The sequence below is a fragment of the Nocardioides pinisoli genome (genome assembly GCF_024199985.1).
GTDB lineage: Bacteria > Actinomycetota > Actinomycetes > Propionibacteriales > Nocardioidaceae > Nocardioides > Nocardioides pinisoli.
On the sequence record NZ_JANARS010000004.1, the window covers coordinates 338,501 to 451,565 of the forward strand.

The window sequence follows — 113,065 nt, forward strand, 5'->3', positions numbered from 1 at the left end:
GCGCGCGTGGGTGACGGCAGGGCCTCCTGGAGCGCGTCGCGCACGAGCGCGTGCGTGAAGCGGTAGCGCCCCGGTCCCTCCTCGTCGACGAGACCGAGGACCTGCGCGCCCTCGACCGCGTCGGCGACGGCGGCCGGGTCGCCGGTCAGCACGTCGAGCACCGCGACGTCGAACACCCTGCCCGCCACCGCGGCAGCCCTCAGCACCTCGACCGCCGCGTCGGGCAGCTGGCGTGACCGCTGGCGTACGACGTCGCGCACCCCGCCCGGCACGCGGCTCCAGGCGGGCGCGGCGGGGTCGCCGAGCGCGCCCTCGCCGACCAGGAAGCGGACCAGCTCGGTGAGGTAGAAGGGGTTGCCGTCGGTGCGCCCGACCAGCGCGGTCGCCACGTCGAGCGCGACGTGACGCCCCGAGCGGCGGCTCGCCCAGTCGGCGACGGCCGCGGCGTCGAGGCCGCCCAGGTCGATCCGCACCGGGTCGAGGCGCGCGATCACGCCCATCGCGTCGGCGAGGGCGTCACCGATCTCGGCCGGGGCGACCCGGGAGGTGACCAGCAGGACCGCAGGCGTCCCGGCGAGCCCGCCCGCCATCCGGCGCAGCAGGCGCAGGCTCTCCGCGTCGGCCCAGTGCAGGTCGTCGAGCACCAGCAGTGTCGGCAGGTCGCCCGCGACGGCCGCCAGGACCGCGTCGGCCTGGCGGAAGCTCACCGACGCCGCGTCGCCGACGTCGTCGGCGTCGGTGCCGAGCACGTCGCGCCCCACAGCCTGCTCGAGGGCTCGCGACCACGCGTGGAGCGGCGGTGACCCCTCGGCGTCCCAGCCGCCGCGCCCCACGCGGAACCCGCGGGCGGCGGCGAGCCGGGCGACCGTGTCGGCGAGCCGGGTCTTGCCGATCCCGGGCTCGCCGCTGACGACGACCACGCGTCCACGCCCCTCGGTCGCGCCGTCGAGGGCGCGGGTGGCCGCGTCCACGGCCTCCGTGCGCCCGACGAGCGGGTCCGGGTCGGCGGCCGGAGCGGGCGCGACGGGCTCCGGCACACGGCTCGTGACCGGCGCCCGCGCGGGAGCAGCCGTGCCGCCCGGCGCGTCGAGCGCCTCGTCCTGGCGCAGCACCTGCTCCTCGAGCCGTCTCAGCTCCGGCCCCGGGTCGACGCCGAGCTCGTCGGCGAGGTGCTCGCGCGCCCGGCGGAGGGCAGCGAGGGCGTCTCCCTGGCGGTGCGAGCGGTAGAGCGCCAGCGTCAGCAGCCACCACAGGCGCTCCTGCAGAGGGTGGAGGCCTACCAGGTGCTCGAGGTGGGCCACGGCCTCGGCGTGCTCCCCGCGGGCGAGCCGAAGCTCCCACAGCCGGGCGACGGAGGCGAGCCGCAGCTCATCCAGCCGGGTGGCCTCGGCGCGGAGGCTGGGACTGTCCGCACCGGCGTAGGGGTCCCCCCGCCACAGCTCGAGCGCGTCGGTGAGCAGCTGCTCCTCGTGCGCCTCGTCCCCTGCGCGGGCCTCGCGCAGCAGGCGCGCGAAGCGCCGGGCGTCGACGGCGTCGGCGGGGACGTCCAGGGAGTAGCCGGCCGGGTGCGTGCGCAGGCGGCCGGCCGGAGCCCCGGGCCGGCGGCCGGGCTCCAGGGCACGTCGCAGGCGGGCGACGTAGGACTGCAGGGACGCCTCGACGCGCGCCGGTGGGGACTCGCCCCACATCTGGTCGATGAGCTGCTCGACGGGGACCGGACGTCCGGCCGCCGCGACCAGCAGGGCGAGGAGGGCGCGCGGCTTCGGCCCACCGAGGTCGGCGACCTCCCCTCCGACCTCGACCTCGAGGTCGCCCAGCACCCGGACCAGCACGCGCCCAATCTAGGCGGCGCGGCTGGTCCGGGTCCCCCGAAAATCGGGGTAGTTCTAGCCCACCAGCGCGGGCTGCGGGGTCGCCGCCGTCCGTCGCTGCGGCGCGCCGCCCAACCCGGTGGCCAGAGAGAACAGCGCCAGCGCGATCCCCGCGAGGGCGAAGACCGGGCTGAGCTCCGCCCGCGGGAACAGCAGCGTGAGCGGCACGGAGAACGCGTGGGCGAGACCGGCCACGACGCCGACGAGGGCGATGCCCCGGCGCCAGCCGGTCCACACGCGCCCGAAGGACCAGGCGAGGAACACAATGGCCCAGCCGGTGATCGGGTAGAGCACGGTCGCCAGGCCGATGTGGGTCATCGCGACGGGTGCGGCGTGGCCGTGCGCGAGCTCCTCGGAGTCGACGACGGCAGCGAGGTGGAAGACGGTCTCGACGACGTAGACCGACACGATCGCTGCGACGATCGTCAGGGTGCGCTGGACGCTGGCGGGCCAGGCGCGCGAGCGGACCGCCGCCCACAGGCCGAGCGCGAGCAGCACGGTGCTGGCCGCGACGAGCGAGTGCCCGGGGACCCAGCTCTCGTCGGCGGTCATGGTGGCCAGCTCCTGGCGCAGCGTGTCGGAGCCGTCGGCGGCGGGGTGCATGGGGCCGCCGGCGGCCAGGAGGACGCCGGAGGCCACGAGTAGGAAGCGCCAGCCGTGGGTGCGGAGCAGTGACATGTGATGGACCTTTCGAGTCGGTGGTCGCACCACCGTCGCGGCCGGGGCTTGCAGGACGCTTGACGCCTGCTGGACGCCCGAGCCACCCCGAGCCAACCCGGGTCAGCCGACCGCGGCCGCCAGCGCTCCCGCGAGGTCGCCCCGCCCGCCCACCACCACGTCGTCGAGCCCGAGCCAGCCCGCCAGCCGTCGCAGCTCCGCGGCCAGCTCGTCGGCGGTCTCCGCCGGGGCGCCGGGCTCGGCGAAGGCACCGGGCACGAGCAGGCGCCCGGTCGCCCGGTCGGCCTTGAGGTCGACCCGGGCGACGAGCCGGTCACCGAGGAGGAAGGGCAGGACGTAGTAGCCGTGCACCCGCTTCTCGGCGGGGACGTAGATCTCGATGCGGTAGAAGAACCCGAAGAGCGCCTCGGCCCGGGACCGCTCCCACACCACCGGGTCGAAGGGGCTGAGCAGGGTGCGGGCGCCCACCCGCCGCGGCACACGAGCCTCGCGGTGCAGGTAGGCCGGGCGCTTCCAGCCCTGCACGGCCACCGGCACCAGCTCCCCTGACTCGACGAGCTCGTCGATGGCCACCTTCACGCTCGCCTTCCCCGGGGCGGGCTGGAGGCGCAGGCGGTAGTAGTCGGCGAGGCACAGGCTGCTCGCGACGCCGTGCGAGCGGGCCGCGCGGCTCACGAGCGCGGTCACCGCCTCCTGCGGCGTCGGCGTCGGCGCCGCGAGGACCGCGGCGGGCAGCACCCGCTCCGGCACGTCGTAGAGCACCTCGAACTGGCTGTTGCGCCCGGCGATCGCGACGTCTCCGACGAGGTAGAGGTAGTCGAGGACCTTGCGGGCCTCCGACCAGTTCCAGCCCCAGTGCTCCTTGGTGCGCGGACCGGTGCTGAAGTCGTCCTCGAGGTCACGCGCCGTGACCGGGCCGCGGTCGCGCACCGCGGCGAGCACCTGCGGCTCGAGCGCGGCGTCGGCGGTGAAGCCCCACTTGCCGCGCTCGGCGCGGTAGCTCTCCATGCGGTGCCGCATCAGCGGCCACAGCTCGACCGGCATCAGCGCCTGGACGTGCGCCCAGTACTCCACCAGGCGGCGGGGCCGGCGCGCGGTGCCGTGCTGGGCGCGCCGCAGCAGGTCGACGTCGTAGGGGCCCATCCGCGAGTAGAGCGGCATGAAGTGCGCCCGCTGCAGCACGTTGACCGAGTCGACCTGGAGCACGCCGGTGCGCGCGAGCGTGCGGTCGAGAGTCGCCATCGTGGGCGTGGCGTGCGGGCGGGCGGTGAAGCCCTGCGCGGCCAGCGCGATGCGGCGCGCCTGGAGGGTGGTGAGCGACTCGGTCACGAGGGAACCCAACCACGCGCGTACGACACCCCGGCGCGGACGGCGGGGCACCGGCGGGGTGGTGGTCCTACGGGAGGTCCAACAACTTCTCGCGCATGGCGTACATGACGGCCTCCATGCGGGAGTGCAGCTGCAGCTTCTCCAGGATGTTGCGGACGTGGTTCTTGACGGTGTTCTCGGAGATGAAGAGCTCCTTGGCGACCTCGCGGTTGTTGAGGCCCTTGGCCACCAGGCGCAGGACCTCCAGCTCGCGCTCGGTGAGGCGCAGGGCGGGGCCCTGCTCGCGCTCGGGCTTGGACATCTGCTTGAACTCGTCGATGAGCTTGACGGCCATCGACGGGCTGATCAGCGACTGTCCCTCGTTGACCACGCGGACCGCCTGGGCGACCTCCTCGATCGAGGAGTCCTTGAGCAGGTAGCCGGCGGCACCGTTCTTGACCGACTCGTAGAGGTCGGCCTCCTCGTCGGAGACGGTGAGCATGATGATCTTGGTGGCCGGCACGGCCTCCTTGATCGCGCGGCACGCCTCGACGCCGGTGCGTCGCGGCATCCGGACGTCGAGCAGGATCACGTCGGGCGCGGTGGTGATCGCCAGCTCGGTCGCGGTGATGCCGTCGGCGGCCTCGCCGACGACCTCGATGTCGGTGTCACCGCCCAGCAGCATGATGAGGCCACGGCGGAAGAGCTCTTGGTCGTCGACGACCAGGACACGAACGGGTTCGTTCCCAGCGGATGTTGCCTCGGTCACGCGCGCATCATGTCATGCGCGCGCGACCGGGGGGCAGGGGTCGTCCCGGACGGGATTCAGTCGACCTCGAGGGAGATGACTCCGTAGTCGTAGCCGCGACGGCGGTAGACCACGGCCGGACGCTCGCTCTCCTTGTCGACGTAGAGGTAGAAGTCGTGCCCGACCAGCTCCATCTCGTAGAGGGCCTGGTCGAGGGTCATCGGGACCGCGCTGTGGGACTTCTCGCGCACCACGAGCGGGCCGTCACCGGTCACGGTGATCGGTCCCACCTTGCGCTCCACGACGACGTCGTCGTCGGCGGTCGTGTCCTCGACCTCGGGCATCGAGGCCAGCGCCTCGCCGACCGAGACGTGGGCGTTGCGGCCCTTGTGCACGCGCCTCCGGTCGGCGGCGCGACGCATCTGCGCCTGCATCTTGTCGAGGGCCAGGTCGAGGGCGCCCATCTTGTCCTCGGCCGCCGCCTCGGCCCGGATCACCGGGCCCTTGGAGAACGCGGTGAGCTCGACCTTGGTCGACCGGTCGTGCTGTCGGGGGTTCTTCTCGAGCTCCACCTCCACCTGGACGCGCATGATGCGGTGGTCGTGCTTCTCCAGACGGGAGAGCTTCTCGGACACGTGCTCGCGGAACCGGTCGGACACCTCGCAGTGCCGTCCCGTGACCACAACCTCCATGTGAACCTCCTCAACTAGCGAACGGTCCGCACCCCTCCATTTCGCCGCGGCGGCACACCCGCCGGGGCAGGGTGGGATGGAGCCCGCCCGGCCGACCTGGTCTTCGACCCCACAACCGCCTGCTGAAGCGTTCGCAACTTCTCCGTCACTACTGGCCTTCTCCCGGCATCCGGCACATCTGGTGCCGGAGACGGGGCAGGACTTACTTCTAAGCCGCACCGTGATCGTCCGACGGACGGCGCGCTGCAGGACAGCGCAGTGCCCGGGGACTTACGTGGACCGTTTCGCCTGCGACTGGCATCGGCTTGCCTCGGGTCGGGCCCCACGCCGCACCTGACGGTGACGCGCGCAGCCCTCTCCGTGACGCAACCACGGACCCGGGCGGACTCCATGACAAGACGCTAGCCCCTCCACTGTCCCGGGCCAACCGCGGGGTCACCTGTCGGTCCGGCCGGGCCCGCGGCGGCGCGTGGCGGCCACGGCGGCGACCGCGACGGGCGGCAGGCCGACCGCCTCGAGCGCCCGCTGCGCCTCCCGCGCGGTCGACCCGGTGGTGAGCACGTCGTCGCAGACCACGACGTGCGCCCGGCCCCACCGACGCCCCACGCGGGCGAGGGCCGCGGACGGACAGTGCATCGAGCCGGCCATGTTGGCGGCCCGGCCACCGGCGTCGAGCCCGGCCTGGTCGGCGGCGCCGCGCGAGACGAGCAGCGGCGCGACCACCGCGGGACGCTCCCGGCGTACGCGCGCGGCGGCCCGGCGGACCAGCGCGGCGGTGGCCTCGTAGCCCCGGCGCCGACCCGCACCCGGCCGCGACGGCACCGGGACCAGCAGGAGCGGTACGTCCGGGTCGAGGTCGGCGGCGGCGCCGTGGACGGCCCGGGCGAGCAGGTCGCCGAGCACGCGTCGGTGACCCCACTGGCCGCGGTCCTTGTGACCGACCACCAGGGACCGCACGGCGCCGTCGTAGGCCTCGACGACCCACGGCGCCACGAGTCCGTCGGGCACGGGGGTCGGCCACGCCATCCGCGGGGTGTCGGCCAGGCCGCAGCGGCACGCCGGGCACAGCATCCGCCCCGGCCGGTCGCAGCCCACGCACCGGCTGCCGAGGAACAGGTCGAGGGCCTCGTCGAGCACCCGCCCATGCCAGCAGGAGGCGTCGTACGACGGCAACCGGGCGCGGCCCGGCCTGTGGATCAGCCGACGTAGGTGAGCGAGGTCAGGCCCGGGGCCAGGTCGGGCACCGTGCGCTCGGGCGTGGTCAGGCTGACGACCTTGCGTCCGGCCACGGCGTAGACCTCACCGAGCTCGACCGGGGTGGAGACGAGCGTGCGGATCCGTCCGCGCAGGCTCGTCGCGCCACCGGTGGAGATCTCCCCCGGCGCCCCGTCGACCGACACCGTGCGCACCTGGGCGAGGTCGTCGGTGATGATGTCGCGCAGCACCGACACGGTCGTGGGCGAGCGCCAGGCGACGTCGCGGATGCGGGCGGTGTCCTCCGCGGGCAACGAGAGCTGCTGGGGATCGGTGAAGCCGATGACGGCCCCGGCGGCGTCGTGCCGGACCCGGACGGCGACGACCCGGTCGGTCGAGCCACGGCGCGCGACGGCCACCAGCCGGCTGCCGTCGCGCGAGACGATCAGCTCGCTCAGGCGTCGACCGGTGAGGCCCGGCACCTCCACCTCGCCGGCCACCCCGTCGACGACCTGGATCACCCGGGCGCGCCCGCCGTTGCGGTCGAGCACCCAGATCCGGTCGCGGTAGTCCCAGTGCGGCGCGGCGAGGTCGACGGCGCCCGCGACGACGGTCGTGACCTCGCCGGTCGGCGCGTCGGTGGGGGCGACCACCAGGTCGGCGCCCGTGGAGGTCACGCCCGCGACCCGGGCGCCCGCGAGGTTGACGCCGATGGAGCGGAGGTCGACGGCGGGCTCCTCCTGCCCGAGCGGGCCGAGGGTGGGGCTGAGCTCACCCATCCGACCGGCGACGACGCGGCCCCGGTCGAGGGCGTAGAGGTCGGTGCTGGCCGGGACGCCGTTGGGGTCGTAGGCGCTGCCGAACTGGAGGCTGACCTGGGGGGACCCGCTGGGGCCGACGATGGTCCGGCCGCCGATGCTGAGCTGCACCGCACCGATGCGCGGCTCCTGCCGCAGGGTCCACACCAGCTGCGCCAGCATGCGCTGCGTGGTCAGCTCGTCCACGGCGTCGGGGTCGCCGGACAGGGAGACCTCGGCGACGCCGGACACGATCGGCACCGACAGGCCGTGGGTGGTGCCCGGCGGGAAGTAGCTGCGCGCGACGTCCTCGAGGTCCGCCGACGACGTCGTGAGCAGGCCCCGCACCAGCGAGGACGCGAGCTGCTCGCCGCGCGGCACGAACACCGGCTCGGGGACGAGCACCTCGGACGTCGGGTCGAAGTAGTAGAGCGAGGCCCGCTCGTACCAGTCGTCGAACCACGACTCCGGGACGATGAGGGCGTCGGGCACCTGGTCGATGCGCCACTCGCCGTCCTCCTTGACGAGGCCGATCGACAGCGTGGCGCCGTCCTCGGTGCGTTCCCAGGCTCCGCGCGCGTCGTAGGTGTTGACGTCGGTCAGCGGGAGCCGGACGGACGTGCCGGCCGTGGCGTCGCCGAGCTCGCCGTAGGTGATGATCTGCTTCTCGGGCACCCACGCCTCGGCCGCCTCGCGGGAGAGGAACTGTCGGGCGACGCGGGCGCTCACCGGGGTGGCCGTCATGGCCTCGAAGAAGCCGTCGACGATCTCGGACGTGGCCTGGCCGGCCTGCGGGGGCCGCGGGTCGAACGAGATGCCGGGCACGTCCTCGGTGGTGCCGGTGCCCTCCGACTCCTGCACCGGGCCCGACGTCGGCATCCGCACGCAGCCGGCGAGCAGGGCCGTCACCAGGACCGTCACCAGGACCGTGCCCGCCGCCCTCAGGGACGCCCTCCGGTCGCTCATGCCGTCTCCCGGGCGTCGACCGGCACCAGCGGCAACGGCGAGTGGCGCAGCTGCGTGCCGAGCTGGCGGGGCAGGGTCAGCCGGAACTGGGCGCCCTCGCCCGGGCGGCCCCAGGCCTGCAGCCACCCTCCGTGCAGGTGGGTGTCCTCCAGGGAGATGGAGAGACCGAGGCCGGTGCCGCCGCTGGTGCGGGCCCGCGCCGGGTCGGCGCGCCAGAACCGGTTGAACACCATCGCCGACTCCCCCGGGCCGAGGCCGACGCCGTGGTCCCGCACCGCGATGGCCGCCGACTGGAGGTCGGCACCGACGAAGATCTCGACGTCACGGCTCTCGGCGTGGTCGATGGCGTTGGTGACGAGGTTGCGCACGATCCGCTCCACGCGGCGTACGTCGGCCTCCGCGACGCACGGCACACCGGGGTCGTGCAGCACCACGCGGGTGTCGCGCTGGGCGGCCAGCGCCGACGTCATGTCGACCACGCGACGGGCCACGTCGACGAGGTTCACGTCCTCGGTCTCGAGCACCGCGGCCCCCGCGTCGAAGCGGCTGATCTCGAGCAGGTCGGCCAGCAGCGTCTCGAAGCGGTCGAGCTCCTTCTGGAGCAGCTCGGCGGCGCGACCCGTGACGGGGTCGAGGAACGGCTTGGCGTCGTGGATGACGTCGCTGGCCATCCGCACGGTGGTGATCGGGGTGCGGAGCTCGTGGGACACGTCGGAGACGAAGCGGCGCTGGAGCCGGCTGAGCTCCTCGAGCTGGCGGATCTGCTTCTGGAGGTTGGAGGCCATCTGGTTGAACGACGTCGCCAGGCGCGCCAGGTCGTCCTCGCCGGTGACGCGCAGCCGCTCCTGCAGCTGCCCGGCCGCGAGGCGCTCGGCCACCCGGCGGGCCATCCGGATCGGGGTCACCACCTGCCGGGTGACCAGCCAGGTGAGGCCGGCCACGAGCAGGAGGAGCGGCACGCCCGCGATGAGCATCGCCCGAGAGACCAGGGCGAGCGTCTCCTGCTGCTCGGCCAGCGGGTAGAGGAAGTAGAGGGTGTAGGTGTTGTCGTCGGCCGGGAGCCGGACCTGGCTGCCGACCACGATGCCGGGGCCCTCGGGCAGGCCCTGGATCGGCCGCGTGGTCTGGATGTCGGTGTAGGTCCATGCCGTCGGGGCGAGGGAGTCGAAGCGCGCCTGCATGGACTCCGGCACGCTGGAGAGCTCGAGGCCCTCGGTGAACTTCGCACCACCATCGGCCAGCCGCAGCCCCTCGTTGACCGGCGGTGACAGCACGACGGCGAAGCCGGCCGTGGCCCCGCGCGCCTGCAGCGGCTCGACGAGCGCCTGCTGCTGCGCCGACTCGTCGACGTCCACGCCGAACGCCGCGGCCAGCGCCTCGCGGGCCGCCTCCGTCTCGCCCTCGGCCTCCTGCACGACCGCCTCGACCCGGTGGTCGAGCAGCCCCTCGCGGGTCTGCTGGATGAGGAACCACCCGACGATGCCGACGACCGCCGCGGACAGCAGCACGGTGCTGACCACGACGCGTGCCTGCACCGAGCGCCGCCAGAAGGCGGGCCCGTGCCGCATCACCGGTGGCAGCCGGTCGCGCATGCTCACCCGCGGATCCCTATGACTTGCCGGCCTTGTAGCCCACGCCGCGCACCGTCACGACGACCTCGGGGTTCTCCGGGTCGTGCTCCACCTTCGAGCGCAGCCGCTGCACGTGGACGTTGACCAGGCGGGTGTCGGCGCTGTGCCGGTAGCCCCAGACCTGCTCGAGCAGCACCTCGCGGGTGAAGACCTGCCACGGCTTGCGGGCCAGGCAGACGAGGAGGTCGAACTCGAGCGGGGTCAGGTTGATCGCTTCGTCGCCGCGCGTGACCGAGTGGCCGGCGACGTCGATCGACACGTCGCCGATGGTCAGCCCCTCGTCGGGAGTGACGTCGTTGCGACGCACCCGCGCCCGCACGCGGGCGATGAGCTCCTTGGGCTTGAACGGCTTGACGATGTAGTCGTCGGCGCCGGACTCGAGGCCGACCACCACGTCGATGGTGTCGCCCTTGGCCGTGAGCATCACGATCGGCACGCCGGACTCGGCGCGGATCTCCTTGCAGACGTCGATGCCGTCCTTGCCGGGGAGCATCAGGTCGAGCAGCACCAGGTCGGGCCGGTAGTCGCGGAACGCGTCGAGGGCCACGTCGCCGCGGCCCACGATGCGGCTGTCGAACCCCTCCTGGCGGAGCACGATGGAGAGCATCTCCGCCAGGGAGGCGTCGTCGTCGACGACGAGCACGCTGCCGCGTGCGGGTTCGGCGAGGTCGGTCATGGCGCCAGTCTATTGGGGCGCCATGACCGGCCTCAGCCGAACGCCGGTGCTGCTCAGTAGCGGTAGTGGTCGGACTTGAAGGGGCCCTCCACCGGGACGCCGAGGTAGGCGGCCTGCTCCTTGGTGAGCTCGGTCAGCTCGACGCCGAGGGCGTCGAGGTGCAGCCGGGCGACCTCCTCGTCGAGGTGCTTGGGCAGCACGTGCACGCCGAGCTCGTAGTCGTCGGCCTTGGAGAACAGCTCGATCTGCGCCAGCACCTGGTTGGTGAAGGAGTTCGACATGACGAACGACGGGTGGCCGGTCGCGTTGCCCAGGTTGAGCAGGCGGCCCTCCGACAGCACGATGATCTTCTTGCCGGGCTTGCCGTCCTCGTCGGGGAAGATCCACTGGTGGACCTGCGGCTTGATCTCGTCCTTGACGATGCCGGGGATCTTGGCCAGGCCGGCCATGTTGATCTCGTTGTCGAAGTGGCCGATGTTGCCGACGATCGCCTGGTGCTTCATCTTGTGGAAGTGCTCGACGGTGATGATGTCGAAGTTTCCGGTCGTGGTGATGAAGATGTCGGCGGTCTCGACGACCGACTCGAGGCGCTTGACCTCGTAGCCGTCCATCGCGGCCTGCAGCGCGCAGATCGGGTCGATCTCGGTGACGATGACGCGGGCACCCTGGCCGCGCAGCGACTCCGCGGAGCCCTTGCCGACGTCGCCGTAGCCGCAGACGACCGCGACCTTGCCGCCGATCATCACGTCGGTGGCGCGGTTGATGCCGTCGATGAGCGAGTGGCGGCAGCCGTACTTGTTGTCGAACTTGGACTTGGTGACCGAGTCGTTGACGTTGATCGCCGGGAAGAGGAGCGTGCCCTCCTTGAAGCGCTCGTAGAGCCGCAGCACACCGGTGGTGGTCTCCTCGGAGACGCCCTTGACCATGGGGGCGCGCTTGGTCCAGCGCTGCGGGTCGGACTCGAGCGAGCGGGCCAGGACGCGCAGCACCTCCTTGAACTCCTCGTTGTCGGTGGAGTCCTGCGACGGCACGGCGCCGGCCTTCTCGTACTCGACACCGAGGTGCAGCAGCATGGTGATGTCGCCACCGTCGTCGAGCAGCATGTTGGGGCCGCCCTCGGCGAAGTCGAAGACCTTCTCGGCCTCGTCCCAGTACTCGGCGAGGGTCTCGCCCTTCCAGGCGAAGACCGGGACGCCCTGCGGGTCCTCGGGGGTGCCGCCCTTCGAGGGCGGGCCGACGACGACCGCGGCGGCGGCGTGGTCCTGGGTGGAGAAGATGTTGCAGGTGGCCCAGCGGATGTCAGCGCCGAGGGCTGCGAGGGTCTCGATCAGCACGGCGGTCTGGATCGTCATGTGCAGCGAGCCGGCGATGCGGGCGCCCTTGAGGGGCTGCTCCTTGCCGTAGCGCTCGCGCATGGCCATCAGGCCCGGCATCTCGTGCTCGGCGAGCTCGATCTCCTTGCGGCCGTAGGCCGCGAGGTTGAGGTCGGCGACGTTGAAGTCCATCGGTTGTCTCCTGGTGTGGTGGAGCAGTCTGCGCCGCACATCTGTGCGTCGTCGGGATCTCCCGCGCGGACCAGAAGAGGGTAGGACGGCTCTCAGCGATTCTGGGAATCCTCGGCGGGCGGGTCGGCGTGCTCCGTGCCGCGTCCCTCGGCGCGCTGGTCGGAGCGCTGCGTGCCGTGCTCGTCGGCCTGGTCCGCAGCGTGCTCGTCGCCGTGGTCTGCGCCGTGCCCGCCGCCGATGCCGAAGGCGTGCAGCACGGCCAGGATGATCCCGCCGACCACCAGTCCGACGATGCCGGACAGGAGGGTGTTGAGCAGCCAGCCGAGGAGCGAGCCGAGTGCCCCGCCGACGGCGTCGTGGACCGCCACCTCCCAGTGGTGGATCAGGTCGTAGGGCGCGTGCAGGACGTCGCCGACGGCGGTGCCCTCCAGGAGACCGTCGTGGCCGCCGATCTCGTAGAGGCTGACCAGGAAGATGTGGCCACCGACCCAGAGCATCGCCAGCGTGCCGATCAGCGAGATCGCGGTGAGCAGCCGCGGCATCGCCGAGACCAGCGCGAGGCCGACGCGCTGCGCCCGCTTGGACGGCTTCTCGGCGAGGTGGAGGCCGACGTCGTCCATCTTCACGATCAGCGCGACGACGCCGTAGACGAGGACGGTGATGAGCACCGCGACGGCGGCCAGGACGATCGCGCGCATCCAGATGCTGGCGTCCGGGTCCGACCCGACGACCTCCTTCAGCGCGATGACCATGATCTCCGCGCTCAGGATGAAGTCGGTGCGGATGGCACCGGCGACCGTCTTCGCCTCGTGCTCGGGGCTCAGCTCGCCCGTGCTGGTGAGCTCCGCCTCCGCCTCCTCGGCCACCGGCTCGTGGCCGGCCACCTTCTCCCAGACCTTGTGCGCGCCCTCGTAGGCCAGGAAGCCACCGCCGAAGATCAGGATGGCCGGCAGCAGCTGGGGCAGGAACTGTCCCAGCAGCACCGCGGCCGGCAGGATGAACAGCAGCTTGTTGCGCAGCGAGCCGATCGCGATCTTCTTGATGATGGGCAGCTCGCGGGCGGCCGGGGACCCGTGGAGGTACTGCGGGGTGACGGCCGTGTCGTCCACGACCACGCCCGCGGCCTTCATGCTGGCGCGCCCGGCAGCGGCACCGACGTCGTCGACGCTGGCTGCTGCGATGCGCGCGAGCGCGGCGACGTCGTCGAGAAGGGCGAACAGTCCGCCGGCCATGGGCGATCCTTCGGGTCAGAGGTGTCGTGCTCGGTGGTGGGTCGTGCCGTCGAGCAAGCCTATCGGCGGTCCGCGTGCAGCTCGTAGGCGAGCAGCTCGGCGTAGGGCGGGAAGGAGCCGCTGGTCACCTCGCCCGTCGGGCGCCAGCCGTGCTTGTGCCAGAAGCGTCGCCCGCGCGCGTTGCCCGCGTAGACGAAGAGCCTCGGCCGTACGACGCCCTCGGCGCGCAGTCGCTCGACCAGCTCGTCGTGGGCGGCCGTGGCCAGCCCGCTCCCCCAGGTGTCCAGGGCGGTGCCGAAGTGGAGGACCTCGTCGCCCGCGATCGCCGCGAACCCGGCGACCCGGCCCTCCTGCTCGACGACGAAGCACGCGACCAGCGGGTCGGCGACCTCCTCGCGCCACCGCGTCGCGATGGCCTCGCGCGGGAACGGGTAGCGGTCCTGCGGGAACACCTCCGACAGCCCGGCGACCGCAGCAGGTTCCTGCACCGCCAGGACCGCCGGCACGTCGGACTCGCGCATCTCGCGGAGGACGGGGCGACTCGGCATGGCGGGACAGTAGCCTCGCCCGATGCCGACACCGTCACCCCTCGCCCCGTCCGACACGGCCGACCACGTGTGGTTCGTGGAGGAGCGGGAGTACGCCCGCCACGAGGCCCGGCGCGATCGTCGCCACGCCTTCGAGCACCTCGACCCGCGACGCACGGCGCTCGTGGTCGTCGACGTCGTGCCGTTCTTCGTGCGCGAGTCGGCGTACGTCCGCGGGATCGTGCCGCGGGTCAACCTCCTCGCCGCTGGGCTCCGGGCCGCGGGCGGCGTGGTGGCGTGGGTGGTGCCGGGCTACACCCCGCCCAGCGCCAAGGACCGGGAGCTCTTCGGTGACGAGGTCGCCGAGCTCTACGCCCGGTCCGGGGGCGACGGCCCTCCGCAGTCGCGGCTTGACCCATCCCTCGCGGTTGCTCCTCACGACCTCGTGGTCGAGAAGACCGCGCGCAGCGCCTGGTCCCCCGGCTCGTCGGACCTCCCCGACCTCCTCGCGGCCCGCGAGGTGGACACGCTCCTGGTGACGGGCACCGTCACCAACGTCTGCGTCGAGCACACCGTGCGTGACGCGAGCGCCGCTGGGCTGCGCGTCATCCTGGTCGCCGACGCGTGCGCAGCGATGCGCGACCAGGACCACAACGCCACCCTCCACGTCGTCCACCGCTCCTACGGCGACGTTCGCCCCACCCACGAGGTGCTCGACCTGGTGGCCTCCGGGCCCCGTGGCTGACGGCCTGGTCGTAGCCGCTCTCGCTGGTCGAGGAGGGACGAAGTCCCGTCACCCCTCGTCGGTCGAATAGCCCGCGAGGAACGAGCGGGCGTATCGAGACCCCGGGACCCGCTGGTCGAGTAGCCCGCGAGGAACGAGCGGGCGTATCGAGACCTCGCACCCCCGCTGGTCGAGTTGCCCGCGAGGCACGAGCGGGCGTATCGAGACCCGCACACCCCCTGGTTCCTCGTTGGTCGAGTAGCCCGCGAGGAACGAGCGGGCGTATCGAGACCCCTCGCCCGCCGCCCTCGTTGGTCGAGCAGCCCGTGAGGAACGAGCGGGCGTATCGAAACCCCGCACCCGTTGCCTCCTCGCTGGTCGAGTAGCCCGAGAGGAACGAACGAGCGGGCGTATCGAGACCCCGCACCCGTTGCCTCCTCGCTGGTCGAGTAGCCCGAGAGGAACGAACGAGCGGGCGTATCGAGACCCCGCACCCCCGCTGGTCGAGCAGCCACGCGTCCGAAAGTCGCCCAGCGACCGTCCACACCCGGGCCGTTTCGACAGCGGCCGCTGTCGGTGGTCCACCGTATAATCGAACACATGATCGAAACGCTGGCAGGGTCCGGAGCAGGTGAGGTGCAGGACCTCACCGCCTCCGACCTGCTCACTGCGATCCGCGACCGGCGCCGTGACGAGGAGCGGGCAGCAGCCGACCAGCTCGTCCTGGCCGCGCAGTGGGCGGACCTGCACCCGCCGGAGTCGATCCACGACGCGGCCGTGTTCTCGATCCCCGCCGGCGGCCGGGAGCACGAGGAACCCATCGCGGGTGAGGGATGCCCGCTGGTGGCCGAGTTCTGCGTCGCCGAGCTCGGCAGCGTCCTCGGGGTGTCCACGACGGCGGCGAAGAAGCTCATCGGCCACGCCCTCGAGCTGCGCCACCGCCTCCCCCGCCTGTGGGCCCAGGTCTACGCCGGCCGGGTCCCAGCCTGGCGGGCCCGCGCGGTGGCCGAGACCACCATCCACTCGTGCCCGTCGCTGACCCGTGAGGCGGCGGCGTTCGTCGACGCCCAGGTCGCCGCCGTGGCCGGGAAGGTCGGCCCCGCCCAGCTCGACCGGCTCGTCGCGGAGGCGATCAAGCGCTACGACCTCGCCGAGCCTGACCCGACAGCGGATCCGGAGGACGGTTGGCTCCACGTCGACCCCCGCCACGCCAGCATCGACACCCAGGACGTCCACTACGCCGGGACGATGCGGATGGAGGCCGAGCTCGGCATCGCCGACGCTCTCGACGTCGACCGCGCCCTGGCCCACGGTGCGGCCACGTTGAAGGCACTCGGGTCCACCGAGTCGCTGAACGTCCGCCGGGCCAAGGCCCTCGGCGACCTGGCCCGCACCCAGACCGCCCTCGACCTCCACACCCAAGGCGTCACCGCGGCCGAGTCCACCGACACCAGCACCGACAGCGACACGGGCGCCGACCCGCAGCGCCTGCCAGCCGCGCGGGAGGTCGTGCTGCACGTCCACTTCGCCGCCAACCTCGACGGCTTGTCGACGGTGTTCGGTCCCACCGGACGGCTCGAGGAAGGCCAGCGGCTGGTGCTGCTGGACCAGATCAAGTCGTGGTGCGCCGACACCCGCACCAGGGTCACCATCAAGCCCGTCATCGACCTCGACGCCGACCTGGCGACCGAGGCCTACAAGGTGCCCGACAGGCTGCGCGAGCAGGTGATTCTCCGAGACCGCACCTGCGTCTTCCCCTGGTGCACCAGACCGGCCCGGCGAGCCGACATCGACCACATCATCCCCCACGACCCCGACGCCGCCGCAGAAGGACGCGAGCAGCCCGGACCCACCGCCACCTGGAACCTGGCCTGCCTGTGCCGGTTCCACCACCGGTTGAAGACGCACTCGGCCTGGCGCTACGCGATGGTCTCAGCCGGGGTCTTCGAGTGGACCAGCCCCCACGGCCACCGCTACCGCCGCGACCACACCGGCACGAGCTCGATCGACCCAGCTGATCCTCCCGGCATCCCGCGACCCCGCCGACGATGACCCCGCCCCGCACCCCGCCACCACCCAGATGGCGGGGCCACAGGCACGTTCCGGACCAGGGTGCGGCGTCCGGCTGCGAGGATGCCGGCGTGGCTGACTACACCGGCGACGACTTCTACTGCGACGTGGCGATCCCCCGGGCCGTCCCGCTGGACGTCGTGCACGAGGACGACCTGGTGCTCGCCTACCACCACACCCGCCCCTTCTGGCGGGTCCACCTCGTGGCGGTGCCCAAGCGGCACATCGCCTCGTTCACGACGGTCGGCCCAGACGACGAGGCCGACATCCGGGCGCTCCTCGCGGTCGCGCAGCGGCTCGCCCGCCAGGTCGAGGTGGAGCACGGCGCGGCCGCCGTGCTGACTAACCTCGGCACCTACCAGGACTCCAAGCACCTCCACGTCCACGTGCACTCGGGACCGCAGGTCCGCGCCTGAGTGTCGGTCCCCCTCGCCACACTGACGGCGTGGACACCCGCGCACTGCTGACCGGCCTGGCCGCGACCATCGACGCCCACGACTGGGAGGGGCTGCCCGCCCTCCTGCACCCCGACTTCACCTGTCGGCTGGTGCACACGGGCGAGGTCTTCGACCGGGACGGCTGGGTGCGGCTCAACGCCGACTACCCGGGGTTCGACCGCATGCACGTCGACGACCTGGTCGTCGAGGGCGACCGCGGGGTGCTGCGGGCGCGAGTGACGGGGACGGACGGCGCGGGCGAGCGGCTCGAGTTCGTCGTCGCGAGCTTCGCCACGGAGCGCGACGGACTCCTGGTCGAGCTGGTCGAGGTATGGGCCGACGTCGACCAGGTGCCGCCCGAGGGCACGCGGCCCGTAGCCTGAGCCGGTGCTGCCCGAGCCCACTGCACGCCTGCGGTTCCGCCCCATGCGCAGGAGCGACCTCGACGACATGACGGCGGTCCTGTCCGCCTTCGACCCGGTCCGCCCCGGCGAAGGCCGCCGTACCCGCGACGACGCGGTGCGGTGGATCGAGTGGCAGGAGCGCAACTACGCCGAGCACGACTTCGGGCTGTGGGTCGTCGAGAAGCACGACGGCACCTTCGTCGGCGACTGCGGCCTGACCGTGCAGGACGTCGAGGGCGTCCCGCACGTCGAGGTCGGCTACCACGTCCTGCCCGAGCTGCGCCGCCAGGGCCACGCCACCGAGGCCGCCCGGTCCGTGCGGGACTGCGCCGCCGCGAACGGCGTCGAGCACCTGGTCGCGCTGATCCGGCCCGAGAACACGCCGTCGCAGGGTGTCGCCCGCAACCTCGGCATGGTCCTCGAGCGCACGGCCCACGTCCACGGCGCAGAGGCGTTCGTGTTCGGCATGCGGCTCGGGCAGTCCTGACGAACAACGGAGCCCCGGTCCAACCGCGCACGGCAGTCGGACCGGGGCCCCGTGGAGTCACCTCAGGGGTGGGGTCACCTCATCTTCTTGGCGGTGAGCTTGGCGAGCGGCTTGACGCTGGCCACCGGCACCGCAGCGTCGTCGACGGCGATGACGTTGCCGATCCTCTTGCCGTCGCGGACCACGACGGTGCTGGCGTAGTTGGTGGTCGTGGAGAACGTCGACTGCAGCTCGAAGGTCAGGGACTCGTCGCCGAGACGCAGGTTCTTGCCCTTCGTCAGTGCGAGCGTGGCCCCCGTCTCGGGCTGGGTGTAGGTCGCGCACTTCTTGACGTACTTCTTGTACGAAGCCATGACGGCCTTGGCCTTGGCGACGGACTTGAGCTCGACGACACCGGTCTGCACGATGGGGTACACGGTGGCGGACGATCCGGCCGTGCTCGTCCCGGACTTCACCGACTGCGTCGTGGTCTCCTCGCAGGTCTTGCCCGGCACGCCGATCCGCTTGGTCTTCTCGGTCGTGAACTGGGCGTCGGCGAGCTCGGGGAACGCCTTGACGATGTCCTTCTGGCTGGGCGCGTCCTTCGCGGTCACCGCCGCCTGGGCCGGGGTGGCCGAGACGAGCAGGACCGCGGCGAGGCCGGCGGCGATGGACAGGGAGGTGCGACGCATGGGTGCTCCTGAGAAAGGTGGGAATGACGCTGTGCCCAGCCGTCCTACCCGTTCACACGCGGATCAATCCCCTGCCGGCCGATCCGTTGCGCGATCCGGGTGCACCTAGTCCTCGACGAGCCCGACCCGGAGGTACTCAGCGGCGTAGGTGCCGCTCAGCAGCAAGGACGCGTAGCGCGCGACCTCGGCGTCGGCGTCGGTCTCGAGCACCTCGACCCGTACGCCGTGGCGCGCCGCGGCCGCCTTCAGGTGGCCCGTCTGCTCGCGCACGACCGGGTCGTCGGACCGGTCGTCGAGGATGAGCAGCAGCGGACGCAGGTCACCGGGCTCGTCGGCGAACGGGTCGGCGAAGACGTCGTGGGGCCGGGTCGCCTCGATGACCGGCAGCAGGTGCTCGGCGTCGCCGGCGATCGCGGAGCGCCCGCTCGTACGACGCAGCAGCTCGGCGAGCCGGCGGGCCGCCCGGGCGGCGAGCACGGAGCCGCCCCACACGAGCGGGTTGGTGTCGGCCATCGCGATCGCCAGCATCTTGGCGGGGTTGACGGCCAGGTCGCGGTGCGGCGAGCAGGCCTCGGCGACGCGGTCGAGGGAGGTGGCCACCGACTCGGCGTCGGCGCGCGGCCCGAGGTGGACGTGGGCGAGATAGTCGAGCATCACGACGGCGGTTGCGAGCTGGTCGCCCGTCACCGTCGGCAGCACCGTGACGTGCCGACCGGCGGCGTGCTCGCCCACGAGCGAGCGCTCGGGGCACGCGACCACCACCTGCGACCCGCGGCGCACGGCCTCGGCGACGGCCGACGCCGACCCGTGGTCGTTGCCCTCGGGCGCGAGCATCACGACGAGGTCGAGCGAACCCGCCCACCCCGGGAGGCCGGGGTTGGGCCATGCCACGAACGGGACCGGGCACCACGGCTCGAGCACCGCGCGGAGCAGGCGGGAGTCGGGTCCGGCCGCGATCACCGCGCGCGGCCGGGCCTCGTCGCGACCGCGGGCGATGGCCTCCGCGGTCGCGGCGGCGGCCTCGTGGGCCTCACGGCGCACGCGCGAACCGCTCTCGGCGAGCGTGCGCAGCCGGAGGTCGACCGTCTCCAGCACCCCGGCGTCGTCCAGCCGGGCCTCGTCGAACCAGGTCGCCACGGGAGGCTCCTCAGGTCTCAGGCGGGCTTGCGGGCCTCGTCGACCAGCAGGACCGGGATGTCGTCGCGGACCGGGTAGGCGTTGCCGCAGCCCTGGCACACGAGCTCGTCGACGCCGTCGGAGGAGGCGGGAGACAGCTCGCCGTGGCAGGCCGGGCAGACGATGATGCTCAGCAGCTGCTGGTCGATGTTCACGCCGATGATCCTAGGGGGTGCCCGGGCCCGTCAGTCAGTGGGCGTGAGGACGCGCAGGTGCCCGCGCTTGGCGCCGCGGGTCGGGTCGTCGGTGGAGTGCAGCGGCACCGGCGCGGGGGCGGGTCGACCCGCCTCGCGCACCGCGTCGGCCAGGGCCAGCAGGTCGTCGCTGCTCGGACCCTGGGCCGTCGGGTCGGGGGCGAGCCGGAGCACCTCCCAGCCGCGCGGGGCCGACAGCCGCTCGCTGTGCAGCTCGCAGAGGTCGTAGGCGTGCGGCTCGGCGTACGTCGCCAACGGACCCAGGACGGCGGTCTGGTCGGCGTAGACGTAGGTCAGCGTGTTGACCGCGGGACGGCCACACGCCGTCCGCGAACAACGACGGGCAAGGCTCACGGCGCCGACGCTACCCGGCGTGCACACGCCGGGCGCTTAGGCTCGCGGCGTGGACATCGGCAGGGGCGACGAGGCGGGCACGCAGGCGGCCGGCGGGACCGGCGGGCGCCGGCACCGCACCCGGGACCGCCGGGGACGCGGCATGCGCGGCCCGGGGGTGCTGCCCGAGCGACCCGGCACCCCGGTGCTGCGGACCGCGAGGCAGCGCTTCGACCAGCTCGTGCTCGACGTGGTCACCCCGCTGGACGAGCGGTGGCAGCGCCACCTCGGCCTGGTGGAGTACGCCGTCGAGGACGCGCCGATGCTCCCGGACGACTGGCCCGACGAGACGGTGCCGCTGTCGTCGCTCGTGCGCGGCAAGGGGCAGGAGCCCACCCGGCTGGTGATCTTCCGGCGCCCGATCGAGCACCGCTCGACCTCGCACGACGAGCTCGAGGCGATGGTGCACACCGTCGTCGTGGAGCAGCTGGCCGAGCTGCTCAACCTCACCCCGGGCCAGGTCGACGAGCGCTACGCCGACTGACGACCGCCTACCGCTGGGCGGGGCGCACGTCCGCGACCTCGCTGGTCGTCCCCAGCTGCGCGAGCGGCAGGACCGAGAGTCCCCGGTCGCTGACCTCGACGGAGACGACCGCGCCCGTGCGCTGCACGCGCACCTGCGCGAGCACCGCCTCGTCGGGCACCCGGATGCGCGCCGCCGTGGCCGGGTCCACCTCGACGCGGCGCTCGCGGACCACCGCGTCGCCGTCGGAGTCCCAGGCCCGGAGCGTCACCACGCCCGGGGCGCTCGCCCCGGTGACGACGACGCGCTTGGACCCGGCGGGCAGGGCGACGGCGGCGTCGCCCTCGATCGTGGACCCGGCCGACGTCAGCGCGAGGTCGGAGGCGGTCCGGGTGCGGAGCGTGGCGGTGACCGGCCCGGTCGCCTCGAGCCGGAGCGCCTGCACGTCCTGGAGGTTGCGCCCGCGCAGCACGCCGCTGAGGTCGACCTCGGTGACCGACGCCGGGTCGAGGCTCACCTCCTCGACGCCCGCCGGGGCGAACTCGCTCTCCTCGCTGACCAGCTCGAGCGCGACCCGCACCTCGCTGTCACCGGGGTTGGCCAGGGTGAGGACCCGGTCGGCGGCGGTCGTCCCGACCCCGGCGACGTACGACGTCGGGGCGGGCGCGGCCTGCGCGGGGAGCCACTCGCGGACCGGACGGTCGCGACCGACCGGGTCGACCACGTCGACCACGCTGGAGGCGAGCCGGCCGCGGGAGACGCTGACCCGCAGGGCCAGGGCGTCGCGGTTGGGCGCGACGACCGCGAGGTCGAAGGAGGTCGAGCGGCCGCCGGGCACGCGCACGCCGCGGAGCGCGGGCACGTCCACGACCCCGCTGCCGTCCCAGACGGTGACGTCGGCGACGGCCGGGCCGCGGTCGGGGTTGATCAGGGTGAGGGTCGAGGTGTGCTCGGCGGACGCGCCGACGCCGGTGAACCACCGCTCGGGGGCCGGCTGGTCGCACCCGGTCGCCGAGCCGCCGCCGGAGCGGGAGGCGACGAGACCGGGCGCCAGCTCACCGCTGCCGTTGACGACGACGTACTGCCGCTCGGTGCGGGCCGCCACGCCACCGGAGAGTGCCTGGGTGTCGTCCTGGCGGCCGACGCGCAGCGCCAGGTCGCCCGAGGCCAGCGCGGTGGTGCCCATCCTGACCTCGTCGGCGCCGGGCAGCCGGGCCGGGCACACCACGGTGACCCGGTCGAGGGCGGCCTCGGACGGGGCGAAGGACGTCGGCGCCTGCTCGGCCGGTCGCACCAGGGCGAGGGCCGCGACGGTGAGCAGCGGGATGAGCACGGCGAGGACCGTCACCGGTGACGGGCGGGTGCGGGTGGACTCGGCCGCGCGGCGGCGACCGCCACCGGGCTGCGTGGGCTGCATGGACTCCGTGGGCTCCGTGGACTCTGTGGACTCGGTGGGCTCAGGCATCGCGGCCCCCTCCCCGGCGCTGTCGGACGGTCGGGGCCGCGAGCACGAGGGCGAGCACGATCGCCAGCCCCTGCACGACGAGCAGCACGGTGCGCCACCACGGGCTGGGGCCGTCGAGGGACGCCGGGTCGAGCGGGCGGTCGACGCGCCAGGCGCGCGTGGTGCGGTCCTCCGCGCTGGCCTGCTCGAGCCCCGCGGTGGCGTCGAGCAGCGAGGAGATCCGGCCGTCGGCGGGCGAGGCGAGGACGACGTACTCCACGCCCCGGGCGCCGAGGTCGGCCACCACGGTGGGTGTCGGCGCCGACACCAGGTCACGCACGTCTTGGGTGAGGCCGGCGTCCTCGTCGGCCAGGGTGAGGATCTCGTCCTCCCCCACCGTCGTGCCGTCGTCGCGCCGGATGCGGTAGGTGACGCCGTCGTCCACGGAGCCGGTGAGCACCAGCACGCCGTGCTCCTGGCCGAGCAGCGAGCTCTGCTGCATGTAGACCGGGACGGACTGCTCGGCGTCGCGGGCGAGGACGTCGCCCTCCTCGGAGGTCAGCCACCAGCCGAGGCCGCCGAGGGGCACGGCCGCGGCCACCACGGCGAGGGCGGTGGCGAGGCCGCGCTGCCACCACGGGTGGTGGTCGGCGAGCCGGCGCAGGTAGGCGTCGGCGCCGAGCACGACGGCCACGACGGACGTGCCCTGGAGGATCACCACGAAGAGCCCCAGGCTCGGACGGGTGGTGACCGACGGCAGGTCGAGGGTCACGTGCGACAGCACGCCCGAGACGACAGCCGCCGCCAGCGCCACCAGCCAGCAGATCAGCACCGACACGCGCGTACGCCGCGGGACCAGGGCCGCGACGGCCAGCAGGCCGAGCACGACGCCGAGCCACCAGGGGGCGCCGAGGTCGTTGAGGCGGCCGGTCACCAGGCCGCCGAAGGTCACTTGGTCGACCGTGAGGCGCCCGGCCTCCAGCAGGAACCCGGCCGTCGAGCCGGTGGTGACGAGCGGGACCAGCCAGGGCGCGAGGAGCACCGGCGTGGCGGCGACGGCGACCACGGGCGGGCCCCAGCTGTCGCGCTCGCGCAGCAGCCGCGGCGCGATGACGGCCGCCGACCCCAGCACCACCGCGGTCGCGAGCAGGGCGAAGAGCCAGAGCCCGGGCACGAACGCGGCACCGAGGGCCAGCAGCAGCGCCGTGCGCCAGGCCGCGCGCCAGCGGCGGTCGCGGTCCGGGTCGACGAAGCCGAGCGCGGCGTGCGCGGTCCACGGCAGCAGGGCCGCGACCGCGACGGTCCCGAACCGGCCCTCGCTCCACGCCCCGGAGGTCACCGGGACGAGGGCGTAGGTCAGCGCGCCCCACACCACGAGCCAGCGCGGCAGGCCCAGCGGGTCGACGAGCCGGCCGACCACCTTGAGCAGGCGCCACGCCCCCCACGCCGCCACGGGGACGGCGAGCAGCATGAGGCCGGAGACGACGGCCCCGGTCTGGCCGAGCAGGAGGGAGGCGGCCAGCGCGAACGGCAGCACGTAGGCCGGTGCGGGCACATCGGTGCCGGTGCCGAGCGGGTGCCAGCTCGACACGTGCAGCCGCCACCAGTCCGCGGCCGCGTCGGGCACCGGCGACAGCGCGCCGCCGGTGATCGTCCCGAACGCCTCGCGGGCGGCGAGCAGCGACAGCACGCCGAAGAGCGCCAGGACCACCGCGACCGGGCTGGTGAAGAAGCGGGCGACGAAGCCGGTGTCGGTGAGGTAGGCGTCCTCGTCGTCGTCCTCGGAGGTCCCGCGACGTGCCTCGCGCACTCCGGGCCCGGCGCCGGGCGCGTCCGCCGCCCTGGCCAGGCGGCGACGCTCCGCGACGTCGGCGGCCTGGTTGGTGGCGGCCGAGGCGAGGTCGGTGACGAAGTCGAGTCCGTGGCGGTAGGGCAGCCACCCCGGCGCCAGCAGGCGGCGTACGTCGGCGGGGTCGCCCTGCCGCAGCCTGGCCCGCTCGCGGCGCGCGGCCAGGAGCTGGCGGGGGCGTCCGTGCACGGACAGCGCGGCCGCGAGCTCGTCGAGCGCCTCCCCCACCGAGCGCACCGCGAGGAAGCCGACGACCCGCAGCAGGGACCCGAGGAAGAGCCGGACGTACTGCCAGGCGAACCCGCGCGAGGAGACGTTGGCGAGCGAGGTGAGGAGCGCGGCGCGGCGCTCCTGGTAGTGGGTGTGACGCCCGGTCAGCGGCGTGCGTCGGATGCCGCGGTGCGCGGCCTCGGCGTGGAACACCACGGCCTGCGGCACCACGAGGGTGCGGTGACCGGCCAGCGCGGCGCGCCACCCGAAGTCGATGTCGTTGCCGAAGATCGGCAGGTCCTCGTCGAGCCCGCCGAGCGACTCCAGCACCGAGCGGCGCACGAGCATGCCGGCGGTGTTGACCGCGAGCACCTCCCGCACCGCGTCGTGCTGGCCCTGGTCGTACTCCCCGCGCTCCAGGCCGGTCTCGCGGTGGCCCGTGCCGGTGATGGTCAGGCCGACCTCGAGGAGGCGTCGCAGCGAGGGCCACTCGCGCAGCTTGGGGCCGAGGATCGCGACCGAGGGGTGCTCCCGGGCCGCGGCGAGGAGCTCGGCCAGCGCCGTCGGGGCCGGGTTGCTGTCGTCGTGGAGCAGCCAGATCCACTCGTCGTCGCCGGCCTGCGGCGCCAGGTCCAGGCCGTGGCGCACCGCGGCGGGATAGCTGGTCGAGCCGGGCACGACGTCGACGACGGCCTGCTCACCGAGGGCGCCGCGGACGAGCGAGACGCTGTCGTCGCGGCTCGTCGTGTCGACGGCCACGACCCGGTCCACCGGGTGGGTCTGCCCGGTCAGACCGGTCAGGACTGCTGGGAGCCATCGCGCCCCGTCGTGACTGACGAGAAGCGCTGTGACGGTCACCGGAGAACCCTAGCGAGGTGCTCCGCGCTCCATGAAACCGCCGGAGTGCTGCGGGGGACGGGCCGGACGGACCGGCCCGACCTCAGACTGCGCGCTTCTTCAGCTTGCGGCGCTCGCGCTCGGAGAGACCGCCCCAGATGCCGAAGCGCTCGTCGTTCATCAACGCGTACTCGAGGCAGTCGTCGCGGACCTCGCACGTCAGGCAGACCTTCTTGGCCTCCCTGGTGGAGCCGCCCTTCTCGGGGAAGAACGCCTCAGGATCCGTCTGCGCGCACAAGGCGCGGTCCTGCCAACCGAACTCCTCGCCCTCAGGCTCGAGAAGAAACAGTTCTGCTCTCATGGCTGACGCCCTTTCGACCCTGTTTTCAGAACTGGACGAGACACTGGAACCAACGTAACGACACTGTGGGAATTACATGCCTGTCGTACCCCCCAAGTCAAGCCCGGATCTGATATGGCCATTCTGCTTCCGGCAGGCTGTCGCTATGTCATCATCCGCGTCCACGCTCCGTCGTATCACCGTCCTGTCCGGCGGCGTCGGCGGGGCCCGCTTCCTCCAGGGACTCTTCCACGGCCTGCGCTCCGGCGTCGTCCCGGGCGGGTCCGCCGACACCGAGGTCACCGTCGTGGCCAACACCGCCGACGACTGGTGGATCCACGGGCTCAAGGTCTGCCCCGACCTCGACACCGTGATGTACACCCTCGGCGACGGCATCGACGTCGAGCGCGGGTGGGGTCGCCGCGACGAGACCTGGAGCACCCGCACCGAGCTCGAGGCGTACGGCGTCGAGCCGACGTGGTTCGGCCTCGGCGACCGTGACATCGCGACGCACCTCGTCCGCACCCAGATGCTCGAGGCCGGCTACACGCTGTCGCAGGTCACCGAGGCACTGTGCCGCCGCTGGCTCGCACCGGCGTACGGCGCGAGCGTGCGGCTGCTGCCGATGTCCGACGACCGGGTCGAGACCCACGTCGCCGTCGCCGATCCCGACAGTCCGAGCGGGCGGCGGGTCGTCCACTTCCAGGAGTACTGGGTGCGGCTGCGCGCCGCGGTGGCGGCCGAGGCGGTCCTGGTCGTCGGCCAGGACGCCGCCACCCCCGCGCCCGGGGTGCTCGAGGCCGTCGCGGAGGCCGACCTGGTGGTCCTGCCGCCGTCCAACCCCGTCGTCTCGGTCGGCACGATCCTCGGCGTGCCCGGCGTCCGCGACGCGGTCCGCGCGACCTCGGCACCCGTCGTGGGCCTCTCCCCCATCGTCGGTCCCTCCCACGTGCACGGCATGGCGGCGCAGATGCTCGCGAGCATCGGGGTCGAGGTCAGCGCCGGCGCGGTCGGGGAGCACTACGGCGCACGCGCCGCGGGCGGGGTGCTGAACGGCTGGCTCGTCGACGAGCGCGACGCCGCCCAGCTGTCCCGCCTGGAGCAGGCGGGGATCCGGGCTGCGGCGGTCCCGCTCATGATGTCGGACCACGACGCGACCGCGGCGATGGCGGCCGCCGCCGTCTCGCTCGTCACTGCCCCCGCATGACCCCCCGGCTCGAGGTGTGGGCGCCGGACGGGATCCCCGAGGTCTCCGCCGGCGACGACCTGGCCGGGCTGGTGCTCGACGCGCTGGGCGGAGGCGCCGGGCTCGCCGACGGTGACGTCCTGTGCGTGACCAGCAAGGTCGTCAGCAAGGCGGAGGGGCGGGTGCGGGTGGGCGACCGTGACGCGGCCGTCGAGGAGGAGACCGTCCGCGTCGTGGCGCGCCGGGGCCCGATCCGCATCGTGCGCAACCGCCTCGGCCTCACCATGGCCGCCGCCGGCGTCGACGCGTCCAACGTGGCCGTCGGGTCGGTCGTGCTGCTTCCCCTGGACCCCGACCGCTCCGCGCGCACGCTGCGGCGCGAGGTGCGCCTGCGCACCGGCCGCAACGTGGCGGTCGTCGTCACCGACACGTCGGGCCGCGCCTGGCGCGAGGGCCAGACCGACATCGCCATCGGCGCAGCCGGACTGGTCGTCGCCGAGGACTTCGGCGGTCGCACCGACCCCCACGGCAACCCGCTCGCCGTCACCCTCCCGGCCGTGGCCGACGAGATCGCCGGAGCCGCCGAGCTGGCGCAGGGCAAGCTCGCCGGGCGACCGGTCGCCGTCGTGCGCGGACGCGCGGACCTCGTGTTGCCGCCCGGGGAGGACGGCGCCGGTGCCACGTCGCTCGTGCGCCCCGACGGTGGCGACTTCTTCGGCTGGGGCGCCCGCGAGGCCGTCGTACGCGCCCTGGCCGGGGACGACGCGGACCGGGCCCCGTTCGGGGCGCCCGCCGCGCCCGAGGAGCTGCGCGCGGCGCTCGGCCGCGTGGTCGGCGCCGACCGGCCGCCGTCGTCCGGGCTCGCGCCGACCCACGACGACGACCCCGGACGCGCCGTCGTACGCCTGCCGGGCGGCGCGGACCGGTCCGCGGTCGCCGCTGTGTGCTTCGCCCACGGCTGGCGGATCACGGGGTGGGAGCAGGCCGGAACCGACGTCGTGTGCGACGTGTCACCTGTGACTACGTAGACTCTGCCAGCGCGGACGCATGCGTCGCGCCCAGCAGGACCCCCCAGCAGTCGACCGAGAGACACCGAGCACCGTGGCCAAGCAGGCAAAGACCGACCGTCAGGCGGTCATCGACTCCATCCGCTCCCAGCAGTCCAAGCGCGAGAACCGGCGCGGACTGGCGATCGTGGGCGTGTGCGTCCTCGTCGCCGTGCTGATCGTGGGCGCCGCCGCGTTCAAGCCCATCAAGGACTGGTGGGACCTGCGGGCCTACGCCTCCGACTCGCTCGGCGAGATCGGCGCCAAGGCCTCCGTGTGCCAGGACGTCACCACCAAGACGGCCGAGGGCAGCCAGGACCACGTCGAGGTCGGCACGCCGATGACCTACCCCGACGCCCCGCCGGCCTTCGGCCAGCACTGGAACCTGTGGGACAGCATGGAGCGCAAGCTCTACACCACGTCGGACCGGCCCGAGCTCGGTGAGCTCGTGCACAACCTCGAGCACGGCTACACGATCCTCTGGTACGACGAGACCATCGCCGACGACGAGGGCCAGATGGACGTCCTGCGCGGCATCGCCTCCAAGCTCCAGGGCACCGACAACCTGCGTGACAAGTTCAAGGCCGTGCCGTGGACGTCCGAGGACGGCAAGGACTTCCCCAAGGGCCAGCACGTCGCCCTCACCCACTGGTCGCTCGGCGGCGTCGGCGAGACCGACCCGTCCAAGCAGGTCGGCGTCTGGCAGTACTGCTCCGAGGTGAGCGGTGACGCGCTGGAGACCTTCATGGAGGACTACCCCTACATGGACTCCCCGGAGCCCAACGCCGTCTGACGGCCCGACCCGATGGCCACGACCTTCACCGAGGTCCTCGCCGCCCAGCTGCGGCGCGACCCCGGACGCCCGCTGCTGACGTTCTACGACCACGCGAGCGGCGAGCGGGTCGAGCTGTCGGTCACGACCTACGCCAACTGGGTGGCGAAGGCGTCCGGCCTGCTGACCGACGTCGCCGACCTCGAGCGCGGCATGTCGCTGCGCGTCGACCTCCCGCCCCACTGGCTCTCGCCCGTCTTCCTCGGTGCGGCCTGGACGGTCGGCCTGCGGGTCACCACCTCCGACGAGCCCGACGCCGTGGTGTGCGGCCCCGAGGGCCTCGACGCGTGGGCGCAGCGGGCCGGCACCGTCCCGGTGCTGGCGTGCAGCCTGCGCCCGCTGGGCGTACGGTTCGCCGAGCCGCTCCCGGCCGGCGTGCTCGACGTGGGTGTCGAGATCTGGTCGCAGCCCGACGGCTTCACCGCCTGGGACCCGCCCACCGGCGACGACCTCGCGACGGACACCCTGACCCAGCGCCAGCTCTTCGGGCCGCCGTCCGAGCGTCCGCACGACCTGACGGCCGCCGTCGGGAGTGATCTCACCGACGGCGGCCGTCTTCTCTCGGTGGCCGACCCGGCTTCCCCACCAGGAATGGCCACCTTCACCGAGCCCCTCGGACGAGGAGGCTCGCTGGTCCTTGTCCGCAACCCCGACCCGGCTCGCCTCGACGACGTCCACGACGCCGAGAGGGCGACCGCGCGGGCCTGATCGCGCTGCTCTCCTGACCGCCTCACCCGGCCAGGTCGAAGGCCCCCAGTCCCTCGCCCAGCACCCGCGGGTCGGACACGCCGGACTTGCGGCCGGAGTAGACGTACGCCACCCCGCTCGCACGGTCGCGCACGACGTAGTCGGGAGAGCCCTTCAGGGTCATCGCCTGGACGCCGAGCACCCAGTCGAAGCCCGAGAGGTCTGCCGGCAGCCCGGCCGGCGCGGGGACCGCACCGCCCGTGACGAGGACGCCCGCGCCGAGACCGGTGCCGTTGCCCGGCCAGACCGTCAACCGACCACCGGCGGGGGTGCCGACGACGTCGGGCAGCCCGTCCCCGGTCACGTCGCCGACGGCCCTCAGGCCCTGCACCGGGCCCCAGCCCTGGCCGAGGACGGTGCCCGCGGCGAGGGCGCCGGTTCCGGTGCCGGCGAAGAACCACAGCTGGCCGGAGCCGTCGCGGGTGAGCACGTCGCCGAACCCGTCACGGTTGATGTCGCCGGCGTTGAGGATGGTGTCCATGCCGGCGAAGGAGACGCCGGTGTCGATGGGCGCCCCGAGCTCGAAGGTGTCGCGGTTGGCGACGACGACCAGCGTCTTGCCGACCACGCCGATCAGGTCCGCCCCGGCACCGCCGACCATGTTGGCGCCGGTGATCCAGCGCATCGCCTTCAGGTTGGTGGCCGGCCCCAGCGCGGCGCCGTAGGTGCCGTCGCCGCGACCGGGCATCAGCATCATCTTGCCCTTGGACGACCGCGCCACGAGGTCCGAGCGCCCGTCGCCGTTGAAGTCACCCGCGACGACGCGGTTGTAGCCGCTCCACCGCCCGGCGACGCGCTTGGGTGCGGCGAACCGACCGGTGCCGTAGCCGGTCTGCAGGAAGAGACGGTTCTTGGTGCGCAGCAGGAGGTCGGCGCGGCCGTCGCCGTTGACGTCACCGGCGCCGACGAGCTGCCGGTAGTTGCCGTAGCCCTTGCGGGTGACCTTCCGGGAGAAGCCGCCCTTCTCGGTCCCGAGGAGCGTGGCGAGGCGTCCCTTGAAGCGGGCGACGAGGTCGTTGCGACCGTCGTTGTTGATGTCGCCGGCCGCGGTGATCAGCGAGTAGCCACGCAACCGCATCTTGCGGGTGGTCGAGCCGAACTTGCCGTTGCCCTTGCCGGCGCGCACCCGGACCGCGCCGGACTTGTCGGCCGTCACCAGGTCGGGCAGGCCGTCACCGGTCAGGTCGGGCGAGACGAGGACGTCGGCGCGCTTGTCCCAGCCGCGCTTGCCCACCACGGTGCGGGTCTGGAAGGAGGTGAGGCCACCGGTGGGGAGCACCAGGCCACGGCCGTCCGAGGCGCGCCGCACGACGAGGTCCGGGTAGGGCGAGGCGTCGAGGTTGTTCTGCGGAGCGGGCTCGGAGATCGGGACCTCCTGCGGCGCCGTGACGACAGGAGCCGTCTGTGCGGCGTAGGTCCTGATCAGCGGCAGCTGGGCGTACAGGTACTTGCCGGGGCAGGCCGTCGAGCCGGCGTCGCGGTGGCCGTTGATCGCCTGGAACGTGCCACGGCCGATCTTCTGCGACGTCGACGCCGGGTTGACACCGTGCAGCGAGAGCTTCCACGCGAACAGCTGGCCGTAGGCCCGCAGCATAACGTCGGGCGGCTGGACGGTGTCGAAGTTGCCGATGGCCGACATCGCGAACGAGTAGTCGTTGTAGTTGAGCGTGTGCGCGCCCACGACCGGGCGGTCGATGCCGCCGTAGCGGCCCTCCCAGATCCGGCCGAACCGGTCGACGAGGAAGTTGTAGCCGATGTCGCTCCAGCCCCGTGACTTCACGTGGTAGGCGTAGATGCTGCGCAGGAGCGCCGGCACCTGGGCCTCGCTGTAGTCGTTGGCGTTCACGGTGTGGTGGACGAAGCCGCCGCTGATCGACCCGTAGCGCAGCGCGCTCTTGTCGCGGATGCTCTCGTCGGCGCCCCACTGGGCCCGCGAGAAGATGGTGGGCTGCGCGACGGTCTGCTGGCGCGCCGCCTGCAGCGTGATGCCCTCGGTGGCGGCGTCCGTGCCGTCCTGCTGCGCGAACTCCTCGTCGTACGACGCGCTCGGGTCGCTGCTCGCGGGGTCGGCCGGCGCCTCGGTCTCGGTCCTCGTCGCCGACCCGGGGTCGACCACGGCGAGGGAGAGGTCGTCGGGCAGGGCGACGCCGTCGGTGCGGGCCTCGACCTGGACGTCGTCGACGTCGCCCACGAAGGTGGGCTCGGTGCCGGGCCGCGCGGTCGCCGCCTCGGCGCTGCCGGGGTCGGGGGCGTGCTCGTCGTGGTACTCCAGGTCCTCCCAGGCGCTCCACCCGTCGCCGTCGCGGGTGCGGACCCGGAGGGTGATCTGGTCCTCCTCGAGGTCCTCGCCGCCGGCCCAGGTGACACCGACGGCGCCGAAGGCGTCCACCGGCTGCGGGGTGCTGACCACGCGCGCCCGGGTGGCACCGCCGGCGACGGTGCGCCCGCGCAGGCCGCTGAAGCCGCCGGACTCCCCGGTGAGCGGCACCTCGGTGACGGTGGGCGTCACCGCCTTGGTGGGGACGGTGGCCGACATGAGCGCCGCCGGGGCGGTCGCCGGGGCGGCGGGGGCGCCGGGCGTCTCCCCGACGATGTCGAGGGACACGACACCGGAGGCGGGGGTGAGCACGACGAGCACGACACCGAGCACCAGCACCTGCTGGCAGAAGGTGACGAGACGGGCCTGAAGAGGACGCATGACAAGAACTCCTGCTGTGTGGGGGAAGGTCACACAAGGCAGGAGTTTCACACCAGTCACATCAGTCACGGAAGGGTTTCTGAGTAACTACACGGCTGTAATTTCCACTCGACACGCCGTTACATGGGTGTAATTCTCGGCGATCCTGTCATGAAAGCGCGTGGAGCGGGCGCGAGGGGTCTAGATGTCGGCGCCGAGGCCGTCGTCCTCGCCGGAGTCGTCGTCGCCCTCGTCGTAGTGGAGGTAGCGGATGCCCTCCTCGACGTCGCCGTCGAAGCCGAGTCGTCCGTTCTCCATGACGAGGACGCGGTTGCACAGGTTGCGGACGGACCCGGGGGCGTGCGAGACGTAGAACATCGTCACGCCCGACTTCACGATCTCGTCCATGCGCCGCTTGCACTTGCGCTTGAACGGCCGGTCCCCCACCGCCAGGGCCTCGTCGGCGATGAAGATGTCGGCGTCGACGTTGACCGCGACCGAGAAGCCGAGGCGCGCCCTCATGCCGGAGCTGTAGTAGGCCACGTCGGTGTCGAGGAACTTGCCGAGGTCGGCGAAGTCGACGATCTCGTCGAACTTGCGGTCGGTCTCGGCCCGCGACATCCCGAGGATGGCCGCGTTGAGGTAGAGGTTCTCCCGACCGCTCAGGTTGTTGTCGAAGCCCGTGCCGGTCGCGATCAGCCCCGCGATGCGGCCTCGGGTGAGCACCGAGCCGGAGTCGGGGCGCATGACGCCGCTGATGAGCTTGAGCAGCGTCGACTTGCCGGAGCCGTTGAGGCCCATCAGGCCGACCGACTCCCCCTCGCGCACCGTGAAGCTGACGTCGTCGACGGCGTTGAAGGTGTCGTGGGTCTTGCGGCCCCGGGCCTTGGCCAGCACCGTCTGCTTGAGCGAGCGCTGGTAGGACAGCGTGAAGGCCTTGGTGGCGTTGTCCACCTTGATCATGGTCGTCATCAGAGGCGCTCCGGGACGCGCGCCTCGAGGCGGGCGAAGATCCTCTGCGACACCACGAGCAGCACGAACGCGATGGCCGTCATCACCAGGCCCCGCGTGAACAGGTGGTCGGGCAGGTGCACCGCCGCCGTCGCGTCAGGGTCGCTGGTCGTGCCCGTCCAGAAGCCGCGCTGGATCAGGAGCACGGCCTCGGCCATCGGGTTGAGCAGGTACCAGCTCGCGATCGGCTCGCCGAAGCGCTCGTAGACGAGGGTGTAGGGATACATCATCGGCACGCTGAAGGTGACGAACTGGGTGAGGGTCTGGGCCACCTTGCCGATGTCGCGCATGAAGACGTTGCCGACGCTGAACAGGAGCCCCAGGGCCAGGCCGAGCGCGGCCGTGAGAGTGAACCCGAGCAGCGCGGCCGCCATCCCGACCGGGTCGGGGCGCCACCCGAGCCACACGCACGGCACCACGAGGATCACCAGCATCGGCACGGTGTGCCAGGCCGCGACGAGCATGCGCGCCACCGGGAACATCTCCCGCGGCACGGGCAGCTTGGTGATCAGCGACCTGTTCTGCACCAGCGACTGGGTGCCGCCGTTGAAGGTCTCGGTGAAGAAGTGCACGATCACCATGCCGGAGAACAAGTGGATGGCGAAGTTCTCCATGCCGGCGCCGCGGCCGATCATCACCTGGAACAGGAAGTAGAACATGCAGAACCGGATCGCCGGCTGCAGGTAGCTCCACACCCAGCCCAGCACCGTGCCCTGGTAGCGCGACTTGATGGTGTTGCGCACCAGCATGCTGAGCAGGTAGCGACGACGTACGACCTCGCTCAGGCCCGTGGCCGCGGGCGGGGCCAGCGGCAGGGCCTCCAGCTCGGCCGTCGTGCGCCGGGCCGGGCCGGAGGCTGTGGTGCTCACGGGCGGCTCACTCGGTCGCGCTCGCCGGACCGTCCGCGGCGGGCTCCACGGGACGGTCCGCCGAGTCGGTCCAGGGGGCGAAGGTCTTCTCCCACGCCTCGGGCGAGGTGATGTCGCCGAGCGCGGCCCGGTACTCCGCGGCGAGCCGGGGCCACTCGCGCTGGAACCGCGCGTGGATCTCGACGGTGCGCTTCATCAGGTCGCGGAACCTCTCCGGGTCGCGTTCGTAGAGCGCGGCGGAGCTGCCGTCGGGCATGGAGACCACGGCCGAGTCGTAGCGGGCGATCCGGTACCACTTCGCGTCCATGGCCGGGATCTCCGCCTCCGGGTGGCTCCGGGAGGTGGGACGTACGGGCCGGAGCTGGCGCAGCGGCATCGTCGCGGCCCGCACCAGCAGCGAGACCCGTCCCGGGACCCCGGAGTCGTCCTTGCCCTTGCGGGGCGGCTTGTGCCGCCGCACCGCGGGGAAGGTGTCGGGGTCGACCTGGAGCTGCGCGTCGGTGAACTGCTTGCGGAACGCGTTGACCTCGGCGAGCTTGCCCGGCAGCATCCCGTGCAGCCCGTGGGGTCCGGCGAGCACGTCCTCCAGCGCCATCAGCCGCAGCTCGACGGTGGAGTACTGCATCGAGACCAGGTGGGCGATCTGGTGGTTGAGGCTCTCGCGCACCATGCGGCCCCCGCGCTCGTAGGCCGAGTGCAGCAGCGCGGCCACGAAGCGGTTGCGCTGGTGGAAGTAGGCCTGCCAGTCGAGCGCGTCGTTCTTGTCGGTCCACGGGATGTGCCAGACCGCGGCGCCGGGCAGCGAGACGGTCGGGTAGCCGGCCTCCTTGGCCCGCAGCCCGAACTCGGAGTCGTCCCACTTGAGGAAGAGCGGCAGGCTGAGCCCGATCTCCTCGAGCACCTGGCGCGGGATCAGGCACATGAACCAGCCGTTGAAGTCCACGTCGACGCGCTTGTGCAGCCACCGCGTCGAGCGCAGGTTGCGCGCGCCGAAGTCCCAGTCCTGGAACACGCCCGGCGCGGACAGCCACCAGAAGCGCCACGGCGTGATGATCTCGCCGAAGCTGTGCAGGCGCGTGCGCGCGTAGATGGAGAACATGTGACCGCCGACGATCGTCGGGCGGCGGGCGAGGTCGCCGAACGTCACGGAGCGGATGATGCCCTCGGGCTCGCAGATGACGTCGTCGTCCATCATCATCGCGTAGGTGGCGGTGCCCTTGCGGACGCTCTCGAGCTGGCCGCGGGCATAGCCGCCGGACCCGCCGAGGTTGCCCTGCTCGATGATGCGGAGGGTGTCGCCGAGCGCCTCGGCGGCCGCCGGGAAGAACTCGGAGTCCCGCATCTTCTGCGTGCCCTGCTCCATCACCAGGACCTCGTCGAGGTAGGGGCGGAGCTCGGGAGCGTCGGCGAGCTGGCCGATCAGCTTGGCCACGAAGTCGGGGCGGTTCATGGTGGTGATGCACACGTCGACCGTGCCGTGCTGCGAGCGGTCCTCGGGCACCTGGGCCGTCCACTGCGCCGAGCGGACCACGACGTCGTTGTCGCCGGCGACGACGTCGTACCAGTACCACCCGCCGTCGACGAACGGCTTGAGCGGCAGCTCGAAGGTCAAGGTGGACGCCGTGTCCTCACCGGTGGTGACGGTCTCGACGCGCTGCGAGCGGCCGTTGGCCATCGAGCGGTAGACGGTCACCGTCGCGCCGGCACCCTCGACGGCCAGGGTCAGCGTGACGTCGGTGACGATCGTGTGGCGCCGCCAGTAGGACGCCGGGAAGGCGTTGAAGTAGGAGCCGAAGGAGATCCGCTGCTCCGCCTGCAGGGCGAGCGCCTCGCGGTCGAGGATCTGGTCGGGGTGGATCGTCGCGCCCGTCGAGACCGACTGGCGCATCTGGGCGCTGTTGAGGTTCTGCGCGGCCCGGCTCGAGCCGACCTCGTACTTGTCGGCGTCGAGCACGGCCGGCTCGGGGTCGACGTAGAGCCGGAAGACGTCGGTGTCGCGGTCCACCGGCAGGATCTGCCGCTGCAGCAGCCGGGTCACGGTGCCGGTGCCGGTGGTCGTGGGTGCCTGGGTCGTGGTGCTCATGCGTCGATGCCTCCGCTGGTGAGCTCGGCGCCCTCGGTGAAGTGCGGCTTGAGCTTGTTGTCGTACATCGACAGGGCTGACCCGATGGCCATGTGCATGTCGAGGTACTTGTAGGTGCCGAGCCGGCCGCCGAACAGGACCATCGGCTCGGCCTTGGCCAGCTCGCGGTACTTGAGCAGCTTGGCGCGGTCGTCGGCGGTGTTGACCGGGTAGTAGGGCTCGTCGCCCTCCTCGGCGAAGCGGCTGTACTCGTGGACGATCACGCTCTTGCCGGGCAGGTGGGTCTTCTCCCGCTCGGGGTGGAAGTGCTTGAACTCGATGATGCGGGTGTAGGGCACGTCCTGGTCGTTGTAGTTGACCACGCCGGTGCCCTGGAAGTCGTCGGTGTCGACGACGCTCTCCTCAAGGTCGACCGTGCGCCACGACAGCCGGCCCTCGGAGTTGCCGAAGTACTCGTCGACCGGGCCCGTGTAGACGATCGGGACCTTGCCCTTGTAGCGCTCGGCGACTCCAGTGGTGGGATCCAGGAAGTCGGTCTCGAGGCGGACCTCGATGTTGGGGTGGTCGGCCATCCGGGTCAGCCACGCGGTGTAGCCGTCGACGGGCAGTCCCTCGTAGGTGTCGCTGAACCACCCGTTCTGGAACGTGTAGCGCACCGGGAGACGGGTGATGATGTCGGCGCTCAGCTCGGTGGGGTCGGTCTGCCACTGCTTGGCGGTGTAGCCCTTGATGAACGCCTCGTAGAGCGGGCGGCCGATCAGGCTGATCGCCTTCTCCTCGAGGTTCGAGGCGTCCTCGGTGGCGATCTCGCTTGACTGCTCGGCGATCAGCGCGCGCGCCTCGTCGGGCGTGTGCGACTTGCCGAAGAACTGGTTGATGAGCGCGAGGTTCATCGGCAGGGAGTAGACCTGCCCCTGGTACTTGCCGAAGACGCGGTGCCGGTAGTCGGTGAACGACGTGAACCGGTTGGCGTACTCCCAGACCCGCTCGTTGGAGGTGTGGAACAGGTGCGCGCCGTACTTGTGCACCTCCACGTTGGTCTCCGGGTCGCGCTCGGAGTAGGCGTTGCCACCGAGGTGGTGGCGACGCTCGAGGATGAGCACGCGGAGGCCGAGCTCCTCGGCGCACCGCTCGGCGATCGTGAGACCGAACAGTCCGGCGCCGACGATCACGAGGTCGGGCAGCTGGTCGCTGTCGGTGGTGGGGCCCTGGGACAAGGGATGAACTCCTTGGGTGAGAAACGCGGGGTGAGTCTATCGAGGGGGGCGGGCAGAGGCCGTCAGGCGGCGCATGCCCCGCGCGGAGGCCATGGCGCGGATCACGTTGCGGGCCTCGGCCCGGCCGCCGCGCGCGGGGCTGAGCAGCACCACGACGAGGGTGATCAACCACGGCTTGAGGCGCACGAGCACGTTCTCCCCGTGGCGCAGGTGCACCACGAAGAGGTTGCGATACATGTAGAAGCCCTTCCACCCGGACAGGTCGTGCTGCTGGTTGAAGTCGAGCTGCCTGACCAGGACGGCGTCGCGCACCGCCCAGATCCGGCGACCGGCGCGGCGGGCGCGGACGGCGTACTCGGCGTCGTCGTAGAAGATGAAGAAGGAGGGGTCCGGGAAGCCAATCTCCTCGATCACCCCGCGCCGCGTCATGAAGCCCTCGAAGGCGACGTTGTGCACCTCGACGAGCTCGGGCATCGACGCGCGGTCGGCGTAGGTGTCGTCGACGGTGGCGCGCTTGGGCCGGATGGCCAGGGGGTTGCGGAGGTCGAAGTCGACGGCCGCCTTCTCCACCAGGGCGCCGGCGAGGTCCTCGCGCACGGCGATGAGGCAGTCCTCGTCGACCGCCATCAGCGCCTCGAGGCACCCGGGGTCCGGGACCACGTCGTCGTCCATCAGCCAGATCCGGTCCCAGCCGGCGTCGTAGGCCGCCCGTACGCCGAGGTGGAAGCCGCCGGCGCCGCCGAGGTTGTCCGGGCTGTGGGTGACGTGGAGCGGGAGGTCGGTGCGGGCCTCGAGGACCGCGCGGGTGTGGTCGGTGCTGGCGTTGTCGACGACGATCACCGCGTCCGGGCGACGCGTCTGGGCGGCGAGCCCGTCGAGCATCCCGGCGAGCAGGTCGGCGCGGTTGAAGGTGACCACGACGACCGCCACCGTCTCGGCCGCGGTCGTGCCGGTCACGACAGGAACCTCCGGTGGCCGTCGAAGTCGCCCGCGATGCCCGCCCGCATGGCGCCGGCGCTGAGGCGCAGCCGCGACAGGCTCGGACGGGTGAAGGCGTAGAACCACGCGGTCTTCACGACGAAGGCCAGCGCGTGCAGCGGGCCGCGGTAGTCGCGCAGGTTGACCAGGTTGTTGCGGGCCATGCAGTAGTGCTTGAGGTCGCTCGGCGAGTCGTTGTAGGTCGTGCGGCCGAACATCATCGGCGTCCCGAGGTTGCCGACGCTGGGGTGCCGCACCGTGGCGGTGACCACCGTGGCGACGCGGGCACCGGCCTCCTCCGCGCGGAGACGGTATTCATGGTCGTCGCCCCAGATGAAGAACTCCTCGCGGGGCAGCCCGATCCGGTCGACGAGCTCCTTGGTCACCAGGACCCCGTTGAAGGGGATGACGATCCCGTCGATCCGGTCACGCCGCGCCGCGCGGCGTACGTCGTCGACGGCGTGCACGACGCGGGTGCGGCCGGGCAGTCGGATGGGGAACACGAGGCGGTCGGGATCGGCCTCGTCGACCACCAGCGGGCCCCAGAAGTCGAGGTTGTCGGTCTCCCGGAGCAGCTGGTCGAGACAGTCGACGTCGGGCAGCCCGTCGTCGTCCATCAGCCACACCAGGTCGGCCTCGCGGTCGATCGCCCACGCGAGGCCGTCGTGGAACCCGCCGGCACCGCCGCGGTTGGTCGTGAGCGTGCGTCCGCTCAGCGGCACCTCACCCGTGGTGGGACGCGAGGCGAGCCACTCCCCCGTGCCGTCCGACGAGGCGTTGTCGACGACCAGCACCTCGGCCAGCCCGTCGATCTCCCCGAGGCGCGCCACCAGCTTCTGGAGCAGCTCGAGGCGGTTGAAGGTGACCACGACCGCGACGATGCGGGGCAGGGGTCCGGTGGTCACGGCGTACACACTAGGGGCGTCGCAGCCGCGCTCAGCAAACCGCGCCCAGGTCCTCCGACTGGTTGGCGGCGTAGCCGGTGGACAGCGAGCCGAGCGACCCGCCCGTGACGGCCGGAGGCGCGCTCGGCGTCGTCGGGGTGGCCGGGGCGGGCGACTCCGCCGCGGGGGCGGTGTCCTCAGGCGTCTCGGCGCCCTCGGTCGTCCCGCTCGTCTCGGGGGCCTCGGGGGTCTCGGCCTCGGGAGCCTCGGCGGCCTTGGCCGTCTCGGCGGGCTGCTCCGGCGCGCGCCCCTCCGCCTTGGCGATGGCGGCCGCGACCTTGGCGTGCACCAACTCGATGTCGGGGTCGGCCGTGTTGACCATGGGCGGCACGAGCGACAGCGTGGCGATCTTCTGGCTCTTGGCCTTGAGCGCGAGGTCGACGAAGCGGTCCACCTCGCCGCGCGGGACGTTGGTGGAGACCATCGCCGAGCTGGCGCCGGCGATCTTCTCGAAGTTGCGCAGCGCGACCTGGGGGCTGACCTGCTGCAGCATCGCGCTCATCACGCACTTCTGGCGCGCCATGCGGGAGTAGTCGTCGGAGTCGTGGCGCGCCCGGGCGAACCAGAGGGTGTCCATGCCGTCGAGGGTGCGCGTGCCGGGCTCGATGTAGCGGAAGAAGGAGTCGCTCGGCAGGCCGACCGGGATGCGCTGCCGCACGTTGAGCTCGACGCCCCCGACGGCGTCCACGAGGTCCTTGAAGCCCTCCAGGTTGACCATCGCCCAGTAGTTCATCTTCAGGCCGGTGATCCCCTCGACGCCCTCTATGGTCGCGTCGACGCCGGGGTGCTTCGAGCCCTTGAACAGCTCGGCGTGGTCGAGTGCCCAGGTGGCCAGCCCGTTGAGGTAGAGGCCCTCCTCGTCGAAGCCGTCGGGGAACTGCTCGGCCATCACCGACCCCTCGGGGAACGGGAAGTTCTGCATGTTGCGCGGCAGCGAGATGAGCACCGTCTTGCCGGTCTCGGCGTCGATGCTCGCCACGGTCATCGAGTCGGGTCGCAGGCCCCAGCGGCCCGCACCGGCGTCGCCGCCCATGAGCAGCACGTTGTAGCGGCCGTGGTGGGCGCCGACGGCGTCGCCGTCGCCGAACATCGAGAGCATGAAGTCGCGCTGCACGCCGACCACGTGGGCGCCGAAGAGCAGCGCGCCGGCGACGCTGAAGCACAGGAAGCCGTTGACGCCGACCACCGCGAGCCGGTGCTGGCGCTGCAGGGTCAGGGGCTGGCCGAGCCGCCAGGCGTCGACGAAGAGGTAGGCCCAGCCGACGGCGAGCGCCATGAGGCCGAGGCGGAGGACCTGGAGCAGCACCGTGCTGGTGCCGGCCCAGAACGCGAGGCCGTGCCAGAAGTACGACGAGACCGCCGTCAGCACGCCGACGACAAGCAGCGTGAGCCAGGTCCAGAGCGCGATGCGGCCCACCCGGCGGTTGCCCGACACCAGCTGCGCCGATCCCGGGAGGAACAGGGTCATGAGCATCAGCGACAGCGCACGACGGAACCGGACGCGCTGCGCGCGGTCGACCGTGGTGAACCGCTGCTGGTGCGACCCGGAGGACGGGACGGACGGCATCGGAGGCCTCTCTCTGCTGGGGGAAGTCAGCCCGCCCAGTATCACCAGTCCCACCCGTCCCACCGGGTCGCGACTCGCCGTGAGCCGCAGGTCAGCCGAGGAGTCCGCTCACCCCTCGCGGCCCAGGTCGATCTCGGTCTTGCGGGCCAGCCGGTGCGCCCGGCGGATCTCCGCCTCGCGCTGGCGTCGTACGTCACCGGGCGTCTCGGTCTCCAGCGGCGGCACGGGCCGCGGCTCGCCGGCCTCGTCGATGGCGACGAAGACGAAGTAGGCGCTGGCGACGTGGACCGGCTCGTCGCTGGCGTTGCCCCAGGGCTGGGCCTCGACCCGCACGCCGATCTCCATCGACGACCGTCCGGCCCAGTTGACCTGGGAGTAGGTCTTGATGATGTCGCCGACGTGGACCGGGGCGAGGAAGGTCATCTCGTCCATCGCCGCGGTGACCGCCGGTCCACCGCTGTGCCGGTGGGCGACGGCGCCCGCCGTGGAGTCGGCGAGCTTCATGATCTCGCCGCCGTGGACGTTGCCGAGCAGGTTGGCCTCGCTCGAGTGGGCCATGATGCCGAGGCTCACCCGGCTGTACGACGTGGGACGCGCCGCGCTGCGCTCGGTCATGCCCCGCACGGTAGCGTCTTCGCCCATGGCTGATCGTCCGCAGGGCTCCGGGGTGCCCGAGAAGGGAACACCCGAGTACGACTGGCTCTACGGGAGCCAGTCGAAGAACCCACCGAGCGACGCCACCCAGCGCGTCGAGGCGCAGCCGGTCGGGGCCGCGCGACCCGACGAGACCCGGGTGATGCCGGTGACCCGTCGCGAGGCGCGCGGGTCGGGCGGGCAGCCGCCCGGCACGACGCGTACGCCGGCGACGGCCCCGCCGCCGCGCCCGAAGAAGCAGCGCCGGCGGCCCCGCTTCCGCCTCGGCCTGATCCCCCTCGTGCTGCTCCTGCTGCTCGTCTACCTCGTCGGCGTCCCGCTCTACCACTGGACGACGATCGACAAGGTCGACGCCGCGCCCTCGGGCGACCGGCCCGCCGACCAGCCCGGCACCAACTACCTGATCGTCGGGTCCGACAAGGCCGACGACCTCACCGACGAGCAGCGCGAGGTGCTCGACACCCCCGAGCGGGGCGGCACCAACACCGACACCATCATCGTGCTGCACACCGGCTCCGGCGGTCGCACGATGATGTCGATCCCCCGCGACACCCTCGTCGAGGTCCCGGACGGCGGCACGCAGATGATCAACGCTGCCTTCGCGAGCGGCGGGGCGCCCCTGCTGGTCCAGCGCGTGGAGGCGCTGACCGGCATCCACATCGACCACTACGTCGAGCTCGGCTTCGGCAGCGTCATCAACACCGTGGACGCCTTCGGCGGCGTGGAGATCTGCCCCAAGCAGGACATGAAGGACCCCCGGGCCCGGCTCGACATCAAGAAGGGCTGCCAGGAGGTCGACGGCATCACCGCCCTCGGCTACTCGCGCTCGCGCTACGTCACCGCGCTGAGCGACCTCGACCGGGTCGCCCGGCAGCGCGAGGTGATCAGCGCCCTCGGCGACGAGGCGATGACACCGTGGACCTTCGTCAACCCGGTGCGCTACTGGCGGATCAACGACGCCGCCTCCGGCGCGATCCGCGTCGACGAGGAGATGAACCCCATCGACATGGGCCGCTTCGCCCTCGCGATGACCGGCGACAGCAAGACGTGCACGATGCCCAACCTGCCGGCCCCCAGCGACCCCAACCGGCTCGTCGCCGACCCCGACCGGGCCCCCGCGCTGTTCAACGCGATCATCGACGACTCGACCGTGCCCGGGAAGGCCTGCACGCCCACCGGGCGCGCCCGCCAGTAGGCGTCGATCGCGTCCTGCAGGTCGTGCCGGCCTTGTGTCGAGCGCGCGGCAGTGCTGCCACGTGAGGGCGCTGCGAAGCGCCGCGTGCCGGGCGACAACGTCGCGATAAGTGGCCCTCGGCGTACAGCGGCCACTGGGGAGACACGCGGTGCAGGCGGAGCACAGCGGACGGGCCTCGCGAGGGGACGACCGACGTGCGTTTTCCCGCCGCGCCACAACGTCTCCATCGGGGCCTCGATTGATCCTCCCGCAGCTACTCTTCGGTGATGGAGGACTCGCAGGCAGACGAGCTCGCAGAGCATCGCGCTGCACCATTCCCGCCAGGTGTCGAAAAGGGTTCGCTCTACGGCACCGTTGAGCCCGCCCTTATCGACGCCGACATCTTTGCTTGGGCGAGCCGCTATCGGTTAGACGGCGCGCAGAAGCGCTCGCTGCGCGAGGCCGCAGACCAGTTGGCTCAGTCCCGTGAGTTCTTCCCGGTTGACGCCCAGCCATACTTCGAGCGTCTTGTCCGCATCGCGCGTCGGGCGGTCGCCGACTGAACGCTGGCCGGCCTCTTCCTCGCGCCGTCAAGTCGCGTCTATCCGCCGCCTGTCGGTGCCGTGCAGATGGCCGGATCCGACAGTGACAGTGACAGGGGGATCAATCGTCGATGAGCGATCAGGGAGACCTCTGAGCCACTGCCAGAGGCCCCCTGATTAATCTCAGAGAACGGTGTCGGGATCGCTCCTTTCACGAGTTTGCGCAGCAGCCGCCAGCAGGAGGAGAAGGGCCGCGAAGATCGCCACGAAGACTGCGGCTGGGCCCGTGTGGGTGTAGAGCCATGCGGCGGCTACGGCGCCAAGCGATGTGCCGACATTGGTCACGGAGTTCACCCAGGTACTGGCCTCGGTGTGGTGGCGGGCGTCGGTCTCGTGATCACTTGCGGCATACGCCACGACGTAGATGGGTGCCATGACCAAGCCTGTGATGGAGAGCGTGACAGCGATCGTCCACAGACTCGGATACATCAGGCAGATTGCCGCAAGTGGAATGTAGGCGGCCACGAGGAGTGAGACCTCTTTGGGCCACGGCAAATGTGAACTGCGTCGCCCCCACCACAAGGCGCCGAGAACGGATGCAGCGCCGGTGGCCGCCTCCACGAGACCGACGACCGAGGCTCGCCCTTGCGCGTCGGCGAGTCCAGCAAGGACGGTGAGCCAGGCGCTTGCTGAGAGCCCCACCAAGGCCATCATCAGCATGAGACGTCTGAAGCCCGACCGTCGAAATGGGCCCATCCATTCACGAACACCGGCCATGGCGGGCTGGCGTTGAGGGGTGTACGGCGACCGCACCAGACCGGCTATGCCGATGGGCATCAGAACCGCTGTTGCTGCAACGCCCCACCAAGCTTGACCAACGAACAGAATGACCGATGCCGCGAGTGGGCCCACGAGGAAGAGAACCTCCTCAGCCATCGCGTCTAAGGCATACGCAGGCTCACGCTGATCATCGGGCGTGGCTTCACGCCATTGCGCTCGCATGGCGGGTCCGAGTGATGGGGCTCCGACACCTCCGGCCAGACACAGGGCGATCCAGAACGCGGCGGGCTGCACGCCGGTTGCCGCCGAGGAAGCAGCCACGGCGAGAAAGGCCGTGAACCATAGACCGACCAGCGGAAGGACGGTGGGTTGTCCCAGTCGGTCGAGCAACCGGGCTTGGACGGGCATTACGAGACCGCCGATGCCAAAGACCGCAGTGGCGGTCGCTGCGACTGCAAACGAGCCAGACGAATCAGCGATGCTGAAAAGTAGACAGAGTGGGAGCAACGCGTAACCGGAGCGACCGGCCAAGCCCACCATGAAGGCGCGGCGCAGCGGTCGATCGTTCAGAAGGACGCGATAACTCCCAGCACGGGTGGTGCTGGACATCGAACAATCTCCAATGCATGAAGACCTCCGCACGAACGGAGGTTGAGAACGGGAGGCTCCGGATGCGCCGTTCGACGACGCCGGGCTCTCCTAGTGCTTCATGCAGGTCACGCCGCGAGGCTAGTGCATACCCGCGCCAGGTGCGGCGGTCTCGATAGACGACTGCTCAACAGGCATCCCGAAATCCACATCTTCCGCGATCCACCTGTGACTGTGCGGCATTCCGCCGCTTGTCGGCGCGGCCACGAACGTCCGGATCTGCCGAGACTCACGCCGCTTTCCTAGCGTGCGCAGCATGGTCTCGCGCACCTCTTACGCGTCAGGCTGCCAGTCCGGTGTCGCCGCCCGCAGCTCTTCGACCAGCTGAGTGGCGGTCCAGTCCTCGCCGCCGAGGTGTTCGTAGTTGTTGAGACCTATCCACAACGCGAACGACCGGAGCCCCAGCGCTCGGGCGCGGGCGTCCATCTCGGCGATGAGCTCCGGCGTGTCCGGGGTGCGCTCCGCCTCCGGGACGTTGGTGTGGAAGAGCCGACGCTGCACCCCCAGCAACCGAGCCAGCTCGTCGATGGGGTGCGGGTGGTCATCGACGCGCAAGTCCATCTCCAGGTCGTCACCGCCGTCGAACCCGGCGCCGTCCCTTACCACCAACAGCGCGGCTGACTGTCGGCCCCGGGCATCTCCGCCAGCGTTGTCGCCGGCGGCCAGCGCCGCCAGCAGGCGTTCCGCCAACGGCGTCGACGGCTCACTTGCTTCAAACGCGGCTTGCATCGCTGTCATGACTTCTTCGCCGGTGAGGATGTTGCCCTGGATCGCGTACCCGGCGCCGGTGACCCCGCCGGCCCAGTCGAGACACTCGGACCCGGTATGCGTCGCAGCCCTGCCGTCGAGGTCCACGATGCCGACCTGACGGTGCTCTCTCCCATTGTCCTCACCCAGCAATCGCTCCAGCACCACGGCAGCGTTCCCACCCGTATCAAGGTGTGCCAGGGCGGCGTCCTTGTAGGCGACGTTGGCCCACGCCTGGGTGGCTACCGCGCCGACCCCGGCGCGAGCGGCGGGTACCACCGAGCCGACGGAGAAGAACTTGGACGCGACCGCGACGCCCCAGGACTCACCGTCGTCGGAGCGAGCCACGATCGAGAAGGTCATGCCGTGACCCTAGTGCCCAGCGAGCCTCCTTGAGGCAGTTGCTTGCTAGCGCTCAGGAGGAGACTTCCTGGGCAGCTTTGCGGGCACGTTTGCGGTTTCCTCATGCCGATACCGGCGTCCTTCCGCCGCCATTGCGCTATCCCCACCTGCCCTAACCATTGTTGTACGAACGTATGTTCGATAGAATCGGAGCATGTCACCTTCCGCCTCTTCCGATCAGCCGCCCTCCGCGGCTGGCGCGCCGAGCGCGAAGGAACTGTTGGAGCTTGCTTCAGGGGCCCTTCGAACACGTCGCCTCGCCGAGGTGGCGGAGATCCGGCTCGCGATCGAGTGGGCGGTCGTCAACGGGCATCCTCGCGACGATCGTGACCCGATGGTCACGCCCGGAGGCGACGGGACTCCCTCGCTGCGCGAGCATGCGGTGCCCGAGCTGGCGATGGTCCGCGAGACCCATCCCGCGACGACACGGGCACTGATCGCCGACGGGCTCGACCTCGTCCACCGGCTGCCGCTCATCTGGGCCGTCGTCGAGGCGGGTGAATGCGAGCCGTGGGTGGCCCGCAAGGTCGCCGTCATCTCCCGCGCCCTGCTGACCGAGCAGGTCGGCCGCGTCGACCGGGCGGTCGCCAAGGCCATCGGCGGCCACGCGCCCTCGACCGTCCTCGAGATCGCGCGAGCCAAGGTCATCGAGGCCGACCCCGAGACCCACCGCGCCGAGCAGGAACGGTCCCGCCACGAGCGCTACGTCCGCCTGTCGCGCACCGACGAGTTCGGCTACCGCCTCATCATTGCCCGCGTCACCGCCGGCGACGCCGCCTGGATCGACGCCATGGTCGAGCGCGTCGCCGAGATCCTCGCCGAGACCATGGGCCACGACCACAACCACGACGAGCTCCGCTCTCTGGCGCTGGGCTGGCTCGCGCGCCCTGTCGACCTCCTCAAGCTGCTCCTCGAACACACCCGACCTGGCGCCGACACCGACACCGAGACCGGTGAACCCCAGCAGCCCGCATGGGCGCCCGACCACATGGCCGACACCGTGGACCGGCTCTGTTCACTCCCCGCCCGCAAGCTGGCCATGCTCCGCGGCCGCGGACGTCTCTTCGTCCACCTCACCGACGACGCCCTCCGCACCGGGCGGGGAGTCGCCCGGATCGAAGGCGTCGGCCCCATCGACGTGCGACAGCTCCACGAGGTCCTCGGCAACGCCGACATCAGCCTCACCCCCGTCCTCGACCTCGCGCAGCGCAGCCGGGTCGATGCATACGAGCACCCCGAGGTGGTCAAGGACCACGTCTGGGTCCAGACGGGCGGCGACTGCTTCCCCTGGACCCCACGCACCGCCACTCGCGACGGCGTCGACTACGACCACGCCATCCCCTACGACGACACCGGTCCGCCCGGCCAGACCGGTCCTCATAACTCCGGCCCCCTCCGCCGACGCCACCACCGCACCAAGACCCACGGCGGGTACACCACCCGCGTCGTCGGCCCCGGACGCCACCTCTGGCGCACACCCCACGGCCAGGCGTTCCTCGTCGACCACACGGGGACGCACCGGCTCCCCGAGCAACGGGGCACAGCCATGGCAGAGGCCATCCAGGACGGGGTAGAGCTCTACTTCACGGCACCAGTCGCGTACCGAACCGCCTGACCGCGCCGGCCGGTTAGGACGCACCGGAGCTGGAGCACGCATCGTGCCCGCCCGTCGCGCGCGGAGTGCTGCCGGGCACCGGTCCCGGGACCGATCTCAGGGTTGGTTCCGGGTTGATCCCCCTTGTCCGCCCCCAACCTCCGGCGTACGCTCGCGATATATCGCGATACGTCACCGATAGATCACGACGTACCCGCTCACCGACATCCCCCACCGACCGAGGAGCACGACATGGGACACCAATGGCCCGGCACCGACTGGCCCGGCAACGACGAGAACAACCAAGGCAACGGCGGCGAGCCGGACTACCGCCGGCCGCGCGGGACGTCTGACTGGAGCAGCTGGGGGCAGGCGTTCTCCGGCGGCGGGCGCGGCCACCGCGGTGGTCCCCCGCCGTGGCTCGGCGAGATCTTCGGCTTCGCCACCGCCCAGCAGCGCCCGCAGCAGCGCGGCGCCCGCGTGCGCCGCGGCGACGTGAGGACCGCGATCATCGACGTGCTGCACCGCGCCCGCAAGGCCGACGAGCCGATCAACGGCTACCAGGTCATCCAGGAGATCGCCGAGCTCAGCAACGGCGAGTGGCGCCCCTCCCCCGGCTCGGTCTACCCGACGATCCAGCAGCTGCAGGACGAGGGGCTCGTGGAGTCGGACGACGAGCACGGCCGCCGCACCATCCGCCTCACCGACTCGGGCACGGCCTGGGCCGAGGAGAACGGCACCGAGCTCGCCGCCGTGTGGGCTCCCTTCGCCCGCACCGAGGAGGTCGCGGCCGACCAGCCGTCCGGGCACGCGGACATCAAGAGCGAGATCGGGCAGGTCGTCAGCGCCGTCTGGCAGCTGGCCACCCAGGGCTCGGAGCAGCAGAGGAAGGCCGCCCTCGGCGTGCTGGTCGACACCCGTCGCCGGCTCTACGGCATCCTCGCGGACGGACGGGACGGTGAGCGATGACCGTGCCGGACCCGCGCATGCGCATCGCTGACAGCGATCGCGAGCGTGCCATGGCAGACCTGGCGATGCACTACGCCGACGGGCGCCTCGACCACGAGGAGTACGACGAGCGGCTGGACGCCATCTGGACGGCGCGCACGCGTGCCGACCTGGCCCTGCTCTTCAACGACCTGCCGCGGCTCCAGCCCGCGCAGCCGGCGCGTCCGCCCGCCCGCGCACCCGGCCGTCCCGGGCCGCGCTTCCGGGTGCCGCTGCTCCCGGTCCTGGCCGTGCTGATCGTGCTGAGCGTGCTCGTCGAGGCGCCGCTGTTCCTGCTCATCTTCCCGCTGATGTGGTTCATGCACCGGCGTCGTGGTCCGTGGGCACCGCCCCCGCCGGGCCGCGCCGACTACCGCCGCCACGGGCGCTCGCACGGCTGGTAGGCCGAGCCGCCCGTAGGGCGGTCCCGTCTGCGACGATGGGCCCGTGACGTGGGAGGCGAGGGTCGTACGGGCACGCGCCCCACACGCCCTCGCCCGCGCGCTCGCGGCCACCACCGTCGCGGTCGCCGGCGCCGCGGCGGCCCACACCTGGGCGGGCGGCGACGTCCCGACGGGCCCCGGCCTGGCGCTGGTCGCCGCCGTGGTCCTGGGCGCGAGCCTGCTGGTCTTCCGGCGCGACGTGCCCGGCTGGGCCCTGCTGCCGGCGGTCGCGCTCGCCCAGCTCGGGGTGCACGAGTCCTTCGGACTCGTCGCCGCCCACGACCACACCGCCACCACCGCGGTCGCCGCTGGGGGGCAGGGCTGGTCCTGGCAGATGGTCGGGGCGCACGCCTTCGTCACCCTGCTGACGGCCGTCCTGTGGTGGGTCGGGCGGCGCGCGGCGTCCTGCGCCGTCTCAGTCCACGCGCACCCGCCCCTCCCGGTCGCCGCGCGCGTGCGGCACCGGCCGTCCGGTGCCACGACGCGCTCCTCGCTCGTCCTCCTGCTCGTCTCCCCGAGGCGGGGTCCCCCTCCGGTGGTCCTGCCCACCTGAGCCCGGTCCGGGCTCGGGTGGTCACGCGACCCCGACGACCCGCACCACACCTCAGGAGAGACATGTCCATCCGTACGTTCGCGCGCCTCGCCGCGCTCCCGGCCGCCACCGCCGCGGTCGCCCTGTCGTTCGCCGCCCCGGCGAGCGCGCACGTGACCGCCACGCCGTCGACGGCCGCGGCGGGCGCCTACACCGTCGTCACGTTCAGCGTCGGCCACGGCTGCGAGGGCTCGCCCACCACGAGGATCGAGATCCAGGTCCCGGAGTCGGTGCTCTCGGTGACCCCGAGCCGCCACCCCTTCTACGACGTCGAGAAGACCATCGAGCAGCTCGACGAGCCGGTGGCCGACGCCCACGGCAACGAGGTCACCGAGCGCACCGCGTCGATCGTCTACACCGCCACCACGCCGCTCCCCGACGGGCAGCGCGACGCCTTCGAGCTGTCCTTCCAGCTGCCCGACGCCGAGGGCGAGACGCTGAGCTTCCCGACGATTCAGACCTGCCAGAAGGGCGAGACCGGCTGGGTCGAGGTCCCTGCCGACGGGCAGGACCCCGACGAGCTCGAGAGCCCGGCGCCGGCCTTCGAGATCGTGGCCGCCGAGGCGGGCGGCCACGGTGACGACGCGTCCGCCGAGCCCGCCGCCGACGAGGCGGCCGAGGCGCCGGAGGGGTCCACCGACGAGACCGTCGCCGCGGACGCCGGCGACGCGTCGCCGGCGCTCGGGTGGGCAGGCCTCGTGGCCGGCCTGCTCGGACTGGCCGCCGGCGGCCTCGCCCTGGCGCGGACGCGCTCGTCGTCGTGACGTCGCGAGCCCGACCGGTGCGGCGGCGCCCGGCCCTCCCTGCGGGGTGGGTCCGGGTCGCTGCCGCGCTGGTCGCGCTCGCGCTCGTCGTGCTCGGCGCCGCTCCGGCCTCGGCACACGCCGAGCTGATCGACACCGACCCTGCCGAGGGCGCCGTGGTGGCGACGGCCCCCGACACCGTCACGCTGACCTTCAACGAGCCGGTGCGGCTGACGTCGCAGGAGATCGCGGTCTACGACGCGGCGGGCGACCAGGTCGAGGCGACCTCCCGGGCGAGCGGCACCGAGGTGACCGTCGGCCTCACCGGTGCGGCCGACCTCGCCGACGGCACCTACGTCGTGTCGTGGAACGTGCTCTCCGGCGACGGCCACCCGATCTCGGGTGCGCTGACCTTCTCGGTCGGCGCCCCCTCGGCGTCGGTGACGGCGACCCCCGAGCCGCAGAGCTCGTCGACCGCCGTGACGGTGGTCCGCGACGCCGTCACGGTCCTCACCTACGTCGGCCTGCTCCTCGCCGCCGGCCTCGCGCTCTTCCTGGCGCTGGTCCTCCCCCGCACCTGGCCGGGCACCGAGACGCGCGCGCGGCTGCGCCGCCTCCTCACGTACGCCGCCGGGGCGGGCGCGGCCGGCATCGTGCTGCAGGTGCCCGTCGCGGCCGTCTACGGGCAGGGGCTCGAGCTCGCCGACGTCGTGCCGGCGTTCGACCCCGGCCTGGTCGTCAACGAGCTGGTGAGTGCCGCGCTGGTGCTCGTCGGGCTGGGCGTCGCCGTCGGGTCGGCCTCCGAGGCGCCTCCCGACCGCACGCGCGGCCGGTTGCTGGCCGCGGGCGCGGTGCTGGCGCTCGCGGGACCGTCGGTGGTCGGGCACACCCGGGCCTTCGACCCGTCGGCGCTGCTGGTCGCGGCCGACGTCCTGCACCTCGTGGCGGGCGCGACGTGGCTCGGCGGGCTGGTCGGACTGGTGGTGTCGCTGCCGGCGCTCGCCGGCCGCGAGGTCCTGGCCGCGACCACCCTCGCCCGGTTCTCGACCCTCGCCGGCGGCCTGCTGCTGGCCGTCGCCGCCACCGGCACCTTCCTGGCCTGGCGCATCGTGGGGTCCTGGTCCGGGCTGGTCGAGACGCGCTACGGCTGGCTGCTCCTCGCCAAGGTCGCGATCGCCCTGCTGGTCGCGGGCCTCGGCGGCTGGAACCGGTGGCGCACCCTGCCGGCCGTCACCCGCGCGGTCGGCTTCGGCCACCGCGAGCGCGCCGCCGCTGCGGTCACCCGGACCGTTCGCGTGGAGGCGGTGCTGCTCGCCGCGCTGCTCGGCGTCACCGGCGTGCTGGTCAACCAGTCGCCGCGCCCCGAGCCCGTCACCGCCGCGTCCGGCACCACCGGGGTCGGCGCGGCCACCGCCGGCGACCTGCGGGTGCTGGCAGTGCTGGACCCGCGGCGTACGGGCTCCAACACCCTCCTGGTGCAGGTGCAGGACGCCGACGGCGAGCCCTACGACCCACCGGCCAACCCGGTCGTCTCGCTCCGCACCGAGGGACTCGACCTCGGCACGGTCGTGGTGACGCCGATCGCCGCCGGGACCTACCGCGGCGAGGTGGTGCTGCCGCGTGCCGGCGAGTGGGAGGTGCAGGTCGGCATCGCGCTGAGCCGCTTCGACAACCCGGTCACGACCCTCACGCTGAGCGTTCGACCGTGAGCTCCACCGGCACCGTGTGCAGGAAGCCGTCGACCCGCACCTGCGCGAAGAGGCGGTAGTCGCCGGGATCGTCGATCTCGGCGTGGAAGGTCAGCTCGGAGCCGGCCTCGGTGGCCTCCGGCGCGGCGAGCGGGTGCAGGTGCACCATCGCACCGGTCTCGCGGTGGAAGCCGGTCACGTGGCTGTAGGCGCCGAGGTAGGTGCCGAGCTCGACGGGCCGGCCCTCGGCGTCGCGCACGACCAGCCGCAGCTCGCCGTCGGGACCCGCCGTCGGGGCCTCGGAGACCGCCACCGAGACGGCCCGGTCCTCCGCGGCAGTGTCGCCGGGGTCGCCCGGCGGCAGCGCGAGCGGACGGCCCAGCACGACGTGGTCACCGTTGCCGCCCTCGTCGACCGCGACGAACTCGGTCACGACCCGGTAGCCACCGGCGTCGGGGACGTCGAACGGCGCCGTCCAGGTGCCGTCCTCGTCGCGCGTGGGGTGCAGGTGGCGGAAGACGGTGAGGTCGTCGTTGACGACGTAGAGGTGGAGCTCCTTCGTGAGCTCCTCGACGTAGTCGGTGACCGGCTCGCCGTCGTGGCCGTCGATGCGGAAGCGCAGCTCCCCGATGCCGTCGGGCCGCTCGCGGACCTGCAGGTCGGCGAGCGAGTAGCCGACCTCGCTGACGCGGGTGCCGTCGCCGACGGCGAGGGACGTGTGGCCCTGGCCGGGCGCGTGGGTGTGACCGGCCTCCACCTGGCCGCCGTCCCCGGCACTGCACCCGGCCAGCAGGGCCACGGCCACGACGAGCGGCAGGACCGGCAGGAGTGCGTGGCGGGCTGCGGGCTTCACGCGGACGATCCTGCCCCACGGCCCCTGACCGGCGTCACCGGTGCGCGAGGGTGGAGTCGAGCAGCGTCCGGAGGCTGGCGAAGTGGCGCTCCGCCGACTCCTCGTCGTAGGCCGAGGTGTCGGCCATGGAGTAGCCGTGCGGGCCGGGGAAGACCTCGTTGACCACGGGCAGGCCCGCGGCGGTGATCGCGTCGCCGAGCGCGGCGACGGCCTCGGGCGGCATCGACCGGTCGTGGGAGGCGTGCCCGAAGGCGAAGGCGGCCCGGGCCGTTGCGAGCGCGTGGTGCGGGCTGTCCGGTCCGTCGGTCACCAGGCCCCCGCCGTGCCAGCCGCCCACCGCGACGACGCCCGCGTCGATCCCGGCGGCCCGCACGGCGATGCGGGCGCCCATGCAGTAGCCGGTGACGCCCACGTCCTCCCCGGCGGTCTCGGGACGCGAGCGCAGCGCGGACAGGTAGGCCGGCAGGTCGCGTGCGAGCAGGTCGGTCGTGAGGCCGCGCACCCGCTCCATCGCGCCGGGCATGAACGCCTCGCGCGCGCCGGGCTCACGGAGGTCGGCGCTGGGTGCGAGCTCGGCTGCCTTCCCGTCGCGGTAGAAGACGTTGGGGGCCAGCACGGTGTAGCCCCACGACGCGATCCGGTCGGCCATCTCCTCGATGCGCGGCCGGAGCCCGATCGCGTCGATGACGAACAGGACGCCCGGCGCAGGTGCGCCGCCGGGCGCGGTGGCGAGGTAGGCCTCGGCGTCGCCGTCGGGCATGGTCAGGGTGAGGGTGGGCACCCTCCCGAGGCTAGCCTCAGCGCACCACCGCGACGGGGCACTCCGCGCGCTGCAGCACCGCCTGGCTCACCGAGCCCAGCAGCAGGCCGCCGAAGTAGCCCAGCCCGTGCGAGCCGACCACCACCAGCGAGGCGTTGCGCGACGCGTCGACCAGGCACGTCACCGGCGCCACCGGGACGGCCTCCTGCTCGATCACCACGTCCGGGTGGTCGGACCGCAGCCCGGCCACGCTCTCGGCGAGCAGGACCTGGCGGTGCGCCAGCCCCTTGAGGTCGCGGGGCTCGCTGCTCCACACGTCGGTCGAGGGGGCGTGGGTGCGCCAGGCGTGCAGCGCCACCACCGTCTCGCGGGTGCGCTCCGCACGCTGACACGCGTACTCCAGCGCCGCCGAGCTCGCCGTCGAGCCGTCCACGCCGACCACGATGCGGTGGGAGTCCGTCGCGCGCGCGGGACGTACGACGACCACCGGGCCGGGCGCGTGCCGCGCCAGGTGCTGACTCACCGAGCCGACGAGGAGGTCCGCGGCGCGGCCGTGCCCGCGGCTGCCGATCACCACCATGTCGGCGGAGACCGCGGCGCTCAGCAGCTCACCGGTCACGTGGCCGACGCGCGTCTCGACCTCGACGTCGAGGTCGCCCAGCGACTCCTCGACCCCGGCCAGCACCTTCTCGCCGCGGTGCACCGCCGCCGTGCCCCACGGCGAGGTGGGGACGTCGTCCACCGCGACGACGTGGAGGCCGCGGCCGGTGCCGTGCGCCTCCTCCGCCGCCCACCGGAGGGCGAGCTCGGCCTCCGCCGAGCCGTCGTAGGCGACCAGGATCCGTCGAGTGGCGTGCCGCGTGCTGTCCATGCGCCCAGCGTCGGCCGTGCGGGCGCGGTGCGGCAGGTGAGGACGTCCCCTCCCGGTGGGGTCCAAGGACCCTGCCGACCCCGGCCATGCCGCCGTACGGTCGCTGCATGGACGAGCCGATCACCCGCCTCGGCACCGAGGAGTGCTGGGAGTTCCTGCGGCGCCACGAGTTCGGCCGGCTGGCCCACCACCTCGCCGACGAGGTGCACATCGCGCCCGTCAACTACGCCGTCGACCACGACCCCGCCACGGGCCGGCGATCGCTGCTGTTCCGGACCGCCGAGGGGTCCAAGCTCCTCGGCGTCGTGATGAACCCCGACGTCGCCTTCGAGGTCGACGAGATCGTTGGCGAGCACGCCACCAGCATCGTGATGCGCGGCCGGGCCCGCCGCCTCGAGGAGGACGAGGAGCACCGCGCCGAGAACGTCCCGCTCCGCCCCTGGGTGGCCACCGAGAAGTGGAACGTCGTCGAGGTCGACGTGACCGAGATCAGCGGGCGCCGGTTCGAGCTGTCCCGTCCGTGGCGGCACATGACACCGGACTGAGCCCGACGGGGCTCGGACCAGCGCACCGTCCGCCTCCCAGGCCTTCCACCGCTTCGCGTGTGCCGTGCCACCGTCACTGATGACCGAGCCGCCGCCAGCGACAAGATCACCGTCCTGCGTTCCAGCGTCACCGCCGCGAAATGACGAAACGCCCGTCCCTCCCTGGGGAACGAGCGTTCCGTCCTGGTGGAGCTACTGCGTGATCACCTGTTCCGACTGCGGATCAGGGCCATCGCTCCGAGGCCGACGACGGTCACGTACGCGAGGCCGATCGTTGCCGACGCCAGGAACGCTGCCGGCACGAACCCACCGTCCATCCCAGCCGCATCCACTGCCGCCCAGACCAGGACGATGACGCCCGCTGCGAACATCACCCTCTGGGTCGTGCTGAGCCGCGAGTCGACGACCTGCTGTCGACCCGCCGATCGGAACACCCCGGCAGACGCCAGGACGAGCCCGACCATGCCGAGCATGAAGCCCGCGTAGACCAGGGCCGACCCGATCGTGCCGTCCCCGTTGAGCTGCGACAGCACGACCGCTGCCGCCACGAGGACGATCACCCCGACCACCCAGCGCTCACGGGTGGTCCAGTCGGACCAGTCCCTCACACGCACTGCGCGTTCCCGACGTAGGGGAACCACGTCACCCGCAGCCGCCTGCCGCTCGAGCAGATGCCACGGTTGCCGAGGTACACGAACGCCACCGCCGAGACGACCGCCGCGACCGCGCAGATGGCGGGACCACCGAGGCAGATGGCTGCAGCCAGCGCCGCCGCACCGCCCGCGAGGATCGCCCGCTGGTCGGTCGTGTTGAAGTAGATGCAGTTCTGCAGGAACCCGCACCCGCCGAAGCTGATCTCGTCCGCGCCCACCTTGCCGGCCTTGGGCTCACCGAAGCGCTTGTCCCACGCCTTGTCCCCTGTCGTCACGGGTGGTTCGACGGTCTCGGCCGGACGATGTGCTTCATGTGCGGGGTCCTCCCGTTGTGAACCAGCTCCAGCCGGTCCTGACTGGAACGGTGTTCCCATTTCCACGGGATGTCAACGAAACGGTAAGCAAGGGCATGGTCCCACCGATAGGAGCTGTCGGCGGTATAGTCCATGATCGTGGGACACCAGCGCATCTCGGCCGCGGATCTCTCCGCCGGTGAGCCCGGACGCGGAGGAACCGAAGGTCAGAGCTCTGACTGGACCCCCGCAAGGAGCTGACGTGCCATCACGATGCGCTGGACCTGGTTGGTGCCCTCGTAGATCTGGGTGATCTTGGCGTCGCGCATCATCCGCTCGACCGGGTAGTCGCGGGTGAAGCCGTAGCCGCCGAGGACCTGCACGGCGTTGACGGTGACCTCCATCGCGACGTCGGAGGCGAAGCACTTGGCCGCGGCGCCGAAGAAGGTGAGGTCGTCGTCGCCGCGCTCGGAGCGGCCGGCGGCGGCGTAGGTCATCTGCCGGGCCGCCTCGACCTTCATGCCCATGTCGGCGAGCATGAACTGCAGCCCCTGGAAGTCGGCGATCGACTTGCCGAACTGCTGGCGCTCCTTGGCGTAGTCGAGGGCGTAGTCGAGCGCTCCCTGCGCGACACCCACCGCCTGTGCGGCGATCGTGACGCGGGTGTGGTCGAGGGTCTTCATCGCGGTGGTGAAGCCCGACCCCTCCTCGCCGATCATCCGTGAGGCGGGGATGCGGACCTTGTCGAGGTAGACCTCGCGGGTGGGGCTGCCCTTGATGCCGAGCTTCTTCTCCGGGGCCCCGAACGACACGCCCTCGTCGGACTTCTCGACCACGAAGGCCGAGATGCCGCCACGGGTCTTCTTCTCCGGGTCGGTGACGGCCATGACGGTGTAGAACTCCGACTCGCCGGCGTTGGTGATCCAGCGCTTGACGCCGTCGAGCACCCACCCGTCGCCGTCGCGCACCGCGCGGGTCTTCATGCCGCCCGCGTCGGAGCCGGCGTCGGGCTCGGAGAGGCAGTAGGAGAAGCCGCCCTCGCCGCGCGCGAGCGCTCCGAGGTAGTGCTTCTTGAGCTCCTCGGAGCCCGCGATCTGCACCGGCAGCGAGCCCAGCTTGTTGACCGCCGGGATGAGCGAGGACGACACGCAGGCCCGCGCCACCTCCTCGATCACCAGGACGGTGGCGAGCGCGTCGGCGCCGGCGCCGCCGTACTCCTCCGGCACGTGCGGGGCGTGGAAGTCGGAGGCGAGCAGCGCCTCGGCGGCCTCGTGCGGGTAGCGCGCCTCCTCGTCGACGGCTGCGGCGTGGGGCGCGATCTTGGCGTCGGCCAGCGCGCGGACGGCCTCGCGGATGGCCTGGTGCTCCTCGGAGAGGGCGTAGAGGGGGAACTCGCTCATGGACGAGATTCTAGGACGTCCATGCTTTGCACAGCAGGTGTCGCGCGTGTGGCGATGGCCACCCCGCCGGGCCCCGTCAGGCGCCCAGGCGCTCCCCCGCGTCGGCAGCCTCGGCCGCCTCGGCGTCCCGCAGCGCGGCCTGCACGTCGAGGCCGCGGACCGCGGTGATGAGCTCCCCGAAGGCGGCGGCGGGCAGGGCGCCGGGCTGGGAGAAGACCAGCACGCCGTCCTTGAACGCCATGAGCGTGGGGATCGAGGTGATCTGGGCCGCGGCGGCGAGCGCCTGCTCGGCCTCGGTGTCGACCTTGCCGAAGACGATGTCGGGGTGCTGCTCGGAGGCAGCCTCGAAGACCGGGGCGAACTGGCGGCACGGGCCGCACCAGGAGGCCCAGAAGTCGACGATGACCATCTCGTTGACGGCGATCGTGGACTGGAAGTCGGTGGCGGTCAGGGCGGTCGTGCTCATGGTGCTCCTCTGCTGGGTGGGACCTGCGGTTCGGGCGGGGCGACCGACGGCCGCCTCACCCAGTGCAGCGCTCATACCCCATGGGGTATTCCCCACGTCATGCTGGCGCGCCTGCCTACGGTGGAGGCATGACCACCTCGAAGACCGGCCCCGTGAGCAGCGACTGGCAGGACCCGGCGACCGTCGACCGCATGCTCGACGAGGCGCAGACCTGGGCCGTGGTCGGCCTGTCGGGCGACCCCGGCCGTACGGCGTACTCGATCGCCGCGCTGCTGCAGGAGCGCGGCAAGCGGATCGTCCCCGTGCACCCGGTCTTCGCCGACCCGGCTGCACCCGCGGTGCTCGGCGAGCAGGGCTACGCCACGCTCGCCGACGTGCCGGTGCCGATCGACGTGGTCGACGTCTTCCGCCGCTCGGAGGCGGCCGGGGAGTTCGCCGACCAGGCGGTCGCGGTCGGCGCGGGAGGCGTGTGGTTCCAGCTCGGGGTCGTCGACGAGGACGCCTTCGCCCGGACGACGGCGGCGGGCGTGCCGATGGTGATGGACACCTGTCCGGCGATCGAGTGGCGCAAGCGCGGCCGCTAGCTGTGACCGGTGTCCACGCCCAGCGCGGCGAGACGCCGCCGTGCGTCGTCGAGCCCTCCCTGGTTGTCGGCGCGCTCGACCCCGCCGGTGAGGTCCTCGGTCGCCAGGCGCCCGGCGAAGTAGACGCCCTGGACGGCCTCGCGGAGCCGGCGGAAGGCGTCGAGGTGGCTGAGCTCCGCGTCGCCGAGCGGACCGCGCGCCCGGTAGGTGTCCAGGAAGGCCGACGCGTGCTCGCGCCCGCCGAGGTACATCACCGCTGAGGCGACGTCGTAGAGCACCGGGCCGCGGCGGGCGCCGGCCCAGTCGATCAGGCCGGTCACGCCGGTCGCGTCGTCGTGGACGAACGCCTCGGGCGTCGGGTCGGTGTGCAGCACCGACCACGTGAGGACGAGCGGATCGGTCTCGGCGCGCACGGCCTCGACGACGTCGACGAGCCACGGGTGGTCCGCGACGCCGGGAGCGTCGGGCGAGAGCCAGTCGACCGCGAAGTCCGAGGTGTCCGGGCCCGGGGCGGGTCCACCGGCCGCGTGGACGCCCGCGAGCACGCTCGCCATCCACACCTGCTCCTCGTCCGACTCGCCGTCGAGCTCGCGCCCCGGCACGTGCTCGAGGAGCGCGAGCGCGGCACCGGGCGCGACGAGGTGCCCGTCACGGGTGGGCACCGGCCGGCCGGTCACGAAACCCGCCTCGGCGAGGGCGGTGGCGACCTCGCTGCCCGCCAGGAGGGCGTCGACACCGGCCGGCGCGACGTGCTTGGCGACGTAGGTCCTGCCCCGGTGCTCGACGAGCCAGGTCTCGGAGTTCATGCCGCCGCCCAGCGGACGCACCCGCGCCGCCGCCAGCTCCCAGTGCTCGGCCAGCAGCTCGCTCGGGTCCCTCATCCGTCGAGGTCGACCGTCGCCTCGGCCATCGTGATGCCGAGCTGCCCGAGGGCCTCCTCGAGCACCCACATCACGTCGAGGGTGTCCTGCAGCGGCATCAACGGGCTCTCGGTGAGGCCCGCGGCCAGGCAGCGCTGCACCTCCTCGGCCTGGTGGACGTAGCCACGCCCGGTGGGCAGCCGCTCCACGTCGTCGGGCTCGGCCCCGTTGCGTCGTACGACGAGCGCGCTGGGGTGGTAGAACGGCGGGACGAGCTCGATGGATCCTTCGGTGCCGACGACGATCGCCCGGCCGGGCGTCTGGCTGGCGAGCGTGCAGATGAGCGACGCAGCCCGGCCGTCGTCGTAGGAGAGCTGGATGGCGGCCGACCGGTCGGCGCCGTTGGGGTAGGTCGTGCCGGTCGTGGTGACCCGGTCCGGGCGGCCGAGGAGGTGCTGGGCCAACGACACCGGGTAGACGCCGAGGTCGAGGACGGAGCCGCCGCCGAGCGCGAGGTCGAAGAGCCTGCTGGTGGGGTCGAAGTCGCGCTGGGCCCCGAAGTCGGCCTGCACCAGCAGCACCTCCCCCACCTCGCCGGCGGCCACGAGGTCGCGGACGTGGGCCACGGCGGGCTGGAAGCGGGTCCACATCGCCTCCATGCAGAACACCTCGGCGGCACGGGCGGCGGCGACCACCGCCTCCGCGCCGGCCAGGGTGGCGGTGAAGGCCTTCTCCACCAGCAGCGGGACGCCGGCCTCGATCGCGGCCAGCGCGAGGTCGTGGTGCTGCGGGTGCGGGGTCGCGAGATAGACGACGTCGACGTCGCCGCGGCGACCGGCCTCGACGAGGTCGCGGTAGGTGCCCGCCCCGGGAGCACCGAAACGCTCCGCGAACGCCGCGGCCGAGGACGGCGCGCGGCTGCCGACGAAGGCGAGCTCGGCGTCCTCCACGAGCGCGAGGTCGGAGGCGAAGGCGGCGGCCATCCCACCGGTGGCGGCGATTCCCCAGCGTGTCGTCATGGGAGGACCATAGACACCACGTGCTCCGCGATCGCGAGGCTCGAGGTCGCGCCGGGTGACGGCGCGTTGCGCACGCAGGTGACGCCGTCGTCCCGGGTGATGCGGAAGTCGTCGACGAGGCTGCCGTCGCGGTCGACCGCCTGGGCACGCACGCCGCTGCCCGCGCGGGTCACGTCGGCGACGCCGATGTCGGGGACGTAGCGCGAGGCCGACCGCATGAAGGCCCGTTTCGACGCCGAGCCGACGACCTCGTCGACGCCCGTGCGCCAGTGCTCCCGCGCCAGTCGCCAGAACCCCGGCCACGCCAGCACGTCACGCAGGTCGGCGGCCGACACGTCGCGACGCCGGTAGCCCTCGCGCCGCGTGGCGAGCACCGCGTTGGGTCCGACCTCGAGCGAGCCGTCGACCCGCCGGGTGAAGTGGACGCCGAGGAAGGGGTAGCGCGGGTCGGGCACCGGGTAGACCATGCCGCGCACCAGGTCCTGCTTCGCGGCCGTGACGCCGAGGTACTCCCCCCGGAACGGCAGGATCGCCGGGCTGCGCTCACCGTCGACGAGGGCGGAGACGCGGTCGGCCTGCAGCCCCGCCGCGACCACCACGTGGTCGAAGCGCAGCGGCGTGGCGTCGCCGTCGACCTGCACGAGGACCGTGTCGCCCTCCCGCCGGATGCCGATCACGCGAGCCCCGAGGCGTACGCCTCCTCCCGCCGCGAGGACCTCACCGGCGAGCGCGTCCGTGATCGCGGGGTAGTCGGTGATGGCGGTCTCCGGGGAGTGGAGCGCGGCCAGCCCGCGCGCGTGCGGCTCGACGTCCGTGATCTCCCCGGCAGCGAGCCGGCGCAGGCCCGGCACGCCGTTGGCGCGGGCGGTCTCCTCGAGGGCGTCGAAGCGGCCCATCTCGTCGGCGTCCACCGCGACGACGAGCTTGCCGCAGGCGTCGTAGGCGATCGCGTGCTCGGCACAGAAGTCGCGGAGCAGCCCGCGGCCCCGCGCGCACAGCTCGGCCTTGAGGCTGCCCGGCTTGTAGTAGATGCCGGCGTGCACGACGCCGGAGTTGTGCCCGGTCTGGTGGGCGGCGAGCCGGCCCTCCTTCTCGAGCACCACGACCTCGGTGCCCGGGCGCCGACGGACGACTTCGCGCGCGATCGCGACGCCGAGGATGCCTCCACCCACGACGCCCACCCGCTGCTCCCCCACGGGCCAGACGGTGGCCCCTCGGACGGTCGCCGTCAAGCGACGGCGCCATTCATCCCACAATGGGGGGATGCGCGACCTCCACGTCCCTGCCGGCCCGGGCCTGCCCGAGGGCCTCGTCGTGCCCGCGGCCGAGCTCGTGGAGCGCTTCTCGAAGTCGCCCGGACCGGGCGGTCAGTCGGTCAACACGACCGACTCGCGCGTCGAGCTGGAGTACGACGTCGCGTCCTCGACGGCGCTCACCGACACGCAGCGACGGCGCGCGCTGCGGCGCTGGCCGGGCGGCACGGTGACCATCGCGGCGTCCGAGCACCGGTCCCAGCACCGCAACCGCGTCGCGGCACGCGAGCGACTCGCCGACCTGCTTCGCGAGGCGCTGGCACCGCCGCCCCCGCCGCGCCGGCCGACGAGGCCGAGCCGCGGCGCGAAGGAGCGACGGCTGAAGGCGAAGAAGGAGCGGGGCTCGACGAAGGCGCTGCGCGGGAAGGTGCGCGACCGGGACTAGAAGCCCACCCGGCGGGTGTCGCCCGCCGCCGCCCGGCGTACGACGTCGCCCTTGGCGTGGGCGGTCTCGGCGAGCCCGGCCTGGTAGTCGACGAGGCGCTGCTGCAGGTCGGGGTCGCTGGTGGCGAGGATCCGCGCGGCGAGGATGCCGGCGTTCTTCGCGTTGCCGATCGCGACGGTGGCGACCGGGATGCCGCCGGGCATCTGGACGATCGAGAGCAGCGAGTCCATGCCGTCGAGGTACTTCAGCGGCACGGGCACGCCGATCACGGGCAGCGGCGTCACCGAGGCGAGCATGCCCGGCAGGTGGGCCGCTCCCCCGGCGCCGGCGATGACGACCGACAGCCCGCGGGTGTGCGCCTGGCGACCCCACTCGATCATCTCCGTGGGCATGCGGTGCGCGGAGACCACGTCGGCCTCCCACGCGACGCCGAGCTCGGTGAGGATCTCGCCGGCGGCCTGCATGACCGGCCAGTCGGAGTCCGAGCCCATCACGATGCCGACCTTCGCTGCGGTGTCCGTGCTGTCACTCATGTCGTGGCTCCCATCCGCCGTGCTCACTCGCTCTCGTTGCCCAGGTCGCCGCGGAACCACGCGGCGGCGTGCCGGGCGCGCTCGAGGCAGTCCTCGAGGTCGTCGCCGTAGGCGTTGACGTGGCCGACCTTCCGGCCGGGTCGCAGGTCCTTGCCGTAGAGGTGCACCCGCAGCTGCGGGTCGCGGGCCATCGCGTGCGGCAGGCCGTCGTAGAGGTGGCCGCTGTCGGTGGGTCCGCCGAGGATGTTGACCATCACGGTCCAGCGCTCACGTGGGGCCGGCGAGCCCAGCGGGAGGTCCATGACGGCGCGGAGATGATTCTCGAACTGGGACGTCACGGCGCCGTCCTGGGTCCAGTGGCCGGTGTTGTGCGGACGCATCGCCAGCTCGTTGACCAGGATCCGGCCGTCGGTCGTCTCGAAGAGCTCGACGGCGAGGATGCCCGTGACGTCGAGCGCACCGGCGACGCGCAGGGCGATCTCCTGCGCCTGACCGGCCAGGGCGGGCGCGAGGTCCGGGGCGGGGGCCACGACCTCGTGGCAGATGCCGTCGAGCTGGGTGGACGCGACGACGGGGTAGGCCGCGGCCTGCCCGCTCGGGGCACGGGCGACCAGGGCCGAGAGCTCGCGACGGAAGTCGACCAGCTCCTCGGCCAGCACCTCGACGCCGGCCGCTGCGGCGGTGTCGAAGGCGACCTGCGCCTCGTCGAGGGCGCGCACCACCCACACGCCCTTGCCGTCGTAGCCGCCGCGGGTGGTCTTCAGCACGCACGGCAGGCCGAAGGCCTCGACGTCGGCGGTCGAGGTGACGACGGCGTTGCGCGGGCACGGGACGTCGAGCTCGCCGAGGCGGCGGCGCATCACCGCCTTGTCCTGGGCGTGGACGAGGGCCTCGGGGCCGGGGCGGACGGCGATGCCTTCGTCGGCCAGCGCGTGCAGGTGGGCCGTCGGCACGTGCTCGTGGTCGAAGGTGACCACGGCGGCTCCGTCGGTGACCTTGCGGAGCGTCGGCAGGTCGGTGTAGTCGCCCACCAGGTGGTCGGGGATCACCTGGGCGGCCGAGACGCCCTCGGCCTCGGCGAGCAGGCGCAGCGGCAGCCCGAGCGCGATGGCGGGCTGGGCCATCATGCGGGCCAGCTGGCCGCCCCCGATGACAGCGAGCGTGGGAGCGCGGTGCGAGCCGGTCGAGGACACGACCGGAGCCTATAGAAGGTGCCTGCGCCGGCGGCGTCCGGCCTCGGCCGGAGGGTCAGCTGACGACGCTGCCGGCGACCGGCTCGAAGCGCAGCCCGCGACCGCGGTGGGTGGTGATCAGCGTGGGGTTGCGAGGGTCGTCGCCGAGCTTGCGGCGCAGCCACCCCAGGTGCACGTCGATGGTCTTGGAGTTGGTGTAGAACGACGTCTGCCACACGTCGGCCATCAGCTCGCCGCGGGTGACGATGTCGCCCGGGCGCGCCATCAGGGCGTGCAGGAGCTGGAACTCCTTGCGGGAGAGCCTGATCTCGCGGTCGCCACGCCACACCTGTCGCGAGGTGGGGTCGAGTCGTACGTCCTGCACAGCCAACACGCGGTGAAACGTAGGGATCCGCCGACCCCGAGGTGGTCCTTATGGGTGAATTGTGGACGACTGGTCTGGTCCACCTCGAGCCAACGGCCGGCGGGTCAGCGACGGGTCAGCGGCGGGTCAGCGGCGGCGTACGGCCACCGGCTCCACGAGCCCGAAGCCGCGCACCGGGCGGGCCGGCAGCCGCCGGTCCTCCCACTCCTCGTCGGGGAGCAGGTCGGCGGTGTTCTGGTCGACGATGAGCCGGTTGCGGCGCGCGACCTGGGTCAGCCGGGCCGCCATGTTGACCGGCGGCCCGAAGATGTCGCCGAGGCGCTGGACGACGGGACCGCTGGCCAGGCCGAGCCGGACGTCGGGCATCTTGGGGTCGCGGCCGATCACGTTGATGATCCCCTCGGCCACCCCGACGGCCTCCTCGGCGGTGTTGGTGACGAAGAGGACCGAGTCGCCGAGGCTCTTGATGATGCGGCCGCCGTAGCGGGCCACCACGTCCTGGCACCGGCTCTCGAAGACCTCGACGAGGTCGCCGATCTCGTCGCGGTCGAGGGTGTTGGACAGCGCGGTGAAGGAGACCAGGTCGGCGAAGCCGACGCTCACGTCGATGGTGTGGAGGTCCTCGTCCTTGGCGCCCATCGCCTCGATCCGGCCGACGGCGGCGGCGAGGTGGCGGCGCCAGGCGTAGACCAGGAGCCGCTCGAAGGGCGGGTTGACCTCGTCGATGAGCCGCATCGCCGACCCGATGCGCGAGCCGGTGGCCTCGTCGCCCGCCTCCATCTCCTCCACCCGGCTGACCAGCGTGGAGACCTCCCAGTCGGCGAGGCGGGCCATGGTCTGGCCCACGCCGCGGGTGAGGTTGACGGCCGTGTCGAAGTCGACCGCCCCGGAGTCGACGAAGCCCATGAGGGTCGAGACGGCCTCGATGTCGGCGGCCGTGTAGGCCTTCTCGCCGCTGAACTCGGGGAAGCCGAGCGCGCGCCACAGCCGGCGGGTCTGCTCGATCGTCACCCCTGTCTCGGCGGCCACCTCGAGGGCGTTGAAGGCCGGCTCGCTGCGCAGGATGGCGTGGTCGAGCTGCTCCCCGGGCGCCCCGTGCGGGCCGTCGTCCCGGGGTCCGCCGCGGCGCTTGCGGTCAGGCGCCATCGTCGCTGCGGTCGCCACTCGAGAGGCGGTGCAGCTCCTCGGAGACCTGCAGCTGCACCTTCTCGACGTCGGGGACGTCGTGGAGCATGACGCTGCCGGAGGTGCTGGCGTCGGAGACGACCAGCGTGCCGCAGCCGAAGACCCGGTCGATGACGCCGATCTCGAAGTCCACGCCGCTGATGCGGTTGAGCGGGATGGTGCGGCCCTCCTTGGCGATGAAGCCGGAGCGCTTGATGAAGCGACGGTTGGTGAACGTGTAGGTCGTGGTCAGCCACGCCACCACGGGCCTCAGCACGAACCAGATCGCCACGAGGACCGAGACCGCGCCGGCGACCGCCCCGACCGCCGTCGAGTCCGTGACCCGGCTGAGCACGACCACCGCGGCGACGAGCAGGAGCAGCACGAGGACCGGACCGATGAGCGCCTTGGGGTGCGTGCGGGTGGAGACGACGACGTGCTCACCGGGGTTGAGGAGCTTGCTCGGGAACGCCACGCGCCGATCATGTCACCCGGCGTCGCACCCTGCTAGGCGGGACGCACGTGCACGACGTCGCCCGCGGCAACCGTGAACGCCCCGTCGTCGGTGCCGACCACGAGCGCGCCGCTCGCGTCGATGTCGAGCGCCTCACCGCGTCGTACGTCGCCTCCGGGCAGGTGGACGTCGACGGTCCGGCCGAGCGTCACGCACACGTCGGCGTAGGCCCGGCGCAGCGACTCCACGTCGTCGAGCAGGCCCTGCAGCCCGCGCAGCGAGCCGAGCACCTGGCTCAGCAGGCCGGTCCGCTCCACCGGCTCCCCCGTCTCGAGGGAGACCGAGGTGGCCAGCGCGACGGGGAGCTCGTCGAGCGTCTGGTCGACGTTGATGCCGACGCCGACGACCGCCACCGGGCCGTCGTCGGTCTCGACCCGCTCGACGAGGATGCCGCAGACCTTGCGGCCGGTGCCCGACCCGTCGTCGACGAGCACGTCGTTGGGCCACTTGAGCGCGACGTCGGGCAGGCGGTCGGCCAGCGCTGCCTGGACGGCGTACCCGGTCAGCAGCGGCAGCCACGACCACGACGCGGGCGGCACGTCGGGGCGCAGCAGCACCGAGAACGTCAGCGACGAGCGGGCCGGGGTCTCCCACGACCGGTCGAGGCGGCCGCGCCCGGCGGTCTGGTGCTCGGTGACGAGGACGAGCCCCGGCTGCTCCCCGCCACGGGCGCGCTCAACGACCGCCGCGTTGGTCGACGGGGTGGACTCGACGACCTCCACGCGCCACCCCGCGGGCGCCGCGACGCGGTCGAGGTCGAGTGGTGGGCGAGGTGCCGGGCTGGACGTCATGGGGTCTAGATTGCCCCACATGAGCGCACAGCCGGGTGAGGGCACCGACGTCCCCGCCGACCTCGACCTGCACACCACCGCCGGAAAGCTCGCGGACCTCGAGCGACGCCTCGACGAGGCGGTGCACGCCGGGTCGGCGAAGGCGATCGAGAAGCAGCACGCCAAGGGCCGCAGGACCGCGCGCGAGCGGATCGAGATGCTCTTCGACGAGGGCACCTTCGTCGAGCTCGACGAGCTCGCCCGGCACCGCTCGACCGCGTTCGGCCTGGAGAAGAACCGTCCCTACGGCGACGGCGTGGTCACCGGCTACGGCGAGGTCAACGGCCGGATGGTGTGCGTCTTCAGCCAGGACTTCACCGTCTTCGGCGGCTCGCTCGGCGAGGTCTACGGCGAGAAGATCACCAAGGTGATGGACCTCGCCATCAAGACCGGCTGCCCGATCATCGGCATCAACGAGGGCGCCGGCGCCCGCATCCAGGAGGGCGTGGTCTCCCTCGGCCTCTACGGCGAGATCTTCCGCCGCAACGTGCACGCCTCGGGCGTCATCCCGCAGATCAGCCTGATCATGGGCAACTGCGCCGGCGGCCACGTCTACTCCCCCGCGGTCACCGACTTCACGATCATGGTCGACCAGACCTCGGCGATGTTCATCACCGGGCCCGACGTCATCAAGACCGTCACCGGCGAGGACGTCACGATGGAGGACCTCGGCGGCGCGCGCACCCACAACACCAAGTCGGGCAACGCCCACTACATGGCCTCCGACGAGGAGGACGCCCTCGAGTACGTCAAGGCGATGCTGTCGTTCCTCCCGCAGAACAACCTCGACCCGGCACCGACCTTCGACGAGGTGCCCGACATGGAGGTCACCGGCACCGACCGGGCCCTGGACCGGATCATCCCGGACGGCGCGAACCAGCCCTACGACATGCACGACGTGATCACGGCCGTGCTCGACGACGAGGACTTCCTCGAGGTCCAGGAGCTGTTCGCCCCCAACATCCTGATCGGCTTCGGCCGCGTCGAGGGCCAGTCGGTCGGCGTGGTCGCCAACCAGCCGATGCAGTTCGCCGGCACGCTCGACATCGACGCCTCGGAGAAGGCCGCACGGTTCGTGCGCTTCTGCGACGCGTTCAACATCCCGGTGCTGACCTTCGTCGACGTGCCCGGCTTCCTGCCCGGCACCGACCAGGAGTGGGACGGCATCATCCGCCGCGGCGCCAAGCTCATCTACGCCTACGCCGAGGCCACGGTCCCGCTGGTCACCGTCATCACCCGCAAGGCCTACGGCGGCGCCTACGACGTCATGGGCTCCAAGCACCTCGGCGCCGACATCAACGTCGCCTGGCCCACCGCCCAGATCGCCGTGATGGGCGCCCAGGGCGCGGCCAACATCCTGCACCGCAAGACCCTGAAGAAGGTCGCCGAGGAGGGCGGGGACGTCGAGGCCCGGCGCGCCGAGCTCATCGACGAGTACGAGACCACCCTCGCCAACCCCTACATCGCCGCCGAGCGGGGCTACATCGACGCCGTCATCGCCCCCCACGAGACGCGCATCGAGATCATCCGCTCGCTCCGGCTGCTGCGCACCAAGCGGGAGACCCTCCCGCCCAAGAAGCACGGGAACATCCCGCTGTGACGGACGAGCAGCGACCGCAGCCCGTGCTCACGGTCGTGAACCCCGACGCCACCCCCGAGGAGATCGCCGCGCTCGTCGCGGTGTTCTCCGCCCTCGGGTCGGACGGCGGCCAGGCGCCGGAGCGGCCCCGGTCGACGTGGAGCCACCCCGCGCGAGGCGTACGACGCACGCACCGCAGCGGCCCGGGCGCCTGGCGCGCCAGCGGTCTGCCGCAGTAGGCCCGCAGCCCGCGACCTGACTGGACCACTGCGTCAAGGTTCACCCGACGTTCGGCCCACGGCCCCCGCCGCCGCTCGCGCGGACGTACGTTGCCGTCACCGCAGGACTCCGGTGGGGGTGGACCATGTCAGCTCGTCGATGGTTGGTGCTGCTGGTCGCGGGCGCGCTCACCACGAGCGGCCTCGCCGCCGTGCCCGCGTCCGCCGGGCCCGGCGACGTGCACCCGAGGGTGCAGGCTGCCCGGCCGACGAAGCTGACCCTCAGGACGAGCGCCGAGGAGGCCGTCTACGGCTCCCGCGTGACGCTCTCCGGCAAGCTCACCGCGGGCCGTACGGCGCTCAAGCGCCAGAAGGTGGTGATCCGGCAGCGGACCGCGACGGCCAAGGGCTCCGTCAAGGTCGCCACCGCCACCACCGACCGCCGGGGCCGGTGGCGTGCCACCGTCACCGTCCGCGTGCGCAGCACCTGGGTCGCGACCTACAAGGGGACGAGGACCTGGGCCCGGTCGACGTCGCCCAAGAGGCAGGTCGACGTGTTCGCGCCGCTCACCGACTTCGCCGTCGCTCCGGGCGGCCGCGACGCCTACAAGGACGAGGACTGGACGTTCACCGCGCGGACGGCGCCGGAGCTCGCAGGCCGGTCGGTCCGGCTGCTGCGAGGTCCGTTCCGCGCCCCGACCACCCTGCGCACCGCCACGATCGGCCCCGGCGGCGCCGTCGCCATTACCCACCGGATGGCCGAGGTCGGGCAGGCGGACTACTGGGTGTCCGTCGACGGCTCCGCCCTGATGTACGGCGCCGACTCCCCGCGCGCCTCGATCCGGACCCGTGCCGAGGGCGCGCCCACGATGCCCAGCATCGCCACGGCCTCGCTGCCGACGACCGAGGTGCACGTGCCGTACCAGGCCAACCTGGTCGGAGGTGGCGGCGAGCTGACGTGGTCGGCGCTCAGCGCCCTCCCCCCGGGCCTCGACCTGTCCCCCGCCGGGGTGGTGAGCGGCGCTCCCTCCCAGGTCGGGACCTGGCAGGTCGACGTACGCGCCACGAACGTCGTCGGCTCGGCCACCCGCACCGTGTCGTTCACGAGCGCGCCGGGATCGTTGACGGTGACGACGTGGCCCCTGGAGGACGGCGCCGTCGGCGTCGACTATCCCGAGGGGTCCTTCACCTCCCGCGGCGAGCAGGAGCTGAGCTGCACCCCCTGCCCCGATGGCGCGACCTGGTCGGTCACGGCCGGCGCACTCCCTCCCGGCCTCGAGATGGACTACGACGACCTGATCGAGGAGTCCTACGTCTTCGGGCGGCCGACGGTCGCCGGCCTCTACACCTTCACCGCCACCGCCGTCCTCGGCGGACGCTCGGGCAGCAGGACGTTCACCATCAGGGTGCTGCCCAGCGCCGCCGAGCTGCTGCGGATCTACTACGACCCCCGCTTCGAGGACGTCCCGCCCGGGGAGGTCGGACAGCCCTACACCCACCAGCTCACGACGGTGGGCAACCAGCCCGGCGTCACGTGGTCGTCGTTGGCCGAGCTCCCTCCCGGACTGACGCTCTCCCCGAGCGGAGTCCTCTCGGGCACGCCGACCGTCGCCGGCTACGGCTGGCTCTACGTCGCGGTCACCGACGGCACCCGCTACGACTGGCAGGGCCTGTCGCTCACCGTCGCTCCGTGACCGACCTCCCTCAACAGTGGAGCCGACGGCCCGACCTAGCGGCCGCGCGCTCCACTGTCGGCGCGCGACTGTCCACAGGCGACATCCGCGCGGTGGCGCGGGCACGCTCGGGCGGGCGATGGTCGGGACATGCCCACCCGTACGCCGAGCTCGCTGGACCTGCCAGCCCTGCGCCAGCTGCTGCGCGCGCAGGACGGCGTGGTCGCGCGTAACCAGCTGGTGTCGATCGGCGCCTCGCGGGCCGACGTAAGGCGGATGCTCGCGAGACGCGACCTCGTCGAGGTGCACCCGCGCGTCTACGTGACGCACACCGGCCGCCCGAGTCGGCGGCAGCTCGAGTGGGCCGCCGTGCTCGCGTGCGCCCCGGCCGCCCTGCACCGGGAGTCCGCCCTGGACGCCCACGGGATGAGCCGCGACCGGACCCCGACGTCGTACCAGCCGCCCATCCACCTCCTCGTCGACCGGGACCGCCGCATCACGCCACCTGCCGGCGTGGTCCTCGAGCGGGTGGCCGGGCACCAGAGGTGGGTGCAGCCCCGCCGGCCGCCAAGGGCCGCGTTCGAGTACGCCGTCCTGAAAGCCGCGGCGGACCGTGACGAGGCGGGAGCGGTGGCGCTGCTGTCCGACGCGGTCCACCAGGGCCTCACCACCGCAGACCGTCTGGTGGCGACGATCGCCGCCCTCCCCCGGCTTCGGCAGCGCGCGCTGCTCACCGAGGTGCTCGCCGACGTCGCTGCGGGCACGCGGTCGGTCCTCGAGCGCCGCTACCTGCGCGACGTCGAGCGCGCGCACGGCCTGCCCTCGGGCGAGCGCCAGCTGCGTCAGCACACCGGGGCGGGCGTCGTGTTCCGCGACGTCCGGTATCCCGAGCAGCGCACGCTCGTCGAGCTCGACGGCGCCTTCGGCCACCGCGACTCCGTCGACCGCTGGGCGGACCTGCAGCGCGACCTCGACGCGTCGGTGAGCGACCACGTCACGCTCCGCCCCGGTTGGGCACAGGTCCTCGAGCCGTGTCGCCTCGCCGCGATCGTCGGACAGGTGCTGCAGCTGCGCGGGTGGACCGGGGCGCTGCGACCGTGCGGACCGCGGTGCCCGGTCGTCGACAGTGGAGCGACCGGCCCGACCTAGCGGCCGCGCGCTCCACTGTCGGGTGGAGGCTAGGGTCGCGAGCGTGACCCGCCCCATCGACGCCCTGTGCGACGCCTACGTCGACGACTACTGCGCCCTCGACCCGCTGACCGCCACCTCGATCGGTGTCGCCGGGCACGAGCACGAGATGACCGACTTCTCCCCCTCCGGCTTCGACGCGCGCCTCGAGCTGGCCCGTCGTGCGGTGGCCGCCGTCGAGGCCGCGACACCCGTCGACGACCGCGAGGCCGCGGCCAGGGACGCGTTCCTCGAGCGCACCCGGCTGGAGATCGAGCTGGAGGAGGCGGGCGTCAACCGCTCGCGCATGTCGGTGCTGTGGAGCCCCCTGCACGAGGTCCGCGGCGTCTTCGACCTGATGCCCACCGAGGGCGAGGAGGCCGTCGCGGCCGTCGCGGCCCGGCTCGCCGGGGTGCCCGCCGCGCTCGAGGGGCTGCGCGTCACGCTGGCCGACGAGGCGCGCAAGGGCAACGTCGTCGCCTCGCGGCAGTACGCCGAGGTGGCCGAGCAGGTGCGCCGCTGGACCGGGCAGGTCGGCGAGGCGGGCGACTTCTACCTCGGGCTCGTCGACCGCCTGCAGGGCGGCGACCGCGCCGAGCTGCGCGCCCTGGCCGGCGCCGCGAGCGCCGCCACCGCGGCCTTCGGGCTGTTCCTCACCGACGAGCTCGAGCCCCAGGGCAAGGAGCGCGAGGGCGTCGGGCGCGAGGTCTACGCCCTCGCCAGCCGCTACTTCCTCGGCGCCGAGGTCGACCTCGACGAGACCTACGCCTGGGGCTGGGCCGAGCTCCAGCGCCTGTCCGACCTGATGGACGCCACCGGCGAGCGGATCCTCCCCGGGTCCGACGTCGACGCCGCGGTGGCGCACCTCGACGCCGACCCCGAGCGCGTCGTCCACGGGCGCGAGGCGTTCCGCGACTGGATGCAGGACCTCGCCGACCGCACGATCGAGGCGATGACCGACGTGCACTTCGACATCCCCGAGCCGATCCGGCGCATCGAGTGCATGCTCGCGCCCACCAACGACGGCGGCATCTACTACACCGGCCCCTCGGAGGACTTCGAGCGACCGGGCCGCATGTGGTGGTCGGTGCCCGACGGCATCGACGACTTCCACCCCTGGCGCGAGGTGACGACCGTCTTCCACGAGGGGGTGCCCGGCCACCACCTGCAGGTCGCGCAGACGGCCTACCGCCGCGACACCCTCAACCGCTGGCAGCGGCTCATGTGCTGGTGCAGCGGCCACGGGGAGGGCTGGGCGCTCTACGCCGAGCGGCTCATGGAGGAGCTCGGCTTCCTCGACGACCCGGCCGACCTGCTCGGCATGCTCGACGGCCAGTCGCTCCGCGCCGCACGCGTGATCGTCGACATCGGCATGCACCTCGAGCTCGAGATCCCCGACAACCGGCTCGGGCCCGGCGGCGCCCCGTTCCACCCCGGCGAGACCTGGACGCCGGACCTGGGCCTGGAGTTCATGCGGCTGCACTGCCGGATGGACGACGAGGTCATCCAGTTCGAGGTCAAGCGCTACCTCGGCCTGCCGGGCCAGGCCCCGTCCTACAAGGTCGGCGAGCGCATCTGGCTCGAGGCCCGCGAGGAGGTCCGGCAGCGCCAGGGCGCCGGCTTCGACCTGAAGGCCTTCCACCGCGCGGCGCTCGACCTGGGCTCGCTCGGCCTCGACCCGCTGCGCACGGCGCTGGGGCGGCTGTGACGACCGCCCGCGTCCCGCTCGTCCTCGCCTCGGCCTCCCCCGCGCGCCTGGCCACCCTGCGCGCCGCCGGCATCGAGCCGGTCGTGATCGTGAGCGGCGTCGACGAGGACCAGGTGGACGGCCTTCCGCCGGCCGAGCTGGCGCTCCAGCTCGCCGAGCTCAAGTGCGCCGCGGTCGCCGCGCGGGACGACGTACCTCCCGGCGCGCTCGTCCTGGGCTGCGACTCGGTGCTCGAGCTGCAGGTCGCGCCCGGCTCCGACGGGCACGGCGAGGCGCTCGGCAAGCCCCGCGACGCCGACGAGGCCCGGGACCGGTGGCGGGCGATGCGCGGGCGCACCGCGGTGCTGCACAGCGGCCACAGCCTGCGCGAGGTGGCCACGGGACGGGTGGCGGCGGCGACCGGGTCGACCGTGGTGCACTTCGCCGACGTCGACGACGAGGAGGTCGACGCCTACGTGGCCACCGGCGAGCCGCTGCACGTGGCCGGCGCGTTCACCATCGACGGGCTAGGCGGCGCCTTCGTGCGCGGCATCGAGGGCGACCACCACAACGTGGTCGGCGTGAGCCTGCCGCTGCTGCGCGAGCTGGTGCTCGAGCTCGGCCACGCGTGGCCCGACCTGTGGACCTGACCCGATAGCATCCCGGGCGTGGGGAGCGGGGTGCAGGGGGGCACGACAGAGGAGCCGGCCGGGGGGCCGGACGATCCCGGCGATCGCTACGGCATCCGCGAGGAGCGGCTGCTGACGGGCGCGACCGTCATCACCGCCGTCCGCACCATCGCTTCCGTCGTGCTCGCGGCGATGGCCGCCCACCAGCAGAGCCTGACGATGCTGGTCGTCGCCCTGGGCGTCTACTGGGTCGGCGACATGCTCGACGGCTTCTACGCCCGGGTGCGCGACTGCGAGACCCGCATCGGGGCCGTGCTCGACATCATGTGCGACCGGCTCAACGCCGCCGCGTTCTACATCGGCCTCGCGTGGCTGCAGCCCGACCTGTCGCCGGCGATCTTCGTCTATCTGGCGGAGTTCATGGTCGTCGACTGCTTCCTGTCGATCGCGTTCCTCGCCTGGCCGATCCGTAGCCCCAACTACTTCTTCGTCGTCGACCGCACCATCTGGCTGTGGAACTGGTCCAAGCCGGCCAAGGCGGTCAACAGCGCCCTCTTCGCCGTGCTGCTGCTCGTCACCGGCTGGATGTGGGTCGGCCTGGCGATCGCCTCGGCGCTCCTGGTGCTCAAGTGCGTGTCGCTGCGCCGCCTGGTGCAGATCGGCCTGCCGGTCCCCGGAGCCGCGCGCTGATGCTGCTCTGGAGCGTGCTGGGCGCCTCGATCGCCTCCGCCCTCGTGCCGCTCATCAACATCGAGGCCATCCTGGTGGTCTCGGTCAGCCAGGCTCCCGGCCAGCTGTGGGGCCTGCTGGTGGCCGCGACGATCGGGCAGATGCTCGGCAAGATCCTCTGGTACTGGGGCGGCATGCACCTCGACCGGGCCCCCTGGGTCCACCGCCAGCTCGAGAAGCCCAAGGTGCGGGCATCGCTGGACAAGTGGCACGAGCGTGCGGAGGGCCGGCCGTGGTTCACGGCCGGCCTGCTCTTCGTCTCCGCCAGCACCGGCATCCCGCCGTACGCCGTCACCGCCGTGCTCGCCGGGACGCTGCGGGTGCCCTTCTGGATCTTCATGGTCACCGGGCTGCTCGGACGCGGGCTGCGGTTCTGGGCGGTCGTGACGGGGACCTCGTCCCTGGTCGGGTTCTTCTGAGGTCCCCGCCCGGGGTCACTCGGCCGCGGACCACGCCTGGCGGAGGCTCACCCGCCCACCGGTCTGCAGCAGCGCCCGGCGGTAGAGGCGCTCGCCGACCCAGACCGTGACCGCGGCGAACGCGGCCAGCAGGCCCAGGGCCAGCAGCGGCTCCCACCACTCCACCCCGCCGGCCAGGATGCGCTTGGGCATCACGACGGCCGACACGGGCGGGACGAAGGACGCGATGACCTGCCCCCGGCCGTCGAGCGACAGGCCGCCGAAGAACATCACGAGCATCAGCATCGTCAGCGGCGTCGAGGTCGCCTGCAGGTCCTCGGTGCGGGAGGCGAGCGACCCCGCGACCGCCCACAGGCAGGCGAGGGCGACGAAGCCCGCGAAGAAGAAGGCGATGAACCAGGCCGTCGGACCCGACAGCGCCGGGACGTAGGAGGAGTAGGACGTGAACGACAGCCCCACGAGGCCGACGGCGAGGTAGACCAGCAGCTGGATCATGGCCAGGGCGGTGTTGCCGAGCACCTTGCCGGCGAGCAGGTGCCGCAGCGGGATGGCGGCCGCGATGATCTCGACGATCCGGCTCTGCTTCTCCTCGATCACCGACGACGCGAGCTGCATGCCGAAGACGAGGGCGGCGAAGTAGAAGAGGAAGACGAACACGAAGCCGACCGCATGGGCCACGCCCGCCTTCTCGGCGTCCCCGCGCAGGAAGTCGGTGCTGACCGTGCTGCCGGCCTGCAGGGCCTCCACCGTGGTGCCGACGTCGGCGGCGTTGTCGGCCAGCACCTGCTGGCTGACGACCGCCTCCACGACGCCGGTCAGCGATCCCTGCTCGCTCGACTCCGAGGTCAGCTGCCAGCCGTCGTCGCCCGGGTGGAGCCAGGCGTCGGCCTCGTCGTCGAGCAGGGCGGCCTCGGCCGCCTCCCGGTCGTCGACCTCGACGACCGTCACCTCGACGTCCTCGTCGACCTCCGGCGCGCCGTCGGCGACCGCCGTGGCCATCGCGACCGAGTCGGGCGTGGCGGCCAGCGTGACCTGGTCGGTCCGCTCCTCCTGCCACGCGTTGAAGCCGATGAAGCCGGCGATCAGCACGACCATGAACGCCGTGCCGAAGAGGAAGGACTTGTCGGTGATGCGCGAGACGACCTCACGGCGCGTCACGAGCAGCCAGGCGGGCTCGGACCCACGCGCCTCGTTGCCGGGCTGGTTGGTGGGCTGGTTGGTGGGCTGGTCGGTGCTCATGCGGTGGCCTCCCGGTAGATCTCGCTGAGGGCCGGGCGGACCCGGACGAACTCGTGGACGTCGCCGCGGCTGGTCGCCTGGGCGACGAGGTGCTGCTCGGCGCCGTCCTGGCGGACCTCCACCAGCGCGGTCGCGCCGTCGAGGTCGAGGACCTCGAGCCCGCGGAGGTCACGGACCCAACCGGCGTCGCCGCCGAGGACGAGGCGGAAGCGCGGCACCCCCGCGTCGCGCAGCTCCGCAACCGTCCCGGCGGCGACCCGGCGTCCTTGGGCCAGCACGACCAGGCGGTCGCACAGGCGCTCGACGAGGTCGAGCTGGTGGCTGGAGAAGAGGACCGGCACGCCGTCGCGGGTGTACTCCCTCAGCAGGTCGACCATCGAGTCGACCGCCTTCGGGTCCAGTCCCGAGAAGGGCTCGTCGAGGACGAGCGCGGCCGGGCGGGGCAGCACCGAGGCGATGATCTGCACCCGCTGCTGGTTGCCCAGCGACAGCTTCTCCAGGTGGTCCTTGGTCCGCTCCCCCAGCCCGAACCGCTCGAGCAGCTCGGTCACCTGGGTGCGGGCGGCGACCCGCTCCATGCCCTTGAGCTGGGCGATGTAGACGAGCTGGTCGAGGATCGGCTGCTTGGGGTAGAGGCCACGCTCCTCGGGCATGTAGCCGATCCGCCGGCGGTCGTGCCGGGTGATGGCCCGGCCCTGCCAGAGCACCTCACCCTCGTCGATGCCGAGCACGCCCATCATCATCCGCATGGTCGTGGTCTTGCCCGCACCGTTGCCGCCGACGAAGCCGGTCATCAGCCCGGCCGGCACGTCGAACGACACGTGGTCCACGGCGACGTTGTCCCCGAACCGCCTGGTCAGCTCCCTGATCTCCAACATGACGACGACGTTAGTGACGGGAGGGACCCGTGTGATCCGTCGCGCGACGGAACCTCGCGGCGGACTCCCCGCGCGGGTCGCTCACTCCTCCGTCGGGAGGATGAGACCGGCCTCGTAGGCGTAGATGACCGCCTGCACGCGGTCGCGCAGGTGCAGCTTGGCGAGCACGTTGGACACGTGCGTCTTCACCGTCGCCTCGCCCAGCACGAGCGTGCCGGCGATCTCCCCGTTGGACAGGCCCCGGCCGAGCAGCACGAGCACCTCCCGCTCGCGCGCGGTGAGCAGCGCGAGCTCCTTCGGCTCGGCCCGGTCGGGGCCCGTGCCGCCCTCCGTGCCGCCCACAGTGCCGTCGGCTCCCGCGCTCGACCCGCCGGCCATCTGGCCGATGACGCGGCGGGTCACCTCCGGCGCGAGCAGCGCGTGCCCACGGCCCGCCGCGCGTACGGCGTCGAGGAGCTGCTCCGGCCCGGCGTTCTTCAGCAGGAAGCCGCTCGCACCTGCCCGCAGCGCGTCGAAGAGGTAGTCGTCGCGGTCGAAGGTGGTCACGATGACGACCTTCCCGAGGTCGTCGGCGACGAGGTGGCGGGTGGCCTCGATGCCGTCCATCCGGGGCATCTGGACGTCCATCAGCACCACGTCGGGGCGGGTCGCGCGGGCCTGCTCGATCGCCTCCAGCCCGTCGGCGGCCTCGCCCACGACCTCGATGTCGTCCTCGACGGACAGGACCATGGCGAAGCCGGAGCGCACCATCGCGTGGTCGTCGACGAGCAGGACCGTCAGCGGGCGCTCCATCACGACGCCGTGAGGGGGTAGCGGACGCGGACCCGGTAGCCGCCGGTCACGCGCGGCCCGATGTCGACCTGGCCGTCGTGCGTGGCCGCGCGCTCGCGGATGCCGAGCTGTCCCAGCCCGCTGCCCGAGGTGCCGTGCCGGGGTCGGCCGTTGTCGACGACCTCCACCTCGGCGTAGGCGGCGGCTCCGTCGACGCGGACCACCACCGAGACGGTGTCGGCGGTGCTGTGCCGACGGACGTTGGTCAGCGCCTCCTGGACCGTGCGGTAGATCGCCAGGCCGATGCCGCGGGGCAGGCTGCTCGTGGCGCTCGGCCGGTCCTCGACGACGTCGAGGTGCACGGCGAGCCCCTCCCGGCGCACCTGGGCGACCAGGTCGGGCAGGTCGTCGACGCCCGCCTCCGACGTACGGTCGCGGCTCCCGGTGTCCGCGTCGCCGTCACCGTCGACCTCGCGGTCCGCGGGGCCCTCGCGCAGGGTGCCGAGCAGGCGCCGCATCTGCGTCAGCGCGTCGCGGGAGGCCTCCTCGACGTGCGTCAGGGCCGTCCGCGCGGCCTCGGGGTCGCGGTCGAGCACCCGCCGCGCCGCGCCGGCCTGGATGCCCATCGCGGAGACGCCGTGGGCCACGACGTCGTGCAGCTCGCGGGCGATGCGCAGGCGTTCGTCGAGGACGGCCTGCTCGCGTAGCCGGCCGGCCTGGGCGGCGATGGTGCCGGCCTGCTCCTGCAGGCGGATGCGCTGCCGGGCCGCCCGCCAGGACACACCACCGCCGACGATGGCGCCGCCGAAGTAGATGACGTTGACCAGCAGGGTGATCGCCACGGCCGCGGGGATGGCGGGGAACAGCCCCACCCGTTCGCCGTCCTCCGTCGCGTCGACCATGTCCTGGGCGGCCGAGCCGACGGCGAACTGCCAGGTGATCCAGGCGAACATGAACAGCACGATCGTGCCGATCACGACGACCATCGCGCGCCGGTCCCGGGCGTAGGCGACGCCGGAGAGCAGGGCGACGAAGTAGACGATCTGCAGCGACACCTGCCCCATCACCTGCGGCATGGTCACGCCGGCGACGAACATGTGCAGCGCGGCCAGGCTCGCGACCACGAGCGGCCAGCGGCGCCGGCCCAGGAGCAGGGCGGCCCCCGTCGACACGGCGAGCCACTGCGTCCACACCGGGGCGTCGGTGTGGTCGAGCCCGCCGGCGCTGCGTACGAGCTCCAGCGCGAGCAGGCTGACCGCCTCGACGCTCGCGGCCAGCACGACGTCCTGGCGCCCCAGCGGTGGGCGGGGGCGTTCCCACGTGTCGTCGACGCCGAACCAGCGCGCCGTGCGCAGGCGGGCCGGGACTGCGGGGGGCGAGGAGACGGGCACGGCACGCGAGCCTAGGTGACGGCTGCCCCCGCCGGATCCGTCGCCAGAGGGAGATCGAGGTCCTCTTGTAGCGTCGCCTCGGTGTCAGGGATGCATTTCGAGCGGATGGCGGCCCAGTACGCCGGCGCGCGGCCGCCGTACCCGTCACGGCTCTACGACCTCCTCGCGGAGCAGGGCGTCATCGGTCCGGGCACCAGGGTGCTCGAGGTCGGCGCCGGGTCGGGCCTGGCCACGCGGGAGCTGGTCCGTGCCGGCAGCGAGGTCGTGGCCATCGAGCCCGGGCGGGAGCTCGCCCGGCTGCTCGGGCGTGAGGTCCCAGAAGCATCCGTGCTGCTCACCGGCCTCGAGGACGCCACTCTCCCCGACGGAGGCTTCAGCGCTGCCGTGGCAGCGACCTCGATGCACTGGGTCGACCTCTCGATCGGCCTGCCGCGGCTCCACGCGGCGCTGCGGCCCGGAGGCCGGCTGGCCGTGTGGCGCCACCTGTTCGGGGACGACAGCGTCGACACCGAGTTCCGGCGACGGGTGGCGCACGTCGTCGCCCAGCGCCCGCGCGAGCCGGGCGCGCCCCGCGTCGAGGCCCGGCCCACGATGGACGAGCTCGCGGCCGGGGGCTGGTTCGAACCCGAGCGGACGGAGCACTGGCGCTGGTCGATCGACCTGGACACCGACCACGTACGCCGTCTCTTCCGGACGTTCAGCGACTGGAGCGAGCCGGAGGTGGACGCCGTCGCGCGCGCCGCCGACGAGCTCGGCGGCGTCGTCACCGAGCACTACCAGTCGACCCTGCATCTGCTGACCAGGTCAGCGAGTCCACGAGACTGAGGTCCCCCAACGACGCGCTCGGTTTTGCGACGCGACCGTTCCTCGGACCAGCAATCATCCACAGGACCGACTTCGGCGAGTCTGACCACATGTCGGCCTCCGACTGTCGGACCCTCCTGCTTCATTGGTCACATGCCCGCCAGTCGATCTCCTCTCACCGCAGCCGCGATCACGGCGACGCGGCGCGAGGTGCAGGCCGCGCTCGACGGCCCGAGCAGGCTCGACGACGCCGGTCGCGTCGACGCGATCCGGGCGCTGGAGGAGCTGGCCTGCACGGTGAGCGCAGCGCAGGCAGCGCTGGCGGCCGAGCTGGCCGACTCCGTCGAGGCCGACCACGAGGCGCTGGGCGTCCCGTCCGCCCGGCGCGGCCAGGGTGTCGCCGCGCAGGTCGCCCTCGCGCGGCGGGAGTCGCCCCACCGCGGCCAGCGCCACCTCGGGCTGGCGCGGGTCGTGCGTCGCGAGCTCCCCCACACGTGGGCCGCCTGGCGGGCCGGTCGAATCACCGAGTGGCGGGCCACGCTGATCGCGCGGGAGACCTCCTGTCTCTCCCTCGAGCACCGGCTGCTCGTCGACGAGGCGCTCGCTGCCGACCACGACGAGCTCGAGGCGATGAGCGATCGTCAGGTCGTCTCGTCCGCACAGGACGAGGGCGCCCGGCTCGACGCGGCCGCACAGGTGGCTCGGCGCCGCAAGGCCGAGTCCGAGCGCCACGTCTCGATCCGACCCGCGCCGGACAGCATGGTCTGGCTGACCACCTTGCTGCCGGTCAAGGACGGCGTCGCCGCCTTCGCGAAACTGAGCCGCGAGGCGGACAGCGCACGGGCGGAGGGCGATCCACGAACGCGCGGCCAGGTGATGGCGGACGCCCTCGTCCAGTCCGTCCTCGGCGGCGCCACGACAAGGTCCGAGGACGACACGGGCGGCGAGCCCGTCACCAGGGCGAGGAAGACGCTGCGGTCACTCCCGGTCGCCCTCGGCGTGGTGATGACCGACGCCGCGTTGTTCGGCGGCGCGGACGACGCAGCACACCTCGAGGGCTTCGGCCCGATCCCCGCCGAGCTGGCGAGGGAGATCGTGTGCGGCGCCCTCAGCGCGGACGAGGTCGTGACCATCCGCCGGCTCTACGCCTCGCCCACCACCGGCGAGCTGGTCAGCATGGACGCCCGCACCCGCCACGTCGACCACGTGCAGCCCCACGATGCCGACGGTCCCACCGCGGGACACAACGGGCAGGGTCTGTGCGAAGCGTGCAACCACGCGAAACAGGCTCCGCGTTGGCGGGCCAGACCCGAGCCGGACGGCAGCGTGACGACGACCCTCCCGACCGGCCACACCCAGTCCACCCGACCGCCGGCCGTGGCGACGGTCAGGCGTCGGGAGCTCCCCGCCCTGACGATCGACTACGTCCTCGCCGGCCGACACCTGACGACGGGATCGTGCCGACCCGGCTGCCAGACTCCCGCCCATGACCGTCGTCGCGTCGCTCGTCCTCTTCGCCCTGGCCGCCCTCGCCGAGATCGGCGGCGCGTGGCTGGTGTGGCAGGGCCTGCGCGAGGACCGCGGCTGGCTGTGGGTCGGCGCCGGGTTCATCGCCCTGGGCCTCTACGGCCTGGTCGCCACCCTGCAGCCCGACGCCCACTTCGGGCGGATCCTGGCGGCGTACGGCGGCGTGTTCGTGGCCGGCTCGCTGGCCTGGGGCATGGTCGTGGACGGCTTCCGCCCCGACCGCTACGACGTCGGCGGCGCGCTGGTCTGCCTGGTCGGCGTCGCGGTGATCATGTACGCCCCGCGGCCGGCCTGAGCACGGCTCACTCGACCGGCAGGCCGAGACCCCGCGCGATCAGCATCCGCTGGACCTCCGAGGTGCCCTCACCGATCTCGAGGACCTTCGCGTCGCGGTAGAACCGCGTGACGGGGTACTCCTCCATGAATCCGTAGCCGCCGAAGACCTGCGTCGCGATGCGGGTCGCGGTGACCGCCGACTCGGTGGCGTAGAGCTTGGCGACGGCGGCCGCCTGCTTGAAGGACCCCATGGTGACCGAGGAGGACCCGGCGTCCATCGCGTCCTTCATCGCCGCGGCCTTGTAGGTCAGCAGGCGCGAGGCGTCGAGCATCACCTGCAGGTCGGAGACCTGGAAGGCGAGGCCCTGCTTGCGCCCGATGGGCCCGCCGAAGGTCTGGCGCTCACCGGCGTACTGCAGCGACATGTCGAGGCAGGCCTGGATGCAGCCGACCGCGAGCGCGGCGATCGCGACCCGGCCGTCGTCGAGCGTGGCGAGGAACTGGGCGTAGCCGCGGCCCCGCTCCCCGAGCAGGTGCGACTCCGGCACGCGCGCGTCGCTGAACGACAGCGGGTGGGTGTCGGAGGCGTGCCAGCCGAGCTTGTCGTAGGCCTTCTCGGCGGTGAAGCCGGGGGTGTCGGAGGGGACGATGATCGTCGAGATCTCCGGTCGCCCGTCGGCGCGCTCACCGGTGCGGGCGGTGACGGTGACGAGCGAGGTGATGTCGGACCCGGAGTTGGTGATGAACTGCTTCGAGCCGTTGACGACCCACTCGCCGTTCTCCAGCACTGCCTTGGTCTTCGTCGCCCCGGCGTCCGAGCCGGCGCCCGGCTCCGTCAGGCCGAAGCCCGCGATCTTCTCACCGGCGACGAGGTCGGGCAGCCAGGTCTTCTTCTGCTCGTCGGTGCCGAAGGTCAGGATCGGGTTGATCCCGAGCCCGACCGCCGCCTCGAGGGTGATGCCCATCGACTGGTCGACGCGGCCGACCTCCTCGATCGCCAGGCACAGCGAGGTGAACCCGCCGTCCTCGCCGGCCATGCCCGCGCCGCCGAACTCCTCCGGGGCGGTGAGCCCCATCAGGCCGAGCGCGCCCATCTTCTGGACCACGTTGGTCGGGAAGTGGTGGTCGCGGTCCCACTGCGCGGCGTGCGGCGCGATCTCGGCCTCGGCGAAGTCGCGGACGCTGCGGCGGAACTGCTCGTGCTCGGGGGACAGCTCGAAGGTCATGGAGCGAGAATAGCGGGGCAGGTTAGCGATCGCTAACCCCCAGGCTCGGTCGTTCACGTGGCCGGTCCGTGTGACGTACGCGATTCCCCGCCGCACGGCCTCCGGGTCTAGAGTTAGGGCAGCCTAAGCAAAGTAAGGACGCCCCCCGTGACCCCTTCCCCGCGCCGCGCGACCACGCGCGCCAGTGTGGCCCTGGCCGCCACCCTCCTGACCGCCTCGACCCTGTCGGGGTGCGGCGTCTTCGGCTCGCCCGACCTCGTGGTCTACAACGCCCAGCACGAGCAGCTGCTCGACGAGATCGTGCCGCTGTTCGAGGAGGAGTCGGGCCTCGACGTCGAGCTGCGCAACGGCAAGGACCTCGAGATGGCCAACCAGATCGTCGAGGAGGGTGGCGACTCCCCGGCCGACGTGTTCCTCACCGAGAACTCCCCCGCGATGAGCATCGTCGACAACGAAGGCCTGTTCGCCGAGCTCCCCGAGTCGGCGACCGCGTCGATCCCCGAGCAGTACGTCCCGGCCGACCGCACGTGGACCGGCTTCCTCGCCCGCTCGACTGTCGCGATGTACAACACCGACACGATGACCGAGGCGGACATGCCCGCCTCGATCCTCGACTTCGCCGACCCCGAGTGGGAGGGCCGCGTCGCCTTCTCCCCCACCGGTGCGGACTTCCAGGCGATCGTGTCCGCCGTCCTCGAGCTCGAGGGCGAGGAGGCCACGGCCGAGTGGCTCGCCGGCCTCGAGGCCAACGGCGTGATCGTGCAGAACAACCTCGTCGTGATGCAGTCGGTGGACTCCGGCGAGGTCGACGCCGGCATCGCCTACCACTACTACTGGTACCGCGACCGCCAGGAGAACGGGACGGACTCCGACAGCTCGGCGCTGCACTTCTTCGGCAACCAGGACCCGGGCGCGTTCCTCAGCATCTCCGGCGCCGGCATCCTCGACAGCAGCGAGAACAAAGAGGCCGCGGAGGAGTTCGTCACCTGGCTGACCGGCACCGAGGCCCAGCAGGCGATGGCGGAGTCCTACGCCCTGGAGTACCCGCTCAACCCCGAGGCGAGCCTCGCCCCGGAGGTCAAGCCCTTCGACGAGCTCGAGCCGCCGGCGGTCGACGTGGCCGCCCTCAACGGCCCGCAGGTGACCGAGCTGATGACCGCGGCAGGCCTCCTCTGACCACGCTCACCGCCCGCACCGGGCGCCGTACGCCGCTCCCGCTGCTCGTCGCGGGGGCGGCGGTGGCGCTCCTCGCGCTGGTGCCGCTGGTGTACGTGGCCTCCTACGTGGTCATCATCGGCCCCGTCGACCTCTGGGAGCTGCTGGCGCGTCCGCGCATCGCCGAGCTGCTCCGCAACACCGTCACCCTCGCGGTCGTCTGCATGGCCGCCACCGCCGTGCTCGGCGTCGCACTGGCCTTCCTCGTCGAGCGCACCGACCTGCCCGGCCGCCGCCTGTGGCACGGGCTGCTCGTCGCGCCGCTGGCCGTCCCCGCCTTCGTCAACGGCTACGCCTGGGTCTCGCTCGACCGCAGCATCAACGGCTTCACCGGCGCCTTCATGGTCGTCACGCTGTCCTACTACCCGCTCGTCTACCTGCCCGTCGTGGCGATGCTGCGCCGCCTCGACCCCGCGCTGGAGGAGTCGGCCTGGTCGCTCGGCCACTCGCGCGCCCGCACCTTCCGCACGGTCGTGCTGCCGCAGCTGCGACCCGCGGTGCTCGGCGGTGCGCTGCTGGTCGGCCTGCACCTGCTCGCCGAGTTCGGCGCGCTGTCGCTGCTGCGCTTCCCGACCTTCACCACCGCCATCTACGACCAGTACGGCTCGACCTTCAACGGGGGTGCCGCCACCGCGATGGCCGGCGTCCTGGTCCTGCTCTGCTTGGTCCTGCTGCTCGCCGAGCTGCGGCTGCGCGGCAACCGCCGGTACGCCCGGCTGGGCCGCGGCGCCGCCCGCGGCGCGGTGCGCGTCGCCCTCGGTCACGGGCGGTGGCCGCTGCTCGCCGCCGTCGGAGCCGTCGTCGCCCTCGCCGTCGGGGTCCCGGCCTTCTCCCTGGTCCGCTGGCTGGCCGTCGGCACGTCGACGGAGTTCCCGGTGGCCGAGCTGGTCGAGGCGCTGGTCGCGACGGTCGCGCTCGCGCTCGCCGGCGCGGTCGTCACGACGCTCGCGGCGATCCCGGTCGTCTGGCTGGCCGTGCGCCACCGCGGCTGGGCGAGCACGGTGATCGAGCGCAGCACCTACGTCGCCAACGCGCTGCCCGGCATCGTCGTCGGGCTCGCCCTCGTCGTGGCCTCGCTCCGCCTCGTGCCGGCCGTCTACCAGACCGCCGCGCTGCTCGTGGCGGCGTACGTCATCCTCTTCCTGCCGCGCGCGGTGGTGACGGTCCGCGCCGGGCTCGAGCAGGCGCCGACCGTGCTCGACGACGTCGCGCACAGCCTCGGCCACGGTCCGCTCGCGACCGCCCGCCGGGTGACCCTGCCGCTCATCGCGCCGAGCCTCGGCGCGGGCGCGGCGCTGGTGTTCCTCGCGATCTCCACCGAGCTCACCGCGACGCTGATGCTCTCCCCGATCGGCACCAGCACGCTCGCCACCGAGTTCTGGTCGGCCTCCTCCGAGCTCCGCTACGGCGCCGCCGCTCCCTACGCGCTGCTGCTCGTGCTCGTCTCGATCCCCGCCACCGTGCTGCTGATGCGCACCGACAGCCCCGCCACCAAGACCGAGAGGGTTCCCGTATGAGCTCGCTCACCATCACCGGCGTCACGAAGTCGTTCGGCTCCGGCGCCTCGGCCACTCGCGCCGTGGACGACGTGACGCTCCACGTGCCGCACGGCTCGTTCACGACCGTGCTCGGCCCGTCCGGCTGCGGCAAGACGACCCTCCTTCGGCTCATCGCCGGCTTCCTCGTCCCCGAGTCGGGCGCCATCGCCTTCGGCGACACCGTGGTCGTCGGCGACGGCGTACGCCCCATGCCCCCGCAGACGCGACGAGTCGGCTACGTCCCCCAGGAGGGCGCGCTCTTCCCGCACCTCGACGTCGCGGCCAACATCGCCTTCGGCCTGCCCCGCGAGGCGCGCGGCACGACGGGCGCGGACCGCGTCGCGGAGATGCTCGAGCTCGTCGAGCTGCCCGCCGACTTCCGCGACCGGCGACCCGACGAGCTGTCGGGTGGCCAGCAGCAACGCGTGGCCCTGGCCCGCTCGCTGGCGCCGGCGCCGGCGATCGTCCTGCTCGACGAGCCCTTCTCCTCCCTCGACGCCGGGCTGCGCGGCAGCACGGCGCGCGCCGTGCGACGCGCCCTGGCGGTGACCAACACCACCGCCCTGCTCGTCACCCACGACCAGAACGAGGCGCTCTCCCTGGCCGACCAGGTCGCCGTCATGCGGGCCGGCCGGCTGGTGCAGTCGGCCGCGCCGAGCGAGGTCTACCTCTCCCCGAGCGACCCGCAGGTCGCGGAGTTCGTGGGCCGCGCCGTCGTGCTGCCCGGCACCGCCACCGACGCCCGCGCGACCTGCGCGCTGGGCGAGGTCGTGCTGACCGAGCCCGCCACCGGGCCCGTCGCACTGATGATCCGACCGGAGCAGGTCTTCGTCGACCTCGCGCACGACGAGGGCGTCCGCGGCACGGTCGAGGAGGTCAGCTACTACGGCCACGACTGCGCCGTGCAGGTCCGCCTCGACGAGGGCACCTCGGTGCTCGCCCGGATGGCGGGGGTGCGGCGCCCGGGCCCCGGCGACACGGTCCACCTGCGCGTGACCGGGCTGGTCCGCGCCTACCACCCGGCGGGCGCACCGTGACGCTCACCTCGCCCCAGCCCGCGCTCGACCGGTCCGGGAAGGTCGGACCGGTCCTCGACCACGCGCGCTCCGGCGCCGCCCCCGCGGTGGTCGCCGGCGACGCGGTCCTCACGCACGCCGACCTCGCGCGCCGCGTGGCGGACCGGGCGGCGACGTGGGGCCCCGCCCGGCGGCTCGTGCTGGTCGAGGGCGCCAACGAGCTCGACTCGCTGGTCGCCTACCTCGCCGCCCTCCAGCACGGCCACGTCGCCCTCGTCGTGCCCGACGGCCGCTCCGCCCAGCGCGACGCGACCGTCGCCGCCTACGACCCCGACATCGTCTGCACGAGCGGCGCGCACGACGACGTACGCCGCTCGCGCAGCGCCCACGACCTGCACCCTGACCTCGCGCTCCTGCTGAGCACCTCCGGCACCACCGGCTCCCCCAAGCTCGTGCGGCTCTCGCGCGACAACGTCGCGAGCAACGCCGCGGCCATCGCCGACTACCTCGCCCTCACCCCCGCCGACCGCGCCGTCACCACCCTGCCGCTGCACTACTGCTACGGCCTCTCGGTGCTGCACTCCCACCTCGTCGTCGGCGCGAGCGTCGTGCTGACCGACCTGAGCGTCGTCGACGAGTGCTTCTGGGACCTCGTCGCGCGCACCGGGGTGACCGGCCTCGCCGGCGTGCCGCACACCTTCGACCTGCTGGCCGCCAGTGGCTTCGAGGACCGCGACCTCCCCACCCTGCGCCGGGTGACCCAGGCGGGCGGGCGACTCGCGCCGGACGACGTACGCCGCTGGAGCCGGTTCGGCCGCAGTCGCGGGTGGGACCTCGTGGTGATGTACGGCGCCACCGAGGCCACCGCACGGATGGCCTGGCTGCCGCCCGACCTCGCCGAGGAGCACCCGGCCAGCATCGGCGTCGCGATCCCCGGCGGGCACCTGCGTCTCGACGAGTCCGTGGACGACCGGCCGGGTGTCGGCGAGCTCGTCTACTCCGGCCCCAACGTGATGCTGGGCTACGCCGAGGCCCCCACCGACCTGGCCCTGGACCGCGTCACGACCGAGCTGCGCACCGGTGACCTCGCCCGGGAGCGGGACGGTCTCTTCGAGGTCGTCGGGCGACGCAACCGATGGGGGAAGGTCTTCGGGCTGCGCATCGACCTCGACGCGGTCGAGCGCAGCCTGCGCGCCGACGTCGACCGGCACGCCCGGGTGGTCGCCACGGGCCGGGCCGTCCACGCCTTCGTGACGAGCGGTCGCGGCAGCGCCGCCGCGCGGACGCTCGTGGCCGAGCAGTGCGGCGTCCCCCTGCACGCCGTGCGGGTCACGGTCGTGCCGCAGGTCCCCCACACGGGCAGCGGCAAGCCCGACTACGCCGCCCTCGGCGACCTCGCCGCGCAGGTCGAGCAGGAGGAGGGCGCCACCAGCGCGCCGGATGCGCCCGCCCGCGGCGTCCGCGCCGACGTCGTCCGCGTCCTCGGCCGGCCCGACGCCACGGAGACCGACTCGTTCGTGTCGCTCGGCGGCGACTCGCTGTCCTACGTCGAGCTCGCGACCCGGCTCGCCGACCACTTCCCCGACGGGCTGCCCTCCGGCTGGCACGTGCGCAGCATCGGCGACCTCGAGCGCCTCGCCGCCACCGCCGACAACGACGGCACCACCGACGCCCGGCCGGGCACGACCGCCGCGGCGCGCGAGCGCACCCGCCGCGACCGCCCGCGCACCAGGCTCGACACGTCGGTCGCGCTGCGGGCGCTCGCGATCGTGCTCGTCGTGGCCAGCCACGTCGACCTGGTCGGCCTCGAGGGCGGCGCCCACCTGCTCCTGGCCCTCGCGGGGTTCAACTTCGCGCGCTTCCAGCTCTCCGCGCCCGGTGGCGCCCGCACCCGGCTGCGACACGGCCTCGCCGGGCTGGCGCAGCTCGTCGTCCCTGCGGTGCTGTGGGTCGGCACGGTCGCCCTGGTGCTCGGCAGCTACGACCTCACCACCGTCCTGCTCCTCCGCGAGGTGGTCAACGGCTCGGAGTGGGACGACCAGTGGCAGCTGTGGTTCCTCGAGTCGCTGGTGTGGCTCACCGCCGCAGCCCTGGCCGCGACCACGCTGCCGGTGCTGCACCGGCTCGAGCGTCGTACGTCGTTCCGCTTCGCGCTCGCCGTCCTCGCGGTCGCCACGGTGGCGCGGGTCGCCGAGGTCGGCCTGCGCGCCGGCCCGACCGAGCGCTACACCACGCTCGTCGTGGCGTTCTTCTTCGCCCTCGGCTGGGCGGGGGCGCGGGCTGCGACCACCCGTCAGCGCCTGCTCGTCTCCGGGCTGGCCCTGGTGCTGGTCGTCGGGTTCTTCGGCCAGGCGCACCGCGAGGTGATCGTCCTCGGCGGGTTCCTGCTGCTGCTGTGGCTCCCGCACGTGCCGGTGACGCCCCTGCTCGCGCGGGCCGCGGGCGTGCTCGCGGGCGCCAGCCTGTTCATCTACCTCACCCACTGGCAGGTCTACCCGCCGCTCGAGGACGCCGGTCACCAGTGGCTCGCGCTTGTGGCGTCCCTCGCAGTCGGGATCGCCTACGCGCGCGTCGTACGACCTGTGCACCAGGCGGTCGGGCGCGCGGTGCTCGGGCCGCGCTAGCCCCCGAGACACCTCGTCAAGTCGGCTGCAAGAGCGGTACAAGAGCCCGGTCCGAGGCTGTTCGGCATCCACCCGAACATCCGTGAGGACCACCGCAATGTCGCTCAAGCTGCATCACCTCGGCCGAACCGCTGCCGCACACCCCTGGCGCACCATCTGCGCCTGGCTCGTGCTCGCGGGCGCCGTCTTCGCCCTCGCCGCCGGCCTCGGCGGCACCCCGCAGGAGAACTGGGACATCCCCGGGGCTCGCGCCCAGGTCGGTGTCGACCAGCTCCGCGAGCACACCCCCGGCGCCGGCAACGCCACCGCCACGGTCGTCGTCCACGACCGCGACGGGGCGCCGCTGCCGGCCGACATGCTGAAGCCGCTCGCCGACCGGCTGGGCGCGCTGGACCACGTCGTCTCGGTCTCGCCGCCGCGCGCGAGCGCGGACGCGGACACCGCCCTGCTCACCGTCTCCTACGACGTGCCCGTCACCCACCGCGACCTCTACCAGGACGTCGAGCCGCTCGAGAGCGCCATCGCGCCCACCGAGGAGGCGGGCTTCCAGGTCGAGCTCGGCGGCGACCTGCCCGAGACCGCCGCAGCACCGATGCGGGGCACCGGCGAGCTCATCGGCATCGTGGCCGCGCTGCTCATCCTCGTGCTCGCCTTCGGCTCGGTCATCGGGGCCGGGCTGCCCGTCGTCGTCGCGCTCGGCGGCCTGGCGGTCGGTTCCGCCGGGATCACGCTGCTGGCCGCAACCATGGACGTCAGCACCTCGGCTCCGATGGTGGCCTCGATGGTCGCGCTCGGCGTGGGCATCGACTACGCCCTGCTGCTGGTCACGCGCTTCACCGAGTTCCTCGCCGCGGGGCACGAGAAGACCGAGGCCGCCGGCCGCGCCGTCGCCACCGCGGGGCGCTCTGTGGTCTTCGCCTCCGCGACCGTGCTGATCTCGCTGCTCGGCCTGCGCCTCGCGGGCCTGCCGACCTACGACGCCTTCGGGTTCGCCACCGCCATCGCCGTGGTCGCGGTCGCCTCCGCAGCGCTGACCCTCGTGCCGGCCCTGTGCGGCCTGCTCGGTCGGCGGCTGCTGCCGCGCAAGGTACGACGCGCCCGCGGCACCGTCGGCAGTCCCCTCATGGAGCGGTGGGCCACCCGCGTCGGCCGTCGCCCGGTCGCGTGGGCCTTGCTGGCCACCACGGTGATGCTCACCCTGGCCGCCCCGGCGCTGGCGATGCGCACCTGGCCCCAGGACGCGTCGGCCCAGTCGTCCGAGCTGACCACCCGCCGCGCCCACGACCTGGTCGCCGACGAGTACGGGCCGGGCGCCAACGGCCCGATCCTGTTCGTCGTCACCGCGTCGAAGGTCTCCGAGGCCGAGACCGAGTCGCTCGCCGCGTCCATCGGCGGCCGCGACGACATGGCCACGGTCACGCCGGTCACTGCGTCGCCCGACGGAGCCCTGCGCATCTTCTCCGCCGAACCGACCTTCGGTCCGACCGACGAGCGCACCACGGAACTGGTGGGCGACCTGCGCGCGGACGTCCCCGCGGGCGTCGAGGTCACCGGCACCACGCCCCTGTTCGCCGACATCGCCGACCTGCTCACCACCCGGTTGTGGCTGGTCGTCGGGTTCGTCGTCGGCATCTCGGTCCTGCTCCTGGGCCTGGTCTTCCGGTCGGTGGTCGTGCCGATCAAGGCAGCGGTGATGAACCTGCTGTCCATCGGCGCGGCCTACGGCGCCGTCACCGCGGTCTTCCAGTGGGGCTGGGGCGCCGAGCTCCTCGGCATCGACCACCCGATGCCGGTCTCGAGCTGGCTGCCGATCCTGCTGTTCGCCGTCCTGTTCGGCCTCTCGATGGACTACGAGGTCTTCCTGCTCTCACGGGTCCGCGAGGAGTGGCTGGACTCCGGTGACGCCCGGGAGTCGGTCGTGCGCGGCCTCTCCCACACGGGACGGGTCATCTCCGCGGCCGCCGCGATCATGGTCGCCGTCTTCCTCGGCTTCGCCTCGGAGGTCGACGTCGTGGTCAAGCAGCTCGGGCTCGGCATGGCCGTCGCGGTCGCTCTCGACGCCACGGTCGTCCGGATGGTCCTGGTGCCCGCCACCATGACCCTCCTCGGTCGCCACAACTGGTGGCTGCCGGCCTGGATCGACCGCATGCTGCCGACCGTCCGCGTCGACGTGACCGACCTCGACGACGAGCTCGACGAGCTCGCCCCCACCCGCACGCCGGTCGGCGTGTGACCACCCACCACGTCCTTCGAAGGAGCACCCGATGAGCACCACACACCACGACTGGCCGACACAGATCATGCTGGCGGGCCAGGCCGCAGCGCCCGAGGGCCCGGTCGACATGACCATGATGTACGTCATGCACCACGCCTTCCGGCGCGACCTGTCGATGCTGACCGAGGCCACCCGGGCCACGCCGGTCGACGACCGCACCGCGTGGCGGCTGCTCGCGCAGCGCTGGGCCGTCTTCCACGAGGCGCTGCACGGCCACCACACCGGCGAGGACGCCGCGCTGTGGCCGCTCCTGCTGGAGCGCGCCGAGGCGTCCGACCGGCAGACCCTGCTCGACATGGAGGCCGAGCACGCGGAGGTCGACCCGCTGCTCGAGGCCTGCAGCCAGGGCTTCGCCCGGCTCGCCGGGCACGCGGACGACGACGCCCGGGCGGCGCTGGCGGTGCGGCTCGCCGCCACCCGCGAGTGCCTCGCGCGACACCTCCGGCACGAGGAGACCGAGGCGATCGCGATCATCCAGCGGGTGCTCACCCAGGCCGACTGGGACCGGCTCGAGGAGGAGGAGTTCAAGGACGACCTGACCTTCGCCAAGATCGTCCGGGTGGTGCCCTGGGCAGCCTCGGACCTCCCCCGCGAGGTGCTCGACGGGGTCTTCGCGACGAGCGAGCCCGGCTTCAAGGTCATCTGGCTGCTGACCCGGCGGCGGTTCGCCCGCCGCCAGGCCCGCGCGTTCCGCCACGTGGCCTAGCTAGAAGCCGAGCTCCGAGCGCACCGCGGCGAACCACTCACCGGCGAGCGTGAGCTCCCACTCCGCGCACAGGCGGACGGCGTCGTCCGCGTGCCGGGTGGCGAGCTCGCGCTCGCCGGTGGCGTGCGCGGCCATCGCCAGGAAGTGGTCGACGAGCCCGACGATGGTGCCCGAGCCACCGGCGGCCGGCATCCCGGCGTACGGTGCCAGGCGCTCGTAGGCGACCGCCGCCACCTCCGGCACCCCGGCCCGCAGGGACGCCTCGGCCGCCAACGCGAGCGTCAACGGGGAGAACCACCAGTCGGCCGAGAGCTCGGGCATCCCGACGTGCAGCCGGGCCCGTGCCTCGTCGAGCCGGCCGCCGCGCGCGAGCACCAGCGCGACGGACGCGTCCGTGGGGAGCACCTGCATCTGTGCCAGCGCGTCGACCATGCCCAGCAGCTCCTCGTCGCGACGTCCCCACACGAGCTCCATGAGGACCGCACCCAGCACGGCGTCGCCGGCCTGCGGGACCGCCACCCGCTCGGACATCGCGACCATGTCGGCGAGCAGCGTGCGGACCGTGTCGAGCTCGCCGCGCATGGCCCGCCAGGGGATCTCGAGGCCGTCGCAGAAGAGGCGTACGAACAGCTGCCGGACCGCGGTCGCGCGGGCGCGGGTGTCCTCGACCTGCTCGAGGAGACCCTCCACCCGTCCCGACTCGGAAGCGGCCGAGGCCCGCTGGGCGAGGGCCACGCACAGCGAGACAGCGTCGCCGAGCCTGTGGGCGAGCTCGACCGCCTCACCGGCGAGGGCGTGGCGCTGGTGGGCGGTGGCCGGGCTCCACAGGCTCATCGGCACCGTCAGCAGGGTGTCGAGGAGCACCTCGTCGTCGCCGAGCCGACGCGCCATCGCGAGGGCCTGCTCGCTGAGCGCCTCCCGCTCCTGGACCGAGGACTGGTAGTAGATCTCCGTCGCCAGCGCGCTCATCGCGCGGCAGCGGGCCACGCCGTCACCGGGAGGCAGCGCGTCGAGGCAGCGGCGGAGGATCGCGATCACGTGCTCGTCGACCTGCCCCCACACCCCCGTCTGCCACAGCGCCTTGGTGACCAGGAGCCCGATCGCGCGCAGCTCGCGCTCCACGTCGCCCTCGACGAGCGCCAGCGCCCGGTGGACCGTCCGGCGGAGCAGCACCAGCTCGTCGGTGAGCTGGTAGGCGCGGGCGAGCGCGCAGACCAGGTCGAACCGCTCCTCGCCGGTCGCCTCCGGGTCGGCCTCGAGGGCGTCGAGCCCGTCGGCGAGGAGCGCCACGGACTCGTCGTAGGCGAAGACCGCGTCGGCGGCCGCGGCGGCGGTGCGGGCGGCGCGCCAGGCCCGGCCGGCGTACGTCGGCCCGGCGGCCAGCCAGTGGCGCGCGACCTCGCTCTCGCGTCCGCCGACACCCTCGAGCATCTCGGCCGTGCGGGCGTGCATGCGCCCGCGCCGGCTCTGCGAGACCGCGGCGTAGCAGGTGTCGCGGACCAGGGCGTGCGCGAACCGGAACCGGTCCACGGCCGGCTCCGCGACGAGACCGGCGGCGAGAGCCGGCTCCAGTCGCTCCAGCACCTCCTCCTCGTCGAGGTCGAGCAGGGGGACGAGGGTCGCGAGGTCGAACTCGCGACCGACCACGCAGCCGACGCGGAGCGCGGCGAGGGTGGGCTCGGGCAGCGCCGCGAGGCGCCTGCTGATCACGTCGTTGACGGCCGCGGGCGGGTGGTCCTCCGCGAGCAGCGCCGTCAGGTCGCCGCCCTCGCGCGCCAGCCGGGCGTACTCCACCAGGAAGAACGGGTTGCCGTCGGTGCGGGCGCGCAGGGCGTCCGCCTCGGCGGACGTCGGGGCCGCCTCGGCGACCGACGTGACCACCTCAGCGACCTCGACGGCGGTCAGGCCGGCCAGCTCCAGGCGCAGCGCATGGCGGCGGGCGAGCATGTCGGCCACGACGGCGAGCTGCCCGGTCGGCGCGGGCTGGTGCCGCCAGGTGCACACCACCATCAGTCCGCCGGACTCGGCCGTCTCGGTCAGCAGCCGCAGCACCCGCAGCGTCGACGTGTCGGCCCAGTGGAGGTCGTCGAGGACGAGCAGCAACGGTCGCTGCCGGGCCGACTCGAGGAGGGTGCCGGTGATCGCCTCCCAGGCCCGGAACCGCGCGGCGCCGTCATCGGCCCCGCTGTCGGAGGCGGGCAGCTCGGCCCCGAGGGCGGAGAGCACGGCGGCCCAGGGATAGAGCGGCGGCGCGCCCTCGTCCTGCGAGCAGCGCCCCACCAGCACCTCCACGCCCTGGGCCCGGGCGACCGCCGCGAGCTCCGCGCACAGTCGGCTCTTGCCGATGCCGGGCTCCCCGGTGAGCGCCGCGAACGCCGGCGCCTCGGCCGACTGCTCCAGCAGGCCCACGAGGGCGGCCAGCTGGTCGTCGCGCCCCACCAGGGGCAGGCCGCCCGGCGACCGTCGCGGGTCCGGGACCGGCGGCGGCCGGTCCGAGGCCGGCGGCGTGCTCGGGACCGGTCCGGCGGCGGGAGCCGAGCCGCGGCCGGACCACTCGAGCTCGGGATCCTGGCGCAGCACGGCGGTCTGCAGCCGACGCAGGTCGGCACCCGGCTCGAGCCCCAGCTCGTCGGCGAGGAGCTCGCGGACCCCGCGCAGGGCCTCGAGCGCGTCGGCCTGGCGGCCGGACCTCGCGAGCGCCAGCGCGCGGAGCCCCCAGAGGCGCTCGCGCAGCGGGTGCGTGGTCGTCAGCACCTCCAGCTCCGCCGCGACCGTGGCGTGGCGACCGAGGGCGAGCCCCGCCACGGCACGGTCCTCCAAGGCGATCGCGCGCAGCTCCTCCAGCCGGGCCCGCTCCGCCATCGCGGCCGGCGCGTCTCCGAGCTCGGCGAACGGCGTCCCGCGCCACAGCCCCAGCGCGTGCTGCAGCTGCTCCAGGAGCGGACCCGCCTCGGCGAGGGAGGGCTGCGGGAGCACGACCGTGCCGAGCACGGCGTGCGCACCGGACACGGCGGACTCGAACTCCCCCGAGTCGAGGTCTGCCTCCGGCAGCGCGAGCACGTAGCCACCGCCGCGGGTGATCAGCACCTCCGAGGGGCCGCGCAGGGCACGCCCGGGCTCCAGTGCGCGCCGCAGCCGGGCGACGTACCCCTGCAGAGTGGCCGTCAGGGCGGTCGGCGGCGCGTCGGACCAGACCAGGTCGACGATCGTGTCGACCGGCACCGGTCGACCGCGGTGGAGCGCGAGGGCGGCCAGCAGGGCGCGCTGCTTGCGCGAGCCGAGGTCCACCGCCGCGCCCTCGCGGCTGGCCTCGGCCTCTCCCAGGATCGCCACCCGCACGAGCGCACCCTATGGCGCCGGTGGGACGGGAGGCGAGAGGAATCCGGACGAGCGATACCCTGCCAACCGTGCCTGAGACGACTCCCCTCCAGAAGGTCCTCATCGCCAACCGCGGCGAGATCGCCGTCCGCGTCATCCGCGCCTGCAAGGACGCCGGCATCGGCTCCGTCGCCGTGTACGCCGACCCGGACCGCGACGCCCTCTTCGTACGCCTCGCCGACGAGGCCCACTCCCTCGGCGGCGCCACCCCCGCGGAGTCCTACCTCGACATCGCGAAGATCATCGCGATCGCCGAGAAGTCCGGCGCCGACTCCGTCCACCCGGGCTACGGGTTCCTCGCCGAGAACGCCGAGTTCGCCCAGGCCGTCATCGACGCCGGGCTGATCTGGATCGGTCCCCCGCCGGCCGCGATCGAGGCGCTGGGCGACAAGGCCCGGGCCAAGCACATCGCCGACAAGGCCAACGCTCCCCTCGCCCCGGGCACCAAGGACCCGGTCAAGGATGCCGACGAGGTCGTCGCCTTCGCCGAGGCCAACGGCCTGCCGGTCGCGATCAAGGCCGTCTTCGGCGGCGGCGGCCGCGGCCTCAAGGTCGCCCGCACGCTCGAGGAGATCCCCGACGCCTACGAGTCCGCGGTCCGCGAGGCCGTCACCGCGTTCGGTCGCGGCGAGTGCCTGGTCGAGAAGTTCCTCGACAAGCCGCGCCACGTCGAGACCCAGTGCCTGGCCGACCAGCACGGCAACGTCGTGGTCGTCTCGACCCGCGACTGCTCGCTGCAGCGCCGCAACCAGAAGCTCGTCGAGGAGGCGCCCGCGCCGTTCCTCACCGACGAGCAGCGCACCGAGCTCTACGAGTCGTCCAAGCGCATCCTGACCGAGGCCGGCTACCACGGCGCCGGCACCTGCGAGTTCCTCGTCGCCCAGGACGGCACCATCTCCTTCCTCGAGGTCAACACCCGCCTGCAGGTCGAGCACTGCGTCTCCGAGGAGGTCACCGGCATCGACCTCGTGCGCGAGATGTTCCGCATCGCCGCCGGCGAGGAGCTCGGCTACGGCGACCCCGAGATCCGCGGCCACTCCATCGAGTTCCGCATCAACGCCGAGGACGGCGGGCGCAACTTCATGCCCGCCCCCGGCACCCTGACGCGCTGGCACGCACCGGCCGGCCCCGGCGTACGGCTCGACGGCGGCTACGACCAGGGCGAGACCATCCCCGGCTCCTTCGACTCCCTCATCGCCAAGCTGATCGTCACCGGCAAGGACCGCACCCAGGCGCTCGAGCGCTCGCGCCGCGCGCTCGACGAGTTCGTCGTCGACGGCATGCCCACCGTCATCCCGTTCCACCGCGCGGTCGTCTCCGACCCGGCCTACGTCGGCGCCTCCACCCCCACCGGCGAGGGCGAGTTCACCGTCTACACCCAGTGGATCGAGACCGAGTTCGACAACCAGATCGAGCCCTACGCCGGCGAGCACGGCGAGGCCGAGGACGACGGCGAGCGGCAGAAGGTCACCGTCGAGGTCGGTGGCCGCCGCCTCGAGGTCGTGCTGCCCGCCGGGCTCGGCGGACTGTCCACGTCCGGCGGAGGCGGGACGAACGGTGCGAAGAAGGCCAAGCGCTCGGCGAAGAAGGCCGGCGCCGCGGCCTCCGGCGACTCCGTCACCTCCCCGATGCAGGGCACGATCGTGAAGGTGGTCGTCGAGGAGGGCCAGGACGTCGCCGAGGGCGACACCATCGTGGTCATGGAGGCCATGAAGATGGAGCAGCCCCTCAAGGCCCACAAGTCCGGCACCGTCGCCGGGCTGCAGGCCGAGGTCGGCGCCACCGTCACCAACGGTGCCGTGATCTGCGAGATCACGGGCTGACGCCTACCGGACGTCATGGGAATGCCCGGTTCGCACCGGCGATTCCCATGACGTCCGTCGCCATCGCCGCTTAGAGAGCAAGCGCTCACTATCTATGTAACACTTGCCCGCATGACAGCCACAGAGCGCCGGACGCAGGCGCAGCGCCGCGAGGGCACCATCGGTGCGCTGCTCGAGGCGACGGTGACGTGCCTGACGGAGCGGGGGTACGCCGCCACCTCGACCGCCGCTGTCTGCGCGGAGGCGGGCGTCAGCCAGGGGGCGCTCTTCCGGCACTTCCCGACCCGGCAGGCGCTGCTGGTGGCCACCGCCGAGCACGTGGCCACCCGCAACGTCGCGGCGTTCCGCGCCACGACCGGGGGCGCGGCGGTCGACTCCGTCGACGACGTGGCGGACGTCCTCGCCCACCTCCGCCAGGCGGTGCTCTCCCCCACCAACCAGACCTGGCGCGAGCTCCTCGTCGCCGCGCGGGCCGACGCCGACCTGCGCGAGGCGCTGCTGCCGGCGCGCGAGGTGCTGCACACGCAGATGCGCGACGTGGCCGCTGACCTGTGGGGCGACCGCCTCTCCGCCGACGACCTCCCCGCCGTCCTCAGCATCGTGGTCAACATGCTCGACGGACTGGCCTTCTCCGCGCTCGACCCCGACCCCGCGGCCGCACCCGGACGCACCGTCGAGCGGGCGCTGCGCCTGCTCGCCGAGCTGATCGTCCACCGCTATCCCGAGCAGGAGCCCCGATGACCGAGTCCACCCCCACCGCCGGTTTCACCCCCGACGTCGTCGTCGTCGGCGCCGGACTAGCCGGGCTGGTCGTGACCCACGAGCTGGCCCTCGCCGGCAAGCGCGTGCTCGTCCTCGACCAGGAGAACCGCCACAACCTCGGCGGCCAGGCGTGGTGGTCGCTCGGCGGCCTGCTGTTCGTCGACAGCCCGGAGCAGCGACGGATGGGCATCACCGACTCCCCCGAGCTGGCGTGGCAGGACTGGCAGGGCTCGGCCCAGTTCGACCGCCTCGGCGACGGCACCGACGGCCCCGGCCGCGGCGAGGACTTCTGGCCGCAGCAGTGGGCCAGGGCGTACGTCGACTTCGCGCACCGCGAGAAGCGCGACTACCTCCGCGCCCTCGGCCTCCGCTCGCTCCCCTTCGTCGGGTGGGCCGAGCGCGGGGACGGCCGGGCCACGGGCCACGGCAACTCGGTGCCGCGCTTCCACCTGACGTGGGGCACCGGCCCCGAGGTGGTGCGGATCTTCGCCGAGCCGGTCGAGCGCGCGGAGGCCCGCGGGATCGTACGCCTCGCGTTCCGCCACCAGGTCGACGAGCTCGTCGTCGAGGACGGCGCGGTCGTGGGCGTGCGCGGCACGGTGCTGGTCGACGACGACGCCGAGCGCGGCGTGAGGTCGAGCCGCGAGCCGGCCGGCGAGTTCGAGCACCGCGCCCCGGCCGTCGTCGTCACTTCCGGCGGCATCGGCCACAACCACGAGCTGATGCGACGCAGCTGGCCCACGGAACGGGTCGGTCCCGCACCCGCGCACCTGATCTCGGGGGTGCCCGCCCACGTCGACGGCCGGATGCAGGGCATCGCCGAGACCGCGGGCGCGACGATGGTCAACCGCGACCGCATGTGGGCCTACGTCGAGGGCATCCACAACTGGGACCCGGTCTGGCCGGACCACGCGATCCGGATCCTGCCCGGCCCCTCGTCGATGTGGTTCGACGCCACCGGCAAGCGCCTCGAGGGCATGTCGGGCGTCCCCGGAGCGGACTCGATCGGCGCGATGAAGCAGATCCTGGCGACCGGCCACGACTACTCCTGGTTCGTGCTGACCCAGTCGATCATCGAGAAGGAGTTCGCACTCTCCGGCTCCGAGCAGAACCCCGACATCACCGGCAAGGACCTGAAGTTCCTCGCCCGGAGCCGGCTGGCGAAGGGAGCGCCCGGCCCGGTCGAGGCGTTCAAGGAGCACGGCGTCGACTTCGTCGTGGCCGACGACCTGACCGAGCTGGTGGCCGGCATGAACGAGCTCGCCCGCGGGCCGCAGCTCGACGCCGACGACCTCGAGCGGGACATCGTCGCGCGCGACCGCGAGGTCGACAACTCCTTCTCCAAGGACATCCAGGTGATGGCGATCCACAACGCCCGCCGCAGCCCCACCGACAAGCTGATCCGCGTCGCCAGGCCGCACAAGATCCTCGACCCCGCCCACGGCCCGCTGATCGCCGTACGGCTCAACATCCTCTCGCGCAAGACGCTCGGCGGGCTCGAGACCGACCTCGACGGTCAGTGTGTGGCCGCCGACGGCTCACGCATCCCCGGCCTGTACGCCGCTGGCGAGGTCGCCGGTTTCGGCGGCGGCGGCGTGCACGGCTACAACGCGCTCGAGGGCACCTTCCTCGGCGGCTGCATCTTCTCCGGCCGCGCCGTCGGACGTGCCCTCGCCGGCTGACCTGGCACGGTGCGAGGCATGGGAGGTGTCGAGCGCGGCGAGGTCACGCCGGGGTCGAGTGGTCAGGTGAGGGCACTCACCAGTGGAGCTGGCGTCGGACGCCGGCTGGCCAGCGGGAGACGTGGTCGGCCTGGATCGAGTCGCCGGTCAGGCGATACCAACCTGCATCGAACAGCGCAGTCGCGTCCTGCACCCACTCGAGGAGTGAGCGCCACTTGGGGTCGAACGAGGGCTCCGTCGTCAGGTGGGGGTCGTCGACCAGGACGGCGCCGCTGCGCGCATCGACCCTCAACGTGGCCACGTTCTCCCAGCCGGCCACAGGGAACAGCTCGCGCGGCGGGGACAGCTCATCTGGATCGTCGTCCGAACGTCTCCCGCCAGATGCTCGTCGCGGTCTCGAGCCTCAGCGCGCAGCCTCTCCGACACCACGCTGTCGGGGAGAGCTGGAGCGAGGTGCCCGACGACGGGTACGCCCAAGGTCGTCAGCCTCGCCTCCAGGGTCTCGAGCGCAGCCAAGAGCTTGGCGTTCACCTCGCTCCTCCTCTGCGATCGAACCGACCGCTCACGCCGATGTCCAGACGCCGCCCGCTGGCGGATCAGCCGACGTTCACGTTGACGCGGGTGGTGACCGCGGAGTCGACCAGTCCGACGTAGCCACCCAGCGCGCCTACGAGCACGCCGATCACGACCAATCGGACGATGGGAGCACCCTCGCGGGCTGACGGACAGGTCCGCTGCCAGGCATACCAGTCGCTGCGGCAGAACGTCGCAAGTCCGGCGAGAGCCCCGGCACCGGCAGCGAGCGCGAGCACGGCGTGGGCTGCCTGAACGGGGCCGTCGATCGAGACCAGGTTGGCAAGCCCGCCGACGAAGGCCAGCGTCAACACGACCCAGGCGAGCACGATCCGGACGCGGCGGGCCCGGACGACACCAGCGGACACGTAGCCGACCAGGAGCGCCCCAAGGGTCATGGACAGGACCTGCGACGCCTCGTCGCCGACGCGACCCCCATGTCGGACCACCAGCAGCGCCTGGCCCGCCAGCGAAGCCAGGGCAAGCACCCAGATCGAACGAGGAAGTGGGGGCGTCACGTCCAGCCGCTCGACTCCCCCGTCAACGGTCACGGGGTCATGGTTGCACCCGGCTCACGCACGCGCTGGCATCAGGCTTCGGACGCGCATGCGGTCTGCGGCAGAGGACGCGAACGGATCTGTCGGAGGCGGGCGTCAGCGACGGGCGATGAGCGCCGCTTCGAGGTCGTCGACGCACTGGCTCAATTCGTCGCGGGAGGCCACGTCACAGTGACGTCCGCCGCCGTCGCTCGGCGTACCCCAATCCATCTGCGCCTCACCTGAGACCCAGACGGTCAGCTGACCCAGTGCATCGTTCACGCTGAGGATCAGCCAGGACGCTGGATTGTCCGTCGGTGACCCGTCGACGACCTCCCAACCGATGCCAGCTTCCGCCCAACGGGCGCTCCGCTCCCGTGCGATGTCACGCAGAGTGCCTAGATCCATCCGCGCAGTCTGGCGCGCAACGTGCAGATCTGCCGCTACCCGACGACCGCTCATGCCGGTGATCGGTCGCCCGTCGTCCACCCCGGGTCACCCGCGGCCAGGTCGTGGGAAACCGCCCCTGTCCGGCAACCGTGCAAGTGTGTCGCCATGGCGGAATCCGAGACCGAGCACGCGTTGGCCACATGGGGTAGCGGCACGCGTGCCGCTGACGCGACACGGACCGGCGACATCGTCCTGAAGTCGAGTGGTCCTTGGGCGCCATCGGTGCTTGCACTGCTGCGGCACCTCGAAGAGGTCGGTTTCGCAGGAGCACCCCGAGTGGTCGGCGATGGCTACGCCGCTGACGGGCGCATGGCGGTCAGTTTCGTGCCGGGCGAGAGTCCCCACCCGCGCGCATGGGATGACCACCGGGTCGGTGGCGTAGGTGGGTTGTTGCGCGACCTGCACCTCGCCACGTCCTCGTTCGCTGCGTCAGCAGGCGCCCAGTGGAAGACGACCTGGCTCCACGAGACCTACGCCTCCGGTGACATGGTGGTGGGTCACGGTGATGCCGCCCCATGGAACATCGTCGGACGTCACGGCTCGGCGCACGCTCTCGTTGACTGGGAGTGCGCGGGCCCGATCGACCGGCTGACCGAGCTCGCCTACGCCGTCTGGCTCAATGCACAGCTTCACGACGACGACATCGCCGAGCGGCAAGGCCTTCCCGATGCGGCGACACGCGCCGGACAGGCCCACACGATCCTCGATGCCTACGGCCTGGCCCCCGCTCGCCGCGCAGACATCGTCGACCGCATGATCGAGCTCGCCATCCATGCCGCGCGAGCCGAAGCCCTGTCCGCCAAGGTGACACCCGAGAGCGAGAGCGCCGTCGACACGGACGGCTACCCCGTGCTCTGGGCGATCACGTGGAGGGCGCGCAGTGCATCCTGGATGATCCACAACCGAGCGCTGCTGCTCCGGCCGCGCTCGTAGTCCGTCTGTCGGATCACGACGGCCGTACATGCCGCTACCCCGTGCATCCGCTCACGCCGGGGTGAGAGGGTCAACCGCCCCTACGAAGACGGCGTGCTCGACATGCGCTGGTGGTCGCTCGACGAGGTAGACGCAGCCCACCGACGGTCGATCTTCTTCGCCCCCCGTGCATACCCGCGCCTCATGCGGGACCTGCTCGACCCAGACCGCTACGAGGCAATGAGACGTCCGTTCGCCCCTGACCGTCCGGACCTGCCGCAATCGCGTCATTCGACCTCCCAGCCACGGGCCTTGGCGTCGACAAGCAGGTCATCGCGGATGGACCTCAGGTCAGCGGCGAGCTGACTCAGTGTTCGCTTCTCGACGCGACCCCATTGGGGCCAGGCGTCCCAAAGGCGGCGCCCGAGTGCCTGGTCGTCCTGGAGCAGGGAATCACCGCCGAAGTTGCGGATGTCCCTGATCAGAGAGTCGACGGGCTCACCGAACGTTGGGCGGTCCCACGTGAAGATGTCGGTGTACCAGTGATCGGTGGGGCCACCCATGTTCATGGGATGAGTCTCGCAGCCGAACGCACGAACCTGCCGCGACCCGAGCATCCGCACATGCCGATGAGCGCCCAGGGCGACCGTCAGACCCAGGTGGTTTCAGCGTTCGCAGCGACGCTCGCGTTCGGCATCGCAGCGGTCCCGGCCAGACTGCCCGTCGGCGGTGTCGCGTCCGCCGCCTCCGCGGAGCACGTCCGACCCCTCGCCGCCCCTGAGGTCGTCGCGGCCGCTGCCACCGAGGAGCACGTCTGATCGGGCGCGGCCTTGGAGTTCGTCGTTGCCTGCGCCCCCGACCAACCGGTTGAGGCCCTGCCACCCCTGGATGCTGTCGTCGCCGGATCCACCACGCATCGTGGCTTTCATGCCCACGCACTCCGACTTGATCTGGGCGTAGGGGGAGTCCTCGGAGTAAGAAGCGCCGCGGAGGGTGTCGTTTCCGCCTTTCCCGACGAACAGCACATCGCATCCCGCCCCCCACAGGTAGTTGTCCTCGGCGTTGCCCCTCAACACCGCGCGCGGCGCGACTACGCCCGCGTGAACGATCCCAGACAGGTTGACCGCATGGACCCCGCCGACCGTCACCATGTTGGTGTCCAGGTCGATCTCCACGTCCTGGTCGGCCGACCAGACAGCGATCCCGCCACCGGTGTAGGTGCCAGGTGTCCCCGTCACAGGCGCGGTGACCGTCAGGTACGCCCTGTCGGCGTCTGTCACGGTGTCATCCGTTCCGTCCGCGTACACCGCTTTGTGGCCAGGTCCCCCGAGGTAGCGGTCGAGACCAGCGCCTAGATAGGTAACGCTTGTTGTCAACCCAGCCTGGGACGCGTCCACCACGTCATCGCCGTCGCCCGCGACCACCAACACGGCGGACGGGCTCACGCACACCAGGTCGTTCCCAGCGACAGCGTAGGTGCGCTGGGAGGTGCCGGTGACGATGACGTCATCACCCGGCGTGCCCTGAATGGCCGGGCCAGTGCCGACGATCGTGGCCGCCCGGCCCTGGCAGGTCTGGCCAGTGTCCGAAGCCGCCGAAGACGGTGCGCTCAGCGCCCCCGTAACAAGCGCGGTGACAACAAGCGTGGTCGAACGTTGAAGCACGGTTCCCCCTGGGTGAGCGCTATCCCCCGATGATGGTGGGCAGCGTGTCGATGACGGTACGTCGCATGCGAGGGTCCTTGCTAAGACGCGCCGACCTCATAGTTAGTTGTCGGCGTTCGCGGTTGCGAGAGTCAAGCGGCTGTCTCGACCGTCCCGCAGACCCCGCTGCGCATCCGGATCTGCCGCGTTGCGGGCGGCTACGCTCGCCCGGATCTGCAGCGTTGCGGGCGGTTACGCCCGCCCGGATCTGCCGCGTTGCGGGCGGCTACGCTCGCCCGGATCTGGCACCCCTCTGTGTCAACGGGTGCTTGGAACGAGGTCCTTCACGGGGTCGCTCTCTGGGCGTAGCGTCGGGTTCGCGGGTTCGGGAAGTGGCTGATCCGAAGTGTCGATGAGCGGGTGCGAGTCGACCGCGCTGGATTGAAGAGCCGCCCCGCAGTGCCCTCCCGGATCCGCTCCATCGTGCTGGTGAGCGTCGGCGATGAGCTGGCGGTAGACGACGTCGGACAGGCGCCGTTTGAGGCAGCGCAGTGCTTCCATCGGTGTCTTGCCGGCGGCGAACTTGCGGCGGTAGTAGGCGCGGCCTTCGGTGTCGTGGCGGATCTGCACGATCGCGGCGACGTGCAGGACGTGGTTCATCCGCCGGTTCCCGGCCCGCGATAACCGGTGGCGGGCTTGCTCGCCTGAGGAGGCGTCCAGTGGTGCGGTGCCGGTCCAGGACGCGAACCGGTTGCGGTCGGCGAACCGGGCTACGTCGCCGACGTCGGCCAGCACGCGGGCCGCGCCTGCCGGTCCGATGCCGTAGATGTCCATCAGGTGCGACCCGCGGGCGGTGACCGCGGCCTTCAGCTCGGCCTTGATCTTCTTGAGCTTGGCGTCGACTGCGACCAGGTCGGCTATCTCTTCGGCGGCCATCCGGCGGCGGGTCTTGCCGGCGATGTCACGGGGTCGCACGGTGGCGAGCATCGCCTTGGCCTGGGCGGCGGACAGGTCGCGTTTGCGCTGGCCAGGCAGTAGTTCGCTGAGGAGTCGTTGTAGCCGGTTGACGGTCTGGACTCGTTGGTGGGCGAGCTCGTCGCGGCGGTCGGTGAGCATCCGCAAGGCTTCGAGCTCACCGTCCTCGACCAGCACCCGCAGCCCCTCGGTGCGGGCCGCGACGACAGCGATGGAGTGGGCGTCCAGGGCGTCGGTCTTGCGGTTGTGGCCGGTGTCGAAGAGCCGCACCCGGGCCGCAAGCTTGGCTGGCACGTCGACGACCTGCTCGCCGGCGGCGACGAGTCGTTGGGCCAGTGGACGACCGGCGCCGTTGGCTCCCTCGACGGCCCAGAGTCGGTCGGGCCACTGCTTCACGTACCGCTGCATCGCGGCGTACCCGGCGTTGGTGGTCTCAAACCGTCCGCTGCCGAGGAGCCGTTCGTGGGTGTCGACGACCTCGATCGTCACCGACATCTTGTGGGGGTCGACCCCGATGATCACGCCCTTCGTCTTGCTCATCTACTCACCTCATCTGTGTTCTGGCATCCACTCGGACGGCGAGGTGGGCAGTGCTACTACGAGCTGGGCAGACCCCTCTTGAGCCACGCCTCGTCACGGTGAACGACGGGTCGCATTCCAGATGAGAGCCACACCCAAGAGCGGGTGGGCAGCCGCGAATGAGAGCGTCCCGCCGATCACCTAGATCAGAGTCTGGCCAGACACCGATCCTGCGGAAAGTCTCCTAGTAGCCGCGTTTAGTGCGCGGATCTGCCGATGTGCCTGCAGACCTTAAGGTCAGAAAGTTGACTCCTGTTGCACCGGACTCGACCTAGTCTGGACGGGTGAGTGCTTCTGGCTGGTTCTCGTACGACCACGTGGGCGCCGCCCCGGAGCCAGAGTCGCCTCCTACTCCCGAGCAACTAGAAGCGGCCGCAGCCCAGAGGTCCGTACCTTCGTCCGGCGTGCGCCGGGTGACTGAAGACATCAGTGACGACGACCTCTATCAAGCGCTCATCGAGTTTCTTGGGAACTTCGGAGTAGCCAGGGAGATCGTCACTGGGGTGATCCGCCTCGACATCGCCGACGACATGTATCCCACCGGTCGCGAAGCAGGCCTGCCGCTGATCGTTCACCTCAGCCGAGCTCAGCTTCGCCGACTGGCGTGGGCTGAGGACGACATCTTCGATGACACAGACCTTGCGGTGGCGCCCCACACGACGCGTCACGTCGAGGTCGGATTCCACACGCTGACATTCATGCTGGCAGAGACCTTCGAGTCTGGGGTGGGCCGCAGGGCGGGCGTGCAGCCCGGCGATCTTGTGTACGACGAGTCAGCGAACCGCCTGCGATACCGCGCACGCTCCTGACCGGGCGGCTGGCAAGGCTCAGGCAGCGCCCGTGACCGCTCATGCCGAGATCCGGGTAGTGCCCCACAAGCCATCCTCCGCGACAGCGCCCCCAGATCGTGTCATCTGGTTGCCCAGGTCCCGGCAGTGCTTCCTCCGCGAGTCAGTCGCTCTCCGCGTATAGGTCGGTCAGGAGCCGGTGGCCGAAACACTCGAAGTCCTCGTCGCCGACTCCGTAGGCCCATACGGCTGTGCCTACCGCTTCACCGACCAGGGCTCGGCGCCACTCCCCCGGTTCGCGCGGGTCACTGCCGTACCCCTCGATGAACGCGGCCTCCAGCTTGGGATCGCGCGCGAAGTCCTGACGTGCAAGCCGGACAAAGTCCTCGATCGGCGGGCGCAGGTCGGCGCGTCCGAAGTCGATGATCCTGACGACGCCGTCGTCGATCAACCAGTTGCGCGGCTGCCAGTCACCGTGCGTAGGTACGACGCGGGCGCCGCCTCTTGGCCAGGTCGACACCTCGGCGCGCACGCGGCCCTCGATGTTGCTGTCGATTCGGTGCGGTAGCGCGAGGTGTCGCTCAACGCGTGCGCGGAACCTGTCGTTCCACTCCTCGTCGAGGATCGAGAGTTGGTTGTGGAAGGTGACGAGTAGCGAGCCCGCTTGCCGATAGGTCTCCGCGTCATCCTGAGCGCTGGTTCCTTCTACCAAGCTGCCCGGAAGGTAGTGAGTGACCAGCATTTTGGCGGCCTGGTCGCCGAACAAGAGAAGAGGAGCGTGCCCGGTGCTGACCCAAGGATGCAGCCACTCCCGGTGCGCGCGGATCTCCCGGGAGATGTGGCCGTCCGTGACGCCGCCAGCCTTCAGGATGAGGCGGCCCTGGTCGCTGACTAGCTCAAGCACCTTCGTTTCGACCAGTCCCCAACTGAGATCGGCGAGCGCCTTTGCGTCGGGTATCCATCGCGCGAGCTGTTGGCGCTGCTCGGGTCTCAACCGGCTCAGGTCATCGGTCACGAGGAGCGATTCTAGATTGGGCGTACGCGCCCATAGCGTGCGCTGCGATTGTCCGGATCTGTTCGTTGAGGGCGGGAACGTTCCCCGAATCTAATGGCTTCTGCCGGTCTGTTTCGGCAGGCTGGTTCCGGTAGCGGCCGGCGGGTCAGCACTCTCCGAATCTGATCGCTTGCAGGTCTCGCGGCAGACCGTGCGCCCGTTGGTCGTGAGCAGGCGAAACCGCTGCTGGGATGTCGTGCCCGTCGCCGATGGTGAGCACTTGGACCATTAGATCGCTGGCTGTCCTCCTCCGCGCTGCTGACCATGGGTGAGGCGAGTAGGAAGGCGAGGCGATGCTCTTCATCGGAGATGACTGGGCCGAGGATCACCACGACGTCGAGCTGGTCGACGACGACGGGCAGGTGTTGGCCCGTAGACGGTTGCCCGAGGGGATCGGGGGCATCGCCGGGCTGCATGCGCTGATCGCCGATCATCTGCCCGAGGACTGGATCGAGCTGGAACCCGAACAGGTGCAGGGGCTGGTCAAGGTCGGCATCGAGACCGACCGAGGAACTTGGGTGGCGGCCTTGGTCGCGGCCGGTTACGAGGTCTTCGCGATCAACCCGCTGTCGGTGGCCCGGTACCGAGAACGCCACTCCACCTCGGGTGCCAAGTCTGATGCCGGCGACGCGCACGTGCTGGCCGAGATCGTCCGCGTCGACCGGCCACATCACCGGCCGCTGGCCGGCGACTCCCAGGAGGCCGAGGCGATCAAGCTCGTCGCCCGCACCCACCAGAGCCTGATCTGGGAACGCAGCCGACACGTGCTGCGGCTGCGTGCGGCGTTGCGGGACTTCTTCCCCGCTGCGCTGGAGGCGTTCCCTGACCTCGATGCCCCCGACGCGCTCGAACTGCTGGCGGCAGCGCCCGATCCTGCCCGGGCGGGTCGGCTGAACCGCCGCCGGATCATCGCCGCGCTCAAGAGAGCGAATCGGCGCAACATCGAGGCCAGAGCCACCGAGCTTGTGCAGGTCTTCGGTGCCGAGCAGCTGCGCCGCTCAGAGCCGGTCGAGGCGGCCTACGCCGCGATCGTGGCCAGCCAGGCCACCATCATCGCGACACTGAACACCCAGATCGAGCAGATGGCGGCGGTGGTGGAGGCGCATTTTGGCCAGCACCCGGACGCTGAGATCTACACCAGCCAACCCGGCATTGGTGTGGTCCTCGCGCCCGGGTGCTCGGCGAGTTCGGCGACGATCCGCACCGCTACACCGACGCCAAGGCCCGCAAGAACTACGCCGGCACCTCACCGATCACCCGAGCATCGGGCAAGAAGGAGATCGTCCTGGCCCGCTACGCCCGCAACCGACGGCTCGGCGACGCCGCGCAGCAGTGGGCGTTCTGCTCGCTGCGCGGATCACCCGGCGCCCGCGCCTACTACCAACAGCTCCGCGCCAAGAACGTCGGCCACCAAGCCGCCCTGCGCCAGCTCGCCAACCGACTCGTCGGAATCCTCCACGGCTGCCTCAAGACCCACACCCCCTACGACGAAACGACCGCCTGGAGCCACCACCTCAGCAACGCTGCTTGACACCCGTAAAACCTGGGATGTCTGCCGCGATGAGTGCGAGGCTCTCGTAGGAGAGTCGCACTAGCCTGAGTAGGTGTCCGAGAAGGCAGCGCGTCGACAAGCACGCCAACAAGTGGCCGCCTATCACGAGGCAGAGCTCGGAGAACTCGTCGCACACGTCGCCGGCGCGATCGATCAATTTCGCGACGGTGATCTCGACCTATTCGATATGGACCGTGTGCTGTTCCAGTACTCCCGTGCAGCGAAAGAGCTCTGGAATTACTGCAACCCGGGCAACCTCGAGGTGGCCGCACGGTACATACGGGAGGACCCGGCGATCGACTGGTGGGAGCGCGGAGCCTTCAGGGAGCGGTGACCCGCCCTGCGTCTTTCCGCCGCGTACCGTCCGGGGCGCGACATTGCGCCGCCTGTCGCGGACATCCGTATCGGCCGAGTTGCGGGCCTCCCTGCCGCTTCGAGTGCGGGCGGTCAAGAAGTCTCGGGCATGTAGGCGTCCAACGGGCGAGCAAGGTTCACGAAGCGCATGTCGGCCCAGCCCCGCTCCGACCGCGCTGGCGGGAGTGGCAACTGTGGCGACCGTGGTGCCGGGACGGTCGGTGCCGTCACACTGTGACCGTGACGTCGCTTCCCGGACTGGTCATCGCCCTTGTGGCGGGCGCCGGCGCGGGCTGGGTCCTGAAACGTTCGTCGGCGCGGACGCGGCCGGGATGGGTGGTATGGCGCCGGTACCTCATAGCATCGGCCGTCCTGGTCGCCTCCTACCCGCTCGTGTGGGGGTGGGCGACGCTCGCGTCGTCATGGATGCCCCATAGCCGTGTTGCGTGGGCGGCGGCCGTCCTGGCCGTCACAGCCCACCTGCCGGTCCTGGCGACCTTCACCGCGCTGCCGCTGCTGGCGGTGCGCTACCTAGGCGGCACGTCCTCGCGATGGCCAGTGGTGGCTGTGCTGGTGCTGGGATGCAGTGCCGCACTCACCATGATGCTGTTCTTCGACGACTTCGCCCCTCTGAGAGCGTCCGCACTGATCCCTTCCTCGACAGGAACGACAGTCGGCATGTCCATCAATGCGCTCTTCCTGGCGACAGTGCTGCTCGGTCCGGTGTGGGCGCTGGTGGCGGCGTGGCGCGCGGAGGACGCCGCGGCACGTCGACTCGCGCTTGTTGCCGCGTCCTCACTGGCAGGGACCCTCCTGGTCATCGCGTGCGGCGCAATCGCCGCTGCGCCCGGGCTGACCTTGCGTGCCTGGTCTGCGGTGCTGGTGGTCGTCGGCATGGACATCGCATTGGCGATCGCAGGGTGGGGCAGCACGAAGGCCCTCACCGAGCACCTAGGCAACGACGCCCACGAGCCTGCTGCGATGCGGGAGCCACCGCCCGAGGCACACGAGGCCTACAAGGCGTCCGGAGGCACCGCACACCTCACCCAGCGCGAGGTCGAGGTGCTGGGCCTGCTCGCCGAGGGCCTCTCCAACGCCGGCATCGCCGCACGTCTCGTCCTCTCCGAACGCACGGTCGACGCACACCTCCGCTCGGTGTTCGCCAAGCTCGACCTGCCCGGGGGGCCCGACTACAACCGCCGGGTGCATGCCGCCGCCGCCATGTGGTCTCAGGACCGGCCCGTCGAAACGGGTTAGGCGAAAGGGCCGATGCGGACCTGACGGGCCGGCTCCTACGGTTCGACGACCTCTGACGTCGTGGCCAGCAAGGGAGACAGTCGTGAAGCAGCACTGGAAGCTTGTCGCACTCGTGTGGGTCCCATTCGTGTCAATCTTCGCGTTCGCTGCACCCCCGCTGGTCGAACGTGTCGGCGACAGCCATCCCCACATCGCCTTCCACATCGTCGCGGCTGGCCTGCTCGGGTGGGCGACGCTCGTGGCACTGCGACTGCGTAGGACGACGTCACCAGATGCCCGGGCAGCCCGCCTCCTGCTCGGCGCCCTGCTCGTGTCGATCCCGGCTGCGGTCCTCGGCAACCTCACCGAGCTAGTGGCAGCCGTGGGGCGGCTGGCGGACGACAGCTGGGAGAGCCGCAGGACCGAGGACCTCTTCGGCGACGACGGTGGCCTGCACTTCCTGGCGTCCAACCTGACGATCCCGGCCTTGATGCTGTCCATGCTGCTCACGCTGGTCGTGGCAACGGCAGCCGCGATCCAGGGGCGGCGACTGGAGTCGGTTCGCTGACACGGCGCCCCGCGGTCCGGACCGACGGTGAGGACAGCGACGTTCAGGACTGCCCCGACCAGCGACGCAGCGAACACGATCCTCCCCGCAGTGAGTTCGCCTCGCGTCCGCAGACCAGGAAATCTGGGTTGCGTCCCGTGAGGTGGTGTAGTTCAGGCCGCTGTTCGTCGTGTTGACGATGACGTAGGCGGCCACCGTGCCACGGTCGGTGAGACCTAGCGATAGAACTCACGGAAGGACCTGAAGCACGATGGCCTTGGACAATGCTGCCCTACTCGAGGTGCTCGAAGCCATGCAGGCCGCTGGTGTCGAGGACCGTGTCCGCACCGCGGCCCAGACGATCTACCAGGCGTTGATCGACGCCGAGCTGACCGCGGTGATCGGCGCCGGCCCCTGGGAACGCACCGCGGACCGCACCGCACAACGCAACGGATCACGTCCCCGGACGCTGACCACGACCGCCGGTGACCTGGAGCTGCGGATCCCGAAGCTGCGGTCCGGGTCGTTCTTCCCCTCGCTGCTCGAGCGCCGGCGTCGGGTCGACCAGGCGCTGTTCGCGGTGATCATGGAGGCCTACCTGCACGGTGTCTCGACCCGGAAGGTCGACGACCTGGTCAAGGCACTCGGTGCCGACTCGGGGATCAGCAAGTCCGAGGTTTCACGGATCTGCGCGGACCTCGACGAGGAGGTCGGCGCGTTCCGGGACCGGTCCCTGACCGGGATCGCCTACCCGTACGTGTTCCTCGACGCCACCTACTGCAAGGCCCGGGTGAACCGGCGGGTGGTGTCCCAAGCGGTGGTGATCGCGACCGGTGTCACCGCCGACGGGCGCCGTGAGGTGCTGGGCTTCGACGTCGGCGACTCCGAGGACGGGGCGTTCTGGACCGCGTTCCTGCGCTCGCTGAAGGCCCGCGGACTCGGCGGGGTGCAGCTGGTCATCAGCGACGCCCACACCGGCTTGAAGGCCGCGATCGGGTCCGTGTTCCTCGGCGCTGCGTGGCAGCGGTGCCGGGTGCACTTCATGCGCAACGTCCTCGCCGTCGTCCCGAAAGGGAACCAAGAGATGGTCGCCGCGGCGATCCGCACGATCTTCGCCCAGCCCGACGCCGACCACGTCACCGATCAGTTCGAGGTCATCGCCGCCATGCTCGGCAAGCAGCTGCCCAAGGTCGAGCAGATGCTCCGCGAGGCCCACGACGACCTGCTCGCCTTCGCCGGGTTCCCGGTGCCGCACTGGAAGAAGATCTGGTCGACCAACCCGCTCGAGCGGCTGAACAAGGAAGTCAAGCGCCGCACCGACGTCGTCGGCGACTTCCCCAACCCCGCCGCCCTGCTGCGCCTGGCCGGCGCGGTCCTGGTCGAGGCCCACGACGAGTGGCAAGTCAGCGCCGAACGCCGCTACCTGTCCGAACGGTCCATGGCCCTGGTGGCCAACCGATCCGAGGAGGAGGTGGCCAAGCCCGAACTCATGACGGCATGATCAGAACCACTGACCCGCACGGTGTCGAGAACTCCACCACTCAGCGGGACGTGACCGGAATCTGACGCTAGCGCCAACATCCGATCATGCCGCGTTGAGGGCGGCTACGCTCGCCCGGATCTGCCGCGACCCGGGCATGCGCACGTGCCGATGAGCGGACGACGTGTCCGGACGCTCTCGTAGCCTGTGCCCCGTGAGTGAACCAGGATGCCTTGTCGTTGTTTCCGGCCTCCCCGGCAGCGGCAAGACGACGCAGGCCAAGAGGTTGCAGGCCGAGAGGCGGGGGATCCGGTTCTGCCCAGACGAGTGGATGACCGCACTAGGGGCGAACCTGTGGGATGACGAACTTCGCGCCCGCGTGGAAGGGCTGCAGTGGGACATGGCCTTCGACGTGCTCCGCGCCGGGGGCACCGCCATCATCGAATGGGGAACCTGGGGCCGAGACGAACGCGAACGTCTGAGGGCAGAAGCCACAACGCTAGGCGCGCGCACCGAACTGCTCTTCCTCGACCCCCCTGCGGATGTGCTGTGGAAGCGCATCGAGGAACGGGGTATGGAGGACCCTCCGATGAAGCACGCGGACGTCGTAGCGATGCACGAGTTCATGCAGAGCCAGCGTCCCGACGAAGCGGAGCGCAGCGCCTTCGACGAGGTCCTGTAGTCATCTCGCCCCACGCGCTCTCGTCCTGACCACAAGCGTCCGGATCTGCCCCGGAGATGTGCGCGGATCTGTCGATGAGCGGACGTGGTGGCCCACCGGTCTCGGGCGTGGTCCTCGTGTGGATCAGAACGTCCGAGGGCAGCCGTGGAGGCTATGTTCCTCAGCGTGAGTTGGTTCGAGATGGGGCCGGCCGCCGC

Annotated in this window: 107 protein-coding genes and 2 pseudogenes (2 of these 109 cut by a window edge); 50 read left to right on the plus strand and 59 right to left on the minus strand. The window is 72.2% G+C overall.

Annotated features, from left to right (window positions below; genetic code table 11):
- The 12 genes from NCI01_RS11090 to NCI01_RS11145 all read right to left on the minus strand — a co-directional run.
- Positions 1 to 1,832, minus strand: the 5' portion of a protein-coding gene (locus NCI01_RS11090; protein ID WP_254181539.1) for an ATP-binding protein. It extends 1,483 nt beyond the left edge of the window; only the first 1,832 of its 3,315 coding nucleotides appear in the window; it begins with the start codon at positions 1,830 to 1,832; its stop codon lies off the left edge, out of view.
- Between the two features lie 54 nt (positions 1,833 to 1,886).
- Positions 1,887 to 2,549 carry a hypothetical protein gene (locus NCI01_RS11095; protein ID WP_254181540.1) on the minus strand — a complete coding sequence of 221 codons (663 nt, stop codon included), beginning with the start codon at positions 2,547 to 2,549 and terminating at the stop codon, positions 1,887 to 1,889.
- 102 nt (positions 2,550 to 2,651) lie between these two features.
- Complete coding sequence (locus NCI01_RS11100) at positions 2,652 to 3,878, minus strand: winged helix-turn-helix domain-containing protein (RefSeq protein WP_254181541.1); 1,227 nt, start codon at positions 3,876 to 3,878, stop codon at positions 2,652 to 2,654.
- A gap of 67 nt (positions 3,879 to 3,945) precedes the next feature.
- Positions 3,946 to 4,626, minus strand: coding sequence for a response regulator (locus NCI01_RS11105; protein WP_254181542.1), 681 nt, complete (start codon positions 4,624 to 4,626; stop codon positions 3,946 to 3,948).
- A 56-nt stretch (positions 4,627 to 4,682) separates the two neighbouring features.
- On the minus strand, positions 4,683 to 5,297 hold the full coding sequence (gene hpf / locus NCI01_RS11110; protein ID WP_254181543.1) for a ribosome hibernation-promoting factor, HPF/YfiA family: 615 nt from the start codon (positions 5,295 to 5,297) through the stop codon (positions 4,683 to 4,685).
- 435 nt (positions 5,298 to 5,732) lie between these two features.
- The gene (locus tag NCI01_RS11115) at positions 5,733 to 6,434 is read right to left on the minus strand and encodes a ComF family protein (protein ID WP_254181544.1); all 702 of its coding nucleotides are present in this window, start codon (positions 6,432 to 6,434) and stop codon (positions 5,733 to 5,735) included.
- Between the two features lie 59 nt (positions 6,435 to 6,493).
- Positions 6,494 to 8,254: an LpqB family beta-propeller domain-containing protein gene (locus tag NCI01_RS11120; protein WP_254181545.1), complete on the minus strand. Its 1,761-nt coding sequence runs from the start codon at positions 8,252 to 8,254 to the stop codon at positions 6,494 to 6,496.
- Positions 8,251 to 9,846 carry an MtrAB system histidine kinase MtrB gene (gene mtrB, locus NCI01_RS11125; RefSeq protein WP_254181675.1) on the minus strand — a complete coding sequence of 532 codons (1,596 nt, stop codon included), beginning with the start codon at positions 9,844 to 9,846 and terminating at the stop codon, positions 8,251 to 8,253. The genes NCI01_RS11120 and mtrB overlap by 4 nt, the downstream gene beginning before the upstream one ends.
- Before the next feature lie 16 nt (positions 9,847 to 9,862).
- Positions 9,863 to 10,561 carry an MtrAB system response regulator MtrA gene (gene mtrA / locus NCI01_RS11130; protein WP_254181546.1) on the minus strand — a complete coding sequence of 233 codons (699 nt, stop codon included), beginning with the start codon at positions 10,559 to 10,561 and terminating at the stop codon, positions 9,863 to 9,865.
- A 53-nt stretch (positions 10,562 to 10,614) separates the two neighbouring features.
- Complete coding sequence (ahcY, locus tag NCI01_RS11135; protein ID WP_254181547.1) at positions 10,615 to 12,066, minus strand: adenosylhomocysteinase; 1,452 nt, start codon at positions 12,064 to 12,066, stop codon at positions 10,615 to 10,617.
- A gap of 92 nt (positions 12,067 to 12,158) precedes the next feature.
- Positions 12,159 to 13,298, minus strand: a complete 1,140-nt coding sequence (locus NCI01_RS11140) for a DUF808 domain-containing protein (RefSeq protein ID WP_254181548.1) — start codon at positions 13,296 to 13,298, stop codon at positions 12,159 to 12,161.
- Between the two features lie 59 nt (positions 13,299 to 13,357).
- A complete protein-coding gene (locus tag NCI01_RS11145; protein WP_254181549.1) occupies positions 13,358 to 13,846 on the minus strand; it encodes a GNAT family N-acetyltransferase in 489 nt (162 codons plus the stop codon).
- Between the two features lie 22 nt (positions 13,847 to 13,868).
- Between NCI01_RS11145 and NCI01_RS11150 the strand changes: the two genes are divergently transcribed.
- The 5 genes from NCI01_RS11150 to NCI01_RS11170 all read left to right on the plus strand — a co-directional run bounded on the left by NCI01_RS11150 (position 13,869) and on the right by NCI01_RS11170 (position 17,947).
- Positions 13,869 to 14,570 (plus strand): cysteine hydrolase family protein, encoded by a 702-nt coding sequence (locus NCI01_RS11150; RefSeq protein WP_254181550.1) that lies wholly within the window; start codon positions 13,869 to 13,871, stop codon positions 14,568 to 14,570.
- A gap of 579 nt (positions 14,571 to 15,149) precedes the next feature.
- Positions 15,150 to 16,601 (plus strand): HNH endonuclease signature motif containing protein, encoded by a 1,452-nt coding sequence (locus NCI01_RS11155; RefSeq protein WP_254181551.1) that lies wholly within the window; start codon positions 15,150 to 15,152, stop codon positions 16,599 to 16,601.
- 89 nt (positions 16,602 to 16,690) lie between these two features.
- Positions 16,691 to 17,035, plus strand: coding sequence for an HIT domain-containing protein (locus tag NCI01_RS11160; RefSeq protein WP_254181552.1), 345 nt, complete (start codon positions 16,691 to 16,693; stop codon positions 17,033 to 17,035).
- A gap of 29 nt (positions 17,036 to 17,064) precedes the next feature.
- Positions 17,065 to 17,439, plus strand: a complete 375-nt coding sequence (locus tag NCI01_RS11165; protein WP_254181553.1) for a nuclear transport factor 2 family protein — start codon at positions 17,065 to 17,067, stop codon at positions 17,437 to 17,439.
- Positions 17,440 to 17,443: 4 nt separating this feature from the next.
- Positions 17,444 to 17,947, plus strand: coding sequence for a GNAT family N-acetyltransferase (locus NCI01_RS11170; protein ID WP_254181554.1), 504 nt, complete (start codon positions 17,444 to 17,446; stop codon positions 17,945 to 17,947).
- Positions 17,948 to 18,021: 74 nt separating this feature from the next.
- Here NCI01_RS11170 and NCI01_RS11175 read toward each other — a convergent pair whose 3' ends face one another.
- The 4 genes from NCI01_RS11175 to NCI01_RS11190 all read right to left on the minus strand — a co-directional run bounded on the left by NCI01_RS11175 (position 18,022) and on the right by NCI01_RS11190 (position 20,342).
- The gene (locus NCI01_RS11175; RefSeq protein WP_254181555.1) at positions 18,022 to 18,618 is read right to left on the minus strand and encodes a hypothetical protein; all 597 of its coding nucleotides are present in this window, start codon (positions 18,616 to 18,618) and stop codon (positions 18,022 to 18,024) included.
- Positions 18,619 to 18,723: 105 nt separating this feature from the next.
- Positions 18,724 to 19,755 carry an SIS domain-containing protein gene (locus NCI01_RS11180; RefSeq protein ID WP_254181556.1) on the minus strand — a complete coding sequence of 344 codons (1,032 nt, stop codon included), beginning with the start codon at positions 19,753 to 19,755 and terminating at the stop codon, positions 18,724 to 18,726.
- Between the two features lie 17 nt (positions 19,756 to 19,772).
- A complete protein-coding gene (locus NCI01_RS11185; RefSeq protein ID WP_254181557.1) occupies positions 19,773 to 19,949 on the minus strand; it encodes a Trm112 family protein in 177 nt (58 codons plus the stop codon).
- Between the two features lie 30 nt (positions 19,950 to 19,979).
- Positions 19,980 to 20,342 (minus strand): DUF3499 domain-containing protein, encoded by a 363-nt coding sequence (locus NCI01_RS11190; RefSeq protein WP_254181558.1) that lies wholly within the window; start codon positions 20,340 to 20,342, stop codon positions 19,980 to 19,982.
- Positions 20,343 to 20,391: 49 nt separating this feature from the next.
- Here NCI01_RS11190 and NCI01_RS11195 point away from each other — a divergent pair, with 49 nt between their 5' ends.
- The gene (locus tag NCI01_RS11195) at positions 20,392 to 20,865 is read left to right on the plus strand and encodes a metallopeptidase family protein (RefSeq protein WP_254181559.1); all 474 of its coding nucleotides are present in this window, start codon (positions 20,392 to 20,394) and stop codon (positions 20,863 to 20,865) included.
- A 7-nt stretch (positions 20,866 to 20,872) separates the two neighbouring features.
- Here the strand turns inward: NCI01_RS11195 and NCI01_RS11200 are convergent, their stop codons facing one another.
- From NCI01_RS11200 to NCI01_RS11210, 3 genes are all read right to left on the minus strand, one after another.
- Entirely contained in the window at positions 20,873 to 22,309 is a 1,437-nt protein-coding gene (locus NCI01_RS11200) for a DUF5719 family protein (RefSeq protein WP_254181560.1), read from the minus strand.
- Positions 22,302 to 25,205, minus strand: coding sequence for a glycosyltransferase (locus NCI01_RS11205; RefSeq protein ID WP_254181561.1), 2,904 nt, complete (start codon positions 25,203 to 25,205; stop codon positions 22,302 to 22,304). Before NCI01_RS11205 ends, NCI01_RS11200 begins: the two co-directional genes overlap by 8 nt.
- Before the next feature lie 82 nt (positions 25,206 to 25,287).
- Positions 25,288 to 25,545, minus strand: a complete 258-nt coding sequence (locus tag NCI01_RS11210) for a WhiB family transcriptional regulator (protein WP_056605988.1) — start codon at positions 25,543 to 25,545, stop codon at positions 25,288 to 25,290.
- A gap of 145 nt (positions 25,546 to 25,690) precedes the next feature.
- Here NCI01_RS11210 and cofD point away from each other — a divergent pair, with 145 nt between their 5' ends.
- The 4 genes from cofD (at position 25,691) to NCI01_RS11230 (ending at position 29,296) form a co-directional block, all read left to right on the plus strand.
- The gene (gene cofD / locus NCI01_RS11215) at positions 25,691 to 26,731 is read left to right on the plus strand and encodes a 2-phospho-L-lactate transferase (protein ID WP_254181562.1); all 1,041 of its coding nucleotides are present in this window, start codon (positions 25,691 to 25,693) and stop codon (positions 26,729 to 26,731) included.
- Positions 26,728 to 27,738, plus strand: a complete 1,011-nt coding sequence (gene cofE / locus NCI01_RS11220) for a coenzyme F420-0:L-glutamate ligase (RefSeq protein WP_254181563.1) — start codon at positions 26,728 to 26,730, stop codon at positions 27,736 to 27,738. Before cofD ends, cofE begins: the two co-directional genes overlap by 4 nt.
- Positions 27,739 to 27,811: 73 nt before the next feature.
- Positions 27,812 to 28,549 carry a DUF3105 domain-containing protein gene (locus NCI01_RS11225; RefSeq protein WP_254181564.1) on the plus strand — a complete coding sequence of 246 codons (738 nt, stop codon included), beginning with the start codon at positions 27,812 to 27,814 and terminating at the stop codon, positions 28,547 to 28,549.
- A 12-nt stretch (positions 28,550 to 28,561) separates the two neighbouring features.
- Positions 28,562 to 29,296 carry a TIGR03089 family protein gene (locus NCI01_RS11230; RefSeq protein ID WP_254181565.1) on the plus strand — a complete coding sequence of 245 codons (735 nt, stop codon included), beginning with the start codon at positions 28,562 to 28,564 and terminating at the stop codon, positions 29,294 to 29,296.
- A 22-nt stretch (positions 29,297 to 29,318) separates the two neighbouring features.
- Here the strand turns inward: NCI01_RS11230 and NCI01_RS11235 are convergent, their stop codons facing one another.
- The 9 genes from NCI01_RS11235 to NCI01_RS11275 all read right to left on the minus strand — a co-directional run bounded on the left by NCI01_RS11235 (position 29,319) and on the right by NCI01_RS11275 (position 41,296).
- Positions 29,319 to 32,033, minus strand: coding sequence for an FG-GAP-like repeat-containing protein (locus tag NCI01_RS11235; protein ID WP_254181566.1), 2,715 nt, complete (start codon positions 32,031 to 32,033; stop codon positions 29,319 to 29,321).
- 180 nt (positions 32,034 to 32,213) lie between these two features.
- Positions 32,214 to 32,984 (minus strand): ABC transporter ATP-binding protein, encoded by a 771-nt coding sequence (locus tag NCI01_RS11240; RefSeq protein WP_254181567.1) that lies wholly within the window; start codon positions 32,982 to 32,984, stop codon positions 32,214 to 32,216.
- Positions 32,984 to 33,892: an ABC transporter permease gene (locus NCI01_RS11245; RefSeq protein WP_254181568.1), complete on the minus strand. Its 909-nt coding sequence runs from the start codon at positions 33,890 to 33,892 to the stop codon at positions 32,984 to 32,986. Before NCI01_RS11245 ends, NCI01_RS11240 begins: the two co-directional genes overlap by 1 nt.
- A 7-nt stretch (positions 33,893 to 33,899) precedes the next feature.
- Positions 33,900 to 35,975, minus strand: coding sequence for a glycosyltransferase (locus NCI01_RS11250; protein WP_254181569.1), 2,076 nt, complete (start codon positions 35,973 to 35,975; stop codon positions 33,900 to 33,902).
- Complete coding sequence (gene glf, locus NCI01_RS11255; protein WP_254181570.1) at positions 35,972 to 37,192, minus strand: UDP-galactopyranose mutase; 1,221 nt, start codon at positions 37,190 to 37,192, stop codon at positions 35,972 to 35,974. Before glf ends, NCI01_RS11250 begins: the two co-directional genes overlap by 4 nt.
- Before the next feature lie 36 nt (positions 37,193 to 37,228).
- Positions 37,229 to 38,149 carry a glycosyltransferase family 2 protein gene (locus tag NCI01_RS11260; protein ID WP_254181571.1) on the minus strand — a complete coding sequence of 307 codons (921 nt, stop codon included), beginning with the start codon at positions 38,147 to 38,149 and terminating at the stop codon, positions 37,229 to 37,231.
- Entirely contained in the window at positions 38,146 to 39,075 is a 930-nt protein-coding gene (locus tag NCI01_RS11265) for a glycosyltransferase family 2 protein (RefSeq protein WP_254181572.1), read from the minus strand. The genes NCI01_RS11260 and NCI01_RS11265 overlap by 4 nt, the downstream gene beginning before the upstream one ends.
- A 31-nt stretch (positions 39,076 to 39,106) precedes the next feature.
- Positions 39,107 to 40,681 carry an LCP family protein gene (locus tag NCI01_RS11270; protein ID WP_254181573.1) on the minus strand — a complete coding sequence of 525 codons (1,575 nt, stop codon included), beginning with the start codon at positions 40,679 to 40,681 and terminating at the stop codon, positions 39,107 to 39,109.
- A 108-nt stretch (positions 40,682 to 40,789) separates the two neighbouring features.
- Positions 40,790 to 41,296 (minus strand): acyl-CoA thioesterase, encoded by a 507-nt coding sequence (locus tag NCI01_RS11275; RefSeq protein ID WP_254181574.1) that lies wholly within the window; start codon positions 41,294 to 41,296, stop codon positions 40,790 to 40,792.
- 25 nt (positions 41,297 to 41,321) lie between these two features.
- On the opposite strand from NCI01_RS11275, the gene NCI01_RS11280 reads away from it, so the two are divergent.
- A complete protein-coding gene (locus NCI01_RS11280) occupies positions 41,322 to 42,530 on the plus strand; it encodes an LCP family protein (protein WP_254181575.1) in 1,209 nt (402 codons plus the stop codon).
- 266 nt (positions 42,531 to 42,796) lie between these two features.
- Complete coding sequence (locus NCI01_RS11285) at positions 42,797 to 43,072, plus strand: hypothetical protein (RefSeq protein ID WP_254181576.1); 276 nt, start codon at positions 42,797 to 42,799, stop codon at positions 43,070 to 43,072.
- Between the two features lie 162 nt (positions 43,073 to 43,234).
- Here the strand turns inward: NCI01_RS11285 and NCI01_RS11290 are convergent, their stop codons facing one another.
- Complete coding sequence (locus NCI01_RS11290; RefSeq protein WP_254181577.1) at positions 43,235 to 44,440, minus strand: MFS transporter; 1,206 nt, start codon at positions 44,438 to 44,440, stop codon at positions 43,235 to 43,237.
- A gap of 312 nt (positions 44,441 to 44,752) precedes the next feature.
- Complete coding sequence (locus tag NCI01_RS11295) at positions 44,753 to 45,589, minus strand: DUF1028 domain-containing protein (RefSeq protein ID WP_254181578.1); 837 nt, start codon at positions 45,587 to 45,589, stop codon at positions 44,753 to 44,755.
- A 304-nt stretch (positions 45,590 to 45,893) separates the two neighbouring features.
- Between NCI01_RS11295 and NCI01_RS11300 the strand changes: the two genes are divergently transcribed.
- From NCI01_RS11300 to NCI01_RS11325, 6 genes are all read left to right on the plus strand, one after another.
- Positions 45,894 to 47,243, plus strand: a complete 1,350-nt coding sequence (locus NCI01_RS11300; RefSeq protein ID WP_254181579.1) for a hypothetical protein — start codon at positions 45,894 to 45,896, stop codon at positions 47,241 to 47,243.
- Positions 47,244 to 47,474: 231 nt separating this feature from the next.
- A complete protein-coding gene (locus NCI01_RS11305; RefSeq protein ID WP_254181580.1) occupies positions 47,475 to 48,191 on the plus strand; it encodes a PadR family transcriptional regulator in 717 nt (238 codons plus the stop codon).
- On the plus strand, positions 48,188 to 48,613 hold the full coding sequence (locus NCI01_RS11310; protein WP_254181581.1) for a DUF1707 SHOCT-like domain-containing protein: 426 nt from the start codon (positions 48,188 to 48,190) through the stop codon (positions 48,611 to 48,613). Before NCI01_RS11305 ends, NCI01_RS11310 begins: the two co-directional genes overlap by 4 nt.
- Positions 48,614 to 48,656: 43 nt before the next feature.
- On the plus strand, positions 48,657 to 49,205 hold the full coding sequence (locus NCI01_RS11315; RefSeq protein ID WP_254181582.1) for a hypothetical protein: 549 nt from the start codon (positions 48,657 to 48,659) through the stop codon (positions 49,203 to 49,205).
- Between the two features lie 62 nt (positions 49,206 to 49,267).
- Entirely contained in the window at positions 49,268 to 50,008 is a 741-nt protein-coding gene (locus NCI01_RS11320; RefSeq protein WP_254181583.1) for a YcnI family copper-binding membrane protein, read from the plus strand.
- Positions 50,005 to 51,696 (plus strand): copper resistance CopC/CopD family protein, encoded by a 1,692-nt coding sequence (locus tag NCI01_RS11325; RefSeq protein WP_254181584.1) that lies wholly within the window; start codon positions 50,005 to 50,007, stop codon positions 51,694 to 51,696. The genes NCI01_RS11320 and NCI01_RS11325 overlap by 4 nt, the downstream gene beginning before the upstream one ends.
- Here NCI01_RS11325 and NCI01_RS11330 read toward each other — a convergent pair.
- Genes NCI01_RS11330 through NCI01_RS11340 form a run of 3 tightly spaced genes read right to left on the minus strand, consistent with a single transcriptional unit; the run spans position 51,674 to position 54,159 of the window.
- Positions 51,674 to 52,528 (minus strand): DUF8832 domain-containing protein, encoded by an 855-nt coding sequence (locus tag NCI01_RS11330; RefSeq protein WP_254181585.1) that lies wholly within the window; start codon positions 52,526 to 52,528, stop codon positions 51,674 to 51,676. The genes NCI01_RS11325 and NCI01_RS11330 overlap by 23 nt on opposite strands.
- 34 nt (positions 52,529 to 52,562) lie before the next feature.
- Positions 52,563 to 53,309 carry a dienelactone hydrolase family protein gene (locus NCI01_RS11335; protein ID WP_254181586.1) on the minus strand — a complete coding sequence of 249 codons (747 nt, stop codon included), beginning with the start codon at positions 53,307 to 53,309 and terminating at the stop codon, positions 52,563 to 52,565.
- Positions 53,310 to 53,325: 16 nt separating this feature from the next.
- Positions 53,326 to 54,159, minus strand: coding sequence for a universal stress protein (locus NCI01_RS11340; protein ID WP_254181587.1), 834 nt, complete (start codon positions 54,157 to 54,159; stop codon positions 53,326 to 53,328).
- A gap of 107 nt (positions 54,160 to 54,266) precedes the next feature.
- Between NCI01_RS11340 and NCI01_RS11345 the strand changes: the two genes are divergently transcribed.
- A complete protein-coding gene (locus tag NCI01_RS11345) occupies positions 54,267 to 54,704 on the plus strand; it encodes a pyridoxamine 5'-phosphate oxidase family protein (protein ID WP_254181588.1) in 438 nt (145 codons plus the stop codon).
- 203 nt (positions 54,705 to 54,907) lie between these two features.
- Here the strand turns inward: NCI01_RS11345 and NCI01_RS11350 are convergent, their stop codons facing one another.
- The 4 genes from NCI01_RS11350 to trxA all read right to left on the minus strand — a co-directional run bounded on the left by NCI01_RS11350 (position 54,908) and on the right by trxA (position 57,516).
- Positions 54,908 to 55,312, minus strand: coding sequence for a hypothetical protein (locus NCI01_RS11350; protein ID WP_254181589.1), 405 nt, complete (start codon positions 55,310 to 55,312; stop codon positions 54,908 to 54,910).
- A complete protein-coding gene (locus NCI01_RS11355) occupies positions 55,309 to 55,632 on the minus strand; it encodes a hypothetical protein (RefSeq protein WP_254181590.1) in 324 nt (107 codons plus the stop codon). The genes NCI01_RS11350 and NCI01_RS11355 overlap by 4 nt, the downstream gene beginning before the upstream one ends.
- A 245-nt stretch (positions 55,633 to 55,877) precedes the next feature.
- On the minus strand, positions 55,878 to 57,050 hold the full coding sequence (locus NCI01_RS11360) for an acyl-CoA dehydrogenase family protein (RefSeq protein ID WP_254181591.1): 1,173 nt from the start codon (positions 57,048 to 57,050) through the stop codon (positions 55,878 to 55,880).
- Positions 57,051 to 57,126: 76 nt separating this feature from the next.
- Complete coding sequence (trxA, locus tag NCI01_RS11365; RefSeq protein ID WP_254181592.1) at positions 57,127 to 57,516, minus strand: thioredoxin; 390 nt, start codon at positions 57,514 to 57,516, stop codon at positions 57,127 to 57,129.
- A gap of 128 nt (positions 57,517 to 57,644) precedes the next feature.
- Here trxA and NCI01_RS11370 point away from each other — a divergent pair, with 128 nt between their 5' ends.
- On the plus strand, positions 57,645 to 58,100 hold the full coding sequence (locus NCI01_RS11370; RefSeq protein WP_254181593.1) for a CoA-binding protein: 456 nt from the start codon (positions 57,645 to 57,647) through the stop codon (positions 58,098 to 58,100).
- On the opposite strand, the gene NCI01_RS11375 is transcribed toward NCI01_RS11370, so the two are convergent.
- The 3 genes from NCI01_RS11375 to lhgD are packed head-to-tail and all read right to left on the minus strand — an operon-like array spanning position 58,097 to position 61,175.
- Entirely contained in the window at positions 58,097 to 58,981 is an 885-nt protein-coding gene (locus tag NCI01_RS11375) for a phosphotransferase enzyme family protein (protein WP_254181594.1), read from the minus strand. The genes NCI01_RS11370 and NCI01_RS11375 overlap by 4 nt on opposite strands.
- On the minus strand, positions 58,978 to 59,979 hold the full coding sequence (locus NCI01_RS11380; protein ID WP_254181595.1) for a Gfo/Idh/MocA family protein: 1,002 nt from the start codon (positions 59,977 to 59,979) through the stop codon (positions 58,978 to 58,980). The genes NCI01_RS11375 and NCI01_RS11380 overlap by 4 nt, the downstream gene beginning before the upstream one ends.
- A complete protein-coding gene (lhgD, locus tag NCI01_RS11385) occupies positions 59,976 to 61,175 on the minus strand; it encodes an L-2-hydroxyglutarate dehydrogenase (protein WP_254181596.1) in 1,200 nt (399 codons plus the stop codon). The genes NCI01_RS11380 and lhgD overlap by 4 nt, the downstream gene beginning before the upstream one ends.
- 67 nt (positions 61,176 to 61,242) lie before the next feature.
- On the opposite strand from lhgD, the gene arfB reads away from it, so the two are divergent.
- The gene (arfB, locus tag NCI01_RS11390; RefSeq protein ID WP_254181597.1) at positions 61,243 to 61,677 is read left to right on the plus strand and encodes an alternative ribosome rescue aminoacyl-tRNA hydrolase ArfB; all 435 of its coding nucleotides are present in this window, start codon (positions 61,243 to 61,245) and stop codon (positions 61,675 to 61,677) included.
- Here the strand turns inward: arfB and purE are convergent.
- The 6 genes from purE to NCI01_RS11420 form a co-directional block, all read right to left on the minus strand.
- Entirely contained in the window at positions 61,674 to 62,210 is a 537-nt protein-coding gene (gene purE, locus NCI01_RS11395; protein ID WP_254181598.1) for a 5-(carboxyamino)imidazole ribonucleotide mutase, read from the minus strand. The two genes, arfB and purE, sit on opposite strands and share 4 nt — an antisense overlap.
- A gap of 23 nt (positions 62,211 to 62,233) precedes the next feature.
- Positions 62,234 to 63,403 (minus strand): 5-(carboxyamino)imidazole ribonucleotide synthase, encoded by a 1,170-nt coding sequence (locus NCI01_RS11400; protein ID WP_308213214.1) that lies wholly within the window; start codon positions 63,401 to 63,403, stop codon positions 62,234 to 62,236.
- A gap of 55 nt (positions 63,404 to 63,458) precedes the next feature.
- Positions 63,459 to 63,776 (minus strand): winged helix-turn-helix domain-containing protein, encoded by a 318-nt coding sequence (locus tag NCI01_RS11405; RefSeq protein ID WP_254181599.1) that lies wholly within the window; start codon positions 63,774 to 63,776, stop codon positions 63,459 to 63,461.
- Between the two features lie 117 nt (positions 63,777 to 63,893).
- A complete protein-coding gene (locus NCI01_RS11410; RefSeq protein ID WP_254181600.1) occupies positions 63,894 to 64,913 on the minus strand; it encodes an adenylate/guanylate cyclase domain-containing protein in 1,020 nt (339 codons plus the stop codon).
- Positions 64,903 to 65,406: a PH domain-containing protein gene (locus NCI01_RS22740; protein ID WP_254181601.1), complete on the minus strand. Its 504-nt coding sequence runs from the start codon at positions 65,404 to 65,406 to the stop codon at positions 64,903 to 64,905. Before NCI01_RS22740 ends, NCI01_RS11410 begins: the two co-directional genes overlap by 11 nt.
- A gap of 32 nt (positions 65,407 to 65,438) precedes the next feature.
- Positions 65,439 to 66,236: a biotin--[acetyl-CoA-carboxylase] ligase gene (locus tag NCI01_RS11420; RefSeq protein WP_254181602.1), complete on the minus strand. Its 798-nt coding sequence runs from the start codon at positions 66,234 to 66,236 to the stop codon at positions 65,439 to 65,441.
- A gap of 19 nt (positions 66,237 to 66,255) precedes the next feature.
- Between NCI01_RS11420 and NCI01_RS11425 the strand changes: the two genes are divergently transcribed.
- The 8 genes from NCI01_RS11425 (at position 66,256) to NCI01_RS11460 (ending at position 74,376) form a co-directional block, all read left to right on the plus strand.
- Positions 66,256 to 67,875: an acyl-CoA carboxylase subunit beta gene (locus NCI01_RS11425; protein WP_254181603.1), complete on the plus strand. Its 1,620-nt coding sequence runs from the start codon at positions 66,256 to 66,258 to the stop codon at positions 67,873 to 67,875.
- Positions 67,872 to 68,093 (plus strand): acyl-CoA carboxylase subunit epsilon, encoded by a 222-nt coding sequence (locus tag NCI01_RS11430; protein WP_254181604.1) that lies wholly within the window; start codon positions 67,872 to 67,874, stop codon positions 68,091 to 68,093. The genes NCI01_RS11425 and NCI01_RS11430 overlap by 4 nt, the downstream gene beginning before the upstream one ends.
- Positions 68,094 to 68,218: 125 nt before the next feature.
- Positions 68,219 to 69,766 carry a putative Ig domain-containing protein gene (locus NCI01_RS11435; protein ID WP_254181605.1) on the plus strand — a complete coding sequence of 516 codons (1,548 nt, stop codon included), beginning with the start codon at positions 68,219 to 68,221 and terminating at the stop codon, positions 69,764 to 69,766.
- A 129-nt stretch (positions 69,767 to 69,895) separates the two neighbouring features.
- Complete coding sequence (locus tag NCI01_RS11440) at positions 69,896 to 70,894, plus strand: hypothetical protein (protein WP_254181606.1); 999 nt, start codon at positions 69,896 to 69,898, stop codon at positions 70,892 to 70,894.
- A gap of 43 nt (positions 70,895 to 70,937) precedes the next feature.
- The gene (locus NCI01_RS11445) at positions 70,938 to 72,620 is read left to right on the plus strand and encodes a DUF885 domain-containing protein (protein ID WP_254181607.1); all 1,683 of its coding nucleotides are present in this window, start codon (positions 70,938 to 70,940) and stop codon (positions 72,618 to 72,620) included.
- Entirely contained in the window at positions 72,617 to 73,249 is a 633-nt protein-coding gene (locus NCI01_RS11450) for a Maf family protein (RefSeq protein ID WP_254181608.1), read from the plus strand. The genes NCI01_RS11445 and NCI01_RS11450 overlap by 4 nt, the downstream gene beginning before the upstream one ends.
- An 18-nt stretch (positions 73,250 to 73,267) precedes the next feature.
- On the plus strand, positions 73,268 to 73,918 hold the full coding sequence (locus tag NCI01_RS11455; RefSeq protein WP_254181609.1) for a CDP-alcohol phosphatidyltransferase family protein: 651 nt from the start codon (positions 73,268 to 73,270) through the stop codon (positions 73,916 to 73,918).
- Positions 73,918 to 74,376 carry a VTT domain-containing protein gene (locus tag NCI01_RS11460; protein WP_254181610.1) on the plus strand — a complete coding sequence of 153 codons (459 nt, stop codon included), beginning with the start codon at positions 73,918 to 73,920 and terminating at the stop codon, positions 74,374 to 74,376. Before NCI01_RS11455 ends, NCI01_RS11460 begins: the two co-directional genes overlap by 1 nt.
- 15 nt (positions 74,377 to 74,391) lie before the next feature.
- Here NCI01_RS11460 and NCI01_RS11465 read toward each other — a convergent pair whose 3' ends face one another.
- The 4 genes from NCI01_RS11465 to NCI01_RS22745 all read right to left on the minus strand — a co-directional run bounded on the left by NCI01_RS11465 (position 74,392) and on the right by NCI01_RS22745 (position 78,655).
- Positions 74,392 to 75,615 (minus strand): ABC transporter permease, encoded by a 1,224-nt coding sequence (locus tag NCI01_RS11465; RefSeq protein ID WP_254181611.1) that lies wholly within the window; start codon positions 75,613 to 75,615, stop codon positions 74,392 to 74,394.
- Positions 75,612 to 76,493: an ABC transporter ATP-binding protein gene (locus tag NCI01_RS11470; protein WP_254181612.1), complete on the minus strand. Its 882-nt coding sequence runs from the start codon at positions 76,491 to 76,493 to the stop codon at positions 75,612 to 75,614. The genes NCI01_RS11465 and NCI01_RS11470 overlap by 4 nt, the downstream gene beginning before the upstream one ends.
- Before the next feature lie 81 nt (positions 76,494 to 76,574).
- Positions 76,575 to 77,285 (minus strand): response regulator, encoded by a 711-nt coding sequence (locus NCI01_RS11475; RefSeq protein WP_254181613.1) that lies wholly within the window; start codon positions 77,283 to 77,285, stop codon positions 76,575 to 76,577.
- The gene (locus NCI01_RS22745) at positions 77,285 to 78,655 is read right to left on the minus strand and encodes a sensor histidine kinase (protein WP_254181614.1); all 1,371 of its coding nucleotides are present in this window, start codon (positions 78,653 to 78,655) and stop codon (positions 77,285 to 77,287) included. Before NCI01_RS22745 ends, NCI01_RS11475 begins: the two co-directional genes overlap by 1 nt.
- Positions 78,656 to 78,745: 90 nt before the next feature.
- Between NCI01_RS22745 and NCI01_RS11485 the strand changes: the two genes are divergently transcribed.
- From NCI01_RS11485 to NCI01_RS11500, 3 genes and pseudogenes are all read left to right on the plus strand, one after another.
- Complete coding sequence (locus tag NCI01_RS11485; RefSeq protein WP_254181677.1) at positions 78,746 to 79,480, plus strand: class I SAM-dependent methyltransferase; 735 nt, start codon at positions 78,746 to 78,748, stop codon at positions 79,478 to 79,480.
- Positions 79,481 to 79,612: 132 nt separating this feature from the next.
- Positions 79,613 to 80,701, plus strand: a pseudogene (locus NCI01_RS22950) (DUF222 domain-containing protein); the annotation flags it as partial.
- 244 nt (positions 80,702 to 80,945) lie between these two features.
- On the plus strand, positions 80,946 to 81,281 hold the full coding sequence (locus NCI01_RS11500; protein ID WP_254181617.1) for a YnfA family protein: 336 nt from the start codon (positions 80,946 to 80,948) through the stop codon (positions 81,279 to 81,281).
- A 7-nt stretch (positions 81,282 to 81,288) separates the two neighbouring features.
- On the opposite strand, the gene NCI01_RS11505 is transcribed toward NCI01_RS11500, so the two are convergent.
- On the minus strand, positions 81,289 to 82,488 hold the full coding sequence (locus NCI01_RS11505; RefSeq protein WP_254181618.1) for an acyl-CoA dehydrogenase family protein: 1,200 nt from the start codon (positions 82,486 to 82,488) through the stop codon (positions 81,289 to 81,291).
- 147 nt (positions 82,489 to 82,635) lie between these two features.
- On the opposite strand from NCI01_RS11505, the gene NCI01_RS11510 reads away from it, so the two are divergent.
- The 6 genes from NCI01_RS11510 to NCI01_RS11535 all read left to right on the plus strand — a co-directional run bounded on the left by NCI01_RS11510 (position 82,636) and on the right by NCI01_RS11535 (position 91,862).
- On the plus strand, positions 82,636 to 83,664 hold the full coding sequence (locus NCI01_RS11510; RefSeq protein ID WP_254181619.1) for an iron ABC transporter substrate-binding protein: 1,029 nt from the start codon (positions 82,636 to 82,638) through the stop codon (positions 83,662 to 83,664).
- A gap of 62 nt (positions 83,665 to 83,726) precedes the next feature.
- The gene (locus tag NCI01_RS11515; RefSeq protein ID WP_254181620.1) at positions 83,727 to 85,220 is read left to right on the plus strand and encodes an ABC transporter permease; all 1,494 of its coding nucleotides are present in this window, start codon (positions 83,727 to 83,729) and stop codon (positions 85,218 to 85,220) included.
- On the plus strand, positions 85,217 to 86,278 hold the full coding sequence (locus NCI01_RS11520; protein ID WP_254181621.1) for an ABC transporter ATP-binding protein: 1,062 nt from the start codon (positions 85,217 to 85,219) through the stop codon (positions 86,276 to 86,278). Before NCI01_RS11515 ends, NCI01_RS11520 begins: the two co-directional genes overlap by 4 nt.
- Complete coding sequence (locus NCI01_RS11525) at positions 86,275 to 88,881, plus strand: AMP-binding protein (protein ID WP_254181622.1); 2,607 nt, start codon at positions 86,275 to 86,277, stop codon at positions 88,879 to 88,881. The genes NCI01_RS11520 and NCI01_RS11525 overlap by 4 nt, the downstream gene beginning before the upstream one ends.
- Positions 88,882 to 88,963: 82 nt before the next feature.
- A complete protein-coding gene (locus tag NCI01_RS11530) occupies positions 88,964 to 91,114 on the plus strand; it encodes an MMPL family transporter (RefSeq protein ID WP_254181623.1) in 2,151 nt (716 codons plus the stop codon).
- A gap of 31 nt (positions 91,115 to 91,145) precedes the next feature.
- A complete protein-coding gene (locus tag NCI01_RS11535) occupies positions 91,146 to 91,862 on the plus strand; it encodes a hemerythrin domain-containing protein (RefSeq protein ID WP_254181624.1) in 717 nt (238 codons plus the stop codon).
- Here the strand turns inward: NCI01_RS11535 and NCI01_RS11540 are convergent, their stop codons facing one another.
- On the minus strand, positions 91,863 to 95,201 hold the full coding sequence (locus tag NCI01_RS11540; protein ID WP_254181625.1) for an ATP-binding protein: 3,339 nt from the start codon (positions 95,199 to 95,201) through the stop codon (positions 91,863 to 91,865).
- 68 nt (positions 95,202 to 95,269) lie between these two features.
- Here NCI01_RS11540 and NCI01_RS11545 point away from each other — a divergent pair, with 68 nt between their 5' ends.
- The 3 genes from NCI01_RS11545 (at position 95,270) to NCI01_RS11555 (ending at position 99,507) form a co-directional block, all read left to right on the plus strand.
- On the plus strand, positions 95,270 to 97,063 hold the full coding sequence (locus NCI01_RS11545; RefSeq protein WP_254181626.1) for an acetyl/propionyl/methylcrotonyl-CoA carboxylase subunit alpha: 1,794 nt from the start codon (positions 95,270 to 95,272) through the stop codon (positions 97,061 to 97,063).
- Positions 97,064 to 97,174: 111 nt separating this feature from the next.
- Positions 97,175 to 97,804: a TetR/AcrR family transcriptional regulator gene (locus tag NCI01_RS11550; protein ID WP_254181627.1), complete on the plus strand. Its 630-nt coding sequence runs from the start codon at positions 97,175 to 97,177 to the stop codon at positions 97,802 to 97,804.
- Positions 97,801 to 99,507 (plus strand): FAD-binding dehydrogenase, encoded by a 1,707-nt coding sequence (locus NCI01_RS11555; protein ID WP_254181628.1) that lies wholly within the window; start codon positions 97,801 to 97,803, stop codon positions 99,505 to 99,507. The genes NCI01_RS11550 and NCI01_RS11555 overlap by 4 nt, the downstream gene beginning before the upstream one ends.
- A 76-nt stretch (positions 99,508 to 99,583) precedes the next feature.
- Here the strand turns inward: NCI01_RS11555 and NCI01_RS11560 are convergent, their stop codons facing one another.
- The 3 genes from NCI01_RS11560 to NCI01_RS11570 all read right to left on the minus strand — a co-directional run bounded on the left by NCI01_RS11560 (position 99,584) and on the right by NCI01_RS11570 (position 101,024).
- Complete coding sequence (locus NCI01_RS11560) at positions 99,584 to 99,826, minus strand: hypothetical protein (protein ID WP_254181629.1); 243 nt, start codon at positions 99,824 to 99,826, stop codon at positions 99,584 to 99,586.
- A 277-nt stretch (positions 99,827 to 100,103) separates the two neighbouring features.
- The gene (locus NCI01_RS11565) at positions 100,104 to 100,631 is read right to left on the minus strand and encodes a hypothetical protein (protein ID WP_254181630.1); all 528 of its coding nucleotides are present in this window, start codon (positions 100,629 to 100,631) and stop codon (positions 100,104 to 100,106) included.
- A gap of 102 nt (positions 100,632 to 100,733) precedes the next feature.
- On the minus strand, positions 100,734 to 101,024 hold the full coding sequence (locus NCI01_RS11570) for an immunity protein TriTu family protein (protein WP_254181631.1): 291 nt from the start codon (positions 101,022 to 101,024) through the stop codon (positions 100,734 to 100,736).
- A gap of 147 nt (positions 101,025 to 101,171) precedes the next feature.
- Between NCI01_RS11570 and NCI01_RS11575 the strand changes: the two genes are divergently transcribed.
- Positions 101,172 to 101,999: a phosphotransferase gene (locus NCI01_RS11575; protein WP_254181632.1), complete on the plus strand. Its 828-nt coding sequence runs from the start codon at positions 101,172 to 101,174 to the stop codon at positions 101,997 to 101,999.
- 266 nt (positions 102,000 to 102,265) lie between these two features.
- Here the strand turns inward: NCI01_RS11575 and NCI01_RS11580 are convergent, their stop codons facing one another.
- The 3 genes from NCI01_RS11580 to NCI01_RS11590 form a co-directional block, all read right to left on the minus strand.
- Complete coding sequence (locus NCI01_RS11580) at positions 102,266 to 102,547, minus strand: hypothetical protein (RefSeq protein ID WP_254181633.1); 282 nt, start codon at positions 102,545 to 102,547, stop codon at positions 102,266 to 102,268.
- A gap of 96 nt (positions 102,548 to 102,643) precedes the next feature.
- Positions 102,644 to 103,642, minus strand: coding sequence for a calcium-binding protein (locus NCI01_RS22750; protein ID WP_254181634.1), 999 nt, complete (start codon positions 103,640 to 103,642; stop codon positions 102,644 to 102,646).
- A gap of 297 nt (positions 103,643 to 103,939) precedes the next feature.
- Entirely contained in the window at positions 103,940 to 105,118 is a 1,179-nt protein-coding gene (locus NCI01_RS11590) for an IS110 family RNA-guided transposase (protein ID WP_254181635.1), read from the minus strand.
- A gap of 470 nt (positions 105,119 to 105,588) precedes the next feature.
- On the opposite strand from NCI01_RS11590, the gene NCI01_RS11595 reads away from it, so the two are divergent.
- Positions 105,589 to 105,984 (plus strand): hypothetical protein, encoded by a 396-nt coding sequence (locus tag NCI01_RS11595; RefSeq protein WP_254181636.1) that lies wholly within the window; start codon positions 105,589 to 105,591, stop codon positions 105,982 to 105,984.
- Positions 105,985 to 106,126: 142 nt separating this feature from the next.
- On the opposite strand, the gene NCI01_RS11600 is transcribed toward NCI01_RS11595, so the two are convergent.
- Positions 106,127 to 106,978 carry a phosphotransferase family protein gene (locus NCI01_RS11600; protein ID WP_254181637.1) on the minus strand — a complete coding sequence of 284 codons (852 nt, stop codon included), beginning with the start codon at positions 106,976 to 106,978 and terminating at the stop codon, positions 106,127 to 106,129.
- Between the two features lie 332 nt (positions 106,979 to 107,310).
- Here NCI01_RS11600 and NCI01_RS11605 point away from each other — a divergent pair.
- The 7 genes and pseudogenes from NCI01_RS11605 to NCI01_RS11635 form a co-directional block, all read left to right on the plus strand.
- Positions 107,311 to 108,548, plus strand: a pseudogene (locus tag NCI01_RS11605) (IS110 family RNA-guided transposase).
- Between the two features lie 73 nt (positions 108,549 to 108,621).
- On the plus strand, positions 108,622 to 108,903 hold the full coding sequence (locus tag NCI01_RS11610; RefSeq protein ID WP_254181638.1) for a hypothetical protein: 282 nt from the start codon (positions 108,622 to 108,624) through the stop codon (positions 108,901 to 108,903).
- A 260-nt stretch (positions 108,904 to 109,163) separates the two neighbouring features.
- The gene (locus tag NCI01_RS22755) at positions 109,164 to 110,180 is read left to right on the plus strand and encodes a helix-turn-helix domain-containing protein (protein ID WP_254181639.1); all 1,017 of its coding nucleotides are present in this window, start codon (positions 109,164 to 109,166) and stop codon (positions 110,178 to 110,180) included.
- 127 nt (positions 110,181 to 110,307) lie between these two features.
- Positions 110,308 to 110,727, plus strand: coding sequence for a hypothetical protein (locus NCI01_RS11620; RefSeq protein WP_254181640.1), 420 nt, complete (start codon positions 110,308 to 110,310; stop codon positions 110,725 to 110,727).
- 250 nt (positions 110,728 to 110,977) lie between these two features.
- Positions 110,978 to 112,207, plus strand: coding sequence for an IS256 family transposase (locus NCI01_RS11625; RefSeq protein ID WP_254181641.1), 1,230 nt, complete (start codon positions 110,978 to 110,980; stop codon positions 112,205 to 112,207).
- Positions 112,208 to 112,400: 193 nt separating this feature from the next.
- Positions 112,401 to 112,868, plus strand: a complete 468-nt coding sequence (locus NCI01_RS11630) for a P-loop nucleotide/nucleoside kinase family protein (RefSeq protein ID WP_254181642.1) — start codon at positions 112,401 to 112,403, stop codon at positions 112,866 to 112,868.
- A 165-nt stretch (positions 112,869 to 113,033) separates the two neighbouring features.
- Positions 113,034 to 113,065, plus strand: partial view of a hypothetical protein gene (locus NCI01_RS11635; protein ID WP_254181643.1) — the 5' portion only. It continues 490 nt past the right edge of the window; 32 of the gene's 522 nt are visible here — the first part of the coding sequence; it begins with the start codon at positions 113,034 to 113,036; its stop codon lies beyond the right edge, outside the window.

Bases quoted from the DNA above. Each gene is read 5' to 3' on its own strand.
- NCI01_RS11095 (WP_254181540.1), bottom strand. From the start codon at position 2,549: ATGTCACTGCTCCGCACCCACGGCTGGCGCTTCCTACTCGTGGCCTCC.
- hpf (WP_254181543.1), bottom strand. From the start codon at position 5,297: ATGGAGGTTGTGGTCACGGGACGGCACTGCGAGGTGTCCGACCGGTTC.
- NCI01_RS11120 (WP_254181545.1), bottom strand. From the start codon at position 8,254: ATGAGCGACCGGAGGGCGTCCCTGAGGGCGGCGGGCACGGTCCTGGTG.
- mtrB (WP_254181675.1), bottom strand. From the start codon at position 9,846: ATGCGCGACCGGCTGCCACCGGTGATGCGGCACGGGCCCGCCTTCTGG.
- mtrA (WP_254181546.1), bottom strand. From the start codon at position 10,561: ATGACCGACCTCGCCGAACCCGCACGCGGCAGCGTGCTCGTCGTCGAC.
- ahcY (WP_254181547.1), bottom strand. From the start codon at position 12,066: ATGGACTTCAACGTCGCCGACCTCAACCTCGCGGCCTACGGCCGCAAG.
- NCI01_RS11140 (WP_254181548.1), bottom strand. From the start codon at position 13,298: ATGGCCGGCGGACTGTTCGCCCTTCTCGACGACGTCGCCGCGCTCGCG.
- NCI01_RS11145 (WP_254181549.1), bottom strand. From the start codon at position 13,846: ATGCCGAGTCGCCCCGTCCTCCGCGAGATGCGCGAGTCCGACGTGCCG.
- NCI01_RS11150 (WP_254181550.1), top strand. From the start codon at position 13,869: ATGCCGACACCGTCACCCCTCGCCCCGTCCGACACGGCCGACCACGTG.
- NCI01_RS11155 (WP_254181551.1), top strand. From the start codon at position 15,150: ATGATCGAAACGCTGGCAGGGTCCGGAGCAGGTGAGGTGCAGGACCTC.
- NCI01_RS11175 (WP_254181555.1), bottom strand. From the start codon at position 18,618: ATGCGTCGCACCTCCCTGTCCATCGCCGCCGGCCTCGCCGCGGTCCTG.
- NCI01_RS11200 (WP_254181560.1), bottom strand. From the start codon at position 22,309: ATGCCTGAGCCCACCGAGTCCACAGAGTCCACGGAGCCCACGGAGTCC.
- NCI01_RS11210 (WP_056605988.1), bottom strand. From the start codon at position 25,545: ATGAGAGCAGAACTGTTTCTTCTCGAGCCTGAGGGCGAGGAGTTCGGT.
- cofD (WP_254181562.1), top strand. From the start codon at position 25,691: ATGTCATCATCCGCGTCCACGCTCCGTCGTATCACCGTCCTGTCCGGC.
- cofE (WP_254181563.1), top strand. From the start codon at position 26,728: ATGACCCCCCGGCTCGAGGTGTGGGCGCCGGACGGGATCCCCGAGGTC.
- NCI01_RS11230 (WP_254181565.1), top strand. From the start codon at position 28,562: ATGGCCACGACCTTCACCGAGGTCCTCGCCGCCCAGCTGCGGCGCGAC.
- NCI01_RS11235 (WP_254181566.1), bottom strand. From the start codon at position 32,033: ATGCGTCCTCTTCAGGCCCGTCTCGTCACCTTCTGCCAGCAGGTGCTG.
- NCI01_RS11240 (WP_254181567.1), bottom strand. From the start codon at position 32,984: ATGACGACCATGATCAAGGTGGACAACGCCACCAAGGCCTTCACGCTG.
- NCI01_RS11250 (WP_254181569.1), bottom strand. From the start codon at position 35,975: ATGAGCACCACGACCCAGGCACCCACGACCACCGGCACCGGCACCGTG.
- NCI01_RS11270 (WP_254181573.1), bottom strand. From the start codon at position 40,681: ATGCCGTCCGTCCCGTCCTCCGGGTCGCACCAGCAGCGGTTCACCACG.
- NCI01_RS11275 (WP_254181574.1), bottom strand. From the start codon at position 41,296: ATGACCGAGCGCAGCGCGGCGCGTCCCACGTCGTACAGCCGGGTGAGC.
- NCI01_RS11280 (WP_254181575.1), top strand. From the start codon at position 41,322: ATGGCTGATCGTCCGCAGGGCTCCGGGGTGCCCGAGAAGGGAACACCC.
- NCI01_RS11285 (WP_254181576.1), top strand. From the start codon at position 42,797: ATGGAGGACTCGCAGGCAGACGAGCTCGCAGAGCATCGCGCTGCACCA.
- NCI01_RS11290 (WP_254181577.1), bottom strand. From the start codon at position 44,440: ATGTCCAGCACCACCCGTGCTGGGAGTTATCGCGTCCTTCTGAACGAT.
- NCI01_RS11295 (WP_254181578.1), bottom strand. From the start codon at position 45,589: ATGACCTTCTCGATCGTGGCTCGCTCCGACGACGGTGAGTCCTGGGGC.
- NCI01_RS11305 (WP_254181580.1), top strand. From the start codon at position 47,475: ATGGGACACCAATGGCCCGGCACCGACTGGCCCGGCAACGACGAGAAC.
- NCI01_RS11310 (WP_254181581.1), top strand. From the start codon at position 48,188: ATGACCGTGCCGGACCCGCGCATGCGCATCGCTGACAGCGATCGCGAG.
- NCI01_RS11320 (WP_254181583.1), top strand. From the start codon at position 49,268: ATGTCCATCCGTACGTTCGCGCGCCTCGCCGCGCTCCCGGCCGCCACC.
- NCI01_RS11340 (WP_254181587.1), bottom strand. From the start codon at position 54,159: ATGGACAGCACGCGGCACGCCACTCGACGGATCCTGGTCGCCTACGAC.
- NCI01_RS11345 (WP_254181588.1), top strand. From the start codon at position 54,267: ATGGACGAGCCGATCACCCGCCTCGGCACCGAGGAGTGCTGGGAGTTC.
- NCI01_RS11360 (WP_254181591.1), bottom strand. From the start codon at position 57,050: ATGAGCGAGTTCCCCCTCTACGCCCTCTCCGAGGAGCACCAGGCCATC.
- trxA (WP_254181592.1), bottom strand. From the start codon at position 57,516: ATGAGCACGACCGCCCTGACCGCCACCGACTTCCAGTCCACGATCGCC.
- NCI01_RS11370 (WP_254181593.1), top strand. From the start codon at position 57,645: ATGACCACCTCGAAGACCGGCCCCGTGAGCAGCGACTGGCAGGACCCG.
- NCI01_RS11375 (WP_254181594.1), bottom strand. From the start codon at position 58,981: ATGAGGGACCCGAGCGAGCTGCTGGCCGAGCACTGGGAGCTGGCGGCG.
- NCI01_RS11380 (WP_254181595.1), bottom strand. From the start codon at position 59,979: ATGACGACACGCTGGGGAATCGCCGCCACCGGTGGGATGGCCGCCGCC.
- arfB (WP_254181597.1), top strand. From the start codon at position 61,243: ATGCGCGACCTCCACGTCCCTGCCGGCCCGGGCCTGCCCGAGGGCCTC.
- purE (WP_254181598.1), bottom strand. From the start codon at position 62,210: ATGAGTGACAGCACGGACACCGCAGCGAAGGTCGGCATCGTGATGGGC.
- NCI01_RS11410 (WP_254181600.1), bottom strand. From the start codon at position 64,913: ATGGCGCCTGACCGCAAGCGCCGCGGCGGACCCCGGGACGACGGCCCG.
- NCI01_RS11420 (WP_254181602.1), bottom strand. From the start codon at position 66,236: ATGACGTCCAGCCCGGCACCTCGCCCACCACTCGACCTCGACCGCGTC.
- NCI01_RS11425 (WP_254181603.1), top strand. From the start codon at position 66,256: ATGAGCGCACAGCCGGGTGAGGGCACCGACGTCCCCGCCGACCTCGAC.
- NCI01_RS11435 (WP_254181605.1), top strand. From the start codon at position 68,219: ATGTCAGCTCGTCGATGGTTGGTGCTGCTGGTCGCGGGCGCGCTCACC.
- NCI01_RS11440 (WP_254181606.1), top strand. From the start codon at position 69,896: ATGCCCACCCGTACGCCGAGCTCGCTGGACCTGCCAGCCCTGCGCCAG.
- NCI01_RS11460 (WP_254181610.1), top strand. From the start codon at position 73,918: ATGCTGCTCTGGAGCGTGCTGGGCGCCTCGATCGCCTCCGCCCTCGTG.
- NCI01_RS11465 (WP_254181611.1), bottom strand. From the start codon at position 75,615: ATGAGCACCGACCAGCCCACCAACCAGCCCACCAACCAGCCCGGCAAC.
- NCI01_RS11470 (WP_254181612.1), bottom strand. From the start codon at position 76,493: ATGTTGGAGATCAGGGAGCTGACCAGGCGGTTCGGGGACAACGTCGCC.
- NCI01_RS11475 (WP_254181613.1), bottom strand. From the start codon at position 77,285: ATGGAGCGCCCGCTGACGGTCCTGCTCGTCGACGACCACGCGATGGTG.
- NCI01_RS11485 (WP_254181677.1), top strand. From the start codon at position 78,746: ATGCATTTCGAGCGGATGGCGGCCCAGTACGCCGGCGCGCGGCCGCCG.
- NCI01_RS11500 (WP_254181617.1), top strand. From the start codon at position 80,946: ATGACCGTCGTCGCGTCGCTCGTCCTCTTCGCCCTGGCCGCCCTCGCC.
- NCI01_RS11505 (WP_254181618.1), bottom strand. From the start codon at position 82,488: ATGACCTTCGAGCTGTCCCCCGAGCACGAGCAGTTCCGCCGCAGCGTC.
- NCI01_RS11520 (WP_254181621.1), top strand. From the start codon at position 85,217: ATGAGCTCGCTCACCATCACCGGCGTCACGAAGTCGTTCGGCTCCGGC.
- NCI01_RS11535 (WP_254181624.1), top strand. From the start codon at position 91,146: ATGAGCACCACACACCACGACTGGCCGACACAGATCATGCTGGCGGGC.
- NCI01_RS11550 (WP_254181627.1), top strand. From the start codon at position 97,175: ATGACAGCCACAGAGCGCCGGACGCAGGCGCAGCGCCGCGAGGGCACC.
- NCI01_RS11555 (WP_254181628.1), top strand. From the start codon at position 97,801: ATGACCGAGTCCACCCCCACCGCCGGTTTCACCCCCGACGTCGTCGTC.
- NCI01_RS11570 (WP_254181631.1), bottom strand. From the start codon at position 101,024: ATGGATCTAGGCACTCTGCGTGACATCGCACGGGAGCGGAGCGCCCGT.
- NCI01_RS11575 (WP_254181632.1), top strand. From the start codon at position 101,172: ATGGCGGAATCCGAGACCGAGCACGCGTTGGCCACATGGGGTAGCGGC.
- NCI01_RS11580 (WP_254181633.1), bottom strand. From the start codon at position 102,547: ATGAACATGGGTGGCCCCACCGATCACTGGTACACCGACATCTTCACG.
- NCI01_RS11625 (WP_254181641.1), top strand. From the start codon at position 110,978: ATGGCCTTGGACAATGCTGCCCTACTCGAGGTGCTCGAAGCCATGCAG.